This is a genomic window from Bradyrhizobium sp. 61, from assembly GCF_023073075.1.
GTDB lineage: Bacteria > Pseudomonadota > Alphaproteobacteria > Rhizobiales > Xanthobacteraceae > Bradyrhizobium > Bradyrhizobium barranii.
Genome location: NZ_JADPIU010000097.1, coordinates 1 through 101,914, shown reverse-complemented (window position 1 = coordinate 101,914; position 101,914 = coordinate 1). Strand labels below are relative to the sequence as shown.

Here is a 101,914-nt window from a genome sequence, read left to right as displayed (position 1 = left end):
CGAGCGTCAGCATCACGGCTATCGCCAGCTGACCGACCCGGCCCTCGCCGGCGAACGCGGTGACCCGCCGCCAGCTACACCACGCTAGGGGACACGATCGAGGAATCGAGGCCAACCGAAACTATCCGCTGCTGCATTTCGGGTATGCTGCAGCGCTCGCGCTTCTTGGGAGGCTGAACGAGGCGCAAGTGGCCGCCAAAACCGGACTTGCACTTGACCCAACATTTACGATTCGTCGCCTCAGAAACGTTCCAGTGCGCGGCGGCGGTGCGAATTTCGTTGCAGGAGCCAGGCGCTTGGTTAGGGGATTGTACATCGCCGGAGTACCGGAGGGGTGATGCCGGCGATCGGTCTATCGCGTCACTATGGCCGCGTGCCGCTCTCTTCCGGTTTACCCCTGTGAACGGAAATCGTCGGAATGCACCGCCATGTCTCACACGGGCCAGGAGGCGACGTTCCCTGCTGGCCTCATAAGACCCGATATGACAGAGAGGCCACCATCTGAGGGCGGCCTCTGCTGCGTGCGTGAATTGGTCAGTTCTTGTACCCCATACTGCTACAGACCGCGTATTGATAGTTGGGGTTTGCACCTTGCGCCCATAACCCTTGTTTGCATTCCACGTACGTCCTGGCCTTGGCTGGCGCAAACGCCCTTATATCCGGGTCAAGCACTTTGGCATGGGCACCCGAGTAAAATATCTCTGTCGATGGAGTGTTCGGCCTCGTAGTTTTCTTCACGGCGTTGGCGGGTGCATTCGACAAGATGGCGACAGCTAAGCCCACAAGGAACAGCGAGGAAAATCTCATAGTAATGTCCTCCACAACTCCACCTCGAAGTGGGCGACTATCAAGAGAGCTACAAGCAGTGGTGGCGTCGATTAAACATAACAACCTTATTCCCGAAGGGCAATGGACGGAGTTGCTCCAATGTCGCCTTCGGGTCAAAAGCGGTCTTCGAGGAGCAGTGCTTGGCAGGTCGGCTGACGGGTCAGAAGCCGAAGCAAGCCGTCACCGACGTGGCGCATGGATATCGAATTCAGAGGTTGCCAATCGGTCGGCGGCGGAGATGGTGCGTTCTGATGGACGCCTGCTGGACACCCGCTGCCATGATGCCATCATGCCCCTGTTTTGCCCGACGGGTCAAATCGATTTCGTAAAATCGAAAAAGCCCAATGCCGACAAGGGCCCGGCTACTGTGCATGGGGTTGTTTTCGCGAATTTTGCTTGTCGGCCCCCGCTATGTCGGGCCGGGCCCCGATCTCGTCGGGTCCGGAGTGGCCTGAGCGTTCGCCTCAGCTATCCACCTTCAACGCGGCAATGAAGGCTTCCTGCGGGATGTCGACCTTGCCGAACTGCCGCATCTTCTTCTTGCCTTCCTTCTGCTTCTCCAGAAGTTTCCGCTTACGCGTGATGTCGCCGCCGTAGCACTTTGCGGTGACGTCCTTGCGCAGCGCGCGCACCGTCTCGCGCGCGATCACCTTGCCGCCGATCGCCGCCTGGATCGGGATCTGGAACATGTGCGGCGGGATCAGCTCCTTCATCTTCTCGACCATGGCGCGGCCGCGCCCCTCCGCGCGGGTGCGATGCACCAGCATCGACAGCGCGTCGACCGGCTCGTTGTTGACCAGGATCTGCATCTTGACGAGATCGGCCACCTTGTAGTCGGTCAGGTGATAGTCGAACGAGGCGTAGCCTTTCGAGACCGATTTCAGGCGGTCGTAGAAGTCGAACACGACTTCGTTGAGCGGCAGATCGTACTTCACCATGGCGCGGGAGCCGACATAGGTCAGCTCCTTCTGCGCGCCGCGGCGGTCCTGGCACAGCTTCAACACGCTGCCGAGATATTCGTCGGGAGTGAGGATGGTGGCCTCGATCCAGGGCTCCTCGATATCGGCGATCTTGACCACGTCGGGCATGTCGACGGGATTGTGGATCGAGATCTCCTGGCCGTCGGTCAGGTGCATCTTGTAGATCACGCTTGGCGCGGTCGCGATCAGGTTGAGGTCGAACTCGCGCGACAGCCGCTCCTGGATAATCTCGAGGTGCAACAGCCCGAGGAAGCCGCAGCGGAAGCCGAAGCCCAGCGCAGCCGAGGTTTCCATCTCGTAGGAGAAGCTCGCGTCGTTGAGGCGCAGCTTGCCCATCGCCCCGCGCAGCGTTTCGAAGTCATTGGCATCGGCCGGGAACAGGCCGCAGAACACCACCGGGATCGCCGGCTTGAAGCCCGGCAGCATTTCGGTGACCGGCTTCCTGTCGTCGGTGATGGTGTCGCCGACGCGGGTGTCGGCGACTTCCTTGATCGCCGCGGTGATGAAGCCGATCTCGCCGGGGCCGAGCTCGTCGACCTGCTCCATCTTCGGGGTGAAGAAGCCGACGCGCTCGACGTCATAGGCCGCGCCTGTGCCCATCATGCGGATGCGCTGGTTCTTCTTCATCACGCCGTCGACCACGCGGATCAGCACGACCACGCCGAGATAGACGTCGTACCAGCTGTCGACCAAGAGCGCCTTCAAGGTCGCGTCGCGGTCGCCCTTCGGCGGCGGCAGGCGGGTGACGATGGCTTCCAGCACGTCGGGGACGCCGAGGCCGGTCTTGGCCGAGATCATCACGGCGTCGGAGGCATCGATGCCGATGACGTCCTCGATCTGCTGCTTGATCTTCTCGGGTTCGGCCGCGGGAAGGTCGACCTTGTTCAGGACCGGGACGATCTCGTGGTTGTTGTCGAGCGCCTGGTAGACGTTGGCGAGCGTCTGCGCTTCGACGCCCTGGCTGGCGTCGACCACCAGCAGGGAACCCTCGCAGGCCGCCAGCGACCGCGAGACTTCGTAGGCGAAGTCGACATGGCCGGGCGTGTCCATCAGGTTGAAGATGTAATCCTTGCCGTCCTTGGCGTGGTAGGCAAGGCGGACCGTCTGCGCCTTGATGGTGATGCCGCGCTCGCGCTCGATGTCCATGGAATCGAGCACCTGCTCCTTGCCCGCCATTTCGCGGTCGGTGAGGCCGCCGGTCATCTGGATCAGGCGGTCGGCCAGCGTCGACTTGCCATGGTCGATATGGGCGACGATGGAGAAGTTGCGGATGTTGGAAATGGGGACGGTCGTCATGGGCGCGGGATACCACTCACATCCCCGTGCGGCAACCATATTGCTGTATTTTCAGGGCCTTTCTTCACGCCAAGCTGATTCCACGAGGGCCCAAAACGCGCTACGCAACGGCCCATGTCCAGGCTCATGTCCACGACCTCGATCCCCTCCGCCCGAACACGCGTAAAAGCCCGGGTGAGCTTTAACCGCTTCCGGGCCTGGCTGGTTGCCTGCGCGATCCGGCCCGAAGCGCGGCTCTGGCTGGTGATCCAGCTCGCCATCCTGCATTCCGTGATCTGGACCTTCATCCTGATCAATCTCAAGGCAGCGCAGGACGTTCACATGGACGTCGCAGAAGCCTATGGCTGGGGCCAGGAGTTCCTGTGGGGCTACGGCAAGCACCCGCCGCTGTCGGGCTGGGTCGCCGGCCTCTGGTTCAAGGTGTTCCCGGCGGCGGACTGGGCGACCTATGCGCTGGCGATGGCGACCGTCGGCGTCGGCATGGTGATCTGCTGGCTGCTGAGCTTGCGCGTCGTGGACGCGCGGCGCGCGTTCCTGGTCGTGGTGATGGTCGCGCTCTACCCGATCTTCAATTTCAAGGGTTTCAAGTACAACCCCGACCTGCTCCAGCTCGTCACGCTGCCGCTGCTCGTGCTCGCCTATCTCAACGCCTTCGAGAAGCGGACCTGGCAGTCCGGTATCTGGTTCGGGCTCGCCGGCGCGCTGGCGCTGATGACGAAATACTGGGTGCTGACCATGATCGGCGCCATCGGTCTTGCCGCGCTGATTCATCCCGATCGGCTGCGATTCCTGCTGTCGCCGGCGCCGTGGGTGGCGATCGTGACCATGGTGGTGGCGATGATCCCGCACATCGTCTGGCTTGCGGGCGTGCATTTCGTGCCGCTGACCTATGCCGGCGATACCTACAGCCTCGATGACAGCCGCCAGGTGCATCAGCTCGTGGCGGGCTACGCCCTGCATAATTTGGCGCTGCTGGCGTTGCCGGTGGCGCTGGCCGCGCTCGCAATGGCACTGGTGCCGCATTGGTTCACGCTGCTGCTGCGCGCACCGTTACGCATCGTCACGCGCGCCTGGGGGCGCGGCGCCAATCCCGGCGTCAATGTTGCGCAGGCGTTGAACGTCTGGATCATCCAGATCATCGTCGCGGTCGGCCCGCCGCTCGGCGCGCTGGCCTTCAGCATCTACATGAAGACCGATTGGGGCATCTCGCTGTTCTTCCTGGTGCCCTTGGCGCTGGTCGCGATCCCGGCGCTGCGGGTGCAGAGTGCGGCCCTGTTCAACATCGCCGTGATCTGGCTCCTGCTCAGCGTCGCCACGCTCGCCGCCTCGCCCTGGATCGCCGCGCGCGAGATGGCCGCCAATGCCGGCAACACGGCGACCTACGGCGCGCGCTCGGAGCTGGCGCGTGAATTGACGCAGGCCTGGCACACGCGTTTCGGCTCGCGCTGGGCGGTCGTCGCCGGTACCATGGAGTCGATCCAGCCGATGGTGTTCTACAGCCCGGATCATCCGGCCGCGCTGATGCCGCTCGAAGCCTGGGATTCCGGGCTGACGTCGCGCGAGGACGCCAAGAAGTATGGCTTCATCGGCGTGTTCGATCCAACCGATGGCCGCCTGCCGGCGTTCGAGAAATGGGTCTCGGAGATCGCGCCGAACGCCGAGCGCATCGTGATGACGACGCGCCGCTTCACCCACGGCAAGGCCGGCCCGGCGATGAGCTGGAATATCTACATCGCGCCGCCGGCGAAGTAGCGGGATCTCGTAGGGTGGGCAAAGCGACTTGTCCGCCATAGCTCGAAGAGCGACGGCGGAAGCGTGCCCACCACTTCTATGGCGATTGTCGCGAGACGGTGGGCACGGCGCTTCGCGCCTTTGCCCACCCTACGGCACTGAGCGCGTGGCTCAGATCCCTTCCTCGTTGAACTTGCTTTCAACGAGCTCGGTAATCGCCGCAAGCGCAGCCTGGGCATCGTCACCGGCGGCGGCGACCGTGATCGTCGTGCCCGGTCCTGCGGCCAGCATCATCAGGCCCATGATGGAGGTGCCGCCGACGGTCTCGCCGCCGCGCGTCACCCATACCTGGGCGTTGAAGCGCTCGACCGCCTGGACGAATTTCGCCGAGGCGCGGGCGTGCAGGCCGCGCTTGTTGATGATCAGGAGGTCTTTGGAAATGGCTCCCGCCGGCACGCCTGTCCCGGCCTGGTTTCCGAGCGGCGCGTCGTCGCTCATTTGCCGGCGAGCACGCGGCTGGCAATGGTGACGTATTTGCGGCCCGCTTCCTGGGCCATCGCGATTGCGTCGGGCAGCGGACGCTCCTCGCGCACCTTGGCAAGCTTCACCAGCATGGGAAGGTTGATGCCGGCGAGCACTTCGACCTTCGGCCGGCTCATGCAGGATATTGCAAGGTTCGACGGCGTGCCGCCGAACATGTCGGTGAGGATCGCGACGCCGTCGCCGGAATCGACGCGGTTGACCGCCTCGATGATGTCGCTTCGGCAGAGATCGGAATCATCTTCGGCACCGATCGTGATCGCTTCGATTTGCTTTTGTGGGCCCATGACATGCTCAAGCGCTGCCTTGAATTCGTCGGCAAGGCGCCCGTGGGTCACAAGTACTAGACCAATCATCGGAAAACTCCTCGCGGGCGCTTTTGGTGCACCGCACGAACGCGCCACTTTGACCATCCAGAGCCCCCGCGCAAGAGGGGATGTTGCGTATCTCCCTGAAACTAGACGGATGGATGAGGGGAGCTGCGCCGGTCTATTCGGTCGCGATAGTGGGGTTCATATGGTTACCATTTCCCTTCAAACAATCGCCTGAAGGGTTAACGGAAGATGAACTCTTGGTAGTGGTCAAGGCCGCAACAACCAAAGGGAGGGGCGAATAGTCGCGCCCGACGGGGATTCGCGGTATTTCGACACCGAAAATGCTTGTTTTTAGCGATTCCGCCGCAGGCAGCCGTTCTGCGTTGGCGGCGTCCAGATCGACCACGAGGCCGACGGTCGCATGCTCCACGAAGTCGCAGCGGCGGATTCCCAGTCCCCGAATCTCGATCAGGCCGGTCAGCAGCGGCGCGGGGCGGACTTCAATTTCATCGCCGACTGTCGCCAGATGGACACGGTCATCGCCGACCAGAACGGCCCTTTCGACCACGCCGGCGCGTCCCGCCATGATCAAATCGAAGGCAAGGCGCGACTTGCCGGAGCCTGAGGGCCCGCGGATCAGCACCGCCAGAGTCCCGACCTTGACTGCGGAGGCGTGAACGCTGGGGCCACCGCCGCTCATAGCGCCGGCAGCCTCACCACGAAACGCGCGCCGACAACCGTAGGCGCTCCGTCCTCGTCCACAGGGCCCGGGCGGTTCTCGGCCCAGATGCGTCCGCCATGGGCATCGACGATCTGCTTGGAGATCGACAGGCCGAGGCCGGAGTTCTGGCCAAAGCCCTGGTGCGGACGGTCGGTGTAGAAGCGCTCGAAGATGCGCTCGAGCGCGTCGTCGCGGATGCCGGGACCGTCGTCGTCGACCACGATCTCGATCTCGGAGCGGACGCGGCGGCAGGTGAGGCGCACCTTGCTGCCGGGCTCGGAGAATGACTGCGCGTTGGAAAGCAGGTTGGAGACCACCTGCCCGAGCCGCGAATCGTGCCCGGTCACGGAGAACGCGTCGGTCGCGCCGCGGCCTTCGAAGCGCGTTTCGACCGCGACGTCATGGCCGAGCTTGGTTTCATTGGCGACAGACACGAGCGTCGTCAGCAGGCGGCGCAGGTCGACCCGGACCGCATCCTGGCGCTGCAATTCGGCGTCGAGGCGGCTGGCGTCGGAGATGTCGGAGATGAGGCGATCGAGCCGCTTGACGTCATGCTCGATCACCTCGAGCAGGCGCGCGCGGCTGGTCTCGTTGCGCGCCAGCGGCAGCGTCTCGACCGCTGAGCGCAGCGACGTCAGCGGGTTCTTCAGTTCATGCGCGACATCGGCGGCGAACATCTCGATCGCCTCGATGCGGCTGTAGAGCGCACTCGTCATGTCGCGCAGCGCGCCGGACAGGTGACCGATTTCGTCGCGGCGCCGGGTGAAGTCGGGAATCTCGATGCGGGCCTTGATGCGGCGGCGGACGCGCTCGGCGCTGTCGGCGAGCCGGCGCACCGGACCTGCGATCGTGCTGGCGAGCAGCAGCGACAGCATGATCATGACCGCGGCAGCGACGCCGCCGACCTTCAGGATCGCCAGGCGCTCGGCGGTGACCATCTGGTCGATGTCGTCGCCCTGCGTCGACAGCATCAGGGCGCCGTGGATGGCGCGCGAGCGCAGCACGGGGACTGCGACCGAGACGATCACCTCGCCGCGCGAATTGACCCGCACCATCGAACGCTTCTGGCCCTGGAGCGCGTCGCTCACTTCCGAATAGCCATTGCCATTCTCGCGCCCGAGCTCGCGATACAGCGGCAGGTCACCGCGGTTGATCCAGAGGCGCACCGAGGTCAGGCCGCGCTCGATCACGCCGGGCTTCTGCGATGGCGGCGGCAACGGGAAGATCAGCACGTTCTCGAGGTCGCGGCTGTCGAGCAGCACCGTCCCGTTGGGATCGAATATCCGTGCGCGGGTCTTGGTCGGCGAGATCAGCGTGCGCAGCACGGGTGCCACGCGCTCCGGGCTGATCGGAAAGTTCAGCGCCGAATAATCGTCGGATTCGCCGTAGCTGTCGCCGAGCTTCAGATCGAGCAGGCGGTCAGGATCGACCGTGATCGCGTTGGTCTGCACGGTCGCCGACGCTCCGATGGCACCGGCGATGATCTCGGCCTGCACCAGCAGGCTCTGCGCACGCGCGTCGATCAGGCCGGCGCGGAACTGCGAGAGATAGAGAATGCTCGCGACCAGCGCGACGAGGCCGGCGAGGTTGAGCGAGACGATGCGGCGGGTCAGGCTCGAGAAGGAGAGCGCGAAGAAATACTGACCGGCGCGCGTCAGCCAGGACAGCGGCCGCCAACCTTGCGCGGCCGGCTTGTCGTCGGCGACGTGCTCCGGTACGCCGTCGGATGCGATATCCCCGGCATTCTGGTTCTCGTCAGGCTGCGTTCGGTCAAGCAATGCTTACGCCCGCGTTAGGACATCTCGTGCGAAGGGTCCCCGCATCCTAGAGCCATCCCGGTCCCGATGGAACGAGAACCGGCGATGCTCTCAGTCTTTCGTGAAGGCGCGTGAGCCTCAGGCTTCCTTGAAGCGGTAGCCGACGCCGTAGAGCGTCTCGATCATCTCGAACTCGTTGTCGGTCACCTTGAACTTCTTGCGCAGCCGCTTGATGTGGCTGTCGATGGTGCGGTCGTCGACATAGACCTGGTCGTCATAGGCGGCGTCCATCAGCGCGTTGCGGCTCTTCACCACGCCGGGCCGGGTCGCCAGCGCCTGGAGGATCAGGAATTCGGTGACGGTCAGCGTCACCGGCTCGTTCTTCCAGGTGCAGGTGTGCCGTTCGGGGTCCATGCGCAGCAGGCCGCGGTCGAGCGCTTTGGCATCGTTCTCCTTCGGCGCGACGGTCGGGTCCTTCGGCGCAGAGCGGCGCAGCACGGCCTTGACGCGCTCGACCAGCAGGCGCTGTGAGAACGGTTTGCGGATGAAGTCGTCGGCGCCCATCTTGAGGCCGAACAGTTCGTCGATCTCTTCGTCCTTGGAGGTCAGGAAGATCACCGGCAGGTCGGATTTCTGCCGCAGCCGGCGCAGCGTTTCCATGCCGTCCATGCGCGGCATCTTGATGTCGAGAATGGCAAGATCGGGCTGGGTGGTGCGAAAGCCGTCGAGCGCGGAGGCGCCGTCGGTGTAAGTCATGATGCGGTAGCCTTCGGCCTCCAGCGCGATCGAGACGGATGTGAGAATGTTGCGGTCGTCGTCGACCAAAGCGATTGTGGGCATGAGCCTCTGCTTTCTGCTTTCCGTTTGGGTCGTGGCTTGAAACGGCGAGCAATTCTCTGATGCGCCGCATACACGGGTGCCGAATTCGGCGGTCGAACCTTGTCACCGAGCAATGCAAGCTGGGCTGAAGTGTGACCAAGTTCCACGAAGCGCAGCAGATTCGCCGCGTTTCGACCCTTAACCTGACCCCCGTTTACCCGAAAAAAGACCTCCCTTGCAACCACCTGACCCGAGAAAGCCGATGCACCCGACCCCTGATTTCGACCCCGGAAAGCTCGCCAAATCGCTGCTCAGGCGCTCGCGCCAGGGCGCGCTGGCAACACTGATGGCCGGCAGCGGAGATCCCTATTGCTCCCTGGTCAATCTGGCGAGCCACCCCGACGGCTCGCCGATCCTGCTGATCTCAGGCCTGGCCGTGCACACCAGGAACATCCTGGCGGATAACCGGGTCTCCCTGATGCTGGACGAACGCGCGGCCGGCTATCCGCTGGAGGGCGCCCGAATCATGCTGTCCGGCCGGGCGGAACAGGCCGATGCCGACAAGGATCTGCTCCAGCGGCGGTATCTCAATGCCCATCCATCTGCCGAGGCCTTTGTTTCGTTTAAGGATTTCTCTTTCTTCAGAATTCGGCCCACGGGAACCCATCTGGTCGCCGGCTTCGGCCGCATCGTCGATCTCAAGCCCGAGCAGTTCCTGACGGACCTTACCGGTGCCGAGGATCTGCTGGCGGCGGAGGAGGGGGCGGTCGCGCACATGAATGCCGACCACCGCGACGCCATGGGCCTCTATGCGACAAAACTCCTCGGCGCGGCGGAGGGCGACTGGCGCTGCACCGGCTGCGACCCCGAGGGCCTCGACATGCAGGATGGCCAGACTGCGCTGCGGCTGGACTTCCCGGAGCGGGTGACTGACGGCACGGCGCTGCGCAAGATGCTGGTCCGCCTTGCTGGCGAAGCGCGCGCGAAGGTGGACTAGCGCGCAACAATTTGAACGCTGCCCCCCATCGCTGCGACCCAAGACCGTAATGGTTCGAAGTCGGCAGCGAGAGGGTTCATGACACGCCGTCGTTTGACGCTGGTTGCGGGTTTGGCGCTCGCGATCACCGCATCGCTTGCCACGTCCAGCTTTGCCCAGAAAGGTCTCGCCGCGGAGAGCGCGCGGATCAACGCACTCCGAAGTGCAGGTAAATATTCGGAGGCGCTGCCGCTGGCGCAGGCCATGGTGGCGTCTCTCGAGAAGACCACCAACAATCGTGATCTCGCGGGTGCGCTCAACAACCTCGCGCAGATCTACGCCGACCAGGGCCACGACGACCAGGCCGAGCCGCTCTACAAGCGCGCCATTGCGCTGATGGAGAAGGGGATCGGTCTCGACAGCGTCGAGATCGCACCGGTGCTGAACAACCTCGCCGCGCTCTATCAGAGGCAGAGCCGCTTTGCAGAGGCCGAGCCGCTGTTCAAGCGTGCGCTCGCCGTTCGCGAGAAGGCGCTGTCGCGCGAGCATCCCGACGTCGGTCAGTCCCTCAACAATCTCGCCACATACTATGTGAAGCAGCAGCGTCAGGCCGAAGCCGAGCCGTTGTTTCAGCGCGCGCTCGCGATCTACCAGAAGGCCGGTGGCCCCGAGCATCCGGCGGTCGCGACGCTCCTGAACAATCTCGGCCAGATCGATCGCGACCTCAACCGCGATGCGGATGCCGAGGCGCCGATCCGGCGCTCGCTCGCGATCCGCGAAAAGGTGCTGGGACCGGACCATCCCGACGTCGCGCGCTCGCTGAACAATCTCGCCGGTCTCTACGAGCATCAGCGGCGCTATGCCGATGCGGAGCCGCTCTATCGCCGTGCGCTGTCGATCCGCGAACGTGCGCTCGGTCCCGATCATCCGGACGTTGCGACCTCGACCAGCAATCTCGCTTATTTCCTCCACGTCTCCGGGCGGAACGCCGATGCGCTGCCGCTCGCGGAAAAGACGCTTGCGACCAATCGCGCGCAGTTGCGCGTAGTGCTGCCGGTCCTGTTCGCCGCGCGACAGCAATATCTGCTGCCCGACGACAGGGCGCTGGACGAGGCGCTTGCCGCGATTCAGCGCGGCACGCAATCCTCCGCTGCCTCCGCCGTGAACAAGCTGGCCGTGCGCCTTGCTGCGGGCAGCGACAGGCTCGCTGAGCTCGTGCGCCGGGATCAGGATCTTGCGGCCGAGTCCGAGGCGCTCGACAAGGCGATCATCGCCGCGGTGTCGAAGCAACCGGCCCAGCGCGACGTCGCGGCCGAGCAGCGCAGCCGGGTGCGGATCGCGGCGATAGCGAACGAGCGCACGGGCTTGCAGAAGACGCTCGCGGTCGAGTTTCCCGATTATGCGTCGCTCTCCAACCCCCTGCCGCTGGCGGTCAAGGATATCCAGCCCTTGCTGTCGCCCGACGAGGCGATGGTGCTCTACTCCGTCGTCGACAAGCAGAGCTATGTCGTCGCGATCACGCGCGAAGGCGTCGACTGGAAGGAGATTCCGCTCGGCGCGGACGCGCTGACGCAGCAGGTGACTGCATTCCGCAAGGGGCTCGATGTCGGCAAGGCGCGCGATGCCTCCGGCAAATCAGGGTTGTTCGATCTCGGGCTCGCCAATGAGCTCTATGTCGCGCTGCTCGGCCCGGTCGAAGCGCTGACGAAGGACAAGCGCAACCTGCTGGTGGTGCCGTCGGCCGCGCTGACGGCGTTGCCGTTTCATCTGCTCGTCACGGAGACGCCGCAAGCTGCGATCCCGGACACGCTCGAAGGCTATCGCAGCGCCGCCTGGCTGCTGCGGCGTCAGGCGGTGTCGGTTCTGCCCTCGGTGGTCAGCCTGAAATCGCTGCGTGCCGTCGCGCGTCGGGAGCAGGGCGTGAAGCCGATGACCGGCTTTGGCGATCCCGTGTTCAATCCTGCGCTGGAAGGGCCGGCCGATCGTCGCGCTGCAAGCGGCAAGGTCGCCGCACGCAACATTGCAACACTTGCCTATAGCGATTTTTGGCGCGGGGCCGGCGTCGATCGCGCGCGGCTTGCGCAGGCGCTGCCGCAACTGCCGGATACCGCGGACGAGTTGAACGCTGTGGCCAAGGATGTCGGCGCGGCCGAGGCCGACATCCATCTCGGCCGCGATGCCAGCGAAACGACGCTGAAGCGTGCAGCGCTTGCTCAATACAGCATCATCTACTTTGCCACCCACGGTCTCGTCGCCGGCGATATCAAGGGATTGGGCGAGCCCTCGCTTGCGCTCTCCATTCCCGATCGGCCGACGGAGCTGGATGACGGCTTGCTCACGGCAAGTGAAGTCGCTCAGCTCAAGCTCAACGCGGATTGGGTTGTGCTGTCGGCCTGCAACACCATCGCCGGCGACAAGCCCGGCGCCGAGGCCCTGTCAGGACTGGCGCGCTCGTTCTTCTACGCGGGTGCACGCGCGCTGCTGGTCTCGCATTGGGCAGTGGATTCGGAAGCTGCCACCCGCTTGACCACGTCGACTTTCGAACTGCTCAAGAACGAACCAAAAATCGGCCGTGCCGAAGCCTTGCGCCGCGCGATGTTGACGTATGTCGATGACACCTCGTCACCGCGCAACGCCTATCCCGCGATGTGGGGGCCGTTCGCGCTCATCGGCGAAGGCGAGGTACGATAGGACGGTCCTGCGATTGTGCGTCGCAATAACCAGAGGAAACGCCGAATTGCGCATTTGGTTGCGCGATCATTCGCGATCTTTTTGATGCGCCTGCTCAGGGCTGACATGCGCGGCATTTGGCGCGGTCCTTGAATAAACCAAATCCTGCGAGATCGGCTTGGCAACGCCAGCGTTCACCATTATTACGTCGTTCAACCGAGGCCGGACGGCCTATAATTCACGGTGACTGCGATGGCGCCAAAGCTTGGTCGCGCTGAGTGTCGCGGGTTCTAGGAGGATTTTTCGTGCAAGAGACGGGCGTGCGCAACGGTGCCTTCGGTGCCGACAAATTCGGCTTAAAGAATCTCAAACGGGTTCACTGGAACCTCGGCGCGCCGCAACTCTATCAATACTCGCTTTCTGCGGGCGAGGCGGTGCTGTCGGCAGACGGTTCGCTTTGCGCCGACACCGGTGAGTTCACCGGTCGCAGCCCGAAGGACAAGTTCACGGTGCGTGACGCCACCACCGACAAGAAGATGTGGTGGGCCGGCAACCAGTCGATCACCGCAGAGCAGTTCGAGACGCTCTACCAGGACTTCCTAAAGCACGCCGAAGGCAAGAGCCTGTTCGCGCAGGATCTCTATGGCGGCGCCGATCCGGCCTACCGGATCAAGACCCGCGTCTTCACCGAGCTCGCCTGGCACTCGCTGTTCATCCGTACGCTGCTGATCCGCCCCGAGGCGGTCGAGCTGCCGAGCTTCACGCCGGAGCTCACCATCATCGACATGCCGAGCTTCCGCGCCGATCCCAAACGCCACGGCTGCAAGTCTGAGAACGTCGTCGCGATCGATTTCGCCCGCAAGATCGTCCTGATCGGCGGCTCCTATTATGCCGGCGAGATGAAGAAGTCGGTCTTCACCACGCTGAACTACTATCTGCCCGAGCGTGGCGTGATGCCGATGCACTGCTCGGCCAATGTCGGCGCCAATGGCGACACCGCGATCTTCTTCGGGCTATCAGGCACCGGCAAGACCACGCTGTCCGCCGATCCGAACCGCACGCTGATCGGCGACGACGAGCACGGCTGGGGCCCGAACGGCGTGTTCAACTTCGAAGGCGGCTGCTATGCCAAGTGCATCAAGCTGTCGCAGGAGGCCGAGCCTCAGATCTACGCCGCCTCGACCCGCTTCGGCGCGGTGCTCGAAAACTGCGTGCTCGACGAAGACACCCGCGTTGTCGATTTCGACGACGGCTCCAAGACCGAGAACACGCGCTCGGCCTATCCGCTCGACTTCATCCCGAACGCTTCGCGCACCGGCCGCGCGCCGCAGCCGAAGAACGTGGTGATGCTCGCCGCCGATGCCTTCGGCGTGCTGCCCCCGATCGCAAAGCTCTCGCCCGCGCAGGCGATGTATCACTTCCTGTCCGGCTACACCGCGAAGGTCGCCGGCACCGAGCGCGGTCTCGGCAACGAGCCTCAGCCGGAATTCTCGACCTGCTTCGGCTCGCCCTTCCTGCCGCTCGACCCCAGCGTCTATGGCAACATGCTGCGCGACCTCATCGCCCAGCACAATGTCGATTGCTGGCTGGTCAACACCGGCTGGACCGGTGGCAAGTATGGCACCGGCTCGCGCATGCCGATCAAGGTGACGCGCGCGCTGCTCACCGCCGCGCTCGACGGCTCGCTTCGCAACGTCGAATTCCGCACTGACAAGTATTTCGGCTTCGCGGTCCCGACCGCCCTGCCGGGCGTGCCGGCCGAGATCCTCAACCCGGTCAACACCTGGAAAGACAAGGACGAGTTCGACAAGACCGCCCGCGCGCTGGTCGGCATGTTCCAGAAGAACTTTGCCAAGTTCGAAGCCCAGGTCGACGCCGAAGTGCGCGCGGCCGCGCCGGACGTGAAGCTCGCGGCGGAGTAATCTCGCATCATTCGAAATGCAAAAGGGCGGCCGCGAGGCCGCCCTTTTTGTTCTCGCGAGATCTCTCCGCCGTCATTGCGAGCGCAGCGAAGCAATCCAGAATCCCTCCGCGGAGACAGTCTGGATTGCTTCGTCGCTACGCTCCTCGCAATGACGAGCTTGCGGAAGCAGTCACGCCTTGAAATACGCGATCTGCGTCGTGGTCGCGAGCAGCCTGCCGTTCGGCGACCACAGCTCGGCGTTCTGATCGGCATAGCTCCTGTGCATGATCTTCGAATCGGCCGTCGCGAGCACGCGTGTGATGTCCTCGGCGGCGAGCTCCTCGCTGCCGGTGTGAAAATACGTCGTCAGCGACACCGTGCCGAACGGCACCAGCTCGCGCCTGGCGTGGAAGATGCGGCCGAAGAAGGCGTCCGACATCGACATCAGCGACAGCATGTCGAGCTTGCGCGGCGTGCGGTCGCCGATCCAGAGCTTGGAATAGGTGCCAGCGAGCTCGGTCTGCGGTGGGCCGATCCGCATCTCGCCCTCGACGAAGCGGAATTCATACTGGTTGGCCCAGGACGCCGAGATCTTTGGGAATGGCAGCGTTGCCTCGAACGCCGTGGCGTTCGGATATTGCGCCACCCTGTGCTCCCAGGACGGCCGGCGCTCGGCGAACACGGCGGTGGCGAGCGTTGCGACCTCGCCGCCGCCCTGCGACAGTTCGACGCTCCAATGCTGGCTGGAGCGATTGGCCTTCACCAGCCGCACGTCCAGATCGAACGGCCCCTTGGCGATCGGCGCGCAATAATTGACGGTCAGCGCCAGCGGATCGCCGGCGCGCTGCGGATGGTCGATCAGCGCGCGCAGGATGGTCGCGGCCGTGGCGCCACCGAACGGGCCGACAAACGCCCAGTAGTCGTCGCTGGTGTGCCCCTGCCAGCTGGAGTCACCGGCGCTGATGCGGGTGGCGTCGTCGAACGGGTGCGGGAGCTTGGCGTGCATGGGATTAGACCTCTACTGAGCTTCCGTCCCAACGACGAAACTCCATCGTCTCATCACCAGGGCCATATTGCTGCGAACTCAACACATCGTCTGCCGGATCATCTGTGACCCAGGCATCCGCGACGGAGCCTCCTATGCGCTTCAGCGCAATGATACTCTTGCCGCTGATCAGATCGGCGACGAAGTCGTTGATGGCAGCTTCCTCGTCCTTGCCTGAAAGACTGGCAAGGATGCTGCCGTGCGTGTGCCAGGAGAATCCGTCGAACCCCAGCGTCCAGTCCCCGTCGGGACATATGACCAGCAATCGAAGCTGCCCATCCGGGCTCGTATACTCGCCGACAGGCACGATCGACTCCGGCCAGAAAAAGCTCAAGCCGTAATATGATGCCTATCCTGCCAAATCAATAACCTCGCAGGTAACGCCGATTTCACGTTGCGGAAAATCAGCCCGCGACGTCGCGCAAATCCGGCAGCAACGGCGTGGTCGGATTGACCGGCACGTTCCAGATCTCCTCGGCATATTCGCGGATGGTGCGGTCCGAGGAGAACCAGGCCATGCGCGCGACATTGAGGATGGAGGCGCGCGTCCAGGCCGGCGCCACCTGCCAGCGTGCGTCGACGCTGCGCTGGGCTTCGTAATAGGAATCGAAATCGGCGCTGACCATGTAATGGTCGAGATAGCGCAGCGCGTGCGCGATGGATTCGAAGCGGCCGGGATCGCCGGGCGAGAACTCGCCGGTGCCGATCGCATTGATGGCGCGCTGGAGCTTTGGCGAATTGCGGATCACGTCGGACGCATCCAGCCCCTGCTTGCGGCGGATCATGACGTCGCCGGCCTCCATGCCGAAGATCGCGATATTCTCCGCGCCGACATGGTCGCGGATCTCGATGTTGGCGCCGTCGAGCGTGCCGATGGTGAGCGCGCCGTTCAGCGACAGCTTCATGTTGCCGGTGCCGGAGGCCTCCATGCCGGCGGTCGAGATCTGCTCGGACAAATCGGCCGCGGGAATGATCACCTCCGCAAGGCTGACATTGTAGTCGGGCAGGAAGACGACCTTGAGCTTGCCGCCGATCGCGGGATCGTTGTTGACGACGTCCGCGACGTCGTTGACCAGCTTGATGATCAATTTTGCGTAGCGGTAGCTCGCCGCCGCCTTGCCGGCGAAGACCTTCACCCGCGGCACCCAGTTGCCGTTGGGATCGTCCTTCATCGCCTGGTACAGCGCCACCGTCTCGATGATGTTGAGGAGCTGGCGCTTGTATTCGTGAATGCGCTTGATCTGCACGTCGAACAGCGCGGTCGGATCGACCTTGATGCCGAGCCGCTCGCCGATCAGGCGCGCCAGCGCGGTCTTGTTGTGAAGCTTGACGCTGCGGAACTTCTTCTGGAATTCGACGTCGCTGGCGCGGGCTTCGATCAGGCTGAGCTGGGTCGGATCGTCGAGCACGGCTTCGCCGCAGGTCTCGCGCAGCAGGTCGGTCAGCTTCGGATTCGCCAGCATCAGCCAGCGGCGGAAGGTGATGCCGTTGGTCTTGTTGGTGATGCGGCCGGGATAGAGATGGTTGAGATCGTGGAACACGGTCTCGCGCATCAGGTCCGAATGCATCGCCGAGACGCCGTTGATGCGGTGCGAGCCGACGAAGGCGAGCTGGCCCATGCGCACGCGGCGTCCGCTCCTCTCGTCGATCAGCGAAACCGAGGCACGGAAATCGATGTCGCCGGGCGCGCGCGCTTCGGCCAGCGCGAGATGCTGCACGTTGATGCGGTAGATGATCTCGAGATGGCGCGGCAACAGCTGCTCGAACAGTTCGACCGGCCAGGTCTCCAGCGCCTCGGGCAAGAGCGTGTGGTTGGTGTAGGACAGCGTCGCGACCGTGATCTTCCAGGCCTCGTCCCAGCGGAAATTGTGCAGGTCGACCAGGATGCGCATCAGCTCGGTGACGGCGAGGCTCGGATGCGTGTCGTTGAGCTGGACCGCGACCTTCATCGCGAGGCTGCGAAGCTGGCCGTCGGAGGTCAGGTGGCGATTGACCAGGTCCTGCAGCGAGGCGGAGACGAAGAAATACTCCTGACGCAGCCGCAGCTCGCGGCCCGCCGGGCTTTCGTCGTTCGGATAGAGGAATTTGCAGATGGCTTCCGCGCGCGACTGCTCGGCGCTGGCGCTGACATAGTCGCCCTTGTTGAAGGCGTCGAGCTTCAACGGATCGGGCGAGCGTGCCGACCACAGGCGGAGCGCGTTGACGTGCTGGCCGCGCCAGCCGACGATCGGCGTGTCATAGGCGATCGCCTGCACGGTCTCGGCCGGGTGCCAGATCGCGCGGTCGCGGCCCTTGTCGTCGACATGCTCGACGCCACCGCCGAAATGGACGTGATAGATCACCTCGGGCCGCTGCAATTCCCAGGGATTGCCGAAGCTCAGCCATTCGTCCGGATATTCCTGCTGCCAGCCCTGATTGATGATCTGGCGGAACAGGCCGTAATCGTAGCGGATGCCGTAGCCGATCGCGGGGATCGAGAGCGTGGCCATGCTCTCCATGAAGCAGGCGGCGAGCCGCCCCAGGCCGCCATTGCCGAGCGCGGCATCCGGCTCGCATTTGCGGAGCTCAGGCAGCGACACGCCGAGATCGCCGAGCGCGACCTCGAAGATCTTGAGCAGCCCCATGTTGTTCAGCGCGTCGGTGAAGAGGCGGCCGATCAGGAATTCGAGCGAGAGATAATAGACGCGCTTGCGTCCCGCATCGTAGCTGTGCTTCTCGGCCGTGAGCCAGCGATGCACGATGCGGTCGCGCAGCGCGAGCGCTGCGGCCTGGTACCAGTCGTGCTTGGTGGCCATGCCCGCATCCTTGCCGATGGCAAGGCGCAGCTTCGCCAGGATCGCGCCCTTGACGTCAGCCAGCGCGAGCTCGTCGATGGGCTGGCTGGAGGCCGGCAAACTTGGCTGGAACGATTGATCTTGCAAGGCCGTCACTTCCTGGTCGCGAGAACACCACTAACTCTACGCGTCTTGCCCCTGCACCGGAACCATCGCTGGCGCGGCCGTGCACTGCGCTGGCGTAAATTTATGCAAGGAACGGGCCGATTTGGGAACCCGGAAGCGTACGGAGAGATGCGGATTCGGTGCTAGATTGAGGGCAGATTCAGCCATCAGTGTGGAGGAAACGTCCATGAGACTGCTGATCGAAATCGCCGCCGCGGCCTTCCTTGTCGTCTGCATCACCGCCTCCAGCGCCGCCTTTGCCGCCGGCAAGACGGGCCGCAGTGCCGACGGCCTGAGCTGCGCCTTCAGCGTTCCGGAAAATGCGTCTCCCGCGGTGCGCTGCACCGCCATCAAGCGCCAATGCGGCGGCAAGTTCTACGCGAATGCGTGTGGGGACAGGCTGGTGTCGGCGGCGAATTGAGGAGCGGGTCGCTGGATTCGCTGCGCGCTATCTGACCACGCCCGACGTGAAGCCCGCCTTGCGGCGCGGCGGCTTGATTTCCTTTTTCAGGAAGCAGCGCGCTTCACGCCCGGTGTAGCCGGGACGGGAGTAGGTGAAGGCGCGGCACTTGTTGTCCGCGATGCAGGCGGCCTTGCAGGCCTCTTCGCCTTCGCCGTCCTTGATCTCGAAATTGCGCAAGTCGCCGCCGGGGCGGTCGATCGACGTTTCAACGCCTTCGATCCGCGGCTCGATCACGCCGGCGCCACGCACACCGGAGATGCAGCAGCTGCCCGGGACACGCGGCGGCACCGTGTTCTTGAGCCAGCACACTGCCGAGCCGCCTTCGACGTCGGGATAGTTGAAGCTCCAGGAGCGGCAGCGGCGGTCACGCTCACACTGCAGCGCGCAATCCTCGGGGTCACCTGACGTCACCGGCGAGCTGAAATAGTCGCCGCCGGGCCGGTCGAACGCCGTCTGGGCGCGCGCAGGCGCGCTCGCAAACACGAGCGCAAGCAACGTGGCGCAGGCCACGACGCTTGCCATGACGGCCCCACGCAGGCGGCCCTTCCCCATTGGAACAGCTTTCGAGTTATTGACGGCGCTCAGGTTTTTTCAGCCGGTCATTTGATCGCCGCAAACCTGTATGGGCGATGAACGGCTCAGGTCCTGGTCGTCGGCCTCTGGCCTAGAACGCGTATTCCGCGTAGGCCGGTTCCACGGAGCCGTTCCAGGCGCCGTTGAACTTCTCCAGCATCTCCTCGGCCGGGGTCCGGCCGGAATCGATGATGCGATCGAGCGGCTCCAGATGCCGGGTTTCGTCGCGGCCGAGCTGGTCGATCCGGCCGCGGCGGCGCAGGCCGGCATGGGCCAGAACGAGGCATTCCTTGGCGATCTCGAACAGATAGCGGTCCTTGATTCGCGCCTTGAAGCCGAACCGCGGCACGTCGTCGCGCAGGGCCTGGCGCTCATGCGCGGTCCAGTGCTTCACGAGGTCCCAGGCGGCATCGAGCGACACATCGTCGTAGAGCAGCCCGGCCCAGAACGCCGACAGCGCCGGCAGGCGGCCCCACGGGCCACCATCGGAGCCGCGCATCTCGAGATAGCGCTTGAGGCGCACCTCCGGGAAGATCGTCGAAAGATGGTTGGCCCAGTCCGACAGCGTCGGGCGTTCGCCCGGCAGATTGTTGTTGCGGCCGTCGAAGAAGGCGCGGAACGAGGAGCCCGAGACGTCGATGTAATCCTCGTCGCGCTTGACGAAATACATGGGCACGTCGAGCGCGTAGTCGACATAGCGCTCGAAACCCATGCCATCCTCGAATGCCCACGGCATCATGCCCGAACGCGCATTGTCGGTGTCGCGCCAGATCTCGGAGCGGAACGACAGGAAGCCGTTCGGCTTGCCCTCGGTGAACGGCGAATTGGCAAACAGGGCGGTCGCGACCGGCTGTAGCGCGAGCGAGACGCGCAGCTTCTTGACCATGTCGGCTTCGGAGGAGAAGTCGAGATTGGTCTGCACCGTGCAGGTCCGGTACATCATGTCGAGGCCGTATTGGCCGACCTTCGGCATGTAATTGGTCATGATCTTGTAGCGGCCCTTGGGCATCACCGGGATGTCGGCGCGCGACCAGGACGGCGTCATGCCGAGCCCGAGGAAGCCGATACCGAGCGGGGTCGCAATCTCGCGCACCTGCGCCAGATGCGCCATCAGCTCGCTCTGGGTCTGGTGCACGTTCTCGACCGGCGCGCCGGAGAGCTCGAACTGTCCGCCGGGCTCGAGCGAGATCGCGCCGCCGCCGGTGACGTCGTAGAGGCCGATGATGTTGCCCTTCTCCATGATCGGCTCCCAGCCGAGCAGGAGCTTCATGCCTTCGAGCAGCGCGCCGATGCCCCGCGCACCCTCGTAAGGCACCGGACGGTGGCCTTCGAGCGTGAACGGCGTCTTCTCGTGCTCGGTGCCCATGCGGAATTCGGACGGGTCCTTGCAGCCAGCCTCGAACCACGCGACGAGTTCGTCGCGCGACTGCAGCGGCGTCATATCGATCTGGTCTCGCGCCATATCAAACTCTAATCAAAAAGGGCGCTTCGATCGAAGGCGCGCGGGTGACGGGGTGGTCCGCGAACCCAGGGGGTGCACGGACGAGCTGGTGTGCCGCACGATCATCGCGACGGCGTGGTTTCGTTGACGTGGACGGGCGGCAGTTTCATCTCGCCGCACGAGCAGCCGAGACGGTCGAGCAGACCGCTGAGCTTGACGGCATCCGCATCGGACAGTTTCGAGCCGACATACTTTTCGATCGCGGCCGAATAGGCGCCCCACATCCGCTTCTGCAACTCGCGGCCGGCTTCCGTGATCTCCACGAACTGGCCGCGCTTGTCGATCTTGCACTCGCGCCGGGAGGCGAGCCCCTCGTCGACCAGGCGGTCGATCAGGCGCGACGTGGAGTATTGCGGGATCAGCATTTGCCGCTCGAGTTCCACCGGCCGCAGCTCACCCGAGGGCGCTCGCGACAATTCGAGCAGCGCGTCGTACCATGCCAGCGGCGGGAACCCCGCCTTCTTCAAGTCCTGCTCGACGCAATCGAGCACGCGGCTCTGCACCCGCATCAGGCGGATCCAGGCCGAAGTAGCCTCGGTCGATGGTTTGCGTTTCATGGTCCCGCTCAAGCTCGTCGTTCCGTCTCTTACCTCACTCAATGCACCTGCATCAATCTTGACTATTGGATGCAAATGCATGTAGGCGTTCCTTCGCCCCAACCAAGCGTCAAGAGAAAGAAATTCCATGAAACTCTATTACTCGCCCGGCGCCTGCTCCCTGTCCCCCCACATCGCGCTCCTGGAAGCCGGCCTGCCCTATGAGCTGGTCAAGGTCGATATCCGGGCCAAGAAGCTCGAAAATGGTGAGGATTATCTGAAGCTGAACCCGAAGGGCCAGGTCCCTGCGCTGGGCCTCGACAGCGGCGAGATCGTGACCGAAGGCCCGGTCATTGTCCAGATGATCGCCGACCAGGCTTCGGCGAAGGCTCTGGCGCCGGCTCACGGCAGCTCTGAGCGCTACAAGCTGCTCGAATGGCTGAACTTCCTCACCTCGGAGGTGCACAAGAGCTTCGGACCGCTGTTCGCGCCGGCGCTGAACGACGAGGCCAAGGCCTTCTTTAGGGATCGCGTCATGGGCAAGCTGACATACATCGACAGCCAGCTCGCCGGCCGCGACTACCTCATGGGAAAGCAGTTCACGGTGGCCGACGGCTATCTCTTCACGATGCTGACCTGGGGCGACCGGATGAAGTTCGACCTCTCGGCCATGCCGAACCTGACCGCCTACAAGGCTCGCGTCGCGGCGCGGCCGCAGGTGCAGGAGGCGCTGAAGAAGGAAGGCCTTGCGCAGGCGAAGTAAGCGCATCGCAAGATGCAACAATCGAAAGGCCGGATCGACGATCCGGCCTTTTTCGTTGTGAACCATTCGATCGGCGGCCACGTCGAAATCGCGGAGCACCTCCATGGGACAGCCGCCGCGATGAACATGATCGTCCTTATGACCGCCGCGGTCGCGCCGCTCGCGATGCTTGGCTTGTCGACGCCGGACCTGCCGCAGCGCAATTGCATCCTCATGATCCATCCGCAGGTCACCTCGGCCGTGTTCGAGAGCAAGGAAGGAAAAATCGTCTTTCCCGATCGGCCGACCGAATATCCGTGCAGCTATGCCAGGAGGAAGGGCGGAACGGACATCGCCTTCACCAACCAGAATCGCTGGCGCTTCGAGGTCCGCATTGGCCGCGGCGATGAAGGCAGCTGGAGAGCGAGTCTTGCCGACGATGCGGTCTCGGGCCGGGCGTTCTCGCCGCTCGGAGACCGCAAATAAGAACGGCCGGATCGTCGATCCGGCCCGTTTTTATTCTGCCCCGAGCGGGCTGGGCGCGAACCCATCTCGCCGGATCATCGTACCTATCATTAGACTTATGAACTACTGTTCGCCGAATGTAAGTAGTGCTGTCTTGTCAGTACCCGTAAAGCGCGCGAGCTTGGCGGAATTGTTAGAGGATTATTTCATCGGAGTTGAACTTGACGATTGCCTTGGTCCTGATCGTCGCAAGTGCATTGGTGGGAATAGCGACAGGTTATGTTTTCAGGATCTGGGCGCTGATATTGATTGCGCCGGCGATCGCAGTTTTCTCGGCAATCATTCTTCGCGCTTACGGATTCGGCATGATGGCAGGTGTGACCGTCATCGCCATCTGTCTTGCCGTCTGCCAGCTCGCCTACTTCGCGGCGGCCTATCTGCTGCACGCGCGGGCGGTCTCAGCCCATGACGAAGTCGACGGCGAGCCAGGCGAGGGAAGCCAGCATAAAATCCGCCGCCAGCACAAGTAACGCCAAAGCGGCCCAAAGCATCGGCCCCTTGCGGCGCAGGCGCGCCGGCTTCTGTTGCGGCGAGAGGCGGCGAGTGGCGGGTCCAACAGCATATTTCGCGGTGAGATCGCGACCGAGCGCGGTCTTCCGCAGCACCAAAGAGTTCATCAAGGATACTTTCTTATTTTGTCTTCAACCTGCCGATGGCTCGGCAAGTGTCCCAACCGGATTCGGAACCCTGACCCGGAGCAAGACTAGTGCCAGGGCCGAGCAAAAGAACGGCGCCGCTTCGACACGCCTATGACAATTGCGCGACACCACGGCAGCGGGGGACTCTGACATGGGTCCTACGCGAATTCTGTGATTGGTTCCACAAGCCGGGAACAAATCTGACGCAACCGTGATGACGTCTCCCCAAACAAAAAGGCCGGATCGACGATCCGGCCTTCTTTCTCAAATGACCTTGGGTGATCAGGCTGCAGCCTTCTTCGGCGCGAATCGGCCGTAGAAAGTTTCTCCCTTCGCGGCCATCTCCTCGAGAAGCTTCGGCGGGGTGAAGCGCGAGCCGTACTTCGCCTCCAGCTTGTGGCAGAGCTCGACGAATTTCTTCGTGCCCATGAAGTCGATGTAGGACAGCGTGCCGCCGGTGAACGGCGCGAAGCCGAAGCCGAGGATCGAGCCGACATCCGCCTCGCGCGGGTCGGTGATGACGTGGTCTTCGACCGTGCGCGCGGCTTCCACCGCCTGCACCACCAGGAAGCGCTGCTTCAGCTCCTCGATGTCGAGCGTGTCAGGATCGAGCTGCTTCGGCTGCAGCGCCGAGAGGCCCGGCCACAGGCTCTTCTGACCCTTGCCCTTCCCGGGGTAGTCGTAGAAGCCCTTGCTGTTCTTGCGGCCGAGACGGCCCTGCTTCTCGACCATCTCCACCATCAGCTTCTTCTGATCGGGGTTGATGGCGTTGGGGCCGAGATCGGCTTCCGTCGCCTTCATGATCTTGAGGCCGAGGTCGAGTGCGACTTCGTCCGAGAGCGAGAGCGGGCCGACCGGCATGCCGGCCATCTTGGCGCAGTTCTCGATCATCGCCGGCGGCACGCCTTCCAGGAACATCTCGTTGCCTTCGGCGACGTAGCGGCCGACGCAGCGATTGGCGAAGAAGCCGCGGCTGTCGTTGACGACGATCGGCGTCTTGCCGATCTGCCGGACGTAGTCGAGCGCGGTCGCCAGAGCGAGATCGCCGGTGTTCTTGCCCTTGATGATCTCGACCAGCATCATCTTCTCGACCGGCGAGAAGAAGTGGATGCCGACGAACTTGCCCTGGTCCTTGAAGCCCTCGGCCAGCGAGGTGATCGGCAGCGTCGAGGTGTTCGACGCGAAGATCACGTCCGGCTTCATATGCTCCTGCGCCTTCGCGAAGGTATCAGCCTTGACCTTGCGATCCTCGAACACGGCCTCGATGACGAGGTCGACGTCCTTGAGAGCAGCATAATCGGCAGTCGGCGTGATGCGCGCGAGCAGCGCATCGGCGTCACCGGGCTTGGCGCGGCCCTTCTTGATCTGCTCCTCGATCACCTTCTGCGCATGCGCCTTGCCCTTGTCGGCGCTCTCCTGGTCGCGGTCGATCAGGACGACGTCGAGGCCGGCACGGGCCGAGACGTAGCCGACGCTCGCACCCATGAAGCCGGCGCCGATCACGGCGATCTTCTTCACCTTGGTTGGGGCTACGTCCTTCGGACGGCGCGCGCCCTTGTTGAGCTCCTGCATCGACAGGAACAGGCTGCGGATCATCGCGGCTGCTTCCTTCGAACGCAGCACCGAGGTGAAGTAGCGCGACTCGACGCGTAGCGCCGCGTCGATCGGCAGCTGCAGGCCTTCATAGACGCAGCTCATGATCGCGCGCGCGGCCGGATAATTGTCGTAGGTCTCGCGGCGATAGATCGCGTTGCCCGCCGGGAACATCATCATGCCGGCCTTGGAGAACACCGGACCGCCGGGCAGCTTGAAGCCCTTCTCGTCCCAGGGCGCAACGGCCTTGCCGCCGCCCTTGATCCAGTCCTTCGCTGCCTTGATGAGGTCGGCGGCCGGAACGATGGCGTGAATCAGATTAAGCGCCTTGGCCTTCTCGACCGTGACCGGATCGCCCTTGAGCAAAATGGTCATCGCGTCCTGCGGCGGCACCAGGCGCGGCACGCGCTGCGTGCCGCCGGCGCCGGGGAACAGGCCGACCTTGACCTCGGGCAGGCCGAGGCGCGTCTTGGGATTTTCCGCCGCGACGCGATAGTGGCAGCACAGCGTGATCTCGAAACCGCCGCCGAGCGCGAGGCCGTTGATCGCGGCCGCCCACGGCTTGCCGGAGGTCTCGATCGAACGCAGCACCTGCGAGAAGCGCCGGCTCTGGTCGAACAGCATCTGGTTTGCGGCGGTCTCGTCCTGCTCCTTCAAGACCTTGGCGTAGGCCTGGTTCATGCCCTCGAGCATCGACAGGTCGGCGCCGGCGCAGAACGCCTCGTTGGCGGAGGTGATGACGACGCCCTTCACGGCAGCGTCGGCCGTGGTTTCCTTGACGATCGCATCGAGCTCGCTGGTCGAGGTCTCGTCGAGCACGTTCATCGAACGGCCCGGGATGTCCCAGGTGACGAGCGCGATGCCGTCGGAATCGGTCTCAACCTTGAAGTTCTTGTAAGCCATGTTGGTTGCTCCTCGGTGCCGCAGCCGATTTCAGGCGCGGCGGTTGACTGTGATCTCGTAGGGTGGGCAAAGGCGCTCTTGCGCCGTGCCCACCATCATTTGCTGAGACGTCAGTGGTGGGCACGCTTCGCTTTGCCCACCCTACGAAGTCAGACGCGCTCGATGATGGTCGCGGTGCCCATGCCGCCGCCGATGCACAGCGTCACCAGCGCGGTCGCCTTGTTGGTGCGCTCGAGCTCGTCGAGCACGGTACCGAGGATCATCGCGCCGGTGGCGCCAAGCGGATGGCCGAGCGCGATCGCGCCGCCATTGACGTTGATCTTGGCGTTGTCGATGTCGAAGGCCTGGATGTAGCGCAGCACCACCGAGGCAAAGGCCTCGTTGAGCTCGAACAGGTCGATGTCCGACTTCTTCATGCCCGAACGCGCGAACAGCTTTTCGGTGACGTCGACCGGACCGGTCAGCATCATCGCCGGCTCGGAGCCGACGTTCGCAAACGCGCGGATCTTTGCGCGCGGCTTGAGGCCGTACTTGCTCCCCGCTTCCTTGCTGCCGAGCAGCACGGCGCCGGCGCCGTCGACGATGCCCGACGAGTTGCCGGCGTGGTGCACGTAGTTGACGCGCTCGATTTCCGGGTGCGACTGCACCGCGACGCCGTCAAAACCGCCCATCTGCGCCATCATCGTGAACGACGGCTGGAGCTGTGCCAGCGACTGCATCGTCGTCGAGGGACGCATGTGCTCGTCCTTGGCGAGGATGGTGAGGCCGTTGATGTCCTTCACGGGTACGATGGACCTGTTGAACCGGCCCTCGTCCCAGGCCTTGCCGGCGCGCTGCTGGCTCTGCACGGCATAGGCGTCAACGTCGTCGCGCGAGAAGCCGTACTTCGTCGCGATCAGATCGGCCGAGACGCCCTGCGGCATGAAGTAGGCCGGCACTGCCATCGACGGGTCCATCGGCCAGGCGCCACCGGAGGCACCGATGCCGACGCGGCTCATGGATTCGGCGCCGCCACCGATCACCAACTCATGCTGGCCGCTCATCACCTGGGCTGCGGCAAAATTCACGGCGTCGAGGCCGGAAGCACAGAAGCGGCTGATCTGCACGCCGGGCACGGCTTCGCCGAGGCCGGCCTTGAGCGCGGCGAAGCGCGCGATGTCGCTGCCGGCTTCGCCGACGGGGTCGACCACGCCGAGCACGACGTCGTCCACCGAATCCTCCGGCAAATTGTTGCGGTCCTTCAGCGCCTTCAGCGGCACGGTGGCGAGCGCGAGCGCGGTGACCTCGTGCAGCGCGCCGTCTGCCTTGCCGCGGCCGCGCGGGGTTCGGACGTGGTCGTAAATATAGGCATCTGCCATGGGAGCCTCCTGATTGCAGTTATTGGTTACGACCGCGGCGCGGTCGGATCATTGGCGAAGCGGGAAGCCTCAGAAAGCTTCCGCCGGCAGTTCCATGATGGTGGCACAGCCGGCCTGGATGCGGGCGAGATTGGCGGCGGTCTCCGGCAGCATGCGCTCCATGAAGAAGCGGCCGGTGACGAGCTTGGTCGAGAGATAGGGCGTCGCTCCGCTCGCGGCAATCTTGGCCTGCGTCACCTTGGCCATCTTCGCCCACATGTAGCCGAGCGCGACGAAGCCGAAGAGATGCAGGTAATCGGTTGCGGCAGCGCCCGCATTGTCCGGCTTCGCCATGGCGTTCTGCATCAGCCAGGTCGTGGCCTGCTGGAGATGGCCGAGCGAAGCCGAGAGCGGGGTGATGAATGGCTTGAGCGCCTCGTCGCCGCCGTTCTCCTTGGCGAAGGCCATGACCTCGCCGAAGAAGGCCATGATGGCACGGCCGCCGTCGCGCGGCAGCTTGCGGCCGACGAGGTCGAGCGCCTGGATGCCGTTGGCGCCTTCATAGATCATCGCGATGCGGGCATCGCGAACGAACTGCTCCATGCCCTGCTCGGCGATGTAGCCGTGGCCGCCATACATCTGCTGCGCCTGCACCGCGTTGGCAAAGCCGTAATCGGTGAGGAAGCCCTTCAGCACGGGCGTCATCAGGCCCATGTGGTCGTCGGCGGCCTGACGGTCCTTGGGATCCTCGGAGCGATGGGCGACGTCACTCTTCAGCGCGGTCCACATCACGAAGGCGCGCGCCGCCTCGTTGAAGGCGCGGATCGAGAGCAGCGTGCGGCGCACGTCGGGATGCACGATGATCGGGTCGGCCTGCTTGTCGGGCGCCTTGACGCCGGTCAGCGAGCGGCCCTGGATGCGCTCGCGGGCATAGGCGACGGCGTTCTGATAGGCGACCTCGGACTGCGCGAGACCTTGAACGGCGACGCCGAGGCGGGCTTCGTTCATCATCACGAACATGCCCTGCATGCCCTTGTTCTCTTCGCCGATCAGCCAGCCGGTGGCGCTGTCGTAATTCATCACGCAGGTGGAATTGCCGTGAATGCCCATCTTGTGCTCGATCGAGCCGCACACCACGCCGTTGCGTGCGCCGACCGAACCATCGGCATTGACCAGGAATTTCGGCACCACGAACAGCGACACGCCCTTGATGCCGGCCGGTGCGCCCTCGATGCGGGCGAGCACGAGGTGGATGATGTTGGGGGCGAGGTCATGCTCTCCGGCCGAGATGAAGATCTTCGTGCCCGTGATCTTGAAGCTGCCGTCGGGCTGGCGGATCGCCTTGGTGCGGAGCATGCCGAGATCGGTGCCGCAATGCGGCTCGGTCAGGTTCATGGTGCCGGTCCACTCGCCCGCCACCATCTTCGGCACGTAGGTCTGCTTCTGCTCGGGCGAGCCGTGCACGATCAGCGCCGCGGTCGCGCCCATGGTGAGGCCGCCATACATCGAGAACGCCATGTTGGCGGAGATCTGGAATTCGTTGACCGCCTGGCTCAGCGTCACCGGCAGGCCCTGGCCGCCGAACTCGGTCGGCGCCGACAGGCCAAGCCAACCGCCCTCGGCCACTTGCTTGAAAGCGTCCTTGAAGCCCTTCGGCGTGGTGACGCTGCCGTCATCGGCGCGCTTGCAGCCTTCGAGGTCGCCGACGCGGTTGAGCGGCTGCAGCACTTCTTCTGCAAGCTTCGCGGCTTCGCCAAGAATGGCTTCGCGCACGTCGCTCGACGCATCGGAGAAGCCGGCCAGATTGTCGTAGCGATCGATCTGGAAGACGTCGTTGAGCAGGAAGTTCACGTCTTCGACGGGGGCTTTATAGATCGGCATGATGGTCTCCCGGCAGGCGGTCTGAAGTGATGATGTTGGCTTATGATTGAGCGGCGGCCAACTGCTCCGCCATCAGGCGGTGCAGCATGTTGATCGCCTTGAGCGGACGCACCATCACCTTGAAATGGGTGATGCGTCCCTCGGCATCGAAGGTGATGATGTCGACACCGTTGATCTCGATGCCGTCGATGACATTCTTGAATTCGAGCACCGCGCCATTGGCGCTTTTCCACTCGCCGACATAGGTGAAGCCGGGACCGCCGAGCACCTTCTCGGCACTGGCGAGATATTTGAAGGTGATGTCGCGTCCACGCTGCGGCGAATGCACCACGGGGCTTTCGAACACGGCGTCAGGATGGAGCAGTTCCCAGAGCGCGGCGCGGTCGTGGGACTTCGTAAAGGCGTACCAGGAATCGAGGCCGGTCATTCTCAGGTGCCTCCCTTAGTCAAAGGCCTTCTTGATCAAAGGCCTTGGCAAAAACGCGAAAACAACCCCATGCACAGTAGCGCGATGGCCGATAAGGGCGGGTCTGAAGCCCGCCTCATATGCACATTGACGCATATGCATCGATGCGCATAAAGTCAAGTCAATTGGTCGGGACCTCGAAAGGGAGCTGGTGGTGCCATGGCGCTGGGCGACGCAATCCTCGCATGCCTGACGGAACGTCCGATGACGGGCTACGAGCTCGCCAAAACATTCGATTCCTCGATCGGCTTCTTCTGGAAAGCCGACCACCAGCAAATCTACCGCGAACTCTCCAAGCTGCGCGACCGTGGTTACATCCAGGGCCGCGAGGTCGTGCAGTCAGGAAAGCCCAACAAACTGATTTATACGCTGACTCCCGAGGGGCGAACAGCGCTGCGGCACTGGGCCGCGCGGCCGAGCACGCCGCCCTCGATCAAGGACGACCTGCTGGTGCGGCTGCACGCACTCGACAGCATCGACATCGAGCCCATGCGCACCGATCTGATGGCCCGGCTGGAGCACCACCGCGACCGGCACGAGAATTACGAGCGGATCCTCAAGAAGCGATTTCCAGAGGGCTCGGCGTCGGGCGTGCTCGACCTCGGAAATCTGCTGCTGCTTCAGCTCGGTGCCCGCCACGAGCAGATGGTGGCCGATTTCTGCGAAGAGGCGCTCCAGGCGCTATCGGCGATGAGCGGCAAGGGCACGGTCGTGCCGCTGGAGGACGGCAAGCGCGAAGGGAAAGGCTAGCTCTTCAGCGCCCTTAGTACTTCGTGACAACAGGCCTATCCCAGTTGAACCGGACATTGACGCCGGCGCGGACGATGTCGTCCGTCAGCCTGACGTCGCGCGTGACGGCGCCGCTGATCGGCGGATCGACATATCGTTTGCTGCCAAAATCGACGTGCACATATTCGAGCTTGAGGGTCACGGCGCCCCAGGTATCGACATAGGCCGCCCATTCACCACCGAGCCCGGCCGCCAGGCCGGTGCGGGTATGGGAGCTGGTGACCTGCACCACTTGGTTGGACACGGTGACCTCGGTACCGGCGAAGGCGATACCGGCCGTGCCATAGATCAGAAACTGATCGAGCGCGTAACCGACACGGCCGCGGAACATATCGATCCATTTTTCCCGCGTGCCGCTCGTCACCCCGACGTTGAAGGGCGGCAGATCCTGCACCTTGCCGTGCTGGTTGGTCCATGACGCGTCGTTCTCGAAGCCGAGCACGGTCTTTTCGATCTGGAAATCGCAGCCGAAGACGCCGCCCGCGACGGCAGCACCGCTAAGATTGAAAGTCCCTGTGATCGTTGGCCCGGAGTCGTCGCCGGCGCGCCGGACATGCTCGCTCTTGCCCCAGTTGCCGCCGCCCTGGATGCCGACATAGCAGCTGGTCCAATTGTATCCCGCGGGCGCCGGTGCCTTCACCGCAGGCGCTGCCGCCGGGGCATCGGCGGCAACAGCATGCGATGCCAGTCCGGCCGCCATCGCGGCCACGAGCAACCTTTTCATGTCAGCCAACAATCCAGTCAGGCAAGAACCCGCCCGTGGATCGGGCCGCTCTCTATCCATTGAGACGTGCGGGTCGGGCGCGTGGCGAAATCTTTGTCGGGACGCAGCTTTGGGGCGGGGCCAACGGCGGCAATCGGGTTCCCGGCGCCCAACTTTAAGACACCGGCAACGCGTTCCTTAACCCGTTATTTACCGTAACAGGAAAAAGTCGGTTTTCGAGGCAGACGACCCGCGCCAAATCCGATTGTCTTCACAACCGGCACGCGTGGGGAGGCTGGAGGCGCCGGGTGGGGCGCCGGAGTCGGAACCGGACAGAGTCATGAATTCGCGCGTATCGTGGAGTGTTGACGGCATCGATCCATCCGTCAGGGAGCGGGCCGAAGCTGCTGCGCGTCGTGCCGGCATGTCACTCAACGATTGGCTGAACTCCACGCTCGGCGAGACGGCCCTGCCGAATTTTCGCGGACCTTACGATCAACGCCAAGAACAACGTCAAGACCAGCGTCAAGAGCAGCGCCAGGATCAGCGCCCGCAACAGATGCCGAGCCAGGAGAGCCGCGACGTCGCCGATATCCACCAGCGGCTCGACGCGATCACCCAGCAGATCGAACGGATTTCAAAGCCCGCGCCGCGCCAGGACGCTTCACGACAGGACGCGTCGCGACCAGACGTCTCGCGCGAGCAGGGCGTCGCGCGCCAGCTCAACGACGCGATCTCGCGGCTCGATGCGCGGCTGTCGCAAATCTCAAAGCCGCAGCAGCCTCAGCGGCCGGCACCGGCTCCGGCACCCGTCGAGACGCGCCAGCGCCAGGCCGATATGGTCAAGCGCGCGGCCGCACAGGTCTATCGCAATTCACCTCCCTTGAGCCCCGCGTCGTTCGACGTTGCCGTCGCCGAGATCACGGCCCGGCAGAGCGAGCTCGACGGCTTTACGCCGCGGCAGATACCGCCACGCGCAGCGCCCTCGATTGCACCGACGGCAGCTCCTTTCGCGCCCCCGATGGCGCCACCCGCGCCTGCCTATGCACCGCCGCCCCCGCAGCCGGGGCCGGATTTCTCGTCGCTCGAGCGCCATTTGCTCAAGATCACGAGCCAGATCGAGTCACTCCAGCGCCCTGACAACACCGAGCAGGCGATCAACGCCTTCCGCAGCGAGCTTGCCGAGATCCGCCACGCCATCACCGAGGCGATGCCGCGCCGCGCGATCGAATCGATCGAGAACGAGATCCGCTCGCTGCATCGTCGCATCGACGAGACCCGCTCGTCCGGGACGGACGGCCAGGTCCTGTCGGGCATCGAGCACGCGCTGTCCGAGATCAAGCAGGTGCTGCGCACGCTGACGCCGGCCGAGCAGCTCACCGGCTATGACGAGGCGATCCGCAACCTCGGTGCCAAGCTCGATCTGATCCTGCGCGCCAATGACGACCCGTCGACGGTGCGCCAGCTCGAAGGCGCGATCTCGGCGCTGCGCGGCATCGTCTCCAACGTCGCCTCCAACGAAGCCCTGGCGCGTCTTTCCGAAGACGTGCAGCTGCTGTCGTCCAAGGTCGACCAGGTCACCCGCTCGTCCGGCCCCAGCGACAGCTTTGCGGTGCTGGAGCAGCGCATCGCGGCGCTCACCGCCGCGCTGGAAACGCGCGAGCGGCCGCAGCCCACCGAGAGCAGCGAGCATCTCGAAGCCGCGATCCGCGCGCTGTCGGACCGTTTCGACCGCATGCAGGTCGGCAACGATTCCGCGTCGACCTTTGCGCATCTCGAACAGCGGGTCTCGTATCTGCTGGAGCGGATCGAAGCCGCCTCCGATCCGCGCAACGGCAACTTAAGCCGCGTCGAGGACGGGCTGCACGACATCCTGCGGCATCTGGAGCGGCAGCAGGCGACCTATTCCGCCCTCGCCGAAAGCCGCAATTCGGCGCCGTCTGCCGATTCCGGCATGGTCGATCTGGTCAAGCGCGAGCTCTCCGACATCCGCTTCAGCCAGGCCGAGACCAACCGCAGCACCCAGGATTCGCTCGAGGCCGTGCACAGCGCGCTCGGCCATGTCGTCGATCGTCTCTCGATGATCGAGGGTGATCTGCGCGCGGTGCGCACGGCGCCGCCGGCACCCGCACCGCAGCCGATGCCCAGTTCGATGTCGATGCCGATGGCCGCGCCCATGGAGCCCCCGCCTGTCGCGCGCGAGCCGTGGCAGCAGCCGCAGCAGCAGCCGAAATACGATCCGAAGCCGGAGCTGCAGAACCCGGCCGCCGCGCAACAGCCGCCACAGGGCGCCTTCGTTGCCGCGCCGCGCGAATTCCATGCCGCCGCGCCGGCCGCGCCGCCGCCGGTGCCAACCGCACCGCCCGTTCCGCCGCGTGCGATCAGCGAGATCCTCGAGCCGCACACGGCCCCCGCGCGCGCCGCGCTCGCACCGGAATTGCCCCCGGACCATCCGCTCGAGCCGGGCACACGGCCGGGCGGCCGCGTCGCCACGCCGTCGGAGCGCATTGCCGCGTCCGAAAGCGCGATCAGTGAAATCCCCGCCGCGCCGAAAGAGCCGGTGTCGTCGTCGAGCTTTATCGCGGCCGCGCGCCGCGCCGCGCAGGCCGCCGCCGCGCAGCCGGAAAAGCCGGCTCGCGGTGCCAAGGCAAGTGCAAAGGCAGCTGCCAAGGCGGCCATCGCAGGCCGCACCAAGGACACGGGCCAGGAAGGTGGCTCGACCATCACCTCGAAGATCCGCTCGCTGCTGGTCGGCGCCAGCGTGGTCGTGATCGTGCTCGGCACCTTCAAGATGGCGATGAACCTGCTCGATGGCGGCAGCCCGCCACCGTCACCGCGGGCGATGGAGAATTCGTCGAGCGCGCCCGTGCCGCAGGCTCCTCCGCCGCCGGTCGAGACCAGGCCCGCCACGCCCGAGCAGGTCACGCCGTCGATGACCTCGCCGACGCCGATCGGGAAGCAGTCGCTGAATAATCCCGCGCCGGCTCCCGTGGCAGGGGCGGGCAGCTCGGCTTCGGTCGAAATCCCGCCGATCCCCGCGACGCCACCACCGCCTGCGGCGAGCAACGACGTCACCGGCGCGCTGTCGGGCGCGAGCCGCGCGAGGCTCGGCATGATCCAGGTGCCGCCGAGCGAGAAGCTCCCTGACGGCATCGGCGGTCCGGTGCTGCGCACCGCCGCGATGAAGGGCGATGCGACCGCGGCCTACGAGATCGGCGTGCGCTTTGCCGAGGGCAAGGGCGTCGCTGCGAATTACGATGAAGCCGCCAAATGGTATGACCGTGCGGCGCAGGCCGGCGTGGTGCCCGCGACCTTCCGCCTCGGCACGCTCTACGAGAAGGGCCTCGGGGTGAAGAAGGACGCCGACATCGCCCGCCGCTACTACACGCAGGCCGCCGAGCGCGGCAACGCCAAGGCGATGCACAATCTCGCGGTGCTCGACGCCGACGGCGGCGGACGCGGCGCCAATTACAAGAGCGCGGCGCAGTGGTTCCGCAAGGCCGCCGATCGCGGCGTCGCCGACAGCCAGTTCAACCTCGGCATCCTCTATGCCCGCGGCATCGGCGTGGAGCAGAACCTCGCCGAATCCTACAAATGGTTCACTCTCGCAGCCGCCCAGGGTGACGCGGATGCGTCGGGCAAGCGCGACGACGTCGCCAAGCGGCTCGATCCGCAGTCGCTCGCCGCCGCCAAGCTCGCGATCCAGACTTTCAGCGCCGAGCCGCAGCCCGACGACGCGGTCAATGTTCCCGCCCCGAACGGCGGCTGGGACAGCGCGCCGCAGGCGAACGCAAAGCCTGCGCCGAAGCCGGTCGCGACCAAGCGCTCGGCCTCGGCGGCGCACTAGAGCGCACTCTCACTCCTCATGGTGAGGAGCGCGCCCTGGCGCGCGTAGCGGACGATGCTTCGCATCGCTGCGAGAACCATGCAGGCCCCCACCACCGATCCGGGCCTCGCCCTTCGAGACGCCTGCTGCGCAGGCTCCTTAGGGTGAGGGGAGACAGCTCGCGCGCCGCATTCACCACGCCCTAAATTCATGGTCCCGCCCGACAACGAATTCCGCTATTGAAAGGCGCGGCAATCGTTCCGACCGTCCGGCGAGCATTCCCGCGCAATCGATCCATTTCGCCGGAGTGTGGTCCTTCGATGCAGCTCTATCTCCCGATCGCCGATCTGCCGGTCAACATCTTCCTGGTGCTGGCGATGGGCGCGGCGGTCGGCTTCGTCTCCGGCATGTTCGGGATCGGCGGCGGCTTCCTGATGACGCCGCTGCTGATTTTCATCGGGATCACGCCGGCGGTCGCGGTCGCCTCCGTTGCGAGCCACATCGCGGCCTCCTCCTTTTCCGGCGCGCTGTCCTACTGGCGGCGGCGTGCGATCGACCCGGCACTGGCGAGTGTGCTGTTATGCGGCGGCGTCACCGGCACGGCGCTCGGGGTGTGGACCTTCACGCAGCTTCGCGCGCTCGGCCAGCTCGATCTGATGATCGCGTTGTCCTACGTGGTGCTGCTCACCACGGTCGGCAGCCTGATGTTCTCCGAGGGGCTGCGCGCCCTAATGCGGACCCGCCGCGGCGCGGTGCCGCCACGGCGCACGCACAGCTGGATCCACGGCCTGCCGCTGAAGATGCGGTTCAAGCGCTCGAAGATCTACCTCTCGGTCATTCCGGTCGTGATCGTCGGCATCGTGATCGGCTTCATCGGCGCCATCATGGGTATCGGCGGCGGCTTCATCCTGGTGCCGATCATGATCTATCTGCTGCGGGTGCCGACTTCGACCGTGATCGGGACCTCGATGGTCCTGACGCTGGTCACGATGCTGTTCGCGACCTTGCTGCACGCGGTGACCAATCACCTCGTCGACGCGGTGCTGGCGCTGATCCTGATGGTCGGCGGCGTCACCGGTGCACAGTTCGGCGCCCGCGCCGGCCAGAAGATCCGCGGCGAGCAGTTGCGGCTGCTGCTGGGCCTGCTGATCCTTTCGGTCGGCGTCCGCTTCGCCATCGAGCTGGTGATCCGGCCCGAGGATCTCTTCACCATCCGTGAAGTGGGGGTGAGCGGATGATGCGCGCAGCTCTCGCAATCCTTCTCGTCTTGCTGCTCGGCTCGGCCGCGCGTGCCGAGCGACTGATCGTGTCGGTCTCCAACCATCGCGTCACGGTGACGCCGAACTATTCCGGCGAGGAACTGGTGCTGTTCGGCTCGGTCGAGAAGGACGCCTCCACGCCCGCGGACCGCAAGAGCTACGATCTCGTCGTCACCGTGATGGGCCCGCGCGCCGACATGGTGACGCGGCGCAAGGAGCGCACCTTCGGGATCTGGATCAACACCGACTACCGGCAGTTCCTGGCGGTGCCGAGCTATCTCGCGCTGTTCGCCAACCGCCCCTTCGATGTCATCACTTCGCCCGAGATCGCGCGGCGGCAGCAGATCGGTCTGAACAACGTGCTGTTGACCCAGCGGGTCAGCGGCGACTATGCCGATGTGGTGCCGAACGATGCGTTCCGCTCGGCCTTCATCCGCCTGCGAACCCAGAAAGGTCTTTATCGCGAGGACCCGAGCGCGGTGACGTTCCTGACACCGACGCTGTTCCGTACCGGCATTCCACTGCCGGAGGAGGTGCCGATCGGCACCTATGAGGTGGAAATCAAGCTGTTCGCGAACGGCGCGTTGGTCACCAAGACCGAGACCGCGTTCGAGATCGTCAAGGTCGGCTTCGAGCAGTTCGTCGCGACCAGCGCGCGGCAGCACGGGCTGATCTACGGTCTCGCCACGGCCGCGATGGCGCTGATGACGGGGTGGATGGCGTCGATCGTGTTTCGGAAGGATTAGCGTCCGTCATTGCGAGGAGCACCACTCTCTCCTCCCGTCATCGCCCGGCGCGACCGGGCGATCCAGTATTCCAGAGGCCTTCGTCGAATAGCTCGCTCTCGCAACGACCGCCGCGGCGTACTGGATGCCCCGGTCCCGGCTCCGCCAAGGCTACGCCGGGCCACAAGCTCGCCCGGCCGCCGAAGCTTCAGCGAAGGCGGCAAGCCGGGGCATGACAGCTGAGCCTCACGGCGCCTCAACCACCGTCGGCACGCCCGGCACCAGCAATCGCAACCGGGTCCCGAAGCCGAGCACATCAAAGGTCTTGCGCAGATCCTCGCCGTCCTGGCGGAAATGCGCCCAGCCCTCGGTATGCAAGGGCACGATCATCGCATCCGGAAAGGCGCGCGCCGTCTCGATGGTGTCGTTGGTGTCCATGGTGAGGTGGAACGGCCCGCGGGTTTGCGCCGCGCCCGCGAACGGCAGCACCACGCCGCATTTGAAGCGGCGCGCGACCTCGGCGACGCCGTCGAACCAGGTGGTGTCGCCGCTGATGTAGACGTCGCTCGTGTCCGTCCGGCTCGAGGACACCACGAAGCCGATGACGTCGCCCGACAGCGGCTCGATGCCGGCCGGGCCGTGGCGCGCCGGCGTCGCGGTGATCGTCAGGGTGTTGCCGTCACGGTCCTTCAGATGCGAGGTCGCCCAGGGCGCGAGGCCCTCGACATGGCCGCCCAGGCGTTTTGCGCCGGCCTCGGTGGTCAGCACGCGCTTTGCGTGTTTGAGAAACGCGCGGCCGGAATTGTCGAGATTGTCCGAGTGCTGGTCGTGGCTGAGCAGGACGGCATCGATCGGGCCGATCGCGTCGGCCTTCAGTGCGGGGCCGATCGTCTTTTCCAGCGTCACATGCGGCAGCTGGTAGGCGCCGGGCGCATCGAAGGTCGGGTCAGTGAGCAGGCGGAAGCCGTCGATCTCGATCAGCGCAGTGGGGCCGCCGATCAGGGTGATGGAAATGGGCATCAGAAAACTCCTCTTACGCGACGGGCTTTGCGGGGCGCGTCACCAGGTAAATTCCGAGCGCGACCGGGATGATGCCGAGCAGGTCGCGGGCCTCGACATGCTCGCCGAGCACGATGTAGGCGAACAGCATGCCGAGCGGCGGCATCAGGAAATGATAGGCGCTCGCAGCCGTTGCGCCACACACTTTCAGGAGATGAAACCAGAGCCAGTAGGCGAGGATCGAGCCGCCGAGCACGAGGAACGCGAAGGCGCCGACCAGGCCCGGGGTGAAATCGATTGCGTGGACGTCGGCGAAGGTGAACGCGACCGGCGTCAGCACGATGCCGGCGGCGAGGTTCTGCACGCCGTTGCCGATCCACAGGCTTCCCTTCGGCGCGAGCAGCTTGAACAGAATCGTGCCGGCGACGATGGAGGCGAGCGAGGCCAGGGTGAAGACGATGCCGTGCAGGGAGTCCGTGCCGACCGACAGGCGATGCCAGACGATCAGGGTGACGCCGGTGATGCCGAGCAGGAGACCGCCCGCCTTGCGCCTGGTCATGCCTTCGCCAAGCAGCAACGCGGCGAGCGCCGCCGTGAAGACCGGATTGGCCGAGACGATCAGGCCGCCGAGGCCGGCGGAGACCGATTGCAGGCCGGTGTAGCCGAGCCCGAGATAGAGTGCGTTGTTGGCGATGCCGAGCACGGCGAAGATCGCGGCATCGCGCCAGGACAATGACCAGCCATCACCGCGGATCAGGGTCGCACCGAGGATCAAAATGCCGGCGAGCGAGAAGCGCGCGGCGAGCAGGATCAGCGGCGGGCAATGGGTGACGCCGATCTTGCCGGCGACGAAGGCATAGCTCCAGAGCAGGCAAAACAGTCCGATGGCGAGCGGCAGCGCGTTGAACCGGCTGCGGGGCGCGGGAATAGATGTGGCGAGCGACATGAGGGCATTCTCCTGAGCCCTCGATCTAGGGAGACGGCTTGTCATTTGGAAATTAAATGATTAACTTCCGATCAGTGGATTTTCGAATGGAGAGCAGCCATGCTCGACCTGGAGCTCCTGCGCAGCTTCGTCTCGGTGGTCGAGGCCGGCGGCTTCACCCGCGCCGGCGAGCGCGTCCACCGCACGCAGTCGACCGTCAGCCAGCAGATCAAGCGGCTGGAGGAGGACGTCGGCCAGTTGCTCTTGCACCGCGACGGCAAGGACGTGCGCCCCACCGAGGCCGGCGAGCGGTTGCTGTCCTATGCGCGGCGGCTGCTCACGCTTGCCGAGGAGGCGCGCGACGTGCTGCGCGAGCCCGACAGCGAGGGCGCGATCCGGCTCGGCATCCCCGAGGATTTTGCGGCGTACCGGCTGGCAAAACTGCTCGGCGCCTTCTCGCGCTCACATCCGGGTCTGCGAATGGACGTACGCGCCGACCAGAGCAAGAACCTGTCCCGCGACCTCGAACGCGGCGAGCTCGACCTGGCGCTGTTCAAGCGCGAGGCCGGCGCGAAAGGCGCCATCGCGGTGTGGCCGGAGCGGGTGCACTGGGTCACCAGCAAGAGCCATCCGGTCGACGTCAACGCCTCGTCCGTGCCGCTGATCGGATTTCCGCTCGGCTGTCTCTATCGCGCCGGCGCCATCCACGCGCTGGAAAGCGCGGGTCGCGCCTGGCACATGTCTTATTCGTCATCGAGTCTCGCGGGCATCCAGGCTGCGGTCGCAGCCGGCATGGGCCTGAGCATTTTGTCTGAGATGTCGATCCAGTCCGACCACCGCGTGCTGACGGCAAAGGACGGTTTTGAGCCGATCAACCGGACCGAAGTGGCGCTGATGGCTTCGCCCGACGCCAGCCCCGCAACGCTGCGGCTTGCGGATCGGCTCGCGGAGTTCTGCGACAATGTACAGGCCAAGGCGGCGTGATCACGCCGCGGCAATCACCGTGAGCTCCGGCCACAACGCCTTCCATCGCGCGGCCTTCACCGCGTAACTCGCCGCAGAGAAGTTCGGGCCCGGATTGGGCCGCGCGATCAATCCGGTTATGTCGTCGAAGCCGTGCGGCGCGTAGACCTCAAAGCCGTCGCCTGCGTGCCTCACACCGACTTGCGTGTTCTGGGTGAGGAAACGGTCGATGCCGTCGGTCGAGCAGGTTAGGGGCGGATAGGGCAGGCCGTGCTTGCCGGGATACCAAAGGTGCACACGCGCCTGGTTGCGGGTCTCGATCTTGACGCCGAGATGCGCGAGCCGCGCATGCAGCGTGCGGATCACCGCGTCCTCCGCCTCCCATGAGGTGTCAGGATCGAAATAGAACACGTCGTAATCGGCGATGCCATGATCGACCGCGCGGTCCGTGAGTACGTTCCACGCCGTCTGCACCAGGCACCCCGACACGAGCCACGCATCGGGAAGCGCGAGCGAGGCGAGCTCGCCGATGATTGCAACATTGACCGGGTTCTTCAGCGCCAGCGTGAGGAAGCGGTCGCGATCCATCGCGGCCACGATTCACGCGCTGGCATCGAACGCGGCGCGTGCGGTCTTCGAGGCGAGGCCCCGCCAGCGCCGCCGCAGGAACGGCTCCACGATCGTGCGCTTCGCCTTGGACAGGCGGATCAGCACGATCGGATAGTCGGCGTAGTGATCGGTGAAATAGAAGATTTTTGGCTGGCTCTCGACCAGCATGGCGCGCTCGTCGATTGGAACGTCGGGCACGACGAGACTGTCGCCGTCCTCCTTCAGCCGCGCCAGCATCTTCTTGCGCACTTTCAGCGCGGGCGTGCCGTAGGAGGTGCCGTCCTCGACCTCCGGCCACGTCAGCGCAAATTTTCTGACGTCGTCGAAGGTCATTTGATCAAGACCTTGGGATCAGCTCAGTGCACGGCGGTGAAGAACCGCGCGAGCCGGAAGCCGGAGAGCCAGGTCCACACCGGCTGGCCGCGCATGCCGAGATCCCAGGAGCCGAGCACGGCATCCGCGCGTCCGACCAGATTGTCGATCGGCAACAGGCCGACGCCGCCGGAGCGCAGGGGCACGCGGCTGTCGGCGGAATTGTCGCGGTTATCGCCGAGCACGAAGAGGTGGCCGGGCGGCACCGTCACTTCAGGCGTGTTGTCGAGCGGACCGTTGTCGCGCATCTTGAAGATCAGATGCGACACGCCGTTCGGCAGTGTCTCGACATAGCGGTAGGCGGGCTCGCTGCCGCCATTGTCGTCCTCGGCAGCGCCGACACCATCCGGCTTCAGCTCGGCGGGACGGTCGTTGATGAAGAGCTGGCCCTGCCGCATCTGGATGCGGTCGCCGGGCAGACCCACGACGCGCTTGACCCAGGCCTGCGAGCGATCGCCGGGCCAGCGGAACACGACGACGTCGCCCTGCTTCGGCGTCTCCGCGAAGACCCGGCCGCTTTCGGGCAGGTTGATCTGGATCGGCAGTGACGAGGTGCCGTAGCCATAGGGGAATTTCGAGGCGAGCAGCGCATCGCCGATCAGGAGCGTCGGCTCCATCGAACCCGACGGCACGTAGAACGGCTCGGCGAGCGCGCCCTTGGCGATGAACACGGCGGCGACGATGCCGGCGAGCTGCATCAGCTGACCAGCCCAGCCGCTGCTCTTCCGCTTGGCGGTGACAGTTACCTTCTCAACGCTCATGCGCCCGTTCCACCTACAGTAATACGTTCCATCAGAAGCGACGGCTGGCCGACGCCGACGGGCACGCCCTGACCGTTCTTGCCGCAGGTGCCGATGCCGGTATCCAGCGCGAGATCGTTGCCGATCATGCGGATGCGATGCAAATCGGTCGGTCCGTTGCCGATCAGCATGGCGCCCTTCAGCGGCGCGCCAATCTTGCCGTTCTCGATCTTGTAGGCCTCGGTGCACTGGAACACGTATTTGCCCGAGGTGATGTCGACCTGGCCGCCGCCGAAATTCGCGGCGAAGACGCCGTTCTTCACTGAGGCGAGGATCTCGGCCGGATCGCGGTCGCCCGCAAGCATGTAGGTGTTGGTCATGCGCGGCATCGGCACGTGGGCGTAGCCCTGGCGGCGGCCGTTGCCGGTCGGCTTCATGTTCATCAGGCGCGCGTTCTGGCGGTCCTGCATGTAGCCGACCAGAATGCCGTCCTCGATCAGCACGGTGCGGTTGGTCGGCGTGCCCTCGTCGTCGATCGACAACGAGCCGCGGCGCGAGGCGATGGTGCCGTCGTCGACCACGGTGACGCCCTTGGCCGCGACCTGCTGGCCCATCAGGCCGGCAAAGGCCGACGTCTTCTTGCGGTTGAAATCGCCTTCGAGGCCATGGCCAACCGCCTCATGCAGCATCACGCCGGGCCAGCCGGCCCCAAGCACGACGTCCATCTCGCCGGCGGGGGCGGGGATCGATTCCAGATTGACCAGGGCTTCGCGCAGCGCGCCGTCGGCGGCGTCGCGCCAGTTTTTGCTTTCGATGAATTCCGCATAGCCGGCGCGGCCGCCATAGCCCTTGCTGCCGCTCTCCTGGCGGTCGCCCTGACCGGCGACGACGGAGACGTTGACGCGCACCAGCGGGCGAATGTCGCGATAGCTCTCGCCGTCGGGGCGCAGGATCTCGACGACCTGCCAGGTCGCACCCAGGCTGACACTGACCTGCCGCACCCGCGGATCCTTGTCGCGCAAGTAGGCGTCGATCTCGGCGAGCAGCTTCACCTTGGTCTCGAAGCCCGGCGCATCCAGCGGATTGTCGTCGGCATAGAGCCGCACATTGGTGTGCGGGGGCGGGGCGGCAAAGCTGCCGGAGTAGCCGCCGCGCACCGCGGCGACCGCGTCGGCGGCGCGAATCAGCGCCGGCAGCGACACGTCGGAGGAATGCGCATAGCCGACCGCATCGTCCTTGACGGCGCGCAGGCCAAAGCCCTGCGATGTGTCATAGGTCGCCTGCTTCAGCCGGCCATTGTCGAACATCAGCGCTTCGGTCTGGCTGTATTCGAGGAACAATTCGCCGTCGTCGGCACCGGCAAGCCCGCGTGCGAGCTCGTTGCGAACCTGGTCGCGGTCGAGATTGGCGCGGTCGAGCAGGGAGGTTGTGGCTGGATTGGTCATGCGTCCGTCCATTATCGGAAGATGTAGGGCAAGATAATGGTTTCCCGGCGGTTCCGCGAGGGTGCCAGGTGCCACATTACGAAACGATAGGATTCGCCGTGGGCGGACGCGCCTGCCCCCTACGGCAGCTTGTCATAGCCCTCGCCGAGCCCGTTCAGGCTGAGCGGGAAGCCGATGCCTTCTTCCGGGGTCTCGAAGATGATGAAGGTCGCGGTCTTGGCGGTGCGGAGCTGGCCGAGCAGCTTGTCGTCCATGACGACCTCGGCGACGCAGCCATTGGGCAGGCAGCGGACGAAGCCGGCGCGGCCGACGTCCTGGTTGTCGAGCTTCAACCCGAGGCCGGATGGCAGCAGCACGCCGAGTGGGGCGACCACCCGCATCAGCCGGCTCTTCTGGTCGGCGGTCTTGAGCACGATCACGGTGAGGCCGGCATTGGAGCGGTCTTCGGCCACCACGCTCTGGATCAGGGCGCATTGCTCGGTCTGGGCGCCGGGCGGGGTGTCGCAGCGGATCTGCCAGTCGCCATGGACGGAGCGCACCGCGCCCTGCGCATGGGCGAGGCCCGGGATCGCCAAGACGACGACCGCCGCCAGCAGGGCCGCCAGCATCGTGGGGCCGCTCGCCTGCCTTGCCATGCTTCTCGAAAACCCCATCGGGTCGGTCCCTCTGCTCGCCTGGGTCGCTCGCGCCTGGCGGACTGATACGGGAATGACGGCGTCTTGAAGGCGATTCGCAAGCAAATTCCGCGCCGCCCACACCGCCATCGCCCGCACGAATCAGGTTCCTGCGCGGCTGTCAGCCAGTGCCTACCGCGGGCAATGCCGCTGTCAAGCCGCGGCATCCCGGGAAACGGTATTTTTCTCTGATGTTACTAGGAAATATCTTGCGGGTGATGGCTGACAGACGGGTCTCAAGACTGCATTGCGATAGATCAAGAATTATGGTTTGAGAGGCTTGATTTCGGCGTTCTAGCGATCTGGCCCCAATTCCTCTTAGAGGTATTCTTGCGCGGCGGTTTGTCAGACGGGCGGATCGAATAAGCGTTTCCCGGAAATAGGGGGATGCACTTGGGGTGATTTCGTTAGGGGAGCGCGAACGGCATGAGGATGTCGATGGGCCATGTGGGCCGGCACTTGCTGGGATTGGCCGTGGCGGGTCTGACGCTGGCGACGGGCGGTGCGGCATATGCCGAGCTCGGGCAGCCGGCGCCGTGGGAATGGACGCTCCAGCAATCCGCCTCGCCGGTGATGGACAACATCGTCTGGTTCCACAACTTTCTGTTCGTGCTGATCACGCTGATCACGCTGTTCGTTCTGGCGTTGCTCGTGATCGTGGTCATGAAGTTCAACGCGAAGGCCAATCCGGTGCCGTCGCGGACCACGCACAACACGCTGATCGAGGTGGCCTGGACGCTCGTTCCGGTGCTGATCCTGGTCGGTATCTCGGTGCCGTCGTTCCGCCTGCTGTTCCTCGAGCTCGACGTGCCGAAGGCGGATTTGACCATCAAGGCCACCGGCAAGCAGTGGTACTGGTCCTATGCCTATCCTGATAACGGCAAGTTCGAGTTCGACTCGCTGATGGCCCAGGACAAGCAGCCCCGTCTGCTCGGCGTCGACAACGAGATGGTGGTGCCGGTCAACAAGGTGATTCGTGTCCAGGTCACCGGCGCGGACGTCATCCACGCCTTTGCGCTACCGGCTTTCGGCGTCAAGATCGACGCCATTCCGGGACGGCTGAACGAGACCTGGTTCAAGGCCACCAAGACCGGCATGTTCTACGGCCAGTGCTCGGAGCTCTGCGGCAAGGACCACGCCTTCATGCCGATCGCGATTCGCGTCGTGGAGGACAAGGACTTCGCCTCCTGGGTCGAAACGGCAAAGAAGAAATATGCGAGCGGCGGCACCAGCACTTTCGCCTCCGCGGCCGGCCCGACGCAGTAAGCGCCGGGCGAAGGCTCGAGGGACAGAAAGCGACAGAAAGCGACATAAAGGGCGGGACCGCAGAAGGTCCGAACGGGACGCAAGGCAGGATTTGAAAATGGCAACGAGCGCAGCGGCACACGGCGATCACGCGCAAGACCACGGACATGACGAGCACGCCCATCCGACCGGATGGCGACGCTACGTCTATTCGACCAACCACAAGGACATCGGTACGATGTACCTGATCTTCGCGGTCATCGCCGGCGTCATCGGTGCCGCGATGTCGATCGCGATCCGTGCCGAGCTGATGTATCCGGGCGTGCAGATCTTCCACGAGACGCACACCTATAATGTGTTCGTGACCTCTCACGGCCTGATCATGATCTTCTTCATGGTCATGCCCGCGATGATCGGCGGCTTCGGCAACTGGTTCGTGCCGCTGATGATCGGCGCGCCCGACATGGCGTTCCCGCGCATGAACAACATCTCGTTCTGGCTGCTGCCGGCCTCCTTCGCGCTGCTGCTGATGTCGACCTTCGTCGAGGGTGAGCCGGGTGCCAACGGCGTTGGCGCCGGCTGGACCATGTATGTGCCGTTGTCGAGCTCCGGCCATCCGGGCCCGGCCGTCGACTTCGCGATCCTGTCGCTGCATCTGGCGGGCGCCTCGTCGATCCTCGGCGCCATCAACTTCATCACCACGATCTTCAACATGCGCGCGCCGGGCATGACCCTGCACAAGATGCCGCTGTTCGTGTGGTCGATCCTGGTGACGGTGTTCCTGCTGCTGTTGTCGCTGCCGGTGCTCGCCGGTGCGATCACCATGCTGCTCACCGACCGCAATTTCGGCACGACGTTCTTCGCACCCGACGGCGGCGGCGATCCCGTGCTGTTCCAGCATCTGTTCTGGTTCTTCGGCCACCCCGAAGTGTACATCCTGATCCTGCCCGCCTTCGGCATGGTCAGCCAGATCGTCTCGACCTTCTCGCGCAAGCCCGTGTTCGGCTATCTCGGCATGGCCTACGCCATGGTGGCGATCGGCGGCATCGGCTTCGTGGTGTGGGCGCACCACATGTACACGGTCGGCATGTCCTCGGCGACGCAGGCCTATTTCGTCGCCGCGACCATGGTCATCGCGGTTCCGACCGGCGTGAAGATCTTCTCGTGGATCGCCACGATGTGGGGCGGCTCGATCGAGTTCCGTGCCCCGATGATCTGGGCGGTCGGCTTCATCTTCCTGTTCACTGTCGGCGGTGTCACCGGCGTCGTGCTGGCGAATGCCGGCGTCGACCGCGTGCTCCAGGAGACCTACTACGTCGTTGCGCACTTCCACTACGTGCTGTCGCTCGGTGCGGTGTTCGGGATCTTTGCCGGCTGGTACTACTGGTTCCCGAAGATGTCGGGCTACATGTACAATGAGACGCTGGCCAAGGCGCACTTCTGGGTCACCTTCATCGGTGTGAACCTTGTGTTCTTCCCGCAGCACTTCCTCGGCCTGTCGGGCATGCCGCGCCGCTACGTCGACTATCCCGACGCGTTCGCCGGCTGGAACCTGGTCTCCTCGGTCGGCTCCTACATCTCCGGCTTCGGCGTGCTGATCTTCCTCTACTGCGTGTTCGACGCATTCGCGAAAAAGGTGCCGGCCGGCGACAATCCGTGGGGTGCGGGCGCGACCACGCTGGAATGGACGCTGCCTTCGCCGCCGCCCTTCCATCAGTTCGAAGTGCTGCCCCGCGTGCAGTAAACCAACGCTCGCGGCGCCCGTGATGGGCGCCGCGGCTCTTTAGCGAAGCGAGTCAAAACTAGTGTCCGTCCTCGACCATAACGCCATCGACATCGATCCCCGCATCTCCGAAGCGGAGGTGGGCGACTACATTGCGCTGCTCAAGCCGCGGGTGATGTCGCTGGTGATCTTCACCGCGCTGGTCGGACTGGCGATGGCGCCCGGGCATTTCCACCCGGTGCTGGCCATCACCTCGCTGCTCTGCATCGCGGTCGGTGCCGGCGCTTCCGGGGCGCTCAACATGGCGCTCGAGGGCGATATCGACGCCAAGATGTCGCGCACGGCAAACCGGCCGATTCCGCGCGGCCGCATCACCCGTCCCGAGGCGATGGCGTTCGGCATGACGCTCGCCTTCTTCTCGGTGATGACGCTCGGCATCCTCGTCAACTGGATCGCGGGCGCGCTGCTTGCCTTCACCATCTTCTTCTACGTCGTGATCTACACGATGATCCTGAAGCGCCGGACCGCACAGAACATCGTGATCGGCGGCGCCGCCGGTGCACTGCCGCCGGTGGTGGCGTGGGCCGCGGTGACAGGCACCGTCGACGTCGAGCCGCTGCTGCTGTTCGCCATCATCTTCTTCTGGACGCCGCCGCACTTCTGGGCGCTGGCGCTGTTCCGCTCCGACGACTATGCGCGTGCCGGCATTCCGATGCTGCCCAACGTCGCCGGTCCCGACGCGACGCGGCTTCAGATCCTGCTCTACACCATCGTGCTGATCGCGGTCGCCGCCGCCCCGTGGGCGCTCGGCTATTTCGACGCCATCTACGGCATCGTCTCGCTGATCCTCGGCGCCGGCATGCTTGTGCTCGCGATCAACGTCTATATGCGCCGCGAGCGCAGCCAATCGCTGCGCGCGACCCGCAAGCTGTTCGCCTTCTCCATCCTTTATCTGTTCGCACTGTTTGCGACCCTGCTGGCCGAAGTCGTGTTCCGGGCGCTTGCTCCGATGGTAGGGGGCGCATGATCGCTGGAATGGCCGACAAACCTGAGATGAATGGAATCGTCCTCACGGAGGCGCAGAAGAAGAGCCGCCGCCAGCGCTCGATCGCGATCGCGCTCGCGCTCGGCGTGCTCGTGGTGCTGTTCTTCGCCGTCACCATCGTCAAGGGACCGGCAGTACTCGTCCGGCCGATGTAGGAAACATGGATCGAGAGCCCACCATATCGCGGGATCAGAGCCGGACGGCCACCAAGGGGCGGAGGCCTTCCAAGGGTCTTGGCCGCGACGTGCTGGTCGCCTCGATCTGCGGCGGCGTGGTGGCGCTGATGGTCGGTGCCTCCTACGCGGCGGTGCCGTTCTACAACTGGTTCTGCCGCGCCACCGGCTTCAACGGCACGACCCAGGTTGCGACCTCGGCGCCGGCCACCGGGCCGATCGCACGGAAGATCGCGGTGCGCTTCGATTCCAACGTCGCGCCCGGCCTGCCCTGGAAGTTTGAGCCGGAGCAGAGCGAGATCGAGGTCAATATCGGCCAGGTCGTGACGGTCTTTTACACCGTGACCAACCAGGCCGCGCGCACCACCGCGGGCCAGGCGGCCTACAACGTCGCGCCCCTGACGGTCGGCTCCTACTTCCAGAAGATCAACTGCTTCTGCTTCACCGAACAGACCATGGCGCCCGGCGAGAAGCGCGAGATGCCGGTCGTGTTCTACGTCGATCCGTCGATCGCCGACGATCACGAGAACGACGGGCTGAACACGATCACGTTGTCCTACACGTTCTATCCGGTGCGCGATCCCGTGGTGAAGCCGCTGGCGTCGGGCGAAGACGACAAACGCAAAGGAAATCTCTGACCGCCGGGCTCGTGCCGCGGGGGTTGGACACAAGGGGATAAGTGCCGGACAGGCACGGGATTGAGGAGAGAGACCGCAAATGGCAACGGCGCACACCAAGCATCACGACTACCACCTGGTGGATCCCTCCCCGTGGCCGGTCGTCGGCTCCATCTCGGCCTTCATCATGGCGGTCGGCGCGATCACCTGGATGCACCACATGTTCTCGGCCGCGCCGATCATCTTCGGTGCCGGCACCGTCGGCGTGATCTACACCATGGTGAGCTGGTGGGGCGATGTGATCAGGGAAGCCCAGTACAAGGGCGATCACACCCGCGTCGTGCAGCTGCATCACCGCTACGGCATGATCCTGTTCATCGCCTCCGAGGTGATGTTCTTCGTCGCCTGGTTCTGGGCCTATTTCAACGCGGCGCTGTTCCCGGCCGACGCCGTCCACGCCACACGCGACGCCGTGTTCGGCTGCGGTCTCGGCACCGCGGCTGGCGCCTGCGCCGTGCCCGGCACCTGGCCGCCGCATGGCATCGAGACCTTCGATCCCTGGCATTTGCCGCTCCTGAACACGCTGATCCTGCTGACGTCAGGCACCACCGTGACCTGGGCGCACCACGCGTTGCTCGAGAACGATCGCCAGGGCCTGAAATACGGCCTGATCCTCACCGTCGTGCTCGGCGCGCTCTTCACCTGCGTGCAGGCCTATGAGTACAGCCACGCGGCGTTCTCGTTCGGCGGCAACGTCTATGGCGCGACCTTCTTCATGGCGACCGGCTTCCACGGTTTCCATGTGCTGGTCGGCACCATCTTCCTGCTGGTCTGCCTGTTCCGCGCCTATGCCGGCCACTTCACCCCGACACAGCACCTCGGCTTCGAGTTCGCCGCCTGGTACTGGCACTTCGTCGACGTGGTCTGGCTGTTCCTGTTCCTCTGCATCTATGTGTGGGGGCACGGCGCCGAGACCATGGCCCACGGCGCGCACTGAGCCGCATTGGACCGATCAGAAAGGGCGGCCGCAGGGCCGCCCTTTCGCTTTTGGGCCGCCGGAAGCTTCGGCGGAAACTGTGATTGAGCGTTTTCGAGCGAAGTGGATACCGGTTCGCGTGAAGAAAACGCGTCAAAACAAGAATCTGGAGCTTCGGTTCTGATTCAATCAGAACCGATAATGTTCTAGAGTCCGTGATCATGAACGATACCGCCGGCCCATCCGAGCCCGAGACGACCGTCCTGCAAAGCGCGCTGCGCGGGCTTGCCTGCAAGTGCCCGCGCTGCGGCAAGGGCAAGCTCTATGCGGGCTTCCTGACGCTCGCGCCCAGCTGCGACCGCTGCGGCCTCGACTATGCCTTCATCGACACCGGCGACGGTCCTGCGATCTTCATCATCATGCTGGCCGGCGGGATCGTCGTTGCGTGCGCGCTGATCGTCGAGGTCAAATACCAGCCGCCGTACTGGCTGCATGCCGCGCTGTGGCTGCCGCTGATCCTCGTGACCACGCTCTTGCCGCTGCGCGCGATGAAGTCGCTGCTGATCGCGCTGCAATTCCACCACAAGGCGGCGCCGGGCCGGCTGGTCGACCGCGCGAAATGAACGAGACCGCGCGCAAGCCCCGTGTGGCCGGCTTCGCGCTGTTCACGCTTTTCCTGTCCGCCGTCTTGGTCGCGCTCGGCGTCTGGCAATTGCAGCGCCGCGTCGCGAAACATCAGTTGATCGCCGCATTGACCGAGCGTCTCGCGGCGGCACCTGTTGCGTTGCCGCCGCCGTCGCAATGGAGCACGCTGACGCCGGAGCGGGACGAATTCCGTCGGGTCACATTTACGGCGACCTACGAGTCCCGTCTGGATGCGATGGTCTACAGTTCCGGCTCCGCCATCCGCTCCGACATTTCCGGCCCCGGCACCTGGGCTTTCCTTCCCGCACGGCTGCCTGGCGGCGATATGGTCGCGGTCAACGCGGGCTTCGTGCCGAACACCCAACAGGACCGCGCCCTGCAGGATCGGGCGGTCGCGCGACTCATTACCAACAAGCCGGCGATGTTGACCGGCTACGTCCGTTTCCCCGAAACAGCCAGCGTGCTGATGCCTGACGCTGAGCGTGACAAACGGCTGTGGTTCACCCGCGATCATCTCGCCATGTCCCGGGCGCTCGGCTGGGGCACGGTCGCGCCGTTCTACATCGACCTGGAGCGGCCGGTGCCCGAGAACGGCATTCCGCGTCCCGGCCCGCTCGACGTGCATCTGAAGGACGATCATCTGCAATACGCCATCACCTGGTTCGCGCTCGCCGGCGCGGTGCTGATCGCATTCGGCGTCTGGGCGAGGGGACGGCGGCACCCGACCTGAAATTTTCCGTAGGTTCCTGGAGGGAACCCGGTATCGCCCGGGGTTTATTATTCAAGACATATTCACGAGGGTGGTCCTAAGCCGCACGCAAATTTTTCGCGGCAGACAGGATTTTGGTGTGAGCGATTTCGACCAGATGGGAATTGTCGTCGACTGGGTGGACGCCTGCCGGAAGGGCGACCTCGCGACGCTCCTCGATCTCTATGCGGACGACGCCCGGGTCGAATGCATGTGCAACGGCAAGCGACATTATCGCGGGCGGCGCGAGCTCGAAACCTATTGGGGACCGCGGCTCAGCACCTTCTCGTCGGCAGGCTTCGGTCTTGAGGAGATCAATCCAGTGCCGCATGGCATCGATCTCGAATATTCCGTCGCGGGCTCGCTGCGTATCCACGCCTCGTTTCGCTTCAGTCCCGAAGGCAAGATCTACAGCACCCTGTGCGAGCCGGCGCGGCAGTCCCCGCATGCCGATGGTGTGTGCTAGCCGGCCGCCGGCGCGTCTCGCGCCGTCTCGACCGGCAGGCGGCAGCGCACATAGGTTCGCTCGTCTGCACGCAGCAGTGACAGCGATCCGCTGAGCGCGCGTACGCGCTCGTGCATGCCCGTGAGGCCGCGGCCGAAGACGTTGTCGGCGGGAAAGCCGCCGCCGTCGTCGGAGATCTCAATCGTGAGCACCTCGCCGGCAATGGTCGCCAGCACATGGGCGTTGTTCGCCCCGGCGTGGCGCAGCACGTTCGTCAGCGCCTCCTGGATCAAGCGATAGACGGTTTGGGCCAGCGGTCGGTCGATCTCGTTCAGACCAGGATCGATCGTGGCCGTCAGGCTGATATGCGGCGCCTGTCTGCGAAAGTTCTGGAGCAGCGTCTGCACGCTGGTCTCGAGCCCCAATTCCTCGATGTAGAGCGGCCGCAGCCGGTCGAGGATGCGGCGGTTGGTCTGCTGGAGCGCCTCGACAGAGCGCATCACCTCCTGCGCCGGGTTGCCGAGATTTCCCGAGGTCTCGCTCAGCGCGATCGTGCTGGCGCGGATGCCGAACAATAGCGGTCCGAGCTCGTCGTGCAGCTCGCGCGCGAGATCGCGCCGCTCGTCGTCCTGGAGCGACACCAGGCGGTGCAGCAGGTCGCGATTATCCTGACTCAATTGCGCGAGCGTCATCGCCAGCGCATTGGCTTCCTCGCAGCTCTGCCGGATCTCCTGCGGTCCTGCGACCGGGATAGGCGTTGCATAATCGCCGCGCCGGATTCGCGTGAGGCCTGCGCCGAGATCTTGCAGGGGACGCAGCACCGATCCCGCAAAGAGATAGGCAATGGTCCCAGTCAGCATCATCAGCACGGCGATGAGGCTCGTCAGCGCCAGGAAGCCGATCCATTTCTCGAACAGATCGGCTGACAGGTCCGGCATGAACACGATGTCGCCGACACGCCTGCCGTCGATGATGACGGGAGATGCGGCGTCCATCTCCGGGATGGCGATCAGGTCCACGAACCAATGCGGCACGCCATGCAGATCACGCAGGCTGTCCTTTGGAGAGGGGGCGGGACCTGCTTCCACTGAACGGAATTGAATATCCGAGGAGTTGTCCAAAGAATGGACAAATGCATCGAGTATCTTCCGCGGGTCGTCCGAGGCCTTCAGGCTGTTGTTGAGTGCCTCGGCGACCGTCCGGGTCGAGCGTCGGCCCGGCTCATTCTCGTCGGCAAGCTGCCCCGCCGCGAAGCTCTGGAGCAGCACGCCGCCCATGACCAGCGCGGCAAGGAAGCTCAAGCCGAGCGGAAGAAACAATTGTGTTCTGAATGAGAGCCGCTGCCACATTAGGTCAATTCTAACGCGCATTGGCGGGATTTGCTCTTTCCATTTGTTCCCGTCGGTCTATGAGTCGAAAAACAAGAGAGCGCGCGATGCAAGATACCGCCAAGCCGGCGACCCGAGTTCTGATCGTCGACGACCATCCCGTGGTGCTGTCAGGATGCCGCACCCTTTTCGCGTCCGACCACTCGATCCGTATCGACGAGGCGACCGACGCCAAATCCGGGCATCGCGCCTATATCAGCAAGCGGCCCGACGTCACCGTCATCGACATCAGCCTGCCCGACGTCTCCGGCTTCGAGCTGATGCGGCGGATCCGCAAGGACGACCCTGATGCCAAGATCATCATGTTCAGCATGAACGACGATCCGGCCTTCGTGGTGCGGGCGGTCGAGCTTGGCGCGCAGGGATATGTCTCCAAGGGCGACGATCCCCGGATTCTGCTCAAGGCGGTGCGCAAGGTGGTCGCCGGCGACAATTTCATCTCGCCGCAGCTCGCGGAGGCGGTCACGTTCTCCGGTGCGGCGATCAAGGCCAATCCGGCCTCGCAGATGACGCCGCGGGAGCTCGAAATTCTCCGCCTGCTTGGCCGTGGCGACAAGATCGTCGAGGTCGCCGAGGCGCTCGGCATCTCCTACAAGACGGTCGCCAACACCACGTCCCTGCTCAAGCAGAAGCTCGGCGCCAAGAACCATTCCGACCTGATCAGGATCGCGGTGGAAATCGGGATGAGCTGACGCCCCGGGGCACTGGCGGCCCGGGGGCACCGGCGGCGCACTGGCGCCCGGCACCGAACCGGCTGCTCCAGGATGCAGCCGGTCCGGCCGGGCGGATAGGGTCTCGGCGCGTAGCCGGGCAATGCATGGACCGCGCCGACACCATCCGCCGACACAATGGGCCGGCGTGATATTCGTTCCTGAACCACCCGAAATTACGGGAAAAAGAAGCAATGGCGCGCGGGCGCTCGCAGGAATGCCTTTGCGAAACGCGAACCGCGCCGGGAAAAATAGGAACATTTTCTTGCCCCCGCCGTTTTGGCTCTTGACGATTTCGTGACGGGCGCCGAGAACTTGGCCGACAGTTCTGGCGGGCCGGCAACCCGCACGAGGCAAACCGGGTCTGCACATATCAACGACAGACCTTCCAAGAGAGGGCTGCGGCATCGCCGCAGCCCTTTTTCGTTGAGCGGGGCACAGGCGGGAAGCGGTTTCCCGATGCCGCAAAACACTTTATGGTGGCGCAACGCCTCTGGCCGTTAACAAGTAGTTTCATGAAATCAAAGGCTTATGGATCTGGCTCAAGGCCGGCCGGCCTTTGGAGGGCAGTTTGACTCGCTATATCTCGACCCGGGGCGAGGCCCCAGAACTCGGCTTCTGTGACGTGATGCTGACTGGGCTTGCCCGTGACGGCGGCCTGTATGTGCCGGTGACGTGGCCGCAGCTCTCGACCGAGGCCATCGCTGGCTTCTTCGGCCGCCCCTATTGGGAGGTCGCAGTCGACGTGATCCGTCCGTTCGCCGGCGGCGAGATTTCGGATGCCGAGCTCGGCCGCATGGCGAACGAGGCCTATGCCACCTTCCGCCATCCGGCGGTGGTGCCGCTGCGCCAGATGACGCCGCATCAATTCGTGCTGGAGCTGTTCCACGGCCCGACGCTCGCCTTCAAGGACGTGGCGATGCAGCTGATCTCGCGGCTGATGGACCACGTGCTCGCCAAGCGCGGCCAGCGCACCACCATCGTGGTCGCGACCTCGGGCGACACCGGTGGCGCGGCGGTCGATGCGTTTGCGGGACTCGAGAATGTCGATCTCATCGTGCTGTTTCCGAACGGCCGCATCTCCGATGTGCAGCGGCGGATGATGACGACGACGGGCGCGGCCAACGTCCATGCGCTCGCCATCGAGGGCAATTTCGACGACTGCCAGGCGCTCGTGAAGGGGATGTTCAACAACCATCGCTTCCGCGATGCGACCTCGCTCTCCGGCGTCAACTCCATCAACTGGGCGCGTATCGTCGCCCAGGTGGTCTACTACTTCACCTCCGCCGTCGCCGCCGGCGCGCCGGCACGCACGGTGGATTTCGTCGTGCCGACCGGAAATTTCGGCGACATCTTTGCCGGTTATGTCGCCAAGCGGATGGGGCTGCCGGTGCGCACGCTGCGCATCGCCGCCAACGTCAACGACATTCTGGCGCGCACGCTCAAGACCGGGATCTACGAGGTGCGCGAGGTGCACGCCACCGCGTCGCCATCGATGGACATCCAGATCTCCTCGAATTTCGAGCGGCTGCTGTTCGAGGCCGGCCGGCGCGATGCGGCCGGCGTGCGCCGTCTGATGGACTCGCTGAAGCAGTCGGGGCGCTTCGTGTTGCCTGACGCGATGCTGGCCGCAATCCGTGAAGAATTCGACGCCGGCCGGGCCGATGAGACCGAAACCGCAGCCGCGATCCGCGCCGCCTGGCGCGAGGCGGGCGAGCTGGTCGATCCCCATACCGCGGTGGCGCTCGCGGTCGCCGACCGCGACACCACCGATACGACGGTGCCCAGCATCGTGCTCTCCACCGCCCATCCGGCCAAATTCCCCGATGCGGTCGAGGCAGCCTGCGGCCAGCGGCCGCAATTGCCCGCCTGGCTCGACGGTCTCATGACCAAATCCGAACACATGAAGGTGATGAAGAACGATCAGGCCGAGGTCGAGCGGTTCGTGCTGTCGGTCAGCCGGGCCGCAAAACAGGGAGTTGCCGGATGAGTGTTGAGATGTCCAAGCTTGCCTCCGGCCTGACCGTCGTCACCGACGAGATGCCCCATCTCGAGACCGCGGCGCTCGGCGTCTGGGCCGGTGTTGGCGGGCGCGACGAGAAGCCGAACGAGCACGGCATCTCGCATCTGCTCGAGCACATGGCCTTCAAGGGCACGACCAAGCGCTCCTCGCGCGAGATCGTCGAGGAGATCGAGGCGGTCGGCGGCGACCTCAATGCCGGCACCTCGACCGAGACCACGTCCTATTATGCGCGGGTGCTGAAGGCCGACGTGCCGCTCGCGCTCGACGTACTCGCCGACATCCTCGCCAATCCCGCTTTCGAGCCGGACGAGCTCGAGCGCGAGAAGAACGTCATCGTGCAGGAGATCGGTGCCGCGCAGGACACGCCCGACGACGTCGTGTTCGAGCATCTCAACGAGCTCTGCTATCCCGACCAGCCGATGGGCCGCTCGCTGCTCGGCACCGCCAAGACCCTGCGCGCCTTCAACCGCGACATGCTGCGCGGCTATCTCTCGACGCATTATCGCGGCCCCGACATGGTGGTGGCGGCAGCCGGCGCGGTCAATCACAAGCAGGTCGTCGCCGAGGTCGAGAAGCGCTTTGCGAGTTTCGAGGGAACGCCGGGTCCGAAGCCGCAAGCCGCCCAGTTCGGCAAGGGCGGCGCCAAGGTGGTGCATCGCGAGCTCGAGCAGGCGCATCTGACGCTGGCGCTGGAAGGCGTGCCGCAGAGCGATCTGTCGTTATTCTCGCTCCAGGTCTTCACCAACATCCTCGGCGGCGGGATGTCGTCGCGGCTGTTCCAGGAGGTGCGCGAGAAGCGCGGCCTCTGCTACTCCATCTACTCGTTCCACGCGCCCTACACCGACACGGGCTTCTTCGGCCTCTACACCGGCACCGATCCGGCCGACGCGCCGGAGATGATGGAGGTCGTGGTCGACATCATGAATGATTCGGTGGAGACGCTGACCGAGGCCGAGATCGCGCGGGCCAAGGCGCAGATGAAGGCGGGCCTCCTGATGGCGCTGGAGAGCTGCTCGTCCCGCGCCGAGCAGCTGGCCCGGCATGTGCTGGCCTATGGCCGGCCGCAGACGGTCGAGGAACTGGTGGCCCGGATCGACGCCGTCAGCGTCGAATCAACCCGGGATGCCGCGCGTGCGCTGCTTTCGCGGAGCCGCCCTGCAGTTGTCGCATTGGGCAGTGGCAGGGGTCTGGACACGGCGGTATCTTTTGCGGAAGGATTGACCCGGGCACGTGCCAAGGCGCGGCTACATTAGGAGCCGCGCACGGGCTGATCTGCCCCGGGAAGCATCACCATGGCCCTGTTTCGCCTGCCATCCAGTGGACCCGCCGCCCTCGCGCCGCGCGGCAACGGCCTGTTGCTGCGCGCGCCGCAGATGTCGGACTTCATACAGTGGGCACATTTGCGCGAGTCCAGCCGCGACTACCTGACGCCCTGGGAGCCGATCTGGCCGTCGGATGACCTGACCCGGTCCGGCTTCCGCCGCCGCCTGCGGCGCTATTCCGAGGACATCGCCGCGGACCGGTCCTATCCCTTTCTGATCTTCCGTGAGCTCGATGGCGCCATGGTCGGCGGCATCACGCTCGCCAATGTCCGCCGCGGCATCGTCCAGGCCGGCACCATCGGCTATTGGGTCGGCAAGCCTCATGCCCATCGCGGCTACATGACGGCGGCGCTCCGGGTGCTGCTGCCGACGCTGTTCGGCGAGCTCAATCTGCACCGGGTCGAGGCCGCCTGCATCCCGACCAATGCGCCGTCGATCCGGGTGCTGGAGAAGTGCGGCTTCTCCCGCGAGGGCCTGGCGCGCCGCTATCTCTGCATCAACGGGGTCTGGCAGGACCACCTGCTGTTCGGCCTGCTGCACGAGGATTTCCGCGGCTGAGCTGCCGCTCGTGCTGCCAAAGTCTCCTTGTTTGCTGCCTTGGGTTCGCCGATTTTGGCGATATAAACCGCTGGCCGGCCGGCGATCGGCTGGAAGATGGTCATGGAGTATGGGCGTTGATGGTGAAGAAGCTTCGGTCATCGCGGAATGCGTTGCGGCGGGGGACGGGGATCGCGCTGGCGTTGTCGGTTGCGCTCGCCTCCGTCTCGCCAGTGGCGGCCCAGTCGCTCACCGACCGCTTCAAGAGCCTGTTCGGCGGCAAGTCCGACGAGCCGGCCCAGCCCAAGCCGGCGCCCGCGCCCGGCCAGCCGGCGGCCGATGACGACGTCGATTGTCCGCAGGTCACGGTGCGCGCCGGGGCCTCGACCTACGCGGTCGGCGCCGCCGGCAAGCCGGCCGTCGGCAATGAGATCCGCTTCCAGGCCACGATCACCAAGATGGCGCGTGAATGTACCCGGAATGGCGGCGATATCACGGCCCGGATCGGCATCCAGGGCCGTGTCATCGCCGGTCCCGCCGGTGCGCCTGCGACCGTCGAGGTGCCCTTGCGCATTGCCGTGGTGCAGGGCGGCGTCGGCGAGAAGGTGATCGCCTCGAAGGCGTACCGGACCACGGTCGAGATGTCGGAGGGCGGCAGCGTGCCCTTCACCTTCATCGCCGAGGATCTGGCCTATCCGGTGCCCTCGGCCAAGATCGCCGATTCCTACATCTTCTATGTCGGCTTCGACCCGCAGGCGCTCTCGCCCGAGCCGAAGGCAAGGCCGAAGAAGAAATAGCTTCGCTGTCATGCCCCGCGAAGGCGGGGCATCCAGTACGCCGCGGCTTCTCCGTATCCCATTGCTGTCTCTGGAATACTGGATCACCCGCCTTCGCGGGTGATGACACCTGATTTGCGGCTACAGGCCTGCCCAACAAAAAAGCCGGCGCTCGCGCGCCGGCTTTTTGATTGGTGAGGGCAAAGCCCCTCAGTTCAGCTTCTGCCGAACCTCGTTGATGCCCTTGGCGAGCAGGTCATCGGCGACCTGGCCCTTGACCGACTGCGACAGGATCGTGGAGGCGGCCTGGACGGCGGCTTCCGCGGCTGCGGCGCGGACATCGGCCACCGCCTGGGCCTCGGCGAGCGCGATCTTGCTCTCCGCGGTCTTGGTGCGGCGGGCGACGAAGTCTTCCATCTTCGCCTTGGCCTCGGTCGCGATGCGCTCGGCTTCGGACTTGGCGTTGGCGATGATGTCGGCAGCCTCGCGCTCGGCCGTGGCGCTGCGCGCCTTGTAGTCGGCGAGCACCTTGGCCGCTTCCTGCTTGAGGCGCGTCGCGTCGTCGAGCTCGGCCTTGATGCGGTCGGCGCGGTGGTCGAGCGCAGTCGTCACCTTCTTGAAGACCCCGAGATAGCCGAACAGGACCATCAGGATCACGAAGGCGATGGCGACCCAGGTTTCAGGATCGAAGAACATATCGACTAACCCTTCAAGGACGCGTCAACGGCAGTGCTGACCGAGGCTGCGTCCGGAACGATACCGGTGAGCTGCTGCACGATCTGGCCTGCCGCATCGGCCGCGATGCCGCGGACGTTGCTCATGGCCGTCGTGCGGGTCGAGGCGATGGTTTTTTCCGCCTCGGCGAGCTTGACCGCCAGTTGCTCTTCAAGCGCCTTGCGCTCGGCTTCCGCCTGCGCATTCGCCTTGTCGCGGGATTCGTTGCCGATCGCCTGCGCGCGCGAACGTGCCGAAGCAAGCTCACCCTCATAGGCCTTCAGCGCCGCGTCGGACTGGTCCTTCAGCTTCTGCGCTTCGGCGAGGTCACCCTCGATCTTGTTTTGACGTGCCTCGATCGCACCGCCGACGCGCGGCAGAGCGAGCTTGGACACGATCACGTAAAGCGCGACGAAGAAGATCGCGAGTGACACCAGCTGTGAAGCATAGGTGCCGCTCTCGAAAGGCGGAAAACCGCCACCGTGACCGCCTTCGGACTCGGTGTGGGCGCCCGCCGCCGGACTTTTCGCCCCGCCATGACTCTCAGCCATGGATTACTCCTGTTGCCGTCATGCGCGCCGCTTCGGTCGAAGCGGCGCGAAACATCGTCCTCAGAGCGGAACGAACAGCAGCAGCAGCGCGATCAGCAGCGAGAAAATGCCAAGCGCTTCGGTCACGGCGAAGCCGAAGATCAGGTTGCCGAACTGGCCCTGAGCGGCCGACGGATTGCGAACGGCTGCGGCAAGGTAGTTGCCGAAGATCACGCCCACGCCGACGCCCGCGCCGCCCATGCCGATGCATGCGATGCCCGCGCCGATAAGTTTTGCTGCTGCCGGATCCATTTTAGACTCCTTGGAAGAAAGATTGGGTTGTGGGTGGAAATTCCCCGGACCGCTCAGTGTCCCGGATGAATGGCGTCGTTCAGGTAGATGCAGGTCAGGATCGCAAACACATAGGCCTGCAGGAACGCGACCAGAATCTCGAGAGCGTACAGCGCGACCGTGAGCGCCAGCGGCAGCACGCCGCCGACCCAGCCGAGCGCGCCGAGCGAGAAGCCGAGCATGGCGACGAAGCCCGCGAAAACCTTGAGCGCGATGTGGCCGGCCAGCATGTTGGCGAACAGACGGACGCTGTGGGAGACCGGCCGCAGGAAGAACGACAGGATCTCGATGAACATCACCAGCGGCAGGATGTAGCCGGGGACGCCGTGAGGCACGAAGATCGAGAAGAATTTCAGGCCGTTCTTGGCAACGCCGTAGATCAGCACGGTGAAGAAGACCAAAAGCGCGAGCGCGGCCGTCACGATCAGATGGCTCGAGATCGTGAAGGTATAGGGGATGATGCCGACCAGGTTCGAGACGCAGATGAACATGAACAGCGAGAAGATCAGCGGGAAGAACTTCATGCCTTCCGCGCCGGCCGTCGAACGGATGGTCGAGGCGACGAATTCGTAGGAGATCTCGGCGACCGACTGGAGGCGCCCGGGAACCAGCTGCGTGCCACTGGCAAGCATCAGGAACGAGATGATCGCCACCGCCACCAGCATGTAGAGCGACGAATTGGTGAAGGCGATCGTGTGATTGCCGATATGGCCCAGGGTGAAGAGAGGCTCGATGTTGAACTGGTGGATCGGGTCGATTTTCATCAGCGCGGCATCTCTTGGTCTGCCGGGCAATGCCGGCGGGTCTCGGTCTGCCGGCCGGGCCGGCCCGTACCGGCATGGCCGGCACGATCATTCCTCTGTTGGTGCGGATCGCTTAAGAATCACCGCGCCTGTTTTGACCCGCGCCTGCCGTTCTCACCACATTCACCACGCCGGCCACGAAGCCCAGCAGCAGGAACACGATAAATCCGAAAGGCGACGTCGACAGCAAGCGGTCGAAACCCCAGCCAATCCCCGCTCCGACAACGACCCCGGCGACCAACTCGGAGGATAACCGGAAACCAAGCGCCATCGCCGAAGCTCTGGCCGCTCTGTCTTCACCGTCACCTGCGGGTTGCTCGGTCTTGATTCGTCGGTCCCGGAATTCGGACAACCGCTGATCAAGATTTCCGAGCCGTTCGGAAAGCGCAGCTTCCTCGGACGATCTATCGCGATCCCCATTCTCGCCGTGTCCCGTGCCCTGTGTCATGCAACGAAGACCCGAAACGCCGCGGCTGAATGGAAATTACGCCCGCCACCCTCAAAAGCCGCGCGGACCATACTGATGGCCCATAATCAAGTCAAGCCAAGTCACGATTGCGTCGCGTTCTATTATCTATCTGATTTACTTGATGATATTGGCGCGCGCGGCAACGCTGCACACAGCGTGACGCCGCACCGCAGCAGCTCTCTTCATGATCGGCGAATACGACCACCATTTCGTCCTGCTGGCGGGATCAAAGGGATTGCCGCGATCGTTGATATCGGTGGCGCGTTTTGGGCGGCAGATCGCCTCGCCGGGGTGTAGAATTGAAGAGAAGCCACAGAAGCGCCATGGCGGAGAGCGCGATGAGACCAGCAAATTCATCCACAGCATCATGGCTTGCAGCGGCGGTATTCGCCGCGATGATGACCATCGGCGGCGGCCTCGTTGCCGCACAGTCCGCGCCCGACAGCGAAAACGGCCGCTACAGCATGACGCCTATCCCCGAGGGCGTGCTGCGGCTCGACACCCGCACCGGCACGGTATCGACCTGCACCAAGAACGGCGCGGGCTGGGCCTGTTACGCGGTGCCCGACGAACGCACCGCGCTCGACTCCGAGATCGGCCGGCTCCAGGCCGAAGTCGAGAAGCTGAAGGGGCAGATCGCGGCGGGGCCGACCGTGTCAGGCAAGATCGACGAGGCGATGCCGAAATCCGATCCGCTCAAGAAGGACCCGAAGGTCGCCGAGGGGGACCGCAAGATCGAGATTCCGCTGCCCAGCGACCAGGATGTCGATCGGGTGATGTCGTTCCTGGAAAAGGCCTGGCGCCGGCTGATCGACATGGCCAACCGCGTGCAGAAGGACGTCTCGGGGAAGATTTGAGGACCTCTTCGCGCTATCCATGCGTTGAGCTGCCGTAGGGTGGGCAAAGGCGTTCTTACGCCGTGCCCACCATGTTTCCACCGTGACGTAAGAAGACGTGGGCACGTCGCTACGCGCCTTTGCCCACCCTACGGCGGCATTCCGAGTTGAGAGATCTTTCATGACATCAGGCAAATCCGTCACGCGCTCGGCGCCATCGTCGGTGCAAGCCACCACCGTCGCATCGTCACTGCTGACCGTGCAGACGCCCGGCCGCGGCTTCACGGATCTCACCAGCGAAGCCGCGAAGTTCATCAATGAGGTTCAGGCGCGCGATGGCGCGCTGACGCTGTTCATCCGGCACACCTCGGCTTCGCTGACGATCCAGGAGAACGCCGATCCGTCCGTGCTCGTCGATCTCACCACGTCGCTGTCCAGGCTCGCGCCTGAAAACGGCGGCTGGACGCACGACACCGAGGGACCGGACGACATGCCGGCGCATATCAAGACGATGCTAACCGGGGCCTCGCTTCAGGTCCCGGTCTTGAACGGCAAGCTCGCGCTCGGCACCTGGCAGGCGATCTACCTGATCGAGCATCGCGCCCGCCCGCACCGGCGCGAGGTGGTGCTGCAATTCATGGGTAGCAATCAGTAGAGCGTTTTCGAGCGAAGTGGATACCGGTTCGCGTATGGAAAACGCGTCAAAATAATGAATCCAGGGCCCCGTTCCGATTCCATCGGAACGGGGCCCTAGGGCTGAAAACAAAACCGGCCGCGGAGACCGCGGCCGGTTCGTATTGTCGATCGCTGCTGTCGATCAGGTCGCCTTGATGTCGACGTCCTTGGTCTCGGGCAGGAAGAAGAAGCCGATCACGACGGTAATCGATGCGAAGATGACCGGATACCAGAGACCCGCATAGATATCGCCGGTCGAGGCCACGATGGCGAACGCGGTCGCGGGCAGCAGGCCGCCGAACCAGCCGTTACCGATGTGGTAGGGCAGCGACATCGAGGTGTAGCGGATGCGGGTCGGGAACAGTTCGACCAGCATCGCGGCGATCGGGCCGTACACCATGGTGACGAAGATCACCAGGATGAACAGCAGCCCGACGGTCGCGGCCACCTGCGGACGGAAGATGTCGAACGGATGCGACATCTTCACGATGCCCGCATCGCCCGGCTTCGGATAGCCGGCTGCCTGCACTGCGGCGAGCAGCGCGGGATTGCCGTCCTTGGCGTTGGCGTAGGCGATGTCCTTGCCGTTGACCACCACCTTCACGCCGGAGCCGGCCGGGCCGGAAGAGGTCGAGTACTTCACCGACGCGCCCGACAGGTAGGCGCGTGCGGTGTCGCAGGGCGCGCTGAAGACGCGGGTGCCGACCGGGTTGAACAGGTCGCCGCAACCCGCGGGATCCGCCACCACGTCGACCTTGACCGACTCGATCGCCTTTTCCAGCGCCGGGTTGGCGTTGGTGGTGATCATCTTGAAGATCGGGAAGAAGGTCAGCGCGGCGATCAGACAGCCCCCGAGGATGATTGGCTTGCGGCCGATCTTGTCGGAGAGCACGCCGAACACGATGAAGAAGCCGGTGCCGAGCAGCAGCGACCAGGCGATCAGCAGGTTGGCGGTATAGCCGTCGACCTTCAGGATCGATTGCAGGAAGAACAGCGCGTAGAACTGGCCGGTGTACCAGACCACGCCCTGGCCCATCACGCCGCCGAGCAGCGCGAGCAGAACGAGCTTGCCGTTCTGCCAGTTGCCGAAGGCTTCCGTCAGCGGCGCCTTCGAGCTCTTCCCCTCGTCCTTCATCTTCTGGAAGATCGGGGATTCGCTGAGGCGGAGCCGGATCCAGACCGAGATGCCGAGCAGCAGCACCGAGACCAGGAACGGGATGCGCCAGCCCCAGGCCGCGAAATCGGCCTCGCCGATCGCACTGCGGGTGAACAGGATCACCAGCAGCGACAGGAACAGGCCCAGCGTGGCGGTCGTCTGAATGAACGAGGTGTAATAGCCGCGCTTGCCGTTCGGCGCGTGCTCCGCGACATAGGTCGCCGCACCGCCATATTCACCGCCGAGCGCCAGGCCCTGGGCGAGGCGCAGCGCGATCAGGATGATCGGGGCCGCGATGCCGATGGTCGCCGCATTGGGCAGCAGGCCGACGATGAAGGTCGACAGACCCATGATCAGGATGGTGACGAGGAAGGTGTATTTGCGGCCGACGATGTCGCCGACGCGCCCGAACACGATGGCGCCGAACGGACGGACGAGGAAGCCCGCGGCGAAGGCCAGCAGCGCGAAGATGTCGCGGGTTGCCGGCGGATAGGCCGAAAAGAACTGCGCGCCGATGATGCCGGCCAGCGAACCGTAGAGGTAGAAATCGTACCACTCGAAGACGGTACCGAGCGAGGAGGCGAGAATGACGAACCGTTCGTCCTTCGTCATTCCTCCCGCGCCCGCTTGAGACACAGCCATTGTCGACATGTTGAGTCGCTCCCCGAAATGCGTTTCCTCGCGCCCCGGATATCCGGTCATGCCGGATCAACCCAGGTCTTGGCTCCAAGGTAACATCGGCGTGAAACCCGCCCCAATACGACTTTCGGCCTTGCGCACTGACGCGCACCTGACGCCGCGGACCTTTCAATCCGGCACGATAGCGCTCGACCATGGGTTAACCCCGTTCCCGCAAAGGGATAATGCCCACTTGCATGCCACGGCCGGTCGGGAAAGAATTGACCAAGGCCCCGGGCCGGCCTACTGGCCCGGTGTGAATGCCAGCAAGAGAACGATGAGCGCTCCTTCGACCCATCTCGTCATTGCCGATGACCATCCCCTGTTCCGCGACGCGTTGCGGCAAGCGGTGGCGGGCGTCCTGACCTCGGCCAGGATCGACGAGGCCGGATCGTTCGAGGATCTCACCAAGCTGCTGGAACAGACATCCGACGTCGATCTGGTCCTGCTCGACCTCTCGATGCCCGGGATCTCCGGCTTTTCCGGGCTGATCTATCTGCGCGCGCAATACCCGGCCATCCCGGTGGTGATCGTCTCGGCCTCCGACGACAGCGCCACGATTCGCCGTTCGCTCGATTTCGGCGCCTCCGGCTTCATCCCGAAGCGATTCGGCGTCGAGACCTTGCGCGACGCGATCCTCAAGGTGATGGAGGGGGACGTCTGGGTTCCCACCGACACCGATCTATCGGCTGCCGCCGATCCCGACATGACGCGCCTGCGCGACCGCCTGGTGACGCTGACGCCGCAGCAGGTCCGGGTCTTGATGATGCTGTCGGAAGGGCTGCTCAACAAGCAGATCGCCTACGAGCTCGGCGTCTCCGAAGCCACCATCAAGGCGCATGTCTCGGCGATCCTGCAAAAGCTCGGTGTCGAGAGCCGCACCCAGGCGGTGATTGCCGCGGCGAAGATCGCCGGCGGCCAGTGGAAGCAGGGCACCCCGACGGGGTAAGCCGTCGTCGGTGCGCACTGCCGACCTGGGTCACCCCAGGAGCCTTTTGGCGGCCTTGATATCCGCAGTCTCGGAGCCCTCGGCAAAGCCCTCGAGCGCCGACTGCAGCAACCGCTTCGCTTCCTCACACCGGCCACGTTCAGCAAGGAACTCGGTGAGATCGATCGCAGCCCGCAGCTCCCAGGCTTTTGCACCGTTGCGACGGCTCAGTTCCAACGACTGCATCAGGTGGTTTTCGGCCTCTCCACGGTTCGGCTGCGGCAATGACAGCGACACCTTGCCCTTCATGCGCAGCAGCTCGGGCATGTAGAGATGATCGCCGCTTTGCTCGACGAGGCCGATCGCGTCATCGATCAGGCGCGCACTCCGCTCGATCTGCCCAAGCGCCAGCAAGCCATGCACGAGTGCGATGTTGAACGTCGTGGTGAGCAGCTCGTAACCGGCGTCGTGGAGCTCTCGCAGACAGGCCCGTATCGTCTCGACGCCGCCAGCGGCGTCGCCGCGCCGGATCGCCAGCTCGCCTTTGACGCCGCGGCCGACCGCGAGATAAGGGCCCATCGAGCGCGTTTCGGCATGTGCGATGAAGCGGTCGATGTTCTCTTCCGCGCCGTCGAGATCCCCGCTCCAGAGATCGATCGAGACCGCCCAGATCAACGCGATGCAGAGCGTGATCGGATGGTCCATCTGCGCGGCCTCGGTGACCGTCTGCAGCGCCAGTTGCCGCGCAGCCGCCGGTCGGCCCTGCAACCAAAGCTCGCGCGCGAGCGCGATGCCGGCCCGGTTGCGGTGATCGAAGCCGTGGACCGTGCTGATCCGCTCCGTGCCCGGCCCGTGCCAGGCGGCCTCCAGCATGCTCAGTGCGTCGCGATGCTCGCCGGCCAGATGCAAGGAGACACCCAGCAGCGAATGGGCGAGGGCGATGGCGGCGGCATCGCCGAGCGTCTCGGCGACCGTGAGGCTCTGCTGCGCATAACTGCGCGCGGCGTCGAACTGTCCCATCCGCTCGTGGAAGATGTGCATGCGGCCGAGCAGCTGGAGCTGGTTCGGCGCGTCGCCGCGCGCCTCGGCGATCGCCAGGCTCCGGCTCAGGGCGGCACGCGCAGCCTCGCTGCCGCCACGCGTGAACATCAAGGTCAATCCGAGGGCGGCCTGGATGTGCATTTCCTCGGCGCTGCCGCGCGAGGGCGGATCGATCGCAAGCAGCGCCCGTTCCGACCAGCGCCGGCATTCGATCAGCAGCGACATCGCGAGAAAGATCGGAGCCGCCGCGGCGGCGAGCGCAATGCCGATGCCGGCATCGCCGCCCGTGCCGAAGCACCAGTCCAGCGCGGCGCGCACGTTGTGAAGCGCGGAGAAATGGATCGCGCGTTCGTCGGCGCTCGGCACCGTCGCCCATGTCGTGCCGGCCTGCTCCAGCCATCGCCGGTAGTAGGTCGCGTGGCGGGCGGCAAGCGCGGTCTCGTTCGGCTCGATCTCGAGCAGATAGGCGCGCGTCGTGTCGAGCAGACGGTAGCGCATCATGGCGCCGACCGGTCGCGGCGCGACCATCGACTTGGCGACCAGGCTGTCGATGGCATCGAACAGGCGCGAGCGGTCGACGCGCTCGTCCGGCACGATTTCGAGCGCGGCGTCGATGGTGAAGTGACCGGCGAAGACGGCAAGCCGGCGCAGCACGAGGCGCTCGGTGTCGGACAGGAGCCCGTAGCTCCAGTCCAGCGTCGCTTGCAACGTCTTCTGCCGCGGCGGCGCGGTGCGCTGGCCCTGCCAGAGCAGATTGAGGCGTTCGTCGAGCAGTGCGGCCGTCTGCTCCAGGCCGTAGGCTTCGACCCGGCCGGCGGCGAGCTCGATCGCCAGCGCCATGCCGTCGAGCTTGCGGCAGATCCCGGCGACGATCGCGGCATTGGCGTCGTCGAGCGCGATCTGCGCGCCGCCGGCCATGGCACGTTCGAGGAAGAGCTGAAGCGCGGGATAGGTCTGTGCGGCAGCCGCGGTCAGCCCGGGATTGTCAGGCGGAACGGCGAGCGGCGCCAATCGGTAGACCTGCTCGCCCTCGACGCGCAGGGCCTCGCGGCTCGTGGCGAGGATATGGACATGCGGTGCGGCGTGAAAGATTTCTGCTGCCAGCGGCGCCGCGGCGGCGACGACGTGCTCGCAATTGTCGAGGATCAGCAGCATCCGCTTGTCGCCGAGATGCGCGAGCAATGCAGGCAGGGGATCGTCGGTCTGCGCCGGCAAGCCCAGCATCAGCAGAATCGAGGTGATCACGAGATCGGGATCGCTGAGCGCGGCGAGGTCGACGAAATGCGCGGCGTCGGAGAAAGTCTCCAGCAGGTCGTGCGCGATTGCCACCGCAACGGCGGTCTTGCCGACGCCGCCCGGGCCGACGATCGTGACGAAGCGCGAGCCGATGAGCTTGTCGGAGACGGCGGCGACCGCATCGTCGCGCCCGACCATCCGTTGCAGCCGGTTCGGCAGCTTGACGGGCGGCAATTCCGTTCGCTGCGCGGGGCGTCGCTCGGCCGCGATTTCCGCCTTGGAGATCGGCGCCACGAAGCAATAGCCGCGGCCGGAGAGCGTGGTGATGTAGCGGGCGCCGTCCTTGCCGTCGCCGAGCGCCTTGCGCAGGGCTGCGACGTGAAAGCGCAGATTGGCTTCTTCGACGGTCAGGCCGGGCCACACCAGCGCCATCAGATCCCATTTGCTGACGACCTCGTTCGGCCGCGACATCAGCGCAATCAGCGTGTCGAAGGCCTTCGCGCCGAGCGGCAGCGCGACGCCGTCGCGCATCACGAGCCTTTCCTGCGATGTCACGGTGAATGGCCCGAACGATTGGGTTCCCGTTGCGGTGCCGGCCGGCTCGGTCATGGCGAAATGTTGTCCTTTCAAACCGACCGGATAGCCAGATGATCGCAATCCGGCAAGGCCGCACCTGCATCGGCATCAGACCGCTGATGCAGGCCTCGCGGCGGGGCTGCGCGCCGGGGCCTCACAACTTCTCACAAGTCCAAACGGGTGTCCTGCCGCGGCCGCTGCTAGTCAGTTGCGCGACGGCAAGGAGACCTTCATGACGCAAGCGGCAAAACTGCTCTACACGGCCAGGACCCATACCGGCGGCGGACGGCACGACGGCATATCGCGCAGCTCCGACGGCCGCCTCGATGTCAAGCTGTCGCCGCCGGGCGGCACCGGCATCGGCACCAATCCCGAGCAATTGTTCGCGGCCGGCTGGTCGGCCTGCTTCGAAGGCGCGATGGAGATCGCGGCCCGCAAGCGCAAGATCGAGCTTCCCCGGAAATGCGCGATCGATGCGGAGATCGATCTCGTGCTCGACGAGGGCGCCTATTCGCTCAGCGCGCGCCTCAACGTCAGCCTGCCGGGCCTCGATCGCGAGATCGCGCGCGGCATCGTCGATGAGGCGCACCAGACCTGCCCTTATTCCAAGGCCGTCCGCGGCAATATCGACGTCACGGTCGCGCTGATCTGACGAACATCACCAACCATCAACAAGGTAGCACCACCATGAAACAGATCATCGACCAGCACCGCCGCAAATTTTTCGGCGTCGCCGCGGGAACCGTCGCCGTCGGTCTCGGCGTGATCGACCTCGCCCGTGCCGAAACGGACGCGCCGAAGTCGTCCGCATCGAATGCGTCGTTCGGTCCGATCAAGCAGATCGACGCCGGCGTCCTCAATGTCGGCTATGCGGAAGCAGGTCCCTCGAACGGTCCCGTGGCGATCCTGCTGCACGGCTGGCCTTACGACATTCACGCCTTCGTCGATGTCGCGCCGATCCTGGCAAAGGCCGGCTATCGCGTGATCATCCCTTATCTGCGCGGCTACGGCTCGACGCATTTCCTTTCCAGCGAGACGCCGCGCAACGGCGAGCCCGCGGCCATGGCCGTCGACATCATCGCGCTGATGGACAAGCTCGACATCAAGAAGGCGGTTATCGCCGGCTTCGACTGGGGCGCGCGCACCGCCGATATCATCGCTGCGTTGTGGCCGGATCGCTGCCGTGCGCTGGTGTCGGTCAGCGGCTATCTGATCTCGAGCCAGGCCGCGGGCAACGCGCCGCTGCCGCCGTCGGCCGAGCTGCAATGGTGGTACCAGTTCTATTTCGCGACCGAGCGCGGCCGCGCCGGATACGAGAAGTACACGCATGATTTCGCAAAACTGATCTGGAAGCTCGCCTCGCCGCAATGGAAGTTCGACGACGCGACCTTTAGCCAGAGCGCGGCGGCGCTGGACAACAAGGATCATGTCGGCATCACGATCCACAATTACCGCTGGCGGCTCGGGCTTGCCCAGGGCGAAGCGAAATACGAGGAGCTCGAAAAGAAGCTCGCCGCAGCTCCGGTGATCAGCGTCCCGACGATCACCATGGAAGGCGACGCCAACGGTGCGCCGCATCCCGACCCCAGCGCCTATGCCAAGAGGTTCTCAGGCCGGTACGACTTCCGCCTGATCACCGGCGGCATCGGCCACAATCTGCCGCAGGAGGCACCGCAAGCCTTCGCCAAGGCCGTCATCGACGCCGACGGCGCCTGAGCGTTCATTCGATGCCTCGGTCCAGCGCGGCTGGACCGAGGATGCCGCGATCCCAGCATGAAGGAACGTCATGACGTCCATCGAACCTGACAAGAAAAAGCGCTCATATGCGACGGCTCTCACGCTGGCCGCGCTCCTTCTCGTCGTTCTCCTGACTTGCGTGCCCTACCTGGTCTCGATTGCTCTTGCCGAGGGCCCGGCACAAGGCAACACGGCAGACGCCTCGCCGATCTTCGGCGTCACGATTCCTGCTGGTTACAAGCAGTGGGAGCTGATCGCGCCGGCCGAAGAGGCGGCACCGCTCGACGAGCTTCGCGCCGTCGTCGGCAACCAGACCGCGATCGATGCTTATCAGGCCGGAAAACTTCCGTTCCCCGATGGCACCATTCTGGTCAAGCGCGCCTGGAAACGGAAACAGTCGCCGGAATTCGCATCCGCAACGATCCCCGGCGCGGCCACCACGGTGCAGGTGATGGTCAAGGATTCCAGGAAATATGCGTCCACCGGCGGCTGGGGGTTCGGCCGCTTCATCAACGGCAAGCCCGTCGACGAGGCCCAGCACCGCACCTGCTTCGCCTGCCATGACGCCCGCGCGAAGAGCCACGACTACGTCTTCACCCGGCTTGCGCCTTGAGCGGTCAGGAGCCCACCGTGTCAAAGATCTGGTTCATCAGCGGCAGCTCGCGCGGGCTCGGGCGTGCGATCACGGAAGCCGCGCTTGCGGCGGGAGATCGCGTGGCGGCTACGGCCCGGGACACGAAGCCGCTCGAACCGTTGAGTGAGCGCTTTGGCGAGAGGTTGCGACTTGTAACACTCGATGTGACCGACGAGGCGGCCGCGCAAGCGGCCATCAGCCTCGCCGTGGAGGCATTCGGCGGCGTCGATGTGGTCGTGAACAATGCCGGCTATGGCGATCTCGGATCGGTCGAGGACACGAGCCTGGCCTCGTTCCGTCAGCAGATCGAGGTCAATCTGCTCGGCACCATCATCGTCACCAAGGCGGCGATCCCCGTGCTGCGCCGGCAGCGCCGCGGGCATATCGTGCAATTCTCATCCGTCGGCGGACGGATCGGAGCCCCCGCACGCGCGGCCTATTCGGCCGCGAAATGGGGCATCGAGGGCTTTTCGGAATCGCTGGCGCGCGAGATGGCGTTGATCGGCGTGCACGTGACGATCGTCGAACCCGGCGGCTTCCGCACGGGCTTTGCGCAGTCAGCGCATGCGACCGGCGAAGGGCGGGCAGAGTACGATGCCGTCGTTGGCGCGGCCGTCAGGATGCAGCGCGATTACGATGGCCGCCAGCCGGGCGATCCGGCGAAGGCCGCGGCCGTCGTGCTGGAGCTCGTCGACATGGACAGCCCGCCGCTGCGGATCGCGCTCGGCAGCGACGCGGTGAACGCCATCGCGGCGACGGACCGGCAACGCCTCGACGAGCTGGAGAAGTGGCGCGCGCTCAGCGTCTCGACCGACTACTGACCGCGTCTTACTCCGCCGCCACCATCTGCTGCGTGCGCCACTGTCCCAGCAGGGCGCGGAGCGAGGCCGGCTTCACCGGCTTGTTGAGCACCGCGACGTTTTCCTCGCGCGCGGCGACCTGCACTGCGGGGCTACGGTCGGCGGTGATCAGGATCGCGGGGATGCCGTCGCCGAAGCGGCGGCGGATGTCGCGGATGGCGGCAATGCCATTGCCGCGGTCGAGGTGATAATCGACCAGCAGGCCGGTGACGCGGCGGCCCGCGCCTTCGATCGCGGCGATCGCGCCCTCGGGGTCGGCGACCGCGATGACCTCGGCGTCCCAGGCCTTCAGCAGCGTGCGCATGCCGTCGAGGATCGCCGCGTCGTTCTCGATGCAGACGATGAGGGCGCCCGAGATCGGCCTACGCGCCAGCGGCGTCGCGCTGGTGACGGCAGCGGTGTGGGTGATCGCCTTGGCTGTCGGCACTGTCACGGAGAAGACCGAGCCGCCGCTCTTGTTGCCGTCGATGGCGATGCCGTGCTTGAGCACGCGTGCAAGACGCTCGACGATCGAGAGGCCGAGTCCAAGGCCGCGGGCGATCCGCGCGCCCTGTTCGAGGCGGTGGAATTCCTTGAAGATCTCGCCGCGCTTGACGGGGGGGATGCCGACGCCGGTGTCGTAGACGCAGATTTTCAGCGAAGGGCCCTGGCGGCGGCAGCCGACCAGCACGCGTCCGCGCGGGGTGTATTTGATCGCGTTGGAGATCAGGTTCTGGAGCAGGCGCCGCAGCAACAGCCGATCGGACTCGACCGGCAGCGAGCAGGGCACGAAGGCGAGCTCGAGGTTCTTGGCGCGCGCGATCGGCGCAAACTCGATCTCGAGCGAGCGCATCAAATCGGCCATCTTGAAGCTCGAAATCGAGGTCGTCATCGCGCCGGCGTCCAGCCGCGATATGTCGAGCAGTGCGCCGAGGATCTCCTCGATCGCCTGGAGCGATTCGTCGATGTTCTCGACCAGCCGCGTCTCCTCGCCGCTGTGCTGGCGTTCGACCAGGCTGGTGACATAGAGCCGCGCCGCGTTCAGCGGCTGGAGGATGTCGTGGCTGGCCGCCGCCAGGAAGCGCGTCTTGGAGATGCTGGCGTCCTCGGCCGCGCTCTTGGCCAGCGCCAGCTCGGAATTCAGCCGGGTCAGCTCCTCGGTGCGGTCGCGCACGCGCTTTTCGAGCGTCGCGTTGGCGCGCTCCAGCGCTTCGGCGGCCTCGAACGTCGGCGTGACGTCGGTGAAGGTGATGACGAAGCCGCCGCCGGGCATGCGGTTGGTCAAGATCTCGATCACCATGTGGCGGTCGGGCAGGCGCTCGAGATAGGGCTCGCTGTCGGTGGTGTAAGCCGCGAGTCGCCGCTCCAGCATGGCTTCGCGCTCGACCGGATTGTCCGGTTCGCTCACACCCATGAATTCCAGGATTTCACGCAATGGCGTGCCGAACTGGATGAAATGCGGCGGCACGTTCAGGAGATCGCCGAACTGCCGGTTGGAGCAGATCAGCTGCAGATCGGCGTCGAACACGGCGATGCCCTGGCGGACATGGTTGAGCGCGGTCTGGAGGATCTCGCGATTGAAATGCAGCGCGGCGTGGGAATCGTCGAGCAGTTTCAGCGCCGCCTTCGCCGAGACCGTCCGCTTGCGCAGCAGCAGCGACATCACGAGCCGCGAGGAGGCTGCGCCGATCGAAGAGGCGATCAGGTGCTCGGCGTGCTGCAGCAGTTCGAAATCGGCGGGCGCACCGGATTCCAGGCGCACATTGCGCCGCACCGAAAATGCCTCGAAGGAGTGCCGGGCGCGGTCGGGCCCGAGATATTGCGCGACCGTGGTCTGGATGTCCTGCACCGTGACGGTGGTGCGCCAGCGGCGGAAGTTCGGGGAGATCGGCGCGAGCGTGTTGGGTACGAACAGATCGGCTTGCACCAGCTCGATCGAGGACGGCCGCCGCGCCAGCGACAGCAGCACATAGGTCAGGATGTTGAGCGACAGCGACCAGATTACGCCGTGCATCAGCGGCGGCAGGTCGGCGCCGAACAGCGCCTGCGGGCGCAGCGCCTCGATCCCGAACGGGCCGTGCTGGAGCAGCAGGATGCCCGCCGTCGAGGAATCCATGAAGCTCGGGATGAACAGCGTGTAGAGCCACACCGCGAAGCCGACCAGCATGCCGCCGATAGCGCCGCGCGCGGTGGCGCGCCGCCACAGCAGCCCGCCGAAGAAGCTTGGCGCGAGCTGGGCGATGGCGGCAAAGGAGAGCAGGCCGATCGCCGCAAGCTGGGTGTTGCCGAGCGCGCGGTAGTAGAAATAGGCCATCACCATGATGGCGAAGATCGCAAGCCGGCGCGAGCGCAGCAGGAAGTCGCTGAAATCGGCGCCGCCGGTGCGCCCCTCCGGCCGCCGCTGCAGCACCAATGGCACCACGAGGTCGTTCGAGACCATGATGGAGAGCGCGACGCATTCGACGATCACCATCGCGGTCGCCGCCGACAGCCCCCCGACGAAGACGGCGACGCTGAGAAGTCCCGCGCCGCCCTCCATCGGCAGCGCCAGCACATACATGTCCGGTTCGACCGCGCCGAACGGAAAGGTGACGAGGCCGGCGAGCGCGATCGGGATCACGAACAAATTGATGGCGACGAGATAGAACGGGAACAGCCAGCGCGCGCGGCTGACCTCGGCATCCGAGGAGTTTTCGACCACGCTGACGTGGAACTGGCGGGGCAGCAGCATGATCGCGCAGAGCGACAGCAGCGTCATGGTGAGGAAGTTGCCGATCGACGGCGAATAGTTGATGGCGCGCACCGCCTCCGGCGTCCTCATCGCGCGCTCGATCAATTCGTGTGGCGAGAACATCCAGAAGGTGACGAAGATGCCGGCGGCAAGGAAGGCGATCAGCTTGATGATGGATTCGGTTGCGACCGCCAGCATCAGTCCGTGCTGGTGCTCGGTGGCGTCGGTCTGCCGCGTGCCGAACAGCACGGCGAAGGCGGCCATCGCCAGCGTCACCATCAGCGCCATGTCGCCGAGGATCGGGATGTGGGAGAACGCCTGGTCCTCGCTCAGGATCGTTTCGAGCGAGGAGGCGACCGCCTTGAGCTGGAGAGCGATGTAGGGCACCGAGCCGATGATCGCGATCAGCGCCACCGTTGCCGCCACAGCCTGGCTCTTGCCGTAGCGCGCGCCGATGAAGTCGGCGATCGAGGTGATGTTGTGCGCCTTCGCGAGCTGGATCACGCGGCGCAGGACACCCGCGCCGAGCCCGATCATCAGGATCGGACCGACATAGATGGCTAGGAAGTCGGTCGAGGCGCGGGTGGCGAAGCCGACCGAGCCGAAGAAGGTCCAGGAGGTGCAATAGATCGCGAGCGACAGCGGATAGATCAGCCCGGACGCGCGGCCGCGCCCGGCCGGCGAGCGGCGGTCGCCGTGGCTCGCCACCAGGAACAGGAAGCCGATATAGCCGAAGGCGGCAGCGATCACGCCCCAGTCGTGCAGCATGGCGAGCGCGCTTCTCCCTGGGCGCGAGGGCGCCCGAACTCATTTTCCCTGCAAATCTAGCGCGTTGGGCGGGCGCAAGCGACAGCGAAATGCCCTACCGGGGCGGGAATTGGGGTTGTCGTTAAGGTGGTGCGGGCGGGCACCGGCACTTACCCTCCCCTGGAGGGGGAGGCTCGATCGCGCGAAGCGCGAGCGGGGTGGGGTGATCTTTCCACACGAGCAGCGTCGGAGGTGGAGAGACTGTCACCCCACCCCGTCTCCCATTTCGCTGCGCTCAATGTGAGCCGACCCTCCCCCTCCAGGGGAGGGTGGAAGCAGGCCTACTCCGCCGCCAGCGACTTTTGCTTGAGCGGCAGACCGAGGCGGTCCCACACCTGCAGGAGCGCTTCGGCGAGCTGATCGATCAAGCCGTCGTCGTGATAGGGCGAGGGCGTGATGCGCAGGCGTTCGGTGCCCTTGGCCACCGTCGGATAGTTGATCGGCTGAATGTAGATGCCGTGCTGTTCCAGCAGCAGGTCGGACGCCTGCTTGCACTTCTCGGCATCGCCGATGAACAGCGGCACGATATGGGTGTCGCTCGACATCACAGGCAGGCCGGCGGCGTTGAGGATCGCCTTGACGCGGGCGGCGCGGTCCTGGTGGCGCTCGCGCTCCCAGTTCGAGGTCTTCAGATGCTTGATCGCGGCGGTCGCGGCCGAGCAGATCGCCGGAGGCAGCGCGGTGGTGAAGATGAAGCCCGGCGCGTAGGAGCGCACGGCGTCGATGATCTGGCCGTTGGCGGCGATGTAGCCGCCGAGACAGCCGAACGCCTTGGCCAGCGTGCCTTCGAGAATGTCGATGCGATGCATGACGCCGTCACGCTCGGCGATGCCGCCGCCGCGCGGGCCGTACATGCCGACGGCATGGACCTCGTCGACATAGGTCATCGCGCCATATTTCTCGGCAAGATCGCAGATCTTGGCGAGCGGAGCGACGTCGCCGTCCATCGAATAGAGGCTCTCGCAGGCGATCAGCTTCGGCCGGTTCGGACCTGCGGCCTTCAACTTCTCTTCGAGGTCGGCGAGGTCGTTGTGGCGGAACACGACGCGCTCGCAGCCGGACTGGCGGATGCCCTCGATCATCGAATTGTGGTTGAGCTCGTCCGACAGGATCAAGCAGTTCGGAATGAGCTTCGCGATGGTCGCGATGCCGGTCTGGTTCGAGACATAGCCCGAGGTGAACAGCAGCGACGCTTCCTTGCCGTGGAGATCGGCGAGCTCGGCCTCGAGCTGCACCAGCGGATGATGCGTGCCTGCGATGTTGCGGGTGCCGCCTGCGCCGGTGCCGACGCGGGTCGCGGTTTCGACCATGGCGCCGACCACCTTCGGGTGCTGGCCCATGCCGAGATAATCGTTGGAGCACCAGATCACGACGTCGCGTTTGCCCTTCGGCGAGTGCCAGAGCGCATGCGGGAACCGGCCGGCGATGCGTTCGAGATCGGCGAACACGCGGTAGCGCCGCTCGGTGTGGAGACGATCGAGGGCGGTATTGAAAAACTGGGCGTAATCCATCGGCAAAACCTAAGACGGAACTGACCAAAAGGGCGCATCTTCTTAGAGCTTTTCCAGCTCTAGTGTCTATGCGCTATCCCACATTTGGGGGCGAGGAGCATTTGGGCAAAATGCCCTATCGTGCGATTTGAAACTTGATCCCGATCAAGTTCGCGCGCGAGGCAATGTTGCTTTGCACCATTGGCGGCGGTGCGGGTCTACCCGGCCTTGGCCTTCTTGCGCGGCTCGCTCCGCGCCTCCTTTACGACCGCCACCGGCTTTAACCAATCCGAATTGCGCAAGGCATGCGCCACGCAATCATGGATGTGGGTGTGCAGCACCTTGTTCGCGCTCTTGGCGTCGCGCTTCAGCGCCAGCTCTTTCAGCTCGCGATGCTCGGCCGCCGCCATCTCGCCGCGGAACACCACGGCGATCATCTGGTAGCGCAGATAGCGGTCATAGACCGCGGCATGCGCATCGAGCAGCACCTTCGAGCCGCAGGCCGCGACGAGCGCGCGATGAAACTGGAAATCGCACTGTTTCCAGCTTTCCGCATCGGACCGCTCGCCTGACAGCAGCATCCGCTCCATCGCCGCGAGCTTGTGATGCGCCGAGACGATGTGCGCTTCCCAGTCGAGATCGCCGGCCGCGAACGACTTCTCGATCATGTGGTTCTCGAGCAGCTCGCGCAGCTCCGCGATCTCCTGGAATTCGGTCGCCGAGATCGGCGCGACCTCGAAGCCGCGCTGGCCTTCGGCGACGACAAAACCTTCCGAGCACAGCCGGTTCAGCGTCTCGCGCAGCGTCGAGATGCTGGTGCCGTAGGCGCCGCTCATCCGCTCGAGCTTCAGCTTCTGCCCCGGCGTCAGCTTGCCGAAGATCAGGTCGGTGCGGATGCGGCGATAGGCGCTGTCGCCCACCGTCTCGGCTGTCGTGTCGGGAAGGGTGTCCATGCCTCATCCTAGCGCTTTGGACGTGCGTTTTGCCAAATTTCGTAACTTTATCAAGCGTTTCTTGTAATATCATACAAAATCTAAAATATAGGTTGATTTATAATTCATCATATAAGACGTTCCCGCCCCTAAGAACGAGATCAACAGGGGAGGGGGCGATGCCCGTTCGGTTCAAAGGTCTGGCTTTGGTGGCGGCGATCGGCGCGGTCGCCTTGGGCGCGATGGGGCCGGCCTCGGCGCAGGCCATTCAGGAGCGCACCATCCGCTGGGGGCACCTCAACAACACCGACCATCCCGTCAGCAAAGGCGTGCAGAAATTCGCCGAGATCGTCGCGGCCAAGAGCGGCGGCAAGCTCAAGGTGCGCGAATATCCGGCCAATCAGCTGGGCAGCGAGATGCAGCAGCAATCGGCGCTGCGCGCCGGCACCCAGGAGATGCAGTCGCCGGCGACGACGTCGCTGGTCGGCATCGTCAAGGATTACGGCCTGATCGATTTCCCCTTCATCGTCTCGACGCCGCAGCAGGCCGACGCCCTGCTCGATGGTCCGCTCGGCGCAGCGCTGCTGGCAAAGCTGCCTGAGAAGGGGCTGGTTGGTCTCGCTTATTGGGATCTCGGCTTCCGCAACGTCACCAACAGCAAGCGTGCCATCACCAGGGGCGAGGACCTCGGCGGCATCAAGATCCGTGTGATCCCGAACCCGGTCTATCTGGAGACCTTCAAGGCCTTCAACGCCAACCCGGTGCCGATGAGTTTCTCGGAGCTCTATAGCGCGCTGGAGACGGGCACCGTCGACGGCCAGGAGAACCCGTTCTCCGTGATCCTGTCGAACAAGTTCTTCGAGGTGCAGAAATATCTCAGCGTCACCAATCATACCTACTCGACCAACATCATCCTGATCAGCAAGAAATTCTGGGACGGACTCTCGCCCGACGAGCAGAAGATCTTGCAGGACGCGGCGATCGAGGCGCGCGACTACCAGCGGAAGGTCAGCCGCGAGCAGGCTGCCGCCGCGATTGACGAGCTCAAGGCCAAGGGCATGGCGGTCAACGAGATCGCACCCGCCGAGCTCGATCGCATGCGCGAGAAGACCAAGCCGATCGCGGAAAAATTCTCGGCCGACTACGACCCCGCCATCGTCAAGCTGTTCAACAGCGAGCTCGACCGCGTGCACGCGCTGAAGCCGTAAGCCGACGCGCAGCAGGTCGGACATGATGAAAACGATGGTCAATGCCTATTTCTGGCTGCTCCGCGCGGTGATCGCGGTGCTGCTCGCCGCCATGGTGGTGCTGGTGTTCGGCAACGTCGTGCTGCGCTACGGCTTCAATTCCGGGATTGCGATCTCGGAAGAGCTGTCGCGCTGGCTGTTCGTGTGGATGGTGTTTCTGGGCGCGATCATCGGCCTGAAGGAGCATGCCCATCTCGGCGTCGACAGTCTCGTCAAGGTGCTGTCGCCGTTCGGCCGCAAGGTCTGCTACGGCCTCAGCCACGCGCTGATGCTCTATGCCTCCGTGCTGCTGACGGAAGGCTCCTGGAAGCAGACGGTGCTGAACTGGGACACGGTGGCGCCCGCCTCGGGGCTCTCGGTCGGCCTGTTCTACACCGCCGGGATCGTGTTCGGCGCCTCCTCCTGCGTGATCATCGTGCACGAGCTCTATCGGCTCGTGACCGGGCAGGTCGCCGATGCCGATCTGATCGCCATCAGCGAGTCCGAGGAGCTCCCGCATTCTTCTGGCACCGCGAGCGGAAAGCAGCAGGCATGACTGTCGCCGTCTTCACCTTCTCGCTGCTCGGCGCCATGGCGATCGGCATGCCGATCGCGTTTGCGCTGATCGTCTGCGGTATCGCGCTGATGACCTATCTCGCGATGTTCGATTCCCAGATCATCGCGCAGAACGTCATCAATGGCGTCGATTCCTTTCCGTTGATGGCGGTGCCGTTCTTCATCCTAGCCGGCGAAGTCATGAACACCGGCGGGCTGGCGCGCCGCATCCTCAACTTCGCGATCGCGCTGGTCGGCCATTTCCGCGGCGGGCTCGGCTATGTCGCGATCCTCACGTCATGCATCCTGGCCTCGCTCTCGGGCTCGGCGGTCGCGGACGCCGCGGCGCTCGGTGCGCTTCTGGTGCCGATGATGGCCGCGGCTGGCCACAATCGCGCCAGTGCGGCTGGCCTCGTCGCTGCCGGCGGGATCATCGCGCCCGTCATTCCTCCGTCGATCGGTTTCGTCATTTTCGGTGTCGCCGCCAATGTCTCGATCTCGAAGCTGTTTCTGGCCGGCATCGTGCCGGGCATGCTGCTCGGCGTCGGCCTGTGCTTTGCCTGGTGGTGGGTGGTGCGCAAGGAGAACCCGGCGCGCCTGCCGCGCAAGAGCATCGCCGAGATCTGGCGTGCGCTGATCGACGGCTTCTGGGCCCTGATGCTGCCGATGATCATCATTTTCGGCCTGCGCTTCGGCATCTTCACGCCGACGGAAGCGGCCGTCGTCGTCGCCGTTTATTCGCTGGTGGTGGCGATGGGCGTCTATCGCGAGCTCAGGCCGGCACAACTGCCGGCACTGTTGGTGAGTACCGCGCAGACCACGGCTGTCGTGATGTTTCTCGTCGCCGCGGCGCTGGTATCGTCCTGGCTGATCACGGTTGCCGAGATTTCCGACCAGATCGTTGCGCTCGTGCAACCGTTCGCGGGCAACAAGACCCTCCTCACCTTCGTTCTGATGATCATCGTCGTCATCGTCGGCACCGCGCTGGACATGACGCCGACGATCCTGATCCTGACGCCGATCCTGATGCCGATCGTCAAGCAGGCTGGCATCGACCCCGTTTATTTCGGCGTGCTCTTCATCATCAACAATGCGATCGGGCTGATCACGCCGCCGGTCGGCGTCGTGCTCAACGTCGTCTGTGGCGTTGCCCGCGTCTCGATGGATGATCTGATCCGCGGCGTCTGGCCCTTCATGATCGCGCAGCTCGTCGTGCTAGCCTTGCTGACGCTGTTTCCCGTTCTCGTCACCGGCCCGGCCAAGTGGTTCGGTGGCTAACTTCCAGAAGGACCTGTCCATGAAACGCGTGATGATCCTCAACGGTCCCAACCTCAACATGCTCGGCATCCGCGAGCCGCACATCTACGGCACGACCACGCTCGACCAGGTCAACGCAAGCTGCGAGGAAGCGGCCGCCAAGCTCGGGCTCAAGTTGGCCTTCCACCAGTCCAACCATGAAGGCGTGCTGGTCGATCTGATCCAGTCGGCGCGGCAGGACGCCGATGCCATCATCATCAATCCGGCCGGTCTTTCCTTCACCTCGGTCTCGATCATGGACGCGATCAAGACCTTCGAAGGCCCGGTGCTGGAGGTCCATATCTCCAACATCCACGCCCGCGACGAATATCACCGCCACTCCAAGATCTCGTTCGTGGCCACCGGTGTGATCTGCGGGCTGGGCCCGTTCGGCTACGTCGCGGCGCTGCACGCGATCGCGAATATGAAGTGAGCTCTGCCGCACTGACGGTGCGCTCCCTCGCCCCGTTCTTACGGGGGAGGGTTGGGGTGGGGGGCTGCTTCCACGAGCACGGTGAGAGTTGGACTCGCGGAGAGTCTCCCTCACCCGGTCGCTTCGCGACCGACCTCTCCCCGCAGGCGGGGAGAGGTGAAAAGCTCACGTCGTCCGGAACTGGAGCACGCCGTCTTTCGTCTCCGCCGTCAGCCGGCCCTCGACGATCATGTAATTGACGTGGGCAACGAGTTCGCCGGCGGCAAAGCCCATCTGGTGCTCGTCCAGCACGTGCTTGTTGAACACGACAGGCACCAATGCGCGCGAGGTCTGCGGCACCTCGCTGCAGGCTTCCGCGATCAGGCGGCAGCGCTCCTCGTGGTGATCGGCGAGCTGCTTGATGCGGGTCTTCAGACCATAGAACGGCACGCCGTGGCCGGGCAGCACCAGCAGATCGTAAGGCAGGGTGGTGGTCAGGCTCGCGAGCGAGGCCAGATATTCGCCGAGCGAGTTCTGGTCGGGTTCGACCGCCCAGACGCTGACATTCGGCGAGATCTTGCTCAGCACCTGGTCGGCGGAGAGGAACAGCTTGTCGTCGGCGCAATACAGCATCACCTGGTCGAGCGCGTGCCCGCCGCCGGTGATCACCTTGAAGCGGCGGGTGCCGATCACGACCTCGTCGCCATGCGAGATGCGGCGGTAGGACGGCGGCAGCACCGAGACGCGCTTGAGATAATCCTGGCCGCGGCCGAGCAGCTTTTCGGTGAGCGACTCGTCCATGCCGTGGCGGCGGAAGAACAGCCGCTGGGCTTCGCGCCGCTCCTCGGTGCCGCGGTTCTGGTGGTAGACCGATTGCAGATATTCGACCTGCGTCATCACCAGCGGGCAGTTGAACCGCTCGACGATCCAGCCCGCGAGGCCGACGTGATCGGGGTGCGAATGCGTGACGATCAGGCGCGTGATGTTGACGCCCTTCAGCGGCCCCTCGAACAGTCTGGTCCAGGCCTCGATCGTCTCCTCGTTGCCGAAGCCGGCATCGATCATGGCATAGCCGTCGCCGTCGGCGAGCAGGTAGATGTTCACGTGGTTGAGGCGGAACGGCAGTTTCAGCCGCGCCCACAACACGCCGGGACGCACCTCGACGATCTCTTCGGGGCCGGGATGCTGTTCCCAGGGATAGCGCAGGGCCTCGGCCGAGGACTGCACGGTGTCGGTTTTCGGGTTCATGCTACCGGCTTAAACCCGCCGGGCGCGGGGCGCCAGCCGAAAAAGGCCGGGCCGTGGTCTCCGCATGGCGGTCATACCCGCAGTTTTCCGCAGCCCGGATTACGCGGCGCTCCATCCGGGCTACGGGCCGGCGGCTTACGCCGCCCGCATGTTGTTGAGGAATGCGTCGATCTCTCCGCGCAGCATGTCGGCTTCGCGGCGGAGCGCGTCGGAGGCGCCCAGTACTTCGCTCGCCGCCGCGCCGGCTTCCGCGGACGCCGTGGAGACGCCGATGATGTTGCTGGAGACCTCGCTGGTGCCGCCGGCGGCATGCTGGATGTTGCGGGCGATTTCGCGGGTGGCTGCGCCCTGTTCCTCGACCGCGGCGGCGATCGTCGTCGTCACGTCGTTGATCTCGCCGATGATCCGGCCGATGCCCTGGATGGCGCCCACCGCCGAGGTGGTGACCTGCTGCATGCTGGCGATCTGGGTGCGGATCTCTTCCGTCGCCTTGGCGGTCTGGCTCGCGAGGCTCTTCACCTCGGAGGCGACCACTGCGAAGCCGCGGCCGGCTTCGCCCGCGCGCGCCGCCTCGATGGTGGCGTTGAGCGCGAGCAGGTTGGTCTGAGACGCAATCGTCTGGATCAGGTCGACCACGACGCTGATGCGGCTCGCACTGTCGGCAAGGCTCTGCACCGTGGTGTCGGTGGCGCCGGCCTCGTCGACCGCCTTCCTGGCGATCGCGGCCGAGGTGACGACCTGCTTGCTGATCTCCTCGATCGAGGACGACAGCTGCTCGGTGCCTGATGACACGGTCTGCACGTTGACCGAGGTCTCCTCCGCGGCGGAGGCAACCGCGTTCACCAGCGCGTTGGACTGGTCGGCGGTGTTCGACATGCTCTGCGCGGTGGACTGCATCGAATTGGCCGATTGCGCGAGATTGTCGAGCGCGTTGCGTACCGCGCCCTCGAACTCGGCGATCTTCGCTTCCATGCGCGCGGCACGCTCGGCCTTGGCGACACGGTCCTTGTCCTGCTCACTCGACATCGCGCGGGCCTCGATCATGCTCTCGCGGAACACCTGCAGCGTGTTCGCCATCACCGAGATTTCGTCGTTGTGGTGCTTCGAGCGGTAGATCTCCGTCTCGAGGTCGCCGTTCGCGAGCAGCTGCATCGACTGATGCAGCGCGCCGATCCGCCGCAGGATGTTGCGGCCGACATAGAGCCAGACGAACAGCGCCGAGCCGACCAGCATCAGCGCGCCCAGCGCCAGCATCGCGGTGGTGGCGAGCGAGATCTCCTGGCGCGCCTGGAAGGTCGACGCGTTTGTCTCCTTCTGCACGCCGTCGACGAGCTGCTGCACGCTGATGCCGAGACCGACATTGAGCTTGCGGGTCTCGTCCAGGATAGTCTGGCCGTAGTCGATGGCGTCGAGCTCCTTCTGGCGGATCTTGAACACGCCGGTCTTGCCCTCGCCGAAGGCGAACAGCTTCTGCACGGCGTCGCGCACCGTCTGCATCGAGGGCATGTTCGGGAGGTCCTCGAGGTTCGACTTGACGCGGTCGCGCGTCGCCTTGAACTCCTTCTCGATCGCTTCCAGCGTGTCGCTGTTGTTGGCCGACAGCGCCGCCATCATGTCGGCGGCCATCAGGTTGCCGTTGGCGGAGATTGTCGCGACCTGGGAGACGGTGCGGGCGGCCTCAGTCGCATCATCGGCGGAAACTTCCGCCGCGCCGAGGATCGCGTTCAAGCGTGTCTGTGCGTCCAGCATCGCAGGACCGGCCGCGCCGACGAAGGTGAGCTGCGCCTTGCGCAGCGCCTCATATTGCTTGTCATGCAGCGCGCCGGTCTCGAGCCGCTCGCGCGCGGCCGACACCAGGCTCTGGGTCGCCTCGTCGATGCTCTTGGCGGTGTCGCGCAGCGCGGTTGCGATCTGCTTGTCGGCGCCGAGCTCGATGATCTCGCCGAGCTTGGCCATGGCGAGCTGCTGGATGTCCTTCACGCTCTTGGTGCGTTCCTTCAGCGCCTCGTCGGAGGGCGATGCCAGCAGGCCCGGGCCTTGCGCCGCGAGCGTCGCGCTTTGCGAGGCGAGCTGCAGGCTGGCGGAGAGGCGCGGGATGTCGCGGCCGCTCAGATCCATCATGGTCGCGCCGAGGTGATTGAACACGAAGCCGGCGCCGGCTGCGATGACGAGGCCCATGCCGGCGATCAATGCGAAGGCGGCGAACAGGCTGCCGCGCACGCCCCACCTTGGCATCTTGAAACGAGGCTTGAGACGGCCAAGGACACGGCCAGCACCCAGACGGATCGCCATCGAAATTCCCCCACGCGTGATCTTTATATTTTCGCCGCGGAGTATCCCTGGGTCGGGTTAAAAAATCGCAAGTTGCACAATCGGTTGCGCCTGTTCCGCACAGCGAAAAAGAAAGGGCCGGCAGAATTGCCGGCCCTTGATTGCGAAGAGATTTTTTGGAGGCGCGATCAGTAGCGCGCGACCGCCGAATTGGCCCAGTTGAAGCGGTAGTTGACGCCCGCCTTGAAGGTGTGGTCGTCGGTCGTGAAGTTGCCGGTGCCCACCAGCGGGCCCGCGGTGAAGTGGGCGTCGCCGAAATTGTAGTACTGGTACTCGGCCTTGGCCGACCAGTTCGGGGCGAACATGTATTCGAGGCCAGCGCCGACGGTGTAGCCGTTGCGGTGATCGCCATCGATGATGAAGCCGGTCGGCACGCCGCCAATCGTCACCTTCTCGTTGTTGTCCGAATAGGCGTAGCCGCCCTTCACGTAAAGCAGGCCCGGACCCCAGGTGTAGCCGACGCGGCCGGTGATCGAGCCGAGGCCACGCTGGTCGTTGCTGTAGGCGACGCCGCCCGGGAACGCCGCGCCGACGCTGCCGGAGAGCCAGGAATACTGGCCTTCGACGCCGACCAAGAAGTTCGGGTTGAACTGCCAGTCAGCACCGACCTGCACGCCGCCGAGGAAACGGCCGTTGCCGTTGTTGCCGGTGGAGAGGCCGTTGAAATTGTTGTCGCTGGAGAACGCGCCGCCGACATGGCCGCCGACATAGAAGCCCGTCCAATTGTAGATCGGCGCGGCATAGGCCGGCGCGGGCGCCTTGTAGTAGTTGCGGTTGCCGAGATCGGCGCCGACGGCCGGCGCGACAGCGCCCACCACGAGCAGCGCAACGGTCGCAAACAAAATCTTCTTCATCGTCTTGAACTCCAGCACTTTGGTCCCCGGCAGGCGCGCTGTCCGCGCCGTCGTTGGTTTTGCAGATAGCTCGCTTTTGACGAAAATGCTGTCACATCCGTGGCACAGCGACAGCCAACCTAACTTATTGGGCTGTAAATGATTTTCGTGCTTAATGGCGGCTTAAGAAGTGGTGAAGGAAGGCTTAACGTCGCAAGTCTCGGGTAACTTGCGCGCGTCTCTCGTTAACCAAGACGCCGCCGCGCCTCATCGCGCATCTGCTGGCGGAAGGCCGCGCGCCTTGCAGGCCGGTCTTCCTCGCGTACGTCGTGGCGATCGAAGACGTCGAACTTCTCCATGATCGGATAGCGCTCGCTCGCCATCGCGAGCACGCGCAGCACCTTGGTCGCGGACGGCGTCGGGCCACTGACCTCCCAGCGCCGGATGGTATCGGCGCCGCCCTTCTCCGGCAGTCCGCAAAGCTTGGCCATGTCGGCCGCGGTGAGCTTGCGCTCGAGGGCATCGGAAAGGTCATTGCGGAGCTGCTTCAGTTCGGGGCCGGTCATGCTGCTTGCGTCCAGGGAAGTCGCTGAAGGCAATGCACTAGCGCTGATTCGGGTCCATCCGAAGGCGAGTGGTCGTGATAGTGTGTCCATGCCGGTCGAGCGTCAGCGAGGCGAAATCGCATGCCTGTGTTCAAGCTGCCCCTGTCGGGGGATGTCGTCCAGTCCATTTATCCGTCGTTCTTCAGTCCCACCGGCGGCCAGTTCGGTCTCGTCAACATCACGGTGGGGCAATCCTCGGCGCCAGATGTCGAGAAGGACGTGCTGTCGGATGTCGCCGGTTACGGCAAGCAGATCGGACAGATCGCGGACGCGCTGCTGGCCGTGGTCGAGCATCTGGAGTCGCAGCCCGACCACGCGCTCGCTGACGATCCGGCGATCGTCGCCTTCAAGGCGCTGATGCACTCTGTCGCGACAGTCAAGGAGCGACATGGCCGCAAGGCATGTCGTCCGAAGCGACGATGACCACGGCAGCGGTGTCTGGGTCAGGCACATTCGGGCGTGCACGAAGTTATGAACGGATGCCTATGGAAATCTTGCGTTGAATGAACACATCGCACACTGGGCTCGCAGCCAATGAAGGGAACCGCCATGACAAGCATCAAACCCGCCATTGCCGCACTCATCACCGTCGGACTGCTTGCCGCGCCCTTCGCAGCCGAAGCGAAGAAGGCCCGGCCGAGCCGGCATCACTACAGCACGGGCGTGGTGGCCCCGACCTACGGCGCCGCCGCATTGCCGGTCGCGCAGCCCAGGACCTCCTACGGGTCGTCCGGACAGACGGTCGGGACGGTCACGGCGCCCTCGATCGGATCGTACAATTGGCCGTCGGTCGGCGTGACCAATTCGGTGCCGACCTGGAGCAACACCACGAGATAGAGAACACGCCGCCAGGCGCGCCGGCGACTGTCAACGCACACCCGGCGCGAGGCCTGAGAGCAGGTAGAGCGCGACCAGCAATGTCGCGACCGACAGCATCGTCGTGACCGAGACGGTGGCCGCGACCAGCTTCTCCTCGACCTTGTGCTCGTGCGCCAGCACATAGACGGTCTTCGCCGTCGGCACGGCCGCGCATATGACGGCGGCGACCGTGTAGAGCGGGTTGAGGCCAGTGACCACGCAAAGTCCGTAGACGATCAGCGGCATCACCACCAGCTTCACGGTCGCGAGCGCGAACGATGCTTTCAGGTTGGATCGCAGGCCGTCGACCGACAGGCCAAGCCCGATGGCAAACAGTGCGCAGGGCGTGAGCGCGGCGGCAATGATGTTCAGATAGGCCGCGACGGGCGCCGGAATCGGCAAGCCCGTGATCGCCCAGACGAGACCGATCAGCGTCGACAGCACCATCGGATTGAGCAGGATCTGCTTCACCAGCCCGGCGGAATGCGCAGGGCTGCGCACGTCCCTTTCCAGCAGGATGACCGTGAGCGGAAACATCACGCCGGCGACGAACACCGTCGCCACCGCGGCGGGCAAGACGGCGGGCTGGCCGTAGATCGCGTGCAGGATCGGGAGCGCCACGAAGCCGGTATTGGTCATGGCCGCCGCCATGCCATGGATCGTGCTGCTGGCGAGGTCGTGCTTGCCGTCCGCACGGACCGCCAGGAAGACCAGCGCGAAGCAGAGGAGGGAGCCGCCGCCGAACGCGAGCAGGAAGCGCCATTCCAGCAGGTTGCGCGCCGGCTCCTGGGCGATCGTGACGATCAGCAGCGCCGGCATCGCCACGTTGTAGGCAAAATGCACCAGCGCGTCCGCAAGCGAGCGGGAGAGATAACCGAGTTCGCCGGCAAGCCAGCCGGTGACGATGATTGCGAACACGGGAAGAACGAGGCTGGCGACCTCCATCCGGCGTCCCCCTCTGCCAAGCAGCGTCGCCATTCTAGCCTGGCGATGCATGCTCGTCTCGGTTCAACTGGATGGCGCCGTCCTCGACCAGACGGCCTGTGGCCTCAGGCGCCCCTGCCGGTCTGTTGACCGAACACGCAGCGCCATCCAGCCAGGCGTTCGGCCGGATGCTGGTTCATCCATTCGGCGAGCTGCGGCGCGCCCATCAGGCAGGACTGCATCGAGACGTTGGCGAGGTCCGACGTGGTGACGATCTGCTCGTGACAATTCGCCGGAGAGGAGAGGCTGCAGAGCACCGCGATGATCTTGATCACGCCAGATTTCCTGCGTCGCCGTTGGCCGCGCGGCCGATCGTCGTCTTGCCCTGCGGCTCGCCGCTCGGATCAGCCGGCGGAAAAATGCTGTCGTAGATCGCGCGTGCCTCCTGAATGAGGCGAACGCGCTCGCGCTCGGATTTCGAGATAAACTGAATAACCTGGCCCATATCGGCTCCAATGGATCGGGAATCCATCATCAGATGATGGAAATCATTCCATGCGAATCTGGGGTGCCGGCCTCTGTTTCGCATCTGTGCGGGCGGTCACGAGGGATAAAAAGCCCGTGAGTGTTCCGTTGCGTGAAGAGGAGCGGAATACCTTAGCCATGAGCTGGCCTGACGTTGCCGGCGCGCGCTGCTTGTGTCCCGGCACGGCGGCGCAGCGGCGAGCCAAGGGGCTGGGAGTGCGCCCCTGTTCGGCTGGAGCTGCTCGTCGCGCCATCGTGATGGAGCGTCAGGCCCTGCAGTGTGATCGTATTGCGGCACATTTTTACGCGCGTGGAGTTGTAAGATTGCTCAGTGCACGACTGGTTCGACGAGCGAACGGCCGACGCGACTGAGACACCGCGCCCGAAAGGATTAGCCATGACAAGAACGAGACGCTCGATTGCGGTACTTATCGCCGTCGGATTTGCGGCATCGCCATTCGCTGCAGGCGCGCAGACGTCTGCGGCGGGCACCCAAGGCAACACGGGCGGTCTTTCCGGAGCGCCAGCAACGCAAGGCACAACTTATGGAAGCTCCGGACAGACCGTCGGGACCGTCACTGCGCCGTCGATCGGAACGTCCAATCAACCATCGGTCGGCGTGACCAACTCAGTCCCGACCTGGAGGAACACCAACCCTCCGGCCAAGTAGCAACCGCGATCGGCCGCCTCACGCCGCCGGCGCGCGCTCCTTGCGGCCCGGCACCGCCGCCAGCAGCTCGCGCGTATAGGCGTGCTCCGGCGCGGCGAACAGTTGCGCGGTCGGCTTCAACTCGACGATGACGCCGCGTTGCATCACCGCGATGCGGTCGCAGATTTGCGCGGCGACGCGCAGATCGTGGGTGATGAACAGCATCGAGAGGCCGAGGCGTGCCTTGAGGTCCTCGAGCAGTCGCAGCACCTGCGCCTGCACGGAGACGTCGAGCGCGGAGACGGCTTCGTCGGCGACGATGATTTCCGGTTCGAGCGCGAGCGCGCGCGCGATGCCGATGCGCTGACGCTGGCCGCCGGAGAATTCATGCGGGTAGCGGTCGAGCGCTCCGGTGTCCAGCCCGACCATCTTGAGGAGATCGCGGGCGCGGTCGAACGCCACTTTCGGATCGATGCCGGCTGCGATCGGACCGTCGGCGATGATGTGCCCGACCTTGCGGCGCGGATTGAGCGAGGCGAACGGGTCCTGAAAGATCATCTGGATGCGATGGCGCTCGGCGCGCAGCGCCCTGCCCGACAGCGAAGTGAGATCGGTCTCGCCGATCCGCACCGTGCCGCGGTCGGCTTCGATCAGTCGCATCACCAGACGCGCTACCGACGATTTGCCGGAGCCGGATTCGCCGACGAGGCCGAGCGTCTCGCCCTTGAGAATGCTGAAGTTGACTTCGCGCGCGGCATCGACGCGGCGGTCCTCGCGAAACCAGCCGCCTGATGTGACGTAGGTCTTGTCCAGCCCGATCACCTCGACGGCCCTGGCCTGGTCATCGAGCGGCTCGCGCGCCGGCGGGTCCATCGACGGCACGGCGGCGAGCAGCGCCTTGGTGTAGTCGTGCTGCGGATTGTTGAAGACGGAGCTAGCGGGGCCTTCCTCGACGACCTTGCCATGCCGGAGCACCACGACCTGGTCGGCGATGTCGGCGACCACGCCGAAATCATGGGTGATGAACATCACTGCCATGTTGCGGTTGCGCTGGAGGTTGCGGATCAGTTTCAGGATCTGCGCCTGCGTGGTGACGTCGAGCGCGGTGGTCGGTTCGTCCGCGACCAGCACTGCGGGCTCGAGCGCGAGCGCCATCGCGATCATGGCGCGCTGGCGCTGGCCGCCGGAGAGCTGGTGCGGATAGGCGCGGACAATGCGCTCGGGGTCGGGCAGGCCGACCTCGCGCGCCAGCGACAACGCCTTGGCACGCCGCTCCTTCGGCGTGAGCAGGCCGTGGGCCTCGAACATCTCGGCCATCTGGTCGCCGATCCGCATCAACGGATTGAGCGCGGTCATCGGCTCCTGAAAAATCATCGCGAGCCGGCGGCCGCGCAGATCGCGCCAGCCGTCGTCGTCGAGCTTGAGCAGGTCGCGGCCTTCGAACTGGATCTCGCCGGAGGTGACGGTGACCGTATCAGGCAACAGGCCCATCAGCGCATGCGCGCACATCGACTTGCCGGAGCCGGATTCGCCGACGACGCAGACGATCTTGCCGGGCCGCAAATCCAGCGAAACGCCGTCGACCGCGAACGGACGCTCGGCGCCCTTGGGCAGCGCAATCCGCAGATTCTTGATCGAGACGGCGGGCGGGGCGGTCATCATCAGCGCCCCTCCCGCGACAGGCGCGGATTGAGCGCGTCGTTGAGGCCTTCGCCGATCAGGTTCAGCCCGAGCACCGAGATCAGGATGGCGACGCCGGGAAACACGGTGATCCACCAGGCCTGGCGGATCACGGTGCGGCCGGCGCCGACCATGTAGCCCCAGGAGATCAGATTGGGATCGCCGAGCCCGAGGAATGCCAGCGAGGATTCCAACAGGATGGCGGTCGCCACCATCAGCGAAGCCAGCACGATCACCGGCGACAGCGCGTTCGGCAGAATCTCGCGCAGGATGATCCAGGTGTTGCTCTGGCCGGTGACGACGGCGGCCTGGACATATTCGCGCGTGCGCAGCGACAGCACCTCGCCACGCACGAGGCGGGCGACCGGCGGCCAGCTCACCACCGCGATCGAGGTCACGATCGAGTAGATCGAGGGCTGGAGGATCGCGACCAGCACGATCGCGAGCGCGAAGCTCGGAATGGTCTGGAAGAACTCGGTGAAGCGCATCAGGGCGTCGTCGACCTTGCCGCCGAAATAGCCGGCCATGGCGCCAATGGGAACGCCGACGACCAGCGCGACCAGCGTGGAGACGAGACCCACCAGCAGCGAGACGCGCGCGCCAAAGATCATGCCGGCGAACACGTCGCGGCCGAGCGCGTCGGTGCCGAGCGGCACGGTCGAGAGCGTGAAGGGCGGCAGGAACGGCCGCTGCACCATGCGCCAGGGTGAATTCGGGAACAGCATCGGCCCGAACACCGCGATCGAGATCGCAAGGACAAGGATGACGAGCCCGACGACGCCGCTCGGGCTCTTCAGCATCGATTTCCAGAACTGTTTCATGAGGCGAATTCGATGCGCGGGTCGACCAGTCGGTAGACGAGGTCGGTGATGAGGTTGAAGATCAGCACCATGGCGGAGCAGATCACGAAGACGCCGAGCAGGAGGTTGTAGTCGCGCTGGAGCAGCGCGTCGTACATCAGACGCCCGATGCCGGGCCATGCGAACACGGTCTCGGTGATGACGGCGCCGCCGATCAGCGTGCCGGAATGGACACCGGCCAGCGTCACGACCGGCAGCAGCGCGTTGCGCAGCACGTGGCGGCGCTGGATCACGGCGTCGGAGAGGCCCTTTGCGCGCGCGGTCTTGACGAAGTCGAGGCGTTTCACTTCCAGCATCGAAGCGCGCGTCATGCGGGTGTAGGTAGCCATGAAGAACAGGCCGAGCGTCATCGCCGGCATGATCAGGTGCTTTGCGACGTCGACTGCGTGGGCAAGGCCGGTGAGGTTGGCGCCGACCGTCTCGTAACCGAAGCTCGGCAGCCAATCCATGGTGACCGAGAACAGGAGGATTCCCATCAGCGCCACCCAGAAGATCGGCATGGCGTAGAAGATCAGCGCGAACACGGTGATGGCCGTGTCGAGGAAGGTTCCGGCAAAGCGCGCGGCGAAGGTGCCGAAGAGAACGCCGAGCATGAGCGAGATCGCGAATGCGGTCAGTGTCAGCAGCAGCGTCGCTGGCAGCCGCTCGCCGATCAGCTTCACGACCGGCGCCTGCTGGCGGAAGGAGAAGCCGAGGTCGAGCGTGACGACGCCCTTGACGTAGATGAAGAGCTGCTCCGGCAGCGGCTTGTCGAGGCCGAACTTTTCCCGGAGCTGCTTGACGAAGACCTGGTCACTGGCACCGGCCTCGCCCGCCATCACGACCGCGGGGTCGCCGGGCGCAAGCCGGATCAGGAAGAAATTGAGGACGACGATCGCAAGCAGGACGATCACGCCCTTCACGATACGCTGAGCGACGAAGGAGAGCATCTAGAGAGTCATATCTTGTAGCGTGACCTGGAACCACGGTGACGGTGGGCTCCCTCGCCCCGCTCTTGTCCGCCGAAGCCTCGGCGAAGGCGGATGCGGGGAGAGGTGAAGAGGGCAGCCATCACTTGTCCAGCCATGCGTCCTTGAAGCCGTCATTGACCCCGATGCCCGTGGTGATCAGGTTCTTGACCTTGCAGCGGGTGATGGTCGGGAATTGCAATTCCAGCATCCAGGCCACCGGCACGTCCTCGACCAGGATTTTTTGCGCCTTCTCGTAGATCTCCTTGCGCTTCGAGTCCGGCGTCGCGGTCGCGCCGTCGGCGAAGAGCTTGTCGATCTCCGGGTTGGAGTAGCCCTCGACGTTGTTGAAGACCTGCCCCTTGGCGATGTTGCTGGAGATATAATTGCGGCCGACGCCGAGCGCGGGATCGCCATACTGGTAGAGATAGGTGAAGGCGATGTCGTAGTCCCAGTCGCCGATCTTCTGGTTGCCGCCGGCAACGTCGGTGGCGATCGTCTCGATGTTCATGCCGACGTCCTGGAGGTTCTGCTTCACGGCTTCACCCCAGCGCTGCCAGGTCTCGCCATAGGCGAGCGGCAGCAGGCGGATCTTCTCGCCCTTGTAGCCGGCTTCCTTCAGGAGCGCCTTGGCCTTGGCGGGATCGTAAGGGTACTTCGACACGTCGTCGGTGTAGTACTTGATGGTCGAGGCGGACGGGCCGGTCGCGACCTTGCCGAGCCCGTTCCAGATCACGTCCTTGGCGAAGTCGCGGTCGATCGCGAACATGATCGCCTGCCGCACCCGCTTGTCGGCGAGCGGACCCTGGCGGTTGTTGAGCCACAGCCAGGCCAGCGGCGAGAAGAACTCCCAGCCGGCGCCGGTGACGCAGGTGTCCTTCAGCTTGGACAGCCGCGGCACGTCGAAATTCTCGACCGAGCCGCCGGGCAGCACGTCGACCTTGCCGGTCTCGTACGCCACCGAGCGCGCGGCGGCGTCGGGAATGATCTGCCAGTAGATCTCGTCGAGATAGGGCTTGCCCTTTTCGTGGTAGTTCGGGTTCTTGACCAAGCGGATGAACGAGCCCTTCTGCCACTCCTTGAACATGAAGGGGCCGGTGCCGACCGGCGCGTTGTTGTAGGGGTTGGTCTTCCAGTCGGTGCCTTCATAGAGATGCTTCGGCACCATCGGCATCGAGCCGACCTCGAAGATGCCGAGGAACGGTCCGAACGGCTGCTTCAGCGTGAACACCACCGTATAGTCGTCCGGCGTCTCGATCTTGTCGACCTGCGCCAGATTGGTGCGGGCACGCGCATGCGTCTGCTTCAGCATCTCCATCGAGAACAGGACGTCGGCGGCGGTGAAGGGCTTGCCGTCATGCCAGGTCACGCCCTTCTTGAGCTTGAAGGTGTAGGTCTTGGCGTCCTCGCTGACGCTCCAGCTTTCGGCAAGCTCCGGCAGCGGCTCGAGCTTGGGGCTGTAGCGCAGCAGGCCCTCGAAGATGTTGCCCGAGACCATTTGAGTCGGGCCGTTCTGGACCTGCGCAAGCATCAGGCCGGGCGGCTCGGGCTGGATCACGGCGTTGATCACGCCCCCCGTCCTCGGCTCTTGCGCCAGCGCCGAGGCCGTGAGGCCGCAAGCCAGGAGGGCACCAAGCAACACTCGTTTTGGCATGTCGTATCTTTCTCAAGCGAGACCGGCCGAGAACGCTTCGCACGTCATGGCGCGCAAAGCTCCGGCCGGCCCATCCCAGTCCCCATCCGGTATCGAGGCTCACACAGTCTCATTCGGGGCCGCAAGATGAAAGTCTCGACAGTGTTCGCACAAAAAATGTACAGCGCGTCCTGTTTTCACTTGATTCATTGTCTTGTCACGGAGACAAGTCGGCCATGGACAATGCCAGCCGCTCCGAACGATCCCGTAACGCCGCACTCGAAGCGGCCATCGCGATCATCGCGCGCGACGGGCCGGGCCGGCTGACGCTGGATGCGATCGCGCGCGAGAGCGGACTCAGCAAGGGCGGCGTGATGCATCAGTTCCGCACCAAGGAAGCGGTGCTGAAGGCGTTGCTCGACCGGCAGATGGCGCATTTCGAGGAGTTCGCCACCAGCACCATGGCAAAGGTGAGCGCGACCTCCGCGAATCCCAATCTGGCGACCCAGCTCGCGACCGTGCGCGAAGCGGCCACCTCGCCGAATTCTGCCGCGCTGGCGCTGGTTGCGGCCATGGTCGAGAATCCCAGCCTGATGGCGCTGCCGCGCGAGCGCGAGATGGAGAGGATGGCGGCGATCAGGGAAGAGGCCACTGATCCCGATCTCGCGATGCTGCGCTGGGCCGGCGCGATGGGACTGCTGCTGAGCTCGTTGTTCGGCATGTCGCCGCTCAGCAAGGACGAGCATCAGCGGCTGTTCGCGCGCCTGCTCGACGACGCGCAGTGGACCGGCCTCGAACGGCCGGCCGCCAAAGGCACCGCCAAATCCCGCGCGCCATCGGCGGCGAAGGCCGCAACGCCGCGCAAGCGCGCCTGATTCCTCGTTAACGATTTCCCGCCGATCGCTGCCCAAAGCCGCGCCTGCGGCCAAATGTGCCAGGCCTGCATTTCTGAACTTTACAAACCGTCCAGTCGGTTTTATAAATGACCGCACTGAGACGACCCAAGGCTTCCGAGATGGCCCCGGACGAAGCCTCGGGTTGGCACCGGTGAGCGCCGCAGCCGCGTCTGGTCCCGTACGCGGCTGCGGTCGCCATTGCCTTGGCAGCAAGCCGCTAGAGGAGCCTGGAATGAATCGCTCGATCGCCCTGCGCGGTCTGGGAACGCTGCTGCTTGGCGCAGCCGTCGCCGGCTGCGCCACCGTCGCGCCCGTGCCGTATTCCGGGATGGCGTCCTCGGCCTACATGGCGCCGGACAAGTCGGACGCCTCCGGCCGCGTGCCCTACCGCTATTCCACGCCGGTCGCCTGGCGCACCTATAACAGAGTCATCCTCGAACCGGTCGTGGTGTATCGCGGCAGGGATCACCAGTTCGGCGACATGTCCGACAAGGACAAGGCGACGCTTGCCGCCTACATGCAGACCCGTTTCGCCGAGGGTCTGCGCGGCCGCTTCGCGCTGGTGCGCGAGCGTGGGCCGGAGACGCTGCGGATCAGGCTGACACTCACCGGCGCCGTCGCCAACACGCCGGTGCTCGGCACGCTCTCCCGCTTCGACGTCGCCGGCGCCGTCTACAACGGCGTGCAGGCCGCGCGCGACGGCGAGGGCACCATGACCGGCTCGGTGATCTACGGCGTCGAGATCTTCGACGCCGCGACCGCGCGCCTGCTCTCCGCCTACGTCAGCAAGCAATACCCGGCTGCCTACGACATCAAGGCCACCGCCGGCGCGCTCGCCGCCGCCACCGCCGGCCTCGACAAGGGCGCCGACGCGCTGATGGCGCAACTGAACTGACGCCGCGACCCATCCAACGAAAGGTGCCGCTGATGAACATTGTCCTTCGCTTCGTGCTGCGCGTTGCGGTCACGATCCTGATGATGGTGTTTGGCGGCCGCGCCGGCGCCGCGGCGCCGCCCGATCCCAGCGGCACCTGGCTCGTCCAGGACGGCCGCGCGCGCATCAGGCTCGAGCGCTGCGGGCCGTCGCGCGACCGCATCTGCGGCTTCATCGTCTGGATGAAGGAGCCGGCCGACAAGCGCGGCCAGCCTTATAGCGATAAGGAGAATCCCGATCCCGACAAGCGCGCCCGCGCGCTGCTCGGCCATCAGCTCATCATGGGTTTGCAGGCGACGCCGGAGGGACAGTTTGCCGGCGAGATCTACAATGCCGAGGACGGCAAATCCTATTCGGTCTCGCTGTGGCGCGACTCCGCCGATCGCCTCAAGCTCAGGGGTTGCCTGATCAAGTTCCTGTGCCAGACCCAGACCTGGCAGCAGACCCTCGACGTGCTGCCCGGCCAGCTCGTCGGCCTCACCGGCGATCTCAACGGCCCCCGCGCCGACAAGGAATGGGCCGCCGTGCCGGCACCGAAGCCGATACAGGCCAAAGCCAGGTAGCGGATTGCTTCTCTAACCATTCACGTGGTTTCCGGTACGCCGACGGCTGCACTCGCAATGACGACGTGATGGCGGTCGCATATTGCGCGCCTTCGAGATTTGACCGGTTGTTCGCCAAAAGCTATCCTTCCGTCCCGATGGGTCGTCCAATCTGAATTTGCACGCGCGAATTCCTCATTCCGGGGGCGCACCTATGGAATGGTCAGCCAAGCCCTCTCGTGCCGATCGGCCCTTCGGCAGTTGGGCCGACGATCTCGCCGCGGCCTTTGTCCGGCTCGAGCCGCGTAAAATCGCCGACCGTCCCTTCGAAGGTTCGATCGCGCGTACCGACGCTGCGTCGGTCCAGATTTCGCTGGTGAAAGCCACAGGGCACTGCGTTCTCCGGCTGCGGCCCCATATTGCGCGAAGCACGGACGATCTCTGCTTCGTCAATCTCCAGCTCGAGGGTCTGGGCCGCACGACGCAGCGGGGACACGAGCAAGTCTGTGCGCCCGGCGACCTCGCGGTCGCCGATACGACCGAGCCGTTCGAGATTGCCAACGGCCGCGACTTCCGCCTCTTTTGCTTTGCCGTGCCGCGGCGGCACCTGCCAAAGAGCTTTACGGATTCTCCGCGGCTTGCGTTGTCGAGGACGGAAAATGGCCGCGCGTTGTCGCGCACGCTCGCAGGCTATGCCGAGCTTTGCCTGGCAGCACCCGCCGTTGCGGCAAGCAGCGGCACGCATGTGGTCGAGCTGATCGCGCATGCACCGGAGATGCTGGGTGAAATGCCGGTGGCGCGCGTGAATGCGCCCGTGCTGCTGTCGATGATGCTCGACCATATCGACCGCCACAGCGACGATCCCGGTCTCGATGCCGAATTGCTTGCCCGGAAGTTCCGCTGCTCGGAGCGCTATGTGCACCGGTTGTTCGTCGCGACCGGCCGCTCCGTCGGCGAGCATGTCAGCGATCGGCGGATCCTGATCTGCGCCCGCGACCTGCTCGACGCGCAGCATCGTCACAAGACCATCTCCACGATCGCGTATGAGGCCGGCTTTTCCGACATCTCGCACTTCAACCGCCTCTTCAAGCGCAGCCACGGCCTCGCCCCGCGCGAATTTCGCAGGACGAAGGGGAAGGGCGAGTAGTTCACCTCCAGCCAAGAATTAGGTCGCTGCCGACCAAGATTTTCCGCCCTCGCTCGGCTCACCCTGGTGACCTGCCGGAGCGAGGGAGATGTTCGATGGCGATTGATTTCACGCTTTCACCTGCGCAGCGCGCGTTGCAGCTTCAATCGCGAAAATTCGCGGCGGAGGTCTTGGCCGGCGCCGGCAAGGCGGAGTTGCTGGCGACGCCGGAAGAGCGCTTCCTCGCGACGAAGCCGACCTATGAGGCGATGGTCGCTGCCGGTTATCTGCGCAAATGCATTCCGGCGCCGGCGGGCGGCGACAATGCCGGACTCATCGACATGGCGATCCTGGCGGAAGAATTCTACGCCGTGAATCCAAGCGTGACGCTGACCATGCTCGGCACGGTGCTCGGTCTGCTGCCAATTCTGCTTGGTGGCACCGCGGAGCAATGCGCCCGCCTGCTTGCACCGTTCCTGAAGACGAGCGGCGCTCCGCTTGCGGGCTTCTGCTCCTCGGAACCCGGCGGCAGCGCCAATGCTGCCGCACCGCCGCCGGGCGAGGGCGTGCGCACCACCGCAAAACGCGAGCTCGGCAATTGGATCATCAACGGCCGCAAAAAATGGGTGTCGTCCGCCACCGGGTGGGATCGCAATGGCGCCGACGTGTTGTGCGTGGTGTGCCGGACCAATCCCGCCGCGCCACCGGAGCAGGGTGTCTCCATCATTGCGGTCGAAGGCCCGGTGCATGGCATCGTGTTCGAACGCGCCATTGATTCGATCGGCCACCGCGCTCACCTCGTGCCGGAATTCAGCCTGCGTGCCGTCACCGCGCCGCACGGCAATCTGCTCGGGCAGGAGGGGGGCGGCTTGATGCTGGCGTCCGCCGCCTTCACCGGCACGGCGGCGCTGGTCGGCATCTTCGGTGTCGCCCTGATGCGGGCCGCCTTCGACTTCGCATTGCATTTTGCCCGCACCGAGAAACGCGGCGGGGTACAGGCGATCATCGAGCATCAGGCGGTCGGCTATGCACTCGCCGATGCCAAGACCACTATCGAAGCCGCGCGCTACCTGAGCTGGCGGGCCTGCCATGCGCTCGATACGCAATCACCGGGCGCCGACGAGCTCGCGGTCCAGGCCAAGATCTTCGGCTCCGAAGCCGCGGTGCGGGTCATCACCGACCTGATGCGCGTGGTCGGCATCGACAGCTATGATCACGCGGCGCCGTTCGGCCGCTTGTTGCAGGACGCGTTGGCGCTGCCGATCTTCGACGGTGGCAACATGGGCATTCGGCGGCGCCAGCTCCACGCGATGCTGATGCGGCCCGATTACGATCCACTGACCGCGTGCGGAGGAGCCTGAGACGACGCGTCGTATCTGCATCCGCCCTTTGCCCATTTGCGGGGAGAGGGAGTTCTCTACCCCAACCCCGCACGCCGGAACCCCTCCAGATAGTGCTCGCGATCGGCGTCACTGGCCCAGGGCAGCTGCGTCGCGATCCAGTGCAGCGAGATGTTGGGCTGGGTACGGCGGAGTTCGCCCAGCGCCATCTCGGCCAGCGCGCAGTCGCCGGTCATGCCGGCGGACACCGCGAGCACGCGGTAGGCGCCGGTGAGGTCGCCGCGATGGCGGATCGCCTCGCGCGCCAGCGCGATCGCCTCGTCGTAATGCCGTTCGGTGAAGCGCGCATAGCCGGCAATGCCGTAATAGATCGCCAGCGACGGATCGCGCGGCGAGAGCCGGATCGCCCTCTGCGCCGCATCGAACGATTCCCCGGAACGACCGGCGTAGGACAGCGCCAGGGCGTAATAGCCCTGCGCCAGCGAGAAGTTCGGGTTGAGCGCGAGCGCCTGCTCGAACTCGGACAGCGCGTCGGAAAGCCTGCGCGTCGAGAAGAAGACGCTGCCGAGCGCGGCATGCGCCCAGGCATCCTCGTGGTCATGGCGCACCGCGGCGAGCGCGGCGGCCTCCGCGATCGGCACCGTCGTGGCAAGCTCCGCCCAGCCGAGATGGACGCCGAACATGTGGCTTGCCGCGAGCACCGACAGCGCCTGGCCGTAGTTCGAGTCGATCGAAATGGCGCGTTCGAGCAATGCCTGCGCAGCCTTGTGGTCCTGCTGCGTCACCCGCCAGTAATGCGACAGCGCGCGCATCAGCAGGTCCCAGGCATCAAGGCTCGCGGGCGGCTTGCGGTCGGCGCGAAAATTCTCGGCCGCGTGGATCTGCGGCTCGATCGCCGCGACGATCGCGTTGGTGATGTCGTCCTGCACGCCGAAGACGTCGACAAGCTCGCGGTCGTAGCGCTCGGCCCAGAGATGGCTACCGGTGGTGGCGTCGTTGAGCTGCGCGGTGATGCGCACACGGTTGTCGACCTTGCGCACGCTGCCTTCGACGATGTAGCGGACGCCGAGCTCCTCGGCGATCTGCCTGATATGGACCGAGCGCCCCTTGTAGGTGAAGGACGAATTGCGGGCGATCACCATGAACCAGCGCTGCTTCGACAGCGCGGTGAGAATGTCCTCGCTGATCCCGTCGCCGAAATATTCCTGCGCGGGATCGCCGCTCATGTTCTCGAAGGCGAGCACCGCGATCGCCGGGCGGTCCGTCGCGGCGCGCACCGGGGCAGGGCCGGGTTCCACCGGCGCAAGCGTCGCTGCCACATCTTCCCGGACTTCGCCGACGAAGCGAAAGCCCTTGCGCGGGATCGTCTTGATCAGCCGCTGCGTCGCGCCGTCGTCGCCAAGCGCCTTGCGCGCGGCATTGATTCGGCTGTTCAGGGCGGAATCCGAGACGATCCGGTCGCTCCAGATCTGGCTGATCAGGTCATCCTTGCTGACCACACGGGCGCGTTGAGCGACCAGATAAAGCAGCAGATCGAACACCTGCGGCTGCAGCGGCACGGCTGCGCCGCTGCAGGTCAGTTCCCGCAGGTCGCCGTCGAGCACGTTGTTTTCAAAGAGAAATCGCACGTTTCTGTCGTCTCAAGCAAAAATCAAAGTGGTCTCAGGCGAAAATCAACCGTCCGCGAAAGTCAGGGGGGGTCCGATCCGGCATGGTGCGAACACTAAACAGTGCCGATGCCTCGGCACAACGGAGCGTTCTATGACCCAACTTGATCACCAGCTTCATTCCATCAGCCCGGAGGTTGCGGGCTCACGCATTTTCAAATTCATCGGCTTTCTGTACGGAATTGCGGCATATCTCGTGTTTTTCGTCACCATTCTCTATGCCATCGGCTTCGTCATGGGGCTGGTGGTGCCGAAGACCATCGACACCGGAACCGACACGCCGACGGCCGAAGCCGTCATCATCAATCTACTGCTGATGACGCTGTTCGCCGTTCAGCACAGCGTGATGGCGCGCAAGCAGTTCAAGGCGTGGTGGACGCAGTTCGTCCCCAGGCCGGTCGAGCGTTCGACCTACGTGCTGTTCGCGAGCCTGTCATTGCTGCTCCTGTTCTGGCAGTGGCGTCCAATGCCTGCGGTCGTATGGGATGTCGGAAACCCGGATCTCGCCGTGACGCTGGTCACGCTGTCCCTCGCGGGCTGGGTGCTGGTGTTCGCCTCGACCTTCATCATCAATCACTTCGAATTGTTCGGGTTGCACCAGGTGACCAACCATCTCGTGGGCAATGAGGCGGCGCCGCCGCGCTTCAAGACGCCGTTGTTCTACAAGTTCGTTCGTCATCCGATCTATCTCGGCTTCATCATCGCGTTCTGGGCGGCGCCGGTCATGACGGCGGGCCATCTGCTGTTCGCGGCCGTGACCACGCTCTACATCTTCGTCGGCATCGCGCTGGAGGAGCACGACCTCGTCGATCTCTTCGGCGACGAATACCGGCAGTACAAACAACGGGTGTCGATGCTTATTCCCTGGCGCAGGTCGGTATAGCCGTAGCATCTTTCCGCCGCGTCCACCGAAAGGAGGACGCGCGGCGGAACCGAAGCGCGTAACGGACGTTGCCGGCCTCCAGCCTTCAACGTCCCTCGGGGTGATTCCCTCCGCTCCGACGCCTCTCCCCGCATCCGCCTTTGCCGGTTTATCGGCGAGCCGGAGCGGGGAGAGGAATTTCAACTTTCATCCAACGGAGACGACCCAATGAAACATGTCGGAAACTGCTTCTGTGGCGCGGTCACGATCGAGGTCACGGGCGAGCCGGCGGCGATGGGCTATTGCCATTGCCGCTCCTGCCGCTCGTGGTCGGGCGGACCGGTGAATGCCTTCAGCCTCTGGAAGCCGGAAGCCGTGCGCATCACCGAAGGCGCCCAGAACGTCGAGACCTTCGCCAAGACGCCGCTCAGCCAGCGCAAATATTGCAAGAAGTGCGGCGGTCATCTCATGACCAACCACCCGCCGCTCGACCTGATCGACGTCTTCACCGCCACCATCCCCACGCTCGCATTCACGCCCGGTGTTCACGTCAACTACGCCGAGACGGTGCTGCCGATGCGCGATGGCCTGCCGAAACTGAAGGACTTTCCGGCCGAGTTCGGCGGCAGCGGCGAGATGATGCAGGAGTAGAGGTGCTCTTACCCTCCCCTGGAGGGGGAGGGTCGATCGCGCGAAGCGCGAGCGGGGTGGGGTGACGGTCTA

The 101,914-nt window shown here is 64.8% G+C and carries 96 protein-coding genes; 49 read left to right on the top strand and 47 right to left on the bottom strand.

The features are described from left to right. Positions 1–1,292: 1,292 nt before the first annotated feature. Positions 1,293–3,104 (bottom strand): translation elongation factor 4, encoded by a 1,812-nt coding sequence (lepA, locus tag IVB46_RS39105; protein WP_071916919.1) that lies wholly within the window; start codon positions 3,102–3,104, stop codon positions 1,293–1,295. A 126-nt stretch (positions 3,105–3,230) separates the two neighbouring features. On the opposite strand from lepA, the gene IVB46_RS39100 reads away from it, so the two are divergent. Beyond that, positions 3,231–4,856, top strand: coding sequence for a glycosyltransferase family 39 protein (locus IVB46_RS39100; protein ID WP_247345281.1), 1,626 nt, complete (start codon positions 3,231–3,233; stop codon positions 4,854–4,856). Between the two features lie 150 nt (positions 4,857–5,006). Here the strand turns inward: IVB46_RS39100 and IVB46_RS39095 are convergent, their stop codons facing one another. The 5 genes from IVB46_RS39095 to IVB46_RS39075 all read right to left on the bottom strand — a co-directional run bounded on the left by IVB46_RS39095 (position 5,007) and on the right by IVB46_RS39075 (position 9,007). Beyond that, on the bottom strand, positions 5,007–5,333 hold the full coding sequence (locus IVB46_RS39095) for an HPr family phosphocarrier protein (RefSeq protein ID WP_063980739.1): 327 nt from the start codon (positions 5,331–5,333) through the stop codon (positions 5,007–5,009). Continuing rightward, the gene (locus IVB46_RS39090; protein ID WP_007597752.1) at positions 5,330–5,731 is read right to left on the bottom strand and encodes a PTS sugar transporter subunit IIA; all 402 of its coding nucleotides are present in this window, start codon (positions 5,729–5,731) and stop codon (positions 5,330–5,332) included. The genes IVB46_RS39095 and IVB46_RS39090 overlap by 4 nt, the downstream gene beginning before the upstream one ends. Positions 5,732–5,864: 133 nt before the next feature. Beyond that, positions 5,865–6,389 (bottom strand): HPr kinase/phosphatase C-terminal domain-containing protein, encoded by a 525-nt coding sequence (locus IVB46_RS39085; protein WP_247316338.1) that lies wholly within the window; start codon positions 6,387–6,389, stop codon positions 5,865–5,867. Next, positions 6,386–8,188: a sensor histidine kinase gene (locus tag IVB46_RS39080; protein WP_276010589.1), complete on the bottom strand. Its 1,803-nt coding sequence runs from the start codon at positions 8,186–8,188 to the stop codon at positions 6,386–6,388. Before IVB46_RS39080 ends, IVB46_RS39085 begins: the two co-directional genes overlap by 4 nt. Positions 8,189–8,305: 117 nt before the next feature. Continuing rightward, a complete protein-coding gene (locus IVB46_RS39075; RefSeq protein WP_038952081.1) occupies positions 8,306–9,007 on the bottom strand; it encodes a response regulator transcription factor in 702 nt (233 codons plus the stop codon). 241 nt (positions 9,008–9,248) lie between these two features. On the opposite strand from IVB46_RS39075, the gene IVB46_RS39070 reads away from it, so the two are divergent. The 3 genes from IVB46_RS39070 to IVB46_RS39060 all read left to right on the top strand — a co-directional run bounded on the left by IVB46_RS39070 (position 9,249) and on the right by IVB46_RS39060 (position 14,554). Then, positions 9,249–9,983: a DUF2470 domain-containing protein gene (locus tag IVB46_RS39070; RefSeq protein ID WP_247316337.1), complete on the top strand. Its 735-nt coding sequence runs from the start codon at positions 9,249–9,251 to the stop codon at positions 9,981–9,983. Positions 9,984–10,061: 78 nt separating this feature from the next. Then, the gene (locus IVB46_RS39065) at positions 10,062–12,653 is read left to right on the top strand and encodes a CHAT domain-containing tetratricopeptide repeat protein (protein WP_247316336.1); all 2,592 of its coding nucleotides are present in this window, start codon (positions 10,062–10,064) and stop codon (positions 12,651–12,653) included. 284 nt (positions 12,654–12,937) lie between these two features. After that, on the top strand, positions 12,938–14,554 hold the full coding sequence (locus tag IVB46_RS39060) for a phosphoenolpyruvate carboxykinase (RefSeq protein WP_166345764.1): 1,617 nt from the start codon (positions 12,938–12,940) through the stop codon (positions 14,552–14,554). Between the two features lie 171 nt (positions 14,555–14,725). On the opposite strand, the gene IVB46_RS39055 is transcribed toward IVB46_RS39060, so the two are convergent. From IVB46_RS39055 to IVB46_RS39045, 3 genes are all read right to left on the bottom strand, one after another. After that, positions 14,726–15,541: a thioesterase family protein gene (locus tag IVB46_RS39055; protein WP_247316335.1), complete on the bottom strand. Its 816-nt coding sequence runs from the start codon at positions 15,539–15,541 to the stop codon at positions 14,726–14,728. Positions 15,542–15,545: 4 nt separating this feature from the next. Next, complete coding sequence (locus IVB46_RS39050; RefSeq protein ID WP_247316334.1) at positions 15,546–15,914, bottom strand: hypothetical protein; 369 nt, start codon at positions 15,912–15,914, stop codon at positions 15,546–15,548. Positions 15,915–15,984: 70 nt separating this feature from the next. Continuing rightward, positions 15,985–18,501, bottom strand: coding sequence for a glycogen/starch/alpha-glucan phosphorylase (locus tag IVB46_RS39045; protein ID WP_247316332.1), 2,517 nt, complete (start codon positions 18,499–18,501; stop codon positions 15,985–15,987). Between the two features lie 205 nt (positions 18,502–18,706). On the opposite strand from IVB46_RS39045, the gene IVB46_RS39040 reads away from it, so the two are divergent. Next, positions 18,707–18,940 carry a hypothetical protein gene (locus IVB46_RS39040; RefSeq protein ID WP_247316330.1) on the top strand — a complete coding sequence of 78 codons (234 nt, stop codon included), beginning with the start codon at positions 18,707–18,709 and terminating at the stop codon, positions 18,938–18,940. 27 nt (positions 18,941–18,967) lie between these two features. On the opposite strand, the gene IVB46_RS39035 is transcribed toward IVB46_RS39040, so the two are convergent. The 3 genes from IVB46_RS39035 to IVB46_RS39025 form a co-directional block, all read right to left on the bottom strand. Then, entirely contained in the window at positions 18,968–19,534 is a 567-nt protein-coding gene (locus tag IVB46_RS39035) for a PAN domain-containing protein (protein ID WP_071916912.1), read from the bottom strand. Between the two features lie 112 nt (positions 19,535–19,646). Then, complete coding sequence (locus tag IVB46_RS39030; protein ID WP_038933719.1) at positions 19,647–21,017, bottom strand: glutamate--cysteine ligase; 1,371 nt, start codon at positions 21,015–21,017, stop codon at positions 19,647–19,649. Positions 21,018–21,118: 101 nt separating this feature from the next. Then, on the bottom strand, positions 21,119–21,613 hold the full coding sequence (locus IVB46_RS39025; RefSeq protein ID WP_014498535.1) for a MarR family winged helix-turn-helix transcriptional regulator: 495 nt from the start codon (positions 21,611–21,613) through the stop codon (positions 21,119–21,121). A 127-nt stretch (positions 21,614–21,740) separates the two neighbouring features. Between IVB46_RS39025 and gstA the strand changes: the two genes are divergently transcribed. From gstA to IVB46_RS39010, 3 genes are all read left to right on the top strand, one after another. Beyond that, a complete protein-coding gene (gene gstA / locus IVB46_RS39020) occupies positions 21,741–22,355 on the top strand; it encodes a glutathione transferase GstA (protein ID WP_071916910.1) in 615 nt (204 codons plus the stop codon). A 12-nt stretch (positions 22,356–22,367) separates the two neighbouring features. Beyond that, positions 22,368–22,820 carry a hypothetical protein gene (locus IVB46_RS39015; protein WP_247345277.1) on the top strand — a complete coding sequence of 151 codons (453 nt, stop codon included), beginning with the start codon at positions 22,368–22,370 and terminating at the stop codon, positions 22,818–22,820. A 200-nt stretch (positions 22,821–23,020) separates the two neighbouring features. Beyond that, positions 23,021–23,329, top strand: coding sequence for a hypothetical protein (locus tag IVB46_RS39010; RefSeq protein ID WP_063980751.1), 309 nt, complete (start codon positions 23,021–23,023; stop codon positions 23,327–23,329). 450 nt (positions 23,330–23,779) lie between these two features. Here IVB46_RS39010 and IVB46_RS39005 read toward each other — a convergent pair whose 3' ends face one another. From IVB46_RS39005 to IVB46_RS38990, 4 genes are all read right to left on the bottom strand, one after another. Next, complete coding sequence (locus IVB46_RS39005) at positions 23,780–25,993, bottom strand: FAD-dependent oxidoreductase (protein WP_247345273.1); 2,214 nt, start codon at positions 25,991–25,993, stop codon at positions 23,780–23,782. Positions 25,994–26,142: 149 nt separating this feature from the next. Beyond that, positions 26,143–27,351 (bottom strand): acetyl-CoA C-acetyltransferase, encoded by a 1,209-nt coding sequence (locus IVB46_RS39000; RefSeq protein WP_231143818.1) that lies wholly within the window; start codon positions 27,349–27,351, stop codon positions 26,143–26,145. A 69-nt stretch (positions 27,352–27,420) separates the two neighbouring features. Continuing rightward, a complete protein-coding gene (locus IVB46_RS38995) occupies positions 27,421–29,211 on the bottom strand; it encodes an acyl-CoA dehydrogenase C-terminal domain-containing protein (protein ID WP_247316327.1) in 1,791 nt (596 codons plus the stop codon). Positions 29,212–29,251: 40 nt separating this feature from the next. Next, positions 29,252–29,638 carry a nuclear transport factor 2 family protein gene (locus IVB46_RS38990; RefSeq protein ID WP_247316326.1) on the bottom strand — a complete coding sequence of 129 codons (387 nt, stop codon included), beginning with the start codon at positions 29,636–29,638 and terminating at the stop codon, positions 29,252–29,254. Positions 29,639–29,836: 198 nt separating this feature from the next. Here IVB46_RS38990 and IVB46_RS38985 point away from each other — a divergent pair, with 198 nt between their 5' ends. Then, a complete protein-coding gene (locus tag IVB46_RS38985; RefSeq protein ID WP_028159994.1) occupies positions 29,837–30,427 on the top strand; it encodes a PadR family transcriptional regulator in 591 nt (196 codons plus the stop codon). 13 nt (positions 30,428–30,440) lie between these two features. Here IVB46_RS38985 and IVB46_RS38980 read toward each other — a convergent pair whose 3' ends face one another. Next, positions 30,441–31,190, bottom strand: coding sequence for an outer membrane beta-barrel protein (locus IVB46_RS38980; RefSeq protein ID WP_063980756.1), 750 nt, complete (start codon positions 31,188–31,190; stop codon positions 30,441–30,443). Between the two features lie 319 nt (positions 31,191–31,509). On the opposite strand from IVB46_RS38980, the gene IVB46_RS38975 reads away from it, so the two are divergent. From IVB46_RS38975 to IVB46_RS38965, 3 genes are all read left to right on the top strand, one after another. After that, positions 31,510–35,016: a tetratricopeptide repeat protein gene (locus IVB46_RS38975; protein ID WP_247316325.1), complete on the top strand. Its 3,507-nt coding sequence runs from the start codon at positions 31,510–31,512 to the stop codon at positions 35,014–35,016. A gap of 299 nt (positions 35,017–35,315) precedes the next feature. Beyond that, complete coding sequence (locus IVB46_RS38970) at positions 35,316–36,233, top strand: sulfite exporter TauE/SafE family protein (RefSeq protein WP_247316324.1); 918 nt, start codon at positions 35,316–35,318, stop codon at positions 36,231–36,233. Next, a complete protein-coding gene (locus IVB46_RS38965; RefSeq protein WP_071916903.1) occupies positions 36,230–37,000 on the top strand; it encodes a TIGR02186 family protein in 771 nt (256 codons plus the stop codon). Before IVB46_RS38970 ends, IVB46_RS38965 begins: the two co-directional genes overlap by 4 nt. Positions 37,001–37,225: 225 nt before the next feature. Here the strand turns inward: IVB46_RS38965 and IVB46_RS38960 are convergent, their stop codons facing one another. Further along, the gene (locus tag IVB46_RS38960) at positions 37,226–37,999 is read right to left on the bottom strand and encodes an MBL fold metallo-hydrolase (protein ID WP_247316323.1); all 774 of its coding nucleotides are present in this window, start codon (positions 37,997–37,999) and stop codon (positions 37,226–37,228) included. A gap of 13 nt (positions 38,000–38,012) precedes the next feature. Next, positions 38,013–38,924: a DMT family transporter gene (locus IVB46_RS38955; protein WP_247316321.1), complete on the bottom strand. Its 912-nt coding sequence runs from the start codon at positions 38,922–38,924 to the stop codon at positions 38,013–38,015. A gap of 99 nt (positions 38,925–39,023) precedes the next feature. On the opposite strand from IVB46_RS38955, the gene IVB46_RS38950 reads away from it, so the two are divergent. Beyond that, positions 39,024–39,887 (top strand): LysR family transcriptional regulator, encoded by an 864-nt coding sequence (locus IVB46_RS38950; protein WP_247316319.1) that lies wholly within the window; start codon positions 39,024–39,026, stop codon positions 39,885–39,887. Here IVB46_RS38950 and IVB46_RS38945 read toward each other — a convergent pair whose 3' ends face one another. The 5 genes from IVB46_RS38945 to IVB46_RS38925 form a co-directional block, all read right to left on the bottom strand. Then, on the bottom strand, positions 39,888–40,454 hold the full coding sequence (locus IVB46_RS38945) for a nucleotidyltransferase family protein (RefSeq protein WP_247316499.1): 567 nt from the start codon (positions 40,452–40,454) through the stop codon (positions 39,888–39,890). It abuts the gene before it with no gap. A gap of 12 nt (positions 40,455–40,466) precedes the next feature. Then, on the bottom strand, positions 40,467–40,808 hold the full coding sequence (locus IVB46_RS38940) for an MmcQ/YjbR family DNA-binding protein (RefSeq protein ID WP_247316318.1): 342 nt from the start codon (positions 40,806–40,808) through the stop codon (positions 40,467–40,469). Positions 40,809–40,831: 23 nt separating this feature from the next. Then, complete coding sequence (lepB, locus tag IVB46_RS38935) at positions 40,832–41,608, bottom strand: signal peptidase I (protein WP_085402626.1); 777 nt, start codon at positions 41,606–41,608, stop codon at positions 40,832–40,834. Further along, positions 41,605–43,032 (bottom strand): metalloprotease TldD, encoded by a 1,428-nt coding sequence (tldD, locus tag IVB46_RS38930; RefSeq protein WP_129270892.1) that lies wholly within the window; start codon positions 43,030–43,032, stop codon positions 41,605–41,607. Before tldD ends, lepB begins: the two co-directional genes overlap by 4 nt. A gap of 119 nt (positions 43,033–43,151) precedes the next feature. Further along, a complete protein-coding gene (locus IVB46_RS38925; protein ID WP_085402684.1) occupies positions 43,152–43,685 on the bottom strand; it encodes an invasion associated locus B family protein in 534 nt (177 codons plus the stop codon). Positions 43,686–44,132: 447 nt separating this feature from the next. Here IVB46_RS38925 and coxB point away from each other — a divergent pair, with 447 nt between their 5' ends. The 9 genes from coxB to IVB46_RS38880 all read left to right on the top strand — a co-directional run bounded on the left by coxB (position 44,133) and on the right by IVB46_RS38880 (position 51,344). Then, the gene (gene coxB, locus IVB46_RS38920) at positions 44,133–44,972 is read left to right on the top strand and encodes a cytochrome c oxidase subunit II (RefSeq protein ID WP_063980764.1); all 840 of its coding nucleotides are present in this window, start codon (positions 44,133–44,135) and stop codon (positions 44,970–44,972) included. 97 nt (positions 44,973–45,069) lie between these two features. Beyond that, positions 45,070–46,695 (top strand): cytochrome c oxidase subunit I, encoded by a 1,626-nt coding sequence (gene ctaD, locus IVB46_RS38915; RefSeq protein ID WP_063980765.1) that lies wholly within the window; start codon positions 45,070–45,072, stop codon positions 46,693–46,695. A gap of 61 nt (positions 46,696–46,756) precedes the next feature. Beyond that, the gene (locus tag IVB46_RS38910; RefSeq protein ID WP_028151627.1) at positions 46,757–47,701 is read left to right on the top strand and encodes a heme o synthase; all 945 of its coding nucleotides are present in this window, start codon (positions 46,757–46,759) and stop codon (positions 47,699–47,701) included. Further along, complete coding sequence (locus IVB46_RS38905; protein WP_014498510.1) at positions 47,698–47,874, top strand: hypothetical protein; 177 nt, start codon at positions 47,698–47,700, stop codon at positions 47,872–47,874. Before IVB46_RS38910 ends, IVB46_RS38905 begins: the two co-directional genes overlap by 4 nt. Before the next feature lie 5 nt (positions 47,875–47,879). Next, positions 47,880–48,530: a cytochrome c oxidase assembly protein gene (locus tag IVB46_RS38900; protein ID WP_247316317.1), complete on the top strand. Its 651-nt coding sequence runs from the start codon at positions 47,880–47,882 to the stop codon at positions 48,528–48,530. Between the two features lie 79 nt (positions 48,531–48,609). Continuing rightward, positions 48,610–49,506 carry a cytochrome c oxidase subunit 3 gene (locus tag IVB46_RS38895; protein ID WP_231143822.1) on the top strand — a complete coding sequence of 299 codons (897 nt, stop codon included), beginning with the start codon at positions 48,610–48,612 and terminating at the stop codon, positions 49,504–49,506. 200 nt (positions 49,507–49,706) lie between these two features. Continuing rightward, entirely contained in the window at positions 49,707–50,108 is a 402-nt protein-coding gene (locus IVB46_RS38890) for a DUF983 domain-containing protein (RefSeq protein ID WP_166076618.1), read from the top strand. Beyond that, the gene (locus tag IVB46_RS38885; protein WP_247316316.1) at positions 50,105–50,860 is read left to right on the top strand and encodes an SURF1 family cytochrome oxidase biogenesis protein; all 756 of its coding nucleotides are present in this window, start codon (positions 50,105–50,107) and stop codon (positions 50,858–50,860) included. Before IVB46_RS38890 ends, IVB46_RS38885 begins: the two co-directional genes overlap by 4 nt. Before the next feature lie 118 nt (positions 50,861–50,978). Beyond that, positions 50,979–51,344 (top strand): nuclear transport factor 2 family protein, encoded by a 366-nt coding sequence (locus IVB46_RS38880; RefSeq protein ID WP_063980769.1) that lies wholly within the window; start codon positions 50,979–50,981, stop codon positions 51,342–51,344. On the opposite strand, the gene IVB46_RS38875 is transcribed toward IVB46_RS38880, so the two are convergent. Beyond that, on the bottom strand, positions 51,341–52,672 hold the full coding sequence (locus IVB46_RS38875; RefSeq protein WP_247316315.1) for a histidine kinase: 1,332 nt from the start codon (positions 52,670–52,672) through the stop codon (positions 51,341–51,343). The two genes, IVB46_RS38880 and IVB46_RS38875, sit on opposite strands and share 4 nt — an antisense overlap. Positions 52,673–52,758: 86 nt before the next feature. Between IVB46_RS38875 and IVB46_RS38870 the strand changes: the two genes are divergently transcribed. From IVB46_RS38870 to IVB46_RS38850, 5 genes are all read left to right on the top strand, one after another. After that, positions 52,759–53,403 (top strand): response regulator transcription factor, encoded by a 645-nt coding sequence (locus IVB46_RS38870; protein WP_014498503.1) that lies wholly within the window; start codon positions 52,759–52,761, stop codon positions 53,401–53,403. A gap of 589 nt (positions 53,404–53,992) precedes the next feature. After that, entirely contained in the window at positions 53,993–55,411 is a 1,419-nt protein-coding gene (gene thrC, locus IVB46_RS38865) for a threonine synthase (protein ID WP_247316314.1), read from the top strand. Continuing rightward, positions 55,408–56,697 (top strand): pitrilysin family protein, encoded by a 1,290-nt coding sequence (locus IVB46_RS38860; RefSeq protein ID WP_028148714.1) that lies wholly within the window; start codon positions 55,408–55,410, stop codon positions 56,695–56,697. The genes thrC and IVB46_RS38860 overlap by 4 nt, the downstream gene beginning before the upstream one ends. Positions 56,698–56,736: 39 nt before the next feature. Next, complete coding sequence (locus IVB46_RS38855; RefSeq protein WP_014498500.1) at positions 56,737–57,324, top strand: GNAT family protein; 588 nt, start codon at positions 56,737–56,739, stop codon at positions 57,322–57,324. 119 nt (positions 57,325–57,443) lie between these two features. Beyond that, the gene (locus IVB46_RS38850) at positions 57,444–58,100 is read left to right on the top strand and encodes a hypothetical protein (protein WP_247316313.1); all 657 of its coding nucleotides are present in this window, start codon (positions 57,444–57,446) and stop codon (positions 58,098–58,100) included. Positions 58,101–58,289: 189 nt separating this feature from the next. On the opposite strand, the gene IVB46_RS38845 is transcribed toward IVB46_RS38850, so the two are convergent. The 5 genes from IVB46_RS38845 to IVB46_RS38825 all read right to left on the bottom strand — a co-directional run bounded on the left by IVB46_RS38845 (position 58,290) and on the right by IVB46_RS38825 (position 60,925). Further along, entirely contained in the window at positions 58,290–58,775 is a 486-nt protein-coding gene (locus IVB46_RS38845; protein WP_085402617.1) for an ATP F0F1 synthase subunit B, read from the bottom strand. Positions 58,776–58,780: 5 nt separating this feature from the next. Beyond that, positions 58,781–59,344: a F0F1 ATP synthase subunit B' gene (locus IVB46_RS38840; protein ID WP_085402616.1), complete on the bottom strand. Its 564-nt coding sequence runs from the start codon at positions 59,342–59,344 to the stop codon at positions 58,781–58,783. 60 nt (positions 59,345–59,404) lie between these two features. Continuing rightward, positions 59,405–59,635 carry a F0F1 ATP synthase subunit C gene (locus IVB46_RS38835; RefSeq protein ID WP_007599451.1) on the bottom strand — a complete coding sequence of 77 codons (231 nt, stop codon included), beginning with the start codon at positions 59,633–59,635 and terminating at the stop codon, positions 59,405–59,407. A gap of 53 nt (positions 59,636–59,688) precedes the next feature. Continuing rightward, entirely contained in the window at positions 59,689–60,438 is a 750-nt protein-coding gene (locus IVB46_RS38830) for a F0F1 ATP synthase subunit A (RefSeq protein ID WP_071916889.1), read from the bottom strand. 112 nt (positions 60,439–60,550) lie between these two features. Next, complete coding sequence (locus IVB46_RS38825) at positions 60,551–60,925, bottom strand: AtpZ/AtpI family protein (RefSeq protein ID WP_063980777.1); 375 nt, start codon at positions 60,923–60,925, stop codon at positions 60,551–60,553. 75 nt (positions 60,926–61,000) lie between these two features. On the opposite strand from IVB46_RS38825, the gene IVB46_RS38820 reads away from it, so the two are divergent. The 3 genes from IVB46_RS38820 (at position 61,001) to IVB46_RS38810 (ending at position 62,437) form a co-directional block, all read left to right on the top strand. Continuing rightward, a complete protein-coding gene (locus tag IVB46_RS38820; protein WP_247316312.1) occupies positions 61,001–61,243 on the top strand; it encodes a hypothetical protein in 243 nt (80 codons plus the stop codon). A 41-nt stretch (positions 61,244–61,284) separates the two neighbouring features. Further along, a complete protein-coding gene (locus tag IVB46_RS38815; protein WP_247316311.1) occupies positions 61,285–61,803 on the top strand; it encodes a hypothetical protein in 519 nt (172 codons plus the stop codon). A gap of 160 nt (positions 61,804–61,963) precedes the next feature. Next, positions 61,964–62,437 (top strand): secondary thiamine-phosphate synthase enzyme YjbQ, encoded by a 474-nt coding sequence (locus tag IVB46_RS38810; RefSeq protein WP_247316310.1) that lies wholly within the window; start codon positions 61,964–61,966, stop codon positions 62,435–62,437. A gap of 162 nt (positions 62,438–62,599) precedes the next feature. Here the strand turns inward: IVB46_RS38810 and IVB46_RS38805 are convergent, their stop codons facing one another. Next, entirely contained in the window at positions 62,600–64,225 is a 1,626-nt protein-coding gene (locus IVB46_RS38805) for an MFS transporter (protein ID WP_175627402.1), read from the bottom strand. Positions 64,226–64,568: 343 nt separating this feature from the next. On the opposite strand from IVB46_RS38805, the gene IVB46_RS38800 reads away from it, so the two are divergent. Beyond that, positions 64,569–65,240, top strand: a complete 672-nt coding sequence (locus tag IVB46_RS38800) for a response regulator transcription factor (RefSeq protein ID WP_071917775.1) — start codon at positions 64,569–64,571, stop codon at positions 65,238–65,240. Positions 65,241–65,270: 30 nt separating this feature from the next. Here IVB46_RS38800 and IVB46_RS38795 read toward each other — a convergent pair whose 3' ends face one another. Continuing rightward, the gene (locus IVB46_RS38795; protein ID WP_247345270.1) at positions 65,271–68,105 is read right to left on the bottom strand and encodes a winged helix-turn-helix domain-containing protein; all 2,835 of its coding nucleotides are present in this window, start codon (positions 68,103–68,105) and stop codon (positions 65,271–65,273) included. Positions 68,106–68,304: 199 nt separating this feature from the next. Here IVB46_RS38795 and IVB46_RS38790 point away from each other — a divergent pair, with 199 nt between their 5' ends. From IVB46_RS38790 to IVB46_RS38775, 4 genes are all read left to right on the top strand, one after another. Continuing rightward, on the top strand, positions 68,305–68,724 hold the full coding sequence (locus IVB46_RS38790; RefSeq protein ID WP_166076811.1) for an organic hydroperoxide resistance protein: 420 nt from the start codon (positions 68,305–68,307) through the stop codon (positions 68,722–68,724). A gap of 35 nt (positions 68,725–68,759) precedes the next feature. Next, positions 68,760–69,788: an alpha/beta hydrolase gene (locus IVB46_RS38785; protein ID WP_247316308.1), complete on the top strand. Its 1,029-nt coding sequence runs from the start codon at positions 68,760–68,762 to the stop codon at positions 69,786–69,788. A gap of 70 nt (positions 69,789–69,858) precedes the next feature. Continuing rightward, entirely contained in the window at positions 69,859–70,422 is a 564-nt protein-coding gene (locus IVB46_RS38780) for a cytochrome P460 family protein (RefSeq protein ID WP_247316307.1), read from the top strand. Positions 70,423–70,439: 17 nt separating this feature from the next. Further along, the gene (locus IVB46_RS38775) at positions 70,440–71,264 is read left to right on the top strand and encodes an SDR family NAD(P)-dependent oxidoreductase (protein ID WP_247316306.1); all 825 of its coding nucleotides are present in this window, start codon (positions 70,440–70,442) and stop codon (positions 71,262–71,264) included. 7 nt (positions 71,265–71,271) lie between these two features. On the opposite strand, the gene IVB46_RS38770 is transcribed toward IVB46_RS38775, so the two are convergent. The 3 genes from IVB46_RS38770 to IVB46_RS38760 all read right to left on the bottom strand — a co-directional run bounded on the left by IVB46_RS38770 (position 71,272) and on the right by IVB46_RS38760 (position 77,263). Beyond that, positions 71,272–74,781, bottom strand: coding sequence for a PAS domain-containing hybrid sensor histidine kinase/response regulator (locus IVB46_RS38770; RefSeq protein ID WP_247316305.1), 3,510 nt, complete (start codon positions 74,779–74,781; stop codon positions 71,272–71,274). A 320-nt stretch (positions 74,782–75,101) separates the two neighbouring features. Beyond that, entirely contained in the window at positions 75,102–76,331 is a 1,230-nt protein-coding gene (hemA, locus tag IVB46_RS38765) for a 5-aminolevulinate synthase (protein ID WP_028148697.1), read from the bottom strand. Between the two features lie 197 nt (positions 76,332–76,528). Beyond that, positions 76,529–77,263 carry a GntR family transcriptional regulator gene (locus tag IVB46_RS38760; protein WP_247316304.1) on the bottom strand — a complete coding sequence of 245 codons (735 nt, stop codon included), beginning with the start codon at positions 77,261–77,263 and terminating at the stop codon, positions 76,529–76,531. Positions 77,264–77,421: 158 nt separating this feature from the next. Here IVB46_RS38760 and IVB46_RS38755 point away from each other — a divergent pair, with 158 nt between their 5' ends. From IVB46_RS38755 to aroQ, 4 genes are read left to right on the top strand one after another with little or no spacing between them, the layout of a single operon-like run. Further along, positions 77,422–78,450, top strand: coding sequence for a TRAP transporter substrate-binding protein (locus IVB46_RS38755; protein ID WP_247316303.1), 1,029 nt, complete (start codon positions 77,422–77,424; stop codon positions 78,448–78,450). A gap of 22 nt (positions 78,451–78,472) precedes the next feature. Beyond that, on the top strand, positions 78,473–79,024 hold the full coding sequence (locus IVB46_RS38750; RefSeq protein ID WP_247316302.1) for a TRAP transporter small permease: 552 nt from the start codon (positions 78,473–78,475) through the stop codon (positions 79,022–79,024). Then, on the top strand, positions 79,021–80,301 hold the full coding sequence (locus IVB46_RS38745) for a TRAP transporter large permease subunit (protein ID WP_247316301.1): 1,281 nt from the start codon (positions 79,021–79,023) through the stop codon (positions 80,299–80,301). Before IVB46_RS38750 ends, IVB46_RS38745 begins: the two co-directional genes overlap by 4 nt. A gap of 19 nt (positions 80,302–80,320) precedes the next feature. Continuing rightward, positions 80,321–80,752: a type II 3-dehydroquinate dehydratase gene (aroQ, locus tag IVB46_RS38740; RefSeq protein WP_247316300.1), complete on the top strand. Its 432-nt coding sequence runs from the start codon at positions 80,321–80,323 to the stop codon at positions 80,750–80,752. A gap of 165 nt (positions 80,753–80,917) precedes the next feature. Here the strand turns inward: aroQ and IVB46_RS38735 are convergent, their stop codons facing one another. From IVB46_RS38735 to IVB46_RS38720, 4 genes are all read right to left on the bottom strand, one after another. Next, positions 80,918–81,979, bottom strand: coding sequence for an MBL fold metallo-hydrolase (locus tag IVB46_RS38735; protein WP_085402602.1), 1,062 nt, complete (start codon positions 81,977–81,979; stop codon positions 80,918–80,920). Positions 81,980–82,114: 135 nt separating this feature from the next. After that, positions 82,115–84,271, bottom strand: a complete 2,157-nt coding sequence (locus IVB46_RS38730; RefSeq protein ID WP_247316299.1) for a methyl-accepting chemotaxis protein — start codon at positions 84,269–84,271, stop codon at positions 82,115–82,117. 167 nt (positions 84,272–84,438) lie between these two features. Further along, positions 84,439–85,164 carry an outer membrane protein gene (locus IVB46_RS38725; RefSeq protein ID WP_247316298.1) on the bottom strand — a complete coding sequence of 242 codons (726 nt, stop codon included), beginning with the start codon at positions 85,162–85,164 and terminating at the stop codon, positions 84,439–84,441. 224 nt (positions 85,165–85,388) lie between these two features. After that, entirely contained in the window at positions 85,389–85,709 is a 321-nt protein-coding gene (locus IVB46_RS38720; RefSeq protein ID WP_085402600.1) for a hypothetical protein, read from the bottom strand. Positions 85,710–85,829: 120 nt separating this feature from the next. On the opposite strand from IVB46_RS38720, the gene IVB46_RS38715 reads away from it, so the two are divergent. Together IVB46_RS38715 and IVB46_RS38710 are read left to right on the top strand one after the other, a co-directional pair. After that, a complete protein-coding gene (locus tag IVB46_RS38715; protein ID WP_247316296.1) occupies positions 85,830–86,171 on the top strand; it encodes a hypothetical protein in 342 nt (113 codons plus the stop codon). 126 nt (positions 86,172–86,297) lie between these two features. Beyond that, complete coding sequence (locus IVB46_RS38710; protein ID WP_071917770.1) at positions 86,298–86,585, top strand: hypothetical protein; 288 nt, start codon at positions 86,298–86,300, stop codon at positions 86,583–86,585. Between the two features lie 30 nt (positions 86,586–86,615). Here IVB46_RS38710 and IVB46_RS38705 read toward each other — a convergent pair whose 3' ends face one another. The 3 genes from IVB46_RS38705 to IVB46_RS38695 form a co-directional block, all read right to left on the bottom strand. After that, on the bottom strand, positions 86,616–87,551 hold the full coding sequence (locus IVB46_RS38705; protein ID WP_063980792.1) for an AEC family transporter: 936 nt from the start codon (positions 87,549–87,551) through the stop codon (positions 86,616–86,618). A 104-nt stretch (positions 87,552–87,655) separates the two neighbouring features. Then, positions 87,656–87,865 (bottom strand): hypothetical protein, encoded by a 210-nt coding sequence (locus IVB46_RS38700; protein WP_208068610.1) that lies wholly within the window; start codon positions 87,863–87,865, stop codon positions 87,656–87,658. Continuing rightward, positions 87,862–88,035, bottom strand: coding sequence for a hypothetical protein (locus tag IVB46_RS38695; protein WP_166077088.1), 174 nt, complete (start codon positions 88,033–88,035; stop codon positions 87,862–87,864). The genes IVB46_RS38700 and IVB46_RS38695 overlap by 4 nt, the downstream gene beginning before the upstream one ends. 417 nt (positions 88,036–88,452) lie before the next feature. Between IVB46_RS38695 and IVB46_RS38690 the strand changes: the two genes are divergently transcribed. Beyond that, entirely contained in the window at positions 88,453–88,725 is a 273-nt protein-coding gene (locus IVB46_RS38690) for a hypothetical protein (RefSeq protein WP_085402681.1), read from the top strand. 18 nt (positions 88,726–88,743) lie between these two features. Here IVB46_RS38690 and IVB46_RS38685 read toward each other — a convergent pair whose 3' ends face one another. The 4 genes from IVB46_RS38685 to IVB46_RS38670 all read right to left on the bottom strand — a co-directional run bounded on the left by IVB46_RS38685 (position 88,744) and on the right by IVB46_RS38670 (position 93,845). After that, positions 88,744–90,363: an ABC transporter ATP-binding protein gene (locus tag IVB46_RS38685; RefSeq protein ID WP_247316498.1), complete on the bottom strand. Its 1,620-nt coding sequence runs from the start codon at positions 90,361–90,363 to the stop codon at positions 88,744–88,746. A gap of 2 nt (positions 90,364–90,365) precedes the next feature. Beyond that, positions 90,366–91,205, bottom strand: a complete 840-nt coding sequence (locus IVB46_RS38680; RefSeq protein ID WP_208089073.1) for an ABC transporter permease — start codon at positions 91,203–91,205, stop codon at positions 90,366–90,368. Beyond that, on the bottom strand, positions 91,202–92,173 hold the full coding sequence (locus IVB46_RS38675; protein ID WP_247316294.1) for an ABC transporter permease: 972 nt from the start codon (positions 92,171–92,173) through the stop codon (positions 91,202–91,204). Before IVB46_RS38675 ends, IVB46_RS38680 begins: the two co-directional genes overlap by 4 nt. A 121-nt stretch (positions 92,174–92,294) precedes the next feature. Beyond that, a complete protein-coding gene (locus tag IVB46_RS38670) occupies positions 92,295–93,845 on the bottom strand; it encodes an ABC transporter substrate-binding protein (protein ID WP_247316292.1) in 1,551 nt (516 codons plus the stop codon). Between the two features lie 215 nt (positions 93,846–94,060). On the opposite strand from IVB46_RS38670, the gene IVB46_RS38665 reads away from it, so the two are divergent. From IVB46_RS38665 to IVB46_RS38645, 5 genes are all read left to right on the top strand, one after another. Beyond that, positions 94,061–94,699, top strand: coding sequence for a TetR/AcrR family transcriptional regulator (locus IVB46_RS38665; RefSeq protein WP_247316290.1), 639 nt, complete (start codon positions 94,061–94,063; stop codon positions 94,697–94,699). A 253-nt stretch (positions 94,700–94,952) separates the two neighbouring features. After that, on the top strand, positions 94,953–95,615 hold the full coding sequence (locus IVB46_RS38660; RefSeq protein ID WP_247316288.1) for a DUF3313 domain-containing protein: 663 nt from the start codon (positions 94,953–94,955) through the stop codon (positions 95,613–95,615). Positions 95,616–95,647: 32 nt separating this feature from the next. Continuing rightward, entirely contained in the window at positions 95,648–96,217 is a 570-nt protein-coding gene (locus IVB46_RS38655) for a DUF2147 domain-containing protein (RefSeq protein ID WP_247316286.1), read from the top strand. Positions 96,218–96,410: 193 nt separating this feature from the next. Then, positions 96,411–97,343, top strand: a complete 933-nt coding sequence (locus IVB46_RS38650; protein ID WP_247316283.1) for a helix-turn-helix domain-containing protein — start codon at positions 96,411–96,413, stop codon at positions 97,341–97,343. Positions 97,344–97,438: 95 nt separating this feature from the next. Then, complete coding sequence (locus IVB46_RS38645) at positions 97,439–98,683, top strand: acyl-CoA dehydrogenase family protein (RefSeq protein ID WP_247316282.1); 1,245 nt, start codon at positions 97,439–97,441, stop codon at positions 98,681–98,683. 56 nt (positions 98,684–98,739) lie between these two features. Here the strand turns inward: IVB46_RS38645 and IVB46_RS38640 are convergent, their stop codons facing one another. After that, entirely contained in the window at positions 98,740–100,290 is a 1,551-nt protein-coding gene (locus IVB46_RS38640) for a winged helix-turn-helix domain-containing tetratricopeptide repeat protein (protein WP_247316281.1), read from the bottom strand. A gap of 133 nt (positions 100,291–100,423) precedes the next feature. Between IVB46_RS38640 and mddA the strand changes: the two genes are divergently transcribed. Then, a complete protein-coding gene (gene mddA, locus IVB46_RS38635; RefSeq protein ID WP_247316280.1) occupies positions 100,424–101,212 on the top strand; it encodes a methanethiol S-methyltransferase in 789 nt (262 codons plus the stop codon). Between the two features lie 207 nt (positions 101,213–101,419). Continuing rightward, positions 101,420–101,842 (top strand): GFA family protein, encoded by a 423-nt coding sequence (locus IVB46_RS38630; protein ID WP_028148676.1) that lies wholly within the window; start codon positions 101,420–101,422, stop codon positions 101,840–101,842. Positions 101,843–101,914: the final 72 nt, after the last annotated feature.

What these genes read in the sequence shown, in the direction of transcription:
- IVB46_RS39100 (WP_247345281.1), top strand. Translation starts at nt 3,231, where the DNA reads ATGTCCACGACCTCGATCCCCTCCGCCCGAACACGCGTAAAAGCCCGG.
- IVB46_RS38835 (WP_007599451.1), bottom strand. Translation starts at nt 59,635, where the DNA reads ATGGATCCGGCAGCAGCAAAACTTATCGGCGCGGGCATCGCATGCATC.
- IVB46_RS38785 (WP_247316308.1), top strand. Translation starts at nt 68,760, where the DNA reads ATGAAACAGATCATCGACCAGCACCGCCGCAAATTTTTCGGCGTCGCC.
- IVB46_RS38855 (WP_014498500.1), top strand. Translation starts at nt 56,737, where the DNA reads ATGGCCCTGTTTCGCCTGCCATCCAGTGGACCCGCCGCCCTCGCGCCG.
- mddA (WP_247316280.1), top strand. Translation starts at nt 100,424, where the DNA reads ATGACCCAACTTGATCACCAGCTTCATTCCATCAGCCCGGAGGTTGCG.
- IVB46_RS38970 (WP_247316324.1), top strand. Translation starts at nt 35,316, where the DNA reads ATGCAGCTCTATCTCCCGATCGCCGATCTGCCGGTCAACATCTTCCTG.
- IVB46_RS38895 (WP_231143822.1), top strand. Translation starts at nt 48,610, where the DNA reads ATGGCAACGGCGCACACCAAGCATCACGACTACCACCTGGTGGATCCC.
- IVB46_RS38850 (WP_247316313.1), top strand. Translation starts at nt 57,444, where the DNA reads ATGGTGAAGAAGCTTCGGTCATCGCGGAATGCGTTGCGGCGGGGGACG.
- IVB46_RS38965 (WP_071916903.1), top strand. Translation starts at nt 36,230, where the DNA reads ATGATGCGCGCAGCTCTCGCAATCCTTCTCGTCTTGCTGCTCGGCTCG.
- IVB46_RS38760 (WP_247316304.1), bottom strand. Translation starts at nt 77,263, where the DNA reads ATGGACACCCTTCCCGACACGACAGCCGAGACGGTGGGCGACAGCGCC.
- IVB46_RS38670 (WP_247316292.1), bottom strand. Translation starts at nt 93,845, where the DNA reads ATGCCAAAACGAGTGTTGCTTGGTGCCCTCCTGGCTTGCGGCCTCACG.
- IVB46_RS38735 (WP_085402602.1), bottom strand. Translation starts at nt 81,979, where the DNA reads ATGAACCCGAAAACCGACACCGTGCAGTCCTCGGCCGAGGCCCTGCGC.
- IVB46_RS38905 (WP_014498510.1), top strand. Translation starts at nt 47,698, where the DNA reads ATGATCGCTGGAATGGCCGACAAACCTGAGATGAATGGAATCGTCCTC.
- aroQ (WP_247316300.1), top strand. Translation starts at nt 80,321, where the DNA reads ATGAAACGCGTGATGATCCTCAACGGTCCCAACCTCAACATGCTCGGC.
- IVB46_RS38800 (WP_071917775.1), top strand. Translation starts at nt 64,569, where the DNA reads ATGAGCGCTCCTTCGACCCATCTCGTCATTGCCGATGACCATCCCCTG.
- IVB46_RS38630 (WP_028148676.1), top strand. Translation starts at nt 101,420, where the DNA reads ATGAAACATGTCGGAAACTGCTTCTGTGGCGCGGTCACGATCGAGGTC.
- IVB46_RS38825 (WP_063980777.1), bottom strand. Translation starts at nt 60,925, where the DNA reads ATGACACAGGGCACGGGACACGGCGAGAATGGGGATCGCGATAGATCG.
- IVB46_RS38950 (WP_247316319.1), top strand. Translation starts at nt 39,024, where the DNA reads ATGCTCGACCTGGAGCTCCTGCGCAGCTTCGTCTCGGTGGTCGAGGCC.
- IVB46_RS38730 (WP_247316299.1), bottom strand. Translation starts at nt 84,271, where the DNA reads ATGGCGATCCGTCTGGGTGCTGGCCGTGTCCTTGGCCGTCTCAAGCCT.
- IVB46_RS38810 (WP_247316310.1), top strand. Translation starts at nt 61,964, where the DNA reads ATGACATCAGGCAAATCCGTCACGCGCTCGGCGCCATCGTCGGTGCAA.
- IVB46_RS38815 (WP_247316311.1), top strand. Translation starts at nt 61,285, where the DNA reads ATGAGACCAGCAAATTCATCCACAGCATCATGGCTTGCAGCGGCGGTA.
- IVB46_RS39090 (WP_007597752.1), bottom strand. Translation starts at nt 5,731, where the DNA reads ATGATTGGTCTAGTACTTGTGACCCACGGGCGCCTTGCCGACGAATTC.
- IVB46_RS38675 (WP_247316294.1), bottom strand. Translation starts at nt 92,173, where the DNA reads ATGCTCTCCTTCGTCGCTCAGCGTATCGTGAAGGGCGTGATCGTCCTG.
- IVB46_RS38720 (WP_085402600.1), bottom strand. Translation starts at nt 85,709, where the DNA reads ATGACCGGCCCCGAACTGAAGCAGCTCCGCAATGACCTTTCCGATGCC.
- IVB46_RS38990 (WP_247316326.1), bottom strand. Translation starts at nt 29,638, where the DNA reads ATGACCGGCCTCGATTCCTGGTACGCCTTTACGAAGTCCCACGACCGC.
- IVB46_RS38795 (WP_247345270.1), bottom strand. Translation starts at nt 68,105, where the DNA reads ATGACCGAGCCGGCCGGCACCGCAACGGGAACCCAATCGTTCGGGCCA.
- IVB46_RS38940 (WP_247316318.1), bottom strand. Translation starts at nt 40,808, where the DNA reads ATGACCTTCGACGACGTCAGAAAATTTGCGCTGACGTGGCCGGAGGTC.
- IVB46_RS39055 (WP_247316335.1), bottom strand. Translation starts at nt 15,541, where the DNA reads ATGCACGCCAAGCTCCCGCACCCGTTCGACGACGCCACCCGCATCAGC.
- IVB46_RS38685 (WP_247316498.1), bottom strand. Translation starts at nt 90,363, where the DNA reads ATGACCGCCCCGCCCGCCGTCTCGATCAAGAATCTGCGGATTGCGCTG.
- lepA (WP_071916919.1), bottom strand. Translation starts at nt 3,104, where the DNA reads ATGACGACCGTCCCCATTTCCAACATCCGCAACTTCTCCATCGTCGCC.
- IVB46_RS39005 (WP_247345273.1), bottom strand. Translation starts at nt 25,993, where the DNA reads ATGGCTTACAAGAACTTCAAGGTTGAGACCGATTCCGACGGCATCGCG.
- IVB46_RS38875 (WP_247316315.1), bottom strand. Translation starts at nt 52,672, where the DNA reads ATGTGGCAGCGGCTCTCATTCAGAACACAATTGTTTCTTCCGCTCGGC.
- IVB46_RS38650 (WP_247316283.1), top strand. Translation starts at nt 96,411, where the DNA reads ATGGAATGGTCAGCCAAGCCCTCTCGTGCCGATCGGCCCTTCGGCAGT.
- IVB46_RS38900 (WP_247316317.1), top strand. Translation starts at nt 47,880, where the DNA reads ATGGATCGAGAGCCCACCATATCGCGGGATCAGAGCCGGACGGCCACC.
- IVB46_RS38705 (WP_063980792.1), bottom strand. Translation starts at nt 87,551, where the DNA reads ATGGAGGTCGCCAGCCTCGTTCTTCCCGTGTTCGCAATCATCGTCACC.
- IVB46_RS38790 (WP_166076811.1), top strand. Translation starts at nt 68,305, where the DNA reads ATGACGCAAGCGGCAAAACTGCTCTACACGGCCAGGACCCATACCGGC.
- IVB46_RS38805 (WP_175627402.1), bottom strand. Translation starts at nt 64,225, where the DNA reads ATGACGAAGGACGAACGGTTCGTCATTCTCGCCTCCTCGCTCGGTACC.
- IVB46_RS39075 (WP_038952081.1), bottom strand. Translation starts at nt 9,007, where the DNA reads ATGCCCACAATCGCTTTGGTCGACGACGACCGCAACATTCTCACATCC.
- hemA (WP_028148697.1), bottom strand. Translation starts at nt 76,331, where the DNA reads ATGGATTACGCCCAGTTTTTCAATACCGCCCTCGATCGTCTCCACACC.
- IVB46_RS38745 (WP_247316301.1), top strand. Translation starts at nt 79,021, where the DNA reads ATGACTGTCGCCGTCTTCACCTTCTCGCTGCTCGGCGCCATGGCGATC.
- IVB46_RS38665 (WP_247316290.1), top strand. Translation starts at nt 94,061, where the DNA reads ATGGACAATGCCAGCCGCTCCGAACGATCCCGTAACGCCGCACTCGAA.
- IVB46_RS39025 (WP_014498535.1), bottom strand. Translation starts at nt 21,613, where the DNA reads ATGAAACGCAAACCATCGACCGAGGCTACTTCGGCCTGGATCCGCCTG.
- IVB46_RS39040 (WP_247316330.1), top strand. Translation starts at nt 18,707, where the DNA reads ATGAGACTGCTGATCGAAATCGCCGCCGCGGCCTTCCTTGTCGTCTGC.
- IVB46_RS38770 (WP_247316305.1), bottom strand. Translation starts at nt 74,781, where the DNA reads ATGCTGCACGACTGGGGCGTGATCGCTGCCGCCTTCGGCTATATCGGC.
- IVB46_RS38925 (WP_085402684.1), bottom strand. Translation starts at nt 43,685, where the DNA reads ATGGGGTTTTCGAGAAGCATGGCAAGGCAGGCGAGCGGCCCCACGATG.
- IVB46_RS39035 (WP_071916912.1), bottom strand. Translation starts at nt 19,534, where the DNA reads ATGGGGAAGGGCCGCCTGCGTGGGGCCGTCATGGCAAGCGTCGTGGCC.
- IVB46_RS38985 (WP_028159994.1), top strand. Translation starts at nt 29,837, where the DNA reads ATGGCGCTGGGCGACGCAATCCTCGCATGCCTGACGGAACGTCCGATG.
- IVB46_RS39065 (WP_247316336.1), top strand. Translation starts at nt 10,062, where the DNA reads ATGACACGCCGTCGTTTGACGCTGGTTGCGGGTTTGGCGCTCGCGATC.
- IVB46_RS38955 (WP_247316321.1), bottom strand. Translation starts at nt 38,924, where the DNA reads ATGTCGCTCGCCACATCTATTCCCGCGCCCCGCAGCCGGTTCAACGCG.
- IVB46_RS38780 (WP_247316307.1), top strand. Translation starts at nt 69,859, where the DNA reads ATGACGTCCATCGAACCTGACAAGAAAAAGCGCTCATATGCGACGGCT.
- ctaD (WP_063980765.1), top strand. Translation starts at nt 45,070, where the DNA reads ATGGCAACGAGCGCAGCGGCACACGGCGATCACGCGCAAGACCACGGA.
- IVB46_RS39030 (WP_038933719.1), bottom strand. Translation starts at nt 21,017, where the DNA reads ATGGCGCGAGACCAGATCGATATGACGCCGCTGCAGTCGCGCGACGAA.
- IVB46_RS38995 (WP_247316327.1), bottom strand. Translation starts at nt 29,211, where the DNA reads ATGCCGATCTATAAAGCCCCCGTCGAAGACGTGAACTTCCTGCTCAAC.
- IVB46_RS38645 (WP_247316282.1), top strand. Translation starts at nt 97,439, where the DNA reads ATGGCGATTGATTTCACGCTTTCACCTGCGCAGCGCGCGTTGCAGCTT.
- IVB46_RS38830 (WP_071916889.1), bottom strand. Translation starts at nt 60,438, where the DNA reads ATGAAAATCGACCCGATCCACCAGTTCAACATCGAGCCTCTCTTCACC.
- IVB46_RS38975 (WP_247316325.1), top strand. Translation starts at nt 31,510, where the DNA reads ATGAATTCGCGCGTATCGTGGAGTGTTGACGGCATCGATCCATCCGTC.
- IVB46_RS38750 (WP_247316302.1), top strand. Translation starts at nt 78,473, where the DNA reads ATGATGAAAACGATGGTCAATGCCTATTTCTGGCTGCTCCGCGCGGTG.
- IVB46_RS38840 (WP_085402616.1), bottom strand. Translation starts at nt 59,344, where the DNA reads ATGGCTGAGAGTCATGGCGGGGCGAAAAGTCCGGCGGCGGGCGCCCAC.
- IVB46_RS38945 (WP_247316499.1), bottom strand. Translation starts at nt 40,454, where the DNA reads ATGGATCGCGACCGCTTCCTCACGCTGGCGCTGAAGAACCCGGTCAAT.
- IVB46_RS38695 (WP_166077088.1), bottom strand. Translation starts at nt 88,035, where the DNA reads ATGGGCCAGGTTATTCAGTTTATCTCGAAATCCGAGCGCGAGCGCGTT.
- IVB46_RS39015 (WP_247345277.1), top strand. Translation starts at nt 22,368, where the DNA reads ATGCAACAATCGAAAGGCCGGATCGACGATCCGGCCTTTTTCGTTGTG.
- IVB46_RS38980 (WP_063980756.1), bottom strand. Translation starts at nt 31,190, where the DNA reads ATGAAAAGGTTGCTCGTGGCCGCGATGGCGGCCGGACTGGCATCGCAT.
- IVB46_RS38845 (WP_085402617.1), bottom strand. Translation starts at nt 58,775, where the DNA reads ATGTTCTTCGATCCTGAAACCTGGGTCGCCATCGCCTTCGTGATCCTG.
- IVB46_RS38725 (WP_247316298.1), bottom strand. Translation starts at nt 85,164, where the DNA reads ATGAAGAAGATTTTGTTTGCGACCGTTGCGCTGCTCGTGGTGGGCGCT.
- IVB46_RS39085 (WP_247316338.1), bottom strand. Translation starts at nt 6,389, where the DNA reads ATGAGCGGCGGTGGCCCCAGCGTTCACGCCTCCGCAGTCAAGGTCGGG.
- coxB (WP_063980764.1), top strand. Translation starts at nt 44,133, where the DNA reads ATGAGGATGTCGATGGGCCATGTGGGCCGGCACTTGCTGGGATTGGCC.
- IVB46_RS39070 (WP_247316337.1), top strand. Translation starts at nt 9,249, where the DNA reads ATGCACCCGACCCCTGATTTCGACCCCGGAAAGCTCGCCAAATCGCTG.
- gstA (WP_071916910.1), top strand. Translation starts at nt 21,741, where the DNA reads ATGAAACTCTATTACTCGCCCGGCGCCTGCTCCCTGTCCCCCCACATC.
- IVB46_RS39095 (WP_063980739.1), bottom strand. Translation starts at nt 5,333, where the DNA reads ATGAGCGACGACGCGCCGCTCGGAAACCAGGCCGGGACAGGCGTGCCG.
- IVB46_RS38890 (WP_166076618.1), top strand. Translation starts at nt 49,707, where the DNA reads ATGAACGATACCGCCGGCCCATCCGAGCCCGAGACGACCGTCCTGCAA.
- IVB46_RS38870 (WP_014498503.1), top strand. Translation starts at nt 52,759, where the DNA reads ATGCAAGATACCGCCAAGCCGGCGACCCGAGTTCTGATCGTCGACGAC.
- IVB46_RS38660 (WP_247316288.1), top strand. Translation starts at nt 94,953, where the DNA reads ATGAATCGCTCGATCGCCCTGCGCGGTCTGGGAACGCTGCTGCTTGGC.
- IVB46_RS38820 (WP_247316312.1), top strand. Translation starts at nt 61,001, where the DNA reads ATGGCCCATAATCAAGTCAAGCCAAGTCACGATTGCGTCGCGTTCTAT.
- tldD (WP_129270892.1), bottom strand. Translation starts at nt 43,032, where the DNA reads ATGACCAATCCAGCCACAACCTCCCTGCTCGACCGCGCCAATCTCGAC.
- IVB46_RS38690 (WP_085402681.1), top strand. Translation starts at nt 88,453, where the DNA reads ATGACAAGAACGAGACGCTCGATTGCGGTACTTATCGCCGTCGGATTT.
- IVB46_RS39000 (WP_231143818.1), bottom strand. Translation starts at nt 27,351, where the DNA reads ATGGCAGATGCCTATATTTACGACCACGTCCGAACCCCGCGCGGCCGC.
- IVB46_RS38680 (WP_208089073.1), bottom strand. Translation starts at nt 91,205, where the DNA reads ATGAAACAGTTCTGGAAATCGATGCTGAAGAGCCCGAGCGGCGTCGTC.
- IVB46_RS38960 (WP_247316323.1), bottom strand. Translation starts at nt 37,999, where the DNA reads ATGCCCATTTCCATCACCCTGATCGGCGGCCCCACTGCGCTGATCGAG.
- IVB46_RS38755 (WP_247316303.1), top strand. Translation starts at nt 77,422, where the DNA reads ATGCCCGTTCGGTTCAAAGGTCTGGCTTTGGTGGCGGCGATCGGCGCG.
- IVB46_RS38885 (WP_247316316.1), top strand. Translation starts at nt 50,105, where the DNA reads ATGAACGAGACCGCGCGCAAGCCCCGTGTGGCCGGCTTCGCGCTGTTC.
- IVB46_RS38655 (WP_247316286.1), top strand. Translation starts at nt 95,648, where the DNA reads ATGAACATTGTCCTTCGCTTCGTGCTGCGCGTTGCGGTCACGATCCTG.
- IVB46_RS38860 (WP_028148714.1), top strand. Translation starts at nt 55,408, where the DNA reads ATGAGTGTTGAGATGTCCAAGCTTGCCTCCGGCCTGACCGTCGTCACC.
- IVB46_RS38715 (WP_247316296.1), top strand. Translation starts at nt 85,830, where the DNA reads ATGCCTGTGTTCAAGCTGCCCCTGTCGGGGGATGTCGTCCAGTCCATT.
- lepB (WP_085402626.1), bottom strand. Translation starts at nt 41,608, where the DNA reads ATGAGCGTTGAGAAGGTAACTGTCACCGCCAAGCGGAAGAGCAGCGGC.
- IVB46_RS38710 (WP_071917770.1), top strand. Translation starts at nt 86,298, where the DNA reads ATGACAAGCATCAAACCCGCCATTGCCGCACTCATCACCGTCGGACTG.